The 115343-nt window shown below is 61.3% G+C and carries 104 protein-coding genes and 5 pseudogenes (2 of these 109 running past the window's edge); 47 read left to right on the plus strand and 62 right to left on the minus strand.

The features are described 5' to 3' along the window. A protein-coding gene (locus J7U39_RS20785; protein WP_210632190.1) for a GNAT family N-acetyltransferase crosses the window boundary here: on the minus strand, positions 1-230 show its 5' portion. It extends 760 nt beyond the left edge of the window; only the first 230 of its 990 coding nucleotides appear in the window; its start codon is at positions 228-230; its stop codon lies beyond the left edge, outside the window. Between the two features lie 194 nt (positions 231-424). Between J7U39_RS20785 and J7U39_RS20790 the strand changes: the two genes are divergently transcribed. The 3 genes from J7U39_RS20790 to J7U39_RS20800 are packed head-to-tail and all read left to right on the plus strand — an operon-like array spanning position 425 to position 6009. Then, a complete protein-coding gene (locus J7U39_RS20790; RefSeq protein ID WP_210632133.1) occupies positions 425-643 on the plus strand; it encodes an MbtH family NRPS accessory protein in 219 nt (72 codons plus the stop codon). Positions 644-661: 18 nt separating this feature from the next. After that, positions 662-4654, plus strand: a complete 3993-nt coding sequence (locus J7U39_RS20795) for a non-ribosomal peptide synthetase (RefSeq protein WP_210632134.1) — start codon at positions 662-664, stop codon at positions 4652-4654. After that, entirely contained in the window at positions 4651-6009 is a 1359-nt protein-coding gene (locus tag J7U39_RS20800; RefSeq protein ID WP_210632135.1) for a SidA/IucD/PvdA family monooxygenase, read from the plus strand. Before J7U39_RS20795 ends, J7U39_RS20800 begins: the two co-directional genes overlap by 4 nt. On the opposite strand, the gene J7U39_RS20805 is transcribed toward J7U39_RS20800, so the two are convergent. The 4 genes from J7U39_RS20805 to J7U39_RS20820 all read right to left on the minus strand — a co-directional run bounded on the left by J7U39_RS20805 (position 5982) and on the right by J7U39_RS20820 (position 9842). Then, entirely contained in the window at positions 5982-6701 is a 720-nt protein-coding gene (locus J7U39_RS20805) for a 4'-phosphopantetheinyl transferase superfamily protein (RefSeq protein ID WP_210632136.1), read from the minus strand. The genes J7U39_RS20800 and J7U39_RS20805 overlap by 28 nt on opposite strands. Before the next feature lie 70 nt (positions 6702-6771). Continuing rightward, entirely contained in the window at positions 6772-7569 is a 798-nt protein-coding gene (locus tag J7U39_RS20810; RefSeq protein ID WP_210632137.1) for an ABC transporter ATP-binding protein, read from the minus strand. A 10-nt stretch (positions 7570-7579) separates the two neighbouring features. Continuing rightward, a complete protein-coding gene (gene ntrB / locus J7U39_RS20815; protein ID WP_210632138.1) occupies positions 7580-8473 on the minus strand; it encodes a nitrate ABC transporter permease in 894 nt (297 codons plus the stop codon). Positions 8474-8528: 55 nt separating this feature from the next. Continuing rightward, on the minus strand, positions 8529-9842 hold the full coding sequence (locus J7U39_RS20820) for a CmpA/NrtA family ABC transporter substrate-binding protein (protein ID WP_210632139.1): 1314 nt from the start codon (positions 9840-9842) through the stop codon (positions 8529-8531). Positions 9843-10361: 519 nt separating this feature from the next. On the opposite strand from J7U39_RS20820, the gene J7U39_RS20825 reads away from it, so the two are divergent. After that, on the plus strand, positions 10362-12125 hold the full coding sequence (locus tag J7U39_RS20825) for an EAL domain-containing protein (protein WP_210632140.1): 1764 nt from the start codon (positions 10362-10364) through the stop codon (positions 12123-12125). Positions 12126-12241: 116 nt separating this feature from the next. Here the strand turns inward: J7U39_RS20825 and J7U39_RS20830 are convergent, their stop codons facing one another. From J7U39_RS20830 to J7U39_RS20870, 9 genes are all read right to left on the minus strand, one after another. After that, positions 12242-13897 (minus strand): thiamine pyrophosphate-dependent enzyme, encoded by a 1656-nt coding sequence (locus J7U39_RS20830; protein WP_210632141.1) that lies wholly within the window; start codon positions 13895-13897, stop codon positions 12242-12244. A gap of 38 nt (positions 13898-13935) precedes the next feature. Continuing rightward, positions 13936-14760: an MBL fold metallo-hydrolase gene (locus J7U39_RS20835; protein WP_210632191.1), complete on the minus strand. Its 825-nt coding sequence runs from the start codon at positions 14758-14760 to the stop codon at positions 13936-13938. 102 nt (positions 14761-14862) lie between these two features. Next, entirely contained in the window at positions 14863-15891 is a 1029-nt protein-coding gene (locus J7U39_RS20840) for a TIM barrel protein (RefSeq protein ID WP_210632142.1), read from the minus strand. Between the two features lie 127 nt (positions 15892-16018). Continuing rightward, positions 16019-16957 carry a myo-inosose-2 dehydratase gene (gene iolE / locus J7U39_RS20845; RefSeq protein WP_210632143.1) on the minus strand — a complete coding sequence of 313 codons (939 nt, stop codon included), beginning with the start codon at positions 16955-16957 and terminating at the stop codon, positions 16019-16021. 39 nt (positions 16958-16996) lie between these two features. Further along, positions 16997-17488: a hypothetical protein gene (locus J7U39_RS20850; RefSeq protein WP_210632144.1), complete on the minus strand. Its 492-nt coding sequence runs from the start codon at positions 17486-17488 to the stop codon at positions 16997-16999. Next, complete coding sequence (locus tag J7U39_RS20855) at positions 17485-18603, minus strand: ferritin-like protein (protein ID WP_210632145.1); 1119 nt, start codon at positions 18601-18603, stop codon at positions 17485-17487. Before J7U39_RS20855 ends, J7U39_RS20850 begins: the two co-directional genes overlap by 4 nt. 101 nt (positions 18604-18704) lie before the next feature. Further along, positions 18705-20576 (minus strand): GMC family oxidoreductase, encoded by a 1872-nt coding sequence (locus tag J7U39_RS20860; protein WP_210632146.1) that lies wholly within the window; start codon positions 20574-20576, stop codon positions 18705-18707. A gap of 94 nt (positions 20577-20670) precedes the next feature. Continuing rightward, the gene (locus J7U39_RS20865) at positions 20671-22104 is read right to left on the minus strand and encodes a glycoside hydrolase family 15 protein (protein WP_210632147.1); all 1434 of its coding nucleotides are present in this window, start codon (positions 22102-22104) and stop codon (positions 20671-20673) included. Between the two features lie 247 nt (positions 22105-22351). Beyond that, positions 22352-22696 (minus strand): helix-turn-helix domain-containing protein, encoded by a 345-nt coding sequence (locus J7U39_RS20870; protein ID WP_210632148.1) that lies wholly within the window; start codon positions 22694-22696, stop codon positions 22352-22354. Positions 22697-22877: 181 nt separating this feature from the next. Here J7U39_RS20870 and J7U39_RS20875 point away from each other — a divergent pair, with 181 nt between their 5' ends. Both J7U39_RS20875 and J7U39_RS20880 read left to right on the plus strand, forming a co-directional pair. After that, complete coding sequence (locus J7U39_RS20875) at positions 22878-23516, plus strand: acyl-homoserine-lactone synthase (RefSeq protein ID WP_210632149.1); 639 nt, start codon at positions 22878-22880, stop codon at positions 23514-23516. 155 nt (positions 23517-23671) lie between these two features. Then, complete coding sequence (locus J7U39_RS20880; RefSeq protein ID WP_210632150.1) at positions 23672-24397, plus strand: LuxR family transcriptional regulator; 726 nt, start codon at positions 23672-23674, stop codon at positions 24395-24397. 17 nt (positions 24398-24414) lie between these two features. Here the strand turns inward: J7U39_RS20880 and J7U39_RS20885 are convergent, their stop codons facing one another. Beyond that, complete coding sequence (locus J7U39_RS20885; RefSeq protein ID WP_210632151.1) at positions 24415-24879, minus strand: Lrp/AsnC family transcriptional regulator; 465 nt, start codon at positions 24877-24879, stop codon at positions 24415-24417. A gap of 125 nt (positions 24880-25004) precedes the next feature. Here J7U39_RS20885 and alr point away from each other — a divergent pair, with 125 nt between their 5' ends. From alr to J7U39_RS20900, 3 genes are all read left to right on the plus strand, one after another. Then, a complete protein-coding gene (alr, locus tag J7U39_RS20890; protein ID WP_210632152.1) occupies positions 25005-26138 on the plus strand; it encodes an alanine racemase in 1134 nt (377 codons plus the stop codon). A 30-nt stretch (positions 26139-26168) separates the two neighbouring features. Further along, positions 26169-27437 carry a D-amino acid dehydrogenase gene (locus tag J7U39_RS20895; protein WP_210632153.1) on the plus strand — a complete coding sequence of 423 codons (1269 nt, stop codon included), beginning with the start codon at positions 26169-26171 and terminating at the stop codon, positions 27435-27437. 80 nt (positions 27438-27517) lie between these two features. Then, positions 27518-28537, plus strand: coding sequence for an AraC family transcriptional regulator (locus J7U39_RS20900; RefSeq protein ID WP_210632154.1), 1020 nt, complete (start codon positions 27518-27520; stop codon positions 28535-28537). 31 nt (positions 28538-28568) lie between these two features. On the opposite strand, the pseudogene J7U39_RS20905 reads toward J7U39_RS20900, so the two are convergent. Next, a pseudogene (locus tag J7U39_RS20905) lies at positions 28569-28847 on the minus strand (amidohydrolase); the annotation flags it as partial. A 14-nt stretch (positions 28848-28861) separates the two neighbouring features. Here J7U39_RS20905 and J7U39_RS20910 point away from each other — a divergent pair. Beyond that, a pseudogene (locus J7U39_RS20910) lies at positions 28862-29343 on the plus strand (Lrp/AsnC family transcriptional regulator). A 48-nt stretch (positions 29344-29391) separates the two neighbouring features. On the opposite strand, the gene J7U39_RS20915 reads toward J7U39_RS20910, so the two are convergent. After that, positions 29392-30726, minus strand: a complete 1335-nt coding sequence (locus J7U39_RS20915) for an aspartate aminotransferase family protein (RefSeq protein WP_210632155.1) — start codon at positions 30724-30726, stop codon at positions 29392-29394. A gap of 140 nt (positions 30727-30866) precedes the next feature. Here J7U39_RS20915 and J7U39_RS20920 point away from each other — a divergent pair, with 140 nt between their 5' ends. Continuing rightward, positions 30867-31415, plus strand: coding sequence for a cupin domain-containing protein (locus J7U39_RS20920; RefSeq protein WP_210632156.1), 549 nt, complete (start codon positions 30867-30869; stop codon positions 31413-31415). Here the strand turns inward: J7U39_RS20920 and J7U39_RS20925 are convergent. Next, on the minus strand, positions 31412-32143 hold the full coding sequence (locus J7U39_RS20925) for a pyrroline-5-carboxylate reductase (protein WP_210632192.1): 732 nt from the start codon (positions 32141-32143) through the stop codon (positions 31412-31414). The two genes, J7U39_RS20920 and J7U39_RS20925, sit on opposite strands and share 4 nt — an antisense overlap. A 410-nt stretch (positions 32144-32553) precedes the next feature. Here J7U39_RS20925 and J7U39_RS20930 point away from each other — a divergent pair, with 410 nt between their 5' ends. Then, a complete protein-coding gene (locus tag J7U39_RS20930) occupies positions 32554-33393 on the plus strand; it encodes a hypothetical protein (RefSeq protein ID WP_210632157.1) in 840 nt (279 codons plus the stop codon). A gap of 84 nt (positions 33394-33477) precedes the next feature. On the opposite strand, the pseudogene J7U39_RS20935 reads toward J7U39_RS20930, so the two are convergent. The 9 genes and pseudogenes from J7U39_RS20935 to J7U39_RS20975 all read right to left on the minus strand — a co-directional run. Continuing rightward, positions 33478-33735, minus strand: a pseudogene (locus J7U39_RS20935) (hypothetical protein); the annotation flags it as partial. Positions 33736-33817: 82 nt separating this feature from the next. After that, on the minus strand, positions 33818-34402 hold the full coding sequence (locus tag J7U39_RS20940; RefSeq protein WP_210632158.1) for a TadE/TadG family type IV pilus assembly protein: 585 nt from the start codon (positions 34400-34402) through the stop codon (positions 33818-33820). Position 34403: 1 nt separating this feature from the next. Next, entirely contained in the window at positions 34404-34934 is a 531-nt protein-coding gene (locus tag J7U39_RS20945; RefSeq protein ID WP_210632159.1) for a TadE/TadG family type IV pilus assembly protein, read from the minus strand. Beyond that, complete coding sequence (locus tag J7U39_RS20950) at positions 34931-36295, minus strand: TadE/TadG family type IV pilus assembly protein (RefSeq protein WP_210632160.1); 1365 nt, start codon at positions 36293-36295, stop codon at positions 34931-34933. Before J7U39_RS20950 ends, J7U39_RS20945 begins: the two co-directional genes overlap by 4 nt. 387 nt (positions 36296-36682) lie before the next feature. After that, positions 36683-37393 (minus strand): RNA polymerase sigma factor, encoded by a 711-nt coding sequence (locus J7U39_RS20955; protein WP_210632161.1) that lies wholly within the window; start codon positions 37391-37393, stop codon positions 36683-36685. A 36-nt stretch (positions 37394-37429) separates the two neighbouring features. Continuing rightward, positions 37430-37750 (minus strand): cupredoxin family copper-binding protein, encoded by a 321-nt coding sequence (locus J7U39_RS20960; protein WP_210632162.1) that lies wholly within the window; start codon positions 37748-37750, stop codon positions 37430-37432. A 7-nt stretch (positions 37751-37757) separates the two neighbouring features. After that, positions 37758-38279, minus strand: coding sequence for a DUF4142 domain-containing protein (locus J7U39_RS20965; protein ID WP_210632163.1), 522 nt, complete (start codon positions 38277-38279; stop codon positions 37758-37760). Between the two features lie 79 nt (positions 38280-38358). Continuing rightward, a complete protein-coding gene (locus J7U39_RS20970) occupies positions 38359-38706 on the minus strand; it encodes a DUF488 domain-containing protein (protein WP_210632164.1) in 348 nt (115 codons plus the stop codon). A gap of 27 nt (positions 38707-38733) precedes the next feature. Beyond that, the gene (locus J7U39_RS20975) at positions 38734-39759 is read right to left on the minus strand and encodes an aldo/keto reductase (RefSeq protein ID WP_210632165.1); all 1026 of its coding nucleotides are present in this window, start codon (positions 39757-39759) and stop codon (positions 38734-38736) included. A 232-nt stretch (positions 39760-39991) separates the two neighbouring features. Here J7U39_RS20975 and J7U39_RS20980 point away from each other — a divergent pair, with 232 nt between their 5' ends. The 3 genes from J7U39_RS20980 to J7U39_RS20990 all read left to right on the plus strand — a co-directional run bounded on the left by J7U39_RS20980 (position 39992) and on the right by J7U39_RS20990 (position 44571). Further along, positions 39992-41920, plus strand: a complete 1929-nt coding sequence (locus J7U39_RS20980; protein WP_210632166.1) for a diguanylate cyclase — start codon at positions 39992-39994, stop codon at positions 41918-41920. Positions 41921-42013: 93 nt separating this feature from the next. Beyond that, the gene (locus J7U39_RS20985) at positions 42014-44308 is read left to right on the plus strand and encodes an FdhF/YdeP family oxidoreductase (RefSeq protein ID WP_210632167.1); all 2295 of its coding nucleotides are present in this window, start codon (positions 42014-42016) and stop codon (positions 44306-44308) included. Continuing rightward, positions 44305-44571 carry a hypothetical protein gene (locus J7U39_RS20990; protein ID WP_210632168.1) on the plus strand — a complete coding sequence of 89 codons (267 nt, stop codon included), beginning with the start codon at positions 44305-44307 and terminating at the stop codon, positions 44569-44571. Before J7U39_RS20985 ends, J7U39_RS20990 begins: the two co-directional genes overlap by 4 nt. Positions 44572-44622: 51 nt before the next feature. On the opposite strand, the gene J7U39_RS20995 is transcribed toward J7U39_RS20990, so the two are convergent. From J7U39_RS20995 to J7U39_RS21025, 7 genes are all read right to left on the minus strand, one after another. Beyond that, the gene (locus J7U39_RS20995) at positions 44623-45621 is read right to left on the minus strand and encodes an AraC family transcriptional regulator (RefSeq protein WP_210632169.1); all 999 of its coding nucleotides are present in this window, start codon (positions 45619-45621) and stop codon (positions 44623-44625) included. 120 nt (positions 45622-45741) lie between these two features. Further along, the gene (locus J7U39_RS21000; protein WP_210632170.1) at positions 45742-45951 is read right to left on the minus strand and encodes a hypothetical protein; all 210 of its coding nucleotides are present in this window, start codon (positions 45949-45951) and stop codon (positions 45742-45744) included. Between the two features lie 822 nt (positions 45952-46773). Continuing rightward, entirely contained in the window at positions 46774-47853 is a 1080-nt protein-coding gene (locus J7U39_RS21005; RefSeq protein WP_210632171.1) for a glycine betaine/L-proline ABC transporter ATP-binding protein, read from the minus strand. Further along, positions 47846-48733 carry a proline/glycine betaine ABC transporter permease gene (locus J7U39_RS21010; RefSeq protein WP_210632172.1) on the minus strand — a complete coding sequence of 296 codons (888 nt, stop codon included), beginning with the start codon at positions 48731-48733 and terminating at the stop codon, positions 47846-47848. The genes J7U39_RS21005 and J7U39_RS21010 overlap by 8 nt, the downstream gene beginning before the upstream one ends. A 92-nt stretch (positions 48734-48825) precedes the next feature. Further along, positions 48826-49827, minus strand: a complete 1002-nt coding sequence (locus J7U39_RS21015; protein WP_210631724.1) for an ABC transporter substrate-binding protein — start codon at positions 49825-49827, stop codon at positions 48826-48828. Positions 49828-49895: 68 nt separating this feature from the next. Then, the gene (locus tag J7U39_RS21020; RefSeq protein ID WP_210631725.1) at positions 49896-50690 is read right to left on the minus strand and encodes a pyrroline-5-carboxylate reductase dimerization domain-containing protein; all 795 of its coding nucleotides are present in this window, start codon (positions 50688-50690) and stop codon (positions 49896-49898) included. Between the two features lie 10 nt (positions 50691-50700). Then, positions 50701-51330 carry a TetR/AcrR family transcriptional regulator gene (locus J7U39_RS21025; RefSeq protein ID WP_210631726.1) on the minus strand — a complete coding sequence of 210 codons (630 nt, stop codon included), beginning with the start codon at positions 51328-51330 and terminating at the stop codon, positions 50701-50703. Between the two features lie 147 nt (positions 51331-51477). Here J7U39_RS21025 and J7U39_RS21030 point away from each other — a divergent pair, with 147 nt between their 5' ends. The 10 genes and pseudogenes from J7U39_RS21030 to J7U39_RS32265 form a co-directional block, all read left to right on the plus strand. Then, positions 51478-53514 (plus strand): NADH:flavin oxidoreductase, encoded by a 2037-nt coding sequence (locus J7U39_RS21030; RefSeq protein ID WP_210631727.1) that lies wholly within the window; start codon positions 51478-51480, stop codon positions 53512-53514. A gap of 42 nt (positions 53515-53556) precedes the next feature. Continuing rightward, positions 53557-54177 carry a dimethylsulfoniopropionate lyase gene (locus J7U39_RS21035; protein ID WP_210631728.1) on the plus strand — a complete coding sequence of 207 codons (621 nt, stop codon included), beginning with the start codon at positions 53557-53559 and terminating at the stop codon, positions 54175-54177. A gap of 116 nt (positions 54178-54293) precedes the next feature. Beyond that, positions 54294-55043 (plus strand): electron transfer flavoprotein subunit beta/FixA family protein, encoded by a 750-nt coding sequence (locus J7U39_RS21040; RefSeq protein WP_210631729.1) that lies wholly within the window; start codon positions 54294-54296, stop codon positions 55041-55043. 25 nt (positions 55044-55068) lie between these two features. Next, on the plus strand, positions 55069-55998 hold the full coding sequence (locus J7U39_RS21045; protein WP_210631730.1) for an electron transfer flavoprotein subunit alpha/FixB family protein: 930 nt from the start codon (positions 55069-55071) through the stop codon (positions 55996-55998). 15 nt (positions 55999-56013) lie between these two features. After that, entirely contained in the window at positions 56014-56706 is a 693-nt protein-coding gene (locus J7U39_RS21050) for a dimethylsulfonioproprionate lyase family protein (protein WP_210631731.1), read from the plus strand. 89 nt (positions 56707-56795) lie between these two features. Further along, a complete protein-coding gene (locus tag J7U39_RS21055) occupies positions 56796-57923 on the plus strand; it encodes an S-(hydroxymethyl)glutathione dehydrogenase/class III alcohol dehydrogenase (RefSeq protein WP_210631732.1) in 1128 nt (375 codons plus the stop codon). A gap of 2 nt (positions 57924-57925) precedes the next feature. Further along, positions 57926-58762 carry an S-formylglutathione hydrolase gene (gene fghA, locus J7U39_RS21060; protein ID WP_210631733.1) on the plus strand — a complete coding sequence of 279 codons (837 nt, stop codon included), beginning with the start codon at positions 57926-57928 and terminating at the stop codon, positions 58760-58762. Positions 58763-58817: 55 nt separating this feature from the next. After that, complete coding sequence (gene gfa, locus J7U39_RS21065; RefSeq protein WP_210631734.1) at positions 58818-59390, plus strand: S-(hydroxymethyl)glutathione synthase; 573 nt, start codon at positions 58818-58820, stop codon at positions 59388-59390. A gap of 444 nt (positions 59391-59834) precedes the next feature. After that, complete coding sequence (locus J7U39_RS21075) at positions 59835-60848, plus strand: GlxA family transcriptional regulator (RefSeq protein WP_210632193.1); 1014 nt, start codon at positions 59835-59837, stop codon at positions 60846-60848. A 131-nt stretch (positions 60849-60979) separates the two neighbouring features. Next, positions 60980-61080, plus strand: a pseudogene (locus tag J7U39_RS32265) (LysR family transcriptional regulator); the annotation flags it as partial. Between the two features lie 136 nt (positions 61081-61216). Here the strand turns inward: J7U39_RS32265 and J7U39_RS21085 are convergent. Beyond that, positions 61217-62863 carry an acyltransferase gene (locus tag J7U39_RS21085; RefSeq protein WP_210632194.1) on the minus strand — a complete coding sequence of 549 codons (1647 nt, stop codon included), beginning with the start codon at positions 62861-62863 and terminating at the stop codon, positions 61217-61219. 301 nt (positions 62864-63164) lie between these two features. Beyond that, positions 63165-63659: an Lrp/AsnC ligand binding domain-containing protein gene (locus J7U39_RS21090; protein WP_210631735.1), complete on the minus strand. Its 495-nt coding sequence runs from the start codon at positions 63657-63659 to the stop codon at positions 63165-63167. 172 nt (positions 63660-63831) lie between these two features. Between J7U39_RS21090 and J7U39_RS21095 the strand changes: the two genes are divergently transcribed. Together J7U39_RS21095 and putA are read left to right on the plus strand one after the other, a co-directional pair. Next, positions 63832-64038, plus strand: a complete 207-nt coding sequence (locus J7U39_RS21095; RefSeq protein ID WP_210631736.1) for a hypothetical protein — start codon at positions 63832-63834, stop codon at positions 64036-64038. Between the two features lie 27 nt (positions 64039-64065). After that, positions 64066-67773, plus strand: coding sequence for a trifunctional transcriptional regulator/proline dehydrogenase/L-glutamate gamma-semialdehyde dehydrogenase (gene putA, locus J7U39_RS21100; protein ID WP_210631737.1), 3708 nt, complete (start codon positions 64066-64068; stop codon positions 67771-67773). A 168-nt stretch (positions 67774-67941) separates the two neighbouring features. On the opposite strand, the gene J7U39_RS21105 is transcribed toward putA, so the two are convergent. Beyond that, positions 67942-68793, minus strand: coding sequence for a sugar phosphate isomerase/epimerase (locus J7U39_RS21105; RefSeq protein WP_210631738.1), 852 nt, complete (start codon positions 68791-68793; stop codon positions 67942-67944). On the opposite strand from J7U39_RS21105, the gene J7U39_RS21110 reads away from it, so the two are divergent. The 5 genes from J7U39_RS21110 to J7U39_RS21130 all read left to right on the plus strand — a co-directional run bounded on the left by J7U39_RS21110 (position 68780) and on the right by J7U39_RS21130 (position 72940). After that, a complete protein-coding gene (locus J7U39_RS21110) occupies positions 68780-68977 on the plus strand; it encodes a hypothetical protein (RefSeq protein WP_127248936.1) in 198 nt (65 codons plus the stop codon). The two genes, J7U39_RS21105 and J7U39_RS21110, sit on opposite strands and share 14 nt — an antisense overlap. A 157-nt stretch (positions 68978-69134) precedes the next feature. Continuing rightward, positions 69135-70022, plus strand: a complete 888-nt coding sequence (locus J7U39_RS21115) for a sugar phosphate isomerase/epimerase (RefSeq protein WP_210631739.1) — start codon at positions 69135-69137, stop codon at positions 70020-70022. Between the two features lie 57 nt (positions 70023-70079). After that, positions 70080-71249 (plus strand): mandelate racemase/muconate lactonizing enzyme family protein, encoded by a 1170-nt coding sequence (locus J7U39_RS21120; protein ID WP_210631740.1) that lies wholly within the window; start codon positions 70080-70082, stop codon positions 71247-71249. A 2-nt stretch (positions 71250-71251) separates the two neighbouring features. Beyond that, positions 71252-71944, plus strand: coding sequence for a FadR/GntR family transcriptional regulator (locus J7U39_RS21125; protein ID WP_210631741.1), 693 nt, complete (start codon positions 71252-71254; stop codon positions 71942-71944). 21 nt (positions 71945-71965) lie between these two features. Next, a complete protein-coding gene (locus tag J7U39_RS21130; protein ID WP_210631742.1) occupies positions 71966-72940 on the plus strand; it encodes an NAD(P)-dependent oxidoreductase in 975 nt (324 codons plus the stop codon). 66 nt (positions 72941-73006) lie between these two features. Here J7U39_RS21130 and J7U39_RS21135 read toward each other — a convergent pair whose 3' ends face one another. From J7U39_RS21135 to J7U39_RS21165, 7 genes are all read right to left on the minus strand, one after another. Next, positions 73007-74083, minus strand: coding sequence for an ABC transporter ATP-binding protein (locus tag J7U39_RS21135; protein WP_210631743.1), 1077 nt, complete (start codon positions 74081-74083; stop codon positions 73007-73009). Beyond that, positions 74083-75192, minus strand: coding sequence for an ABC transporter ATP-binding protein (locus tag J7U39_RS21140; RefSeq protein ID WP_210631744.1), 1110 nt, complete (start codon positions 75190-75192; stop codon positions 74083-74085). Before J7U39_RS21140 ends, J7U39_RS21135 begins: the two co-directional genes overlap by 1 nt. Beyond that, on the minus strand, positions 75189-75392 hold the full coding sequence (locus tag J7U39_RS21145; RefSeq protein WP_210631745.1) for a hypothetical protein: 204 nt from the start codon (positions 75390-75392) through the stop codon (positions 75189-75191). Before J7U39_RS21145 ends, J7U39_RS21140 begins: the two co-directional genes overlap by 4 nt. Next, entirely contained in the window at positions 75389-76348 is a 960-nt protein-coding gene (locus tag J7U39_RS21150) for a carbohydrate ABC transporter permease (protein ID WP_003572879.1), read from the minus strand. The genes J7U39_RS21145 and J7U39_RS21150 overlap by 4 nt, the downstream gene beginning before the upstream one ends. Before the next feature lies 1 nt (position 76349). Next, positions 76350-77255: a sugar ABC transporter permease gene (locus J7U39_RS21155; protein ID WP_210631746.1), complete on the minus strand. Its 906-nt coding sequence runs from the start codon at positions 77253-77255 to the stop codon at positions 76350-76352. Between the two features lie 156 nt (positions 77256-77411). Further along, positions 77412-78722 (minus strand): extracellular solute-binding protein, encoded by a 1311-nt coding sequence (locus J7U39_RS21160; RefSeq protein ID WP_210631747.1) that lies wholly within the window; start codon positions 78720-78722, stop codon positions 77412-77414. A 351-nt stretch (positions 78723-79073) separates the two neighbouring features. After that, positions 79074-79712 (minus strand): TetR/AcrR family transcriptional regulator, encoded by a 639-nt coding sequence (locus J7U39_RS21165; protein ID WP_210631748.1) that lies wholly within the window; start codon positions 79710-79712, stop codon positions 79074-79076. 98 nt (positions 79713-79810) lie between these two features. Here J7U39_RS21165 and J7U39_RS21170 point away from each other — a divergent pair, with 98 nt between their 5' ends. Genes J7U39_RS21170 through J7U39_RS21185 form a run of 4 tightly spaced genes read left to right on the plus strand, consistent with a single transcriptional unit; the run spans position 79811 to position 83523 of the window. Beyond that, positions 79811-81007 (plus strand): Tm-1-like ATP-binding domain-containing protein, encoded by a 1197-nt coding sequence (locus tag J7U39_RS21170; RefSeq protein ID WP_210631749.1) that lies wholly within the window; start codon positions 79811-79813, stop codon positions 81005-81007. Between the two features lie 12 nt (positions 81008-81019). Beyond that, complete coding sequence (locus J7U39_RS21175) at positions 81020-81862, plus strand: phosphoenolpyruvate hydrolase family protein (protein WP_210631750.1); 843 nt, start codon at positions 81020-81022, stop codon at positions 81860-81862. 25 nt (positions 81863-81887) lie between these two features. Next, on the plus strand, positions 81888-82301 hold the full coding sequence (locus J7U39_RS21180; protein ID WP_210631751.1) for a cupin domain-containing protein: 414 nt from the start codon (positions 81888-81890) through the stop codon (positions 82299-82301). A gap of 31 nt (positions 82302-82332) precedes the next feature. Beyond that, positions 82333-83523 (plus strand): Xaa-Pro peptidase family protein, encoded by a 1191-nt coding sequence (locus J7U39_RS21185; RefSeq protein WP_210631752.1) that lies wholly within the window; start codon positions 82333-82335, stop codon positions 83521-83523. A 68-nt stretch (positions 83524-83591) separates the two neighbouring features. On the opposite strand, the gene J7U39_RS21190 is transcribed toward J7U39_RS21185, so the two are convergent. Together J7U39_RS21190 and J7U39_RS21195 are read right to left on the minus strand one after the other, a co-directional pair. Next, on the minus strand, positions 83592-84185 hold the full coding sequence (locus J7U39_RS21190; RefSeq protein WP_210631753.1) for a DJ-1/PfpI family protein: 594 nt from the start codon (positions 84183-84185) through the stop codon (positions 83592-83594). Positions 84186-84233: 48 nt separating this feature from the next. After that, on the minus strand, positions 84234-84932 hold the full coding sequence (locus J7U39_RS21195; protein WP_210631754.1) for a GntR family transcriptional regulator: 699 nt from the start codon (positions 84930-84932) through the stop codon (positions 84234-84236). Between the two features lie 94 nt (positions 84933-85026). On the opposite strand from J7U39_RS21195, the gene J7U39_RS21200 reads away from it, so the two are divergent. The 6 genes and pseudogenes from J7U39_RS21200 (at position 85027) to J7U39_RS21225 (ending at position 92475) form a co-directional block, all read left to right on the plus strand. Continuing rightward, a complete protein-coding gene (locus J7U39_RS21200; protein WP_210631755.1) occupies positions 85027-86061 on the plus strand; it encodes an Ldh family oxidoreductase in 1035 nt (344 codons plus the stop codon). Next, complete coding sequence (locus J7U39_RS21205) at positions 86058-87287, plus strand: iron-containing alcohol dehydrogenase (RefSeq protein WP_210631756.1); 1230 nt, start codon at positions 86058-86060, stop codon at positions 87285-87287. Before J7U39_RS21200 ends, J7U39_RS21205 begins: the two co-directional genes overlap by 4 nt. Positions 87288-87301: 14 nt before the next feature. After that, positions 87302-88789 (plus strand): NAD-dependent succinate-semialdehyde dehydrogenase, encoded by a 1488-nt coding sequence (locus tag J7U39_RS21210; protein ID WP_210631757.1) that lies wholly within the window; start codon positions 87302-87304, stop codon positions 88787-88789. Positions 88790-88799: 10 nt separating this feature from the next. Further along, positions 88800-89713: pseudogene (locus tag J7U39_RS21215) on the plus strand (alpha/beta hydrolase). After that, positions 89694-89948 carry a hypothetical protein gene (locus J7U39_RS21220; RefSeq protein WP_210631759.1) on the plus strand — a complete coding sequence of 85 codons (255 nt, stop codon included), beginning with the start codon at positions 89694-89696 and terminating at the stop codon, positions 89946-89948. The pseudogene J7U39_RS21215 and the gene J7U39_RS21220 overlap by 20 nt, the downstream one beginning before the upstream one ends. Then, on the plus strand, positions 89935-92475 hold the full coding sequence (locus tag J7U39_RS21225; RefSeq protein ID WP_210631760.1) for a methyl-accepting chemotaxis protein: 2541 nt from the start codon (positions 89935-89937) through the stop codon (positions 92473-92475). Before J7U39_RS21220 ends, J7U39_RS21225 begins: the two co-directional genes overlap by 14 nt. 29 nt (positions 92476-92504) lie before the next feature. Here J7U39_RS21225 and J7U39_RS21230 read toward each other — a convergent pair whose 3' ends face one another. Continuing rightward, positions 92505-93830 (minus strand): FAD-binding oxidoreductase, encoded by a 1326-nt coding sequence (locus J7U39_RS21230; RefSeq protein ID WP_210631761.1) that lies wholly within the window; start codon positions 93828-93830, stop codon positions 92505-92507. Positions 93831-94066: 236 nt separating this feature from the next. Here J7U39_RS21230 and J7U39_RS21235 point away from each other — a divergent pair, with 236 nt between their 5' ends. Beyond that, positions 94067-94543, plus strand: a complete 477-nt coding sequence (locus J7U39_RS21235) for an Lrp/AsnC family transcriptional regulator (RefSeq protein ID WP_210632195.1) — start codon at positions 94067-94069, stop codon at positions 94541-94543. Positions 94544-94879: 336 nt separating this feature from the next. Here J7U39_RS21235 and J7U39_RS21240 read toward each other — a convergent pair whose 3' ends face one another. The 10 genes from J7U39_RS21240 to ltnD form a co-directional block, all read right to left on the minus strand. Further along, the gene (locus J7U39_RS21240; RefSeq protein WP_210631762.1) at positions 94880-96535 is read right to left on the minus strand and encodes an ABC transporter ATP-binding protein; all 1656 of its coding nucleotides are present in this window, start codon (positions 96533-96535) and stop codon (positions 94880-94882) included. Next, positions 96532-97398: an ABC transporter permease gene (locus J7U39_RS21245; protein WP_210631763.1), complete on the minus strand. Its 867-nt coding sequence runs from the start codon at positions 97396-97398 to the stop codon at positions 96532-96534. The genes J7U39_RS21240 and J7U39_RS21245 overlap by 4 nt, the downstream gene beginning before the upstream one ends. Further along, on the minus strand, positions 97395-98345 hold the full coding sequence (locus J7U39_RS21250; protein ID WP_210631764.1) for an ABC transporter permease: 951 nt from the start codon (positions 98343-98345) through the stop codon (positions 97395-97397). Before J7U39_RS21250 ends, J7U39_RS21245 begins: the two co-directional genes overlap by 4 nt. A gap of 73 nt (positions 98346-98418) precedes the next feature. Then, a complete protein-coding gene (locus J7U39_RS21255; RefSeq protein WP_210631765.1) occupies positions 98419-100029 on the minus strand; it encodes an ABC transporter substrate-binding protein in 1611 nt (536 codons plus the stop codon). 62 nt (positions 100030-100091) lie between these two features. Then, positions 100092-100805, minus strand: a complete 714-nt coding sequence (locus tag J7U39_RS21260; protein WP_210631766.1) for an HAD-IA family hydrolase — start codon at positions 100803-100805, stop codon at positions 100092-100094. Positions 100806-101026: 221 nt separating this feature from the next. After that, the gene (locus J7U39_RS21265) at positions 101027-102403 is read right to left on the minus strand and encodes an aspartate aminotransferase family protein (protein ID WP_210631767.1); all 1377 of its coding nucleotides are present in this window, start codon (positions 102401-102403) and stop codon (positions 101027-101029) included. 12 nt (positions 102404-102415) lie between these two features. After that, complete coding sequence (locus tag J7U39_RS21270) at positions 102416-103252, minus strand: GNAT family N-acetyltransferase (protein WP_210631768.1); 837 nt, start codon at positions 103250-103252, stop codon at positions 102416-102418. Positions 103253-103419: 167 nt separating this feature from the next. Beyond that, positions 103420-104697, minus strand: coding sequence for a 3-oxo-tetronate kinase (gene otnK / locus J7U39_RS21275; protein ID WP_210631769.1), 1278 nt, complete (start codon positions 104695-104697; stop codon positions 103420-103422). Positions 104698-104700: 3 nt separating this feature from the next. Beyond that, positions 104701-105477, minus strand: coding sequence for a 2-oxo-tetronate isomerase (gene otnI / locus J7U39_RS21280; protein ID WP_210631770.1), 777 nt, complete (start codon positions 105475-105477; stop codon positions 104701-104703). A gap of 15 nt (positions 105478-105492) precedes the next feature. Beyond that, positions 105493-106437 (minus strand): L-threonate dehydrogenase, encoded by a 945-nt coding sequence (ltnD, locus tag J7U39_RS21285; protein ID WP_210631771.1) that lies wholly within the window; start codon positions 106435-106437, stop codon positions 105493-105495. A 227-nt stretch (positions 106438-106664) separates the two neighbouring features. On the opposite strand from ltnD, the gene J7U39_RS21290 reads away from it, so the two are divergent. The 4 genes from J7U39_RS21290 (at position 106665) to J7U39_RS21305 (ending at position 110463) form a co-directional block, all read left to right on the plus strand. After that, positions 106665-107663 (plus strand): LacI family DNA-binding transcriptional regulator, encoded by a 999-nt coding sequence (locus J7U39_RS21290; RefSeq protein WP_210632196.1) that lies wholly within the window; start codon positions 106665-106667, stop codon positions 107661-107663. A gap of 16 nt (positions 107664-107679) precedes the next feature. Further along, entirely contained in the window at positions 107680-108348 is a 669-nt protein-coding gene (locus J7U39_RS21295) for an aldolase (protein ID WP_210631772.1), read from the plus strand. Positions 108349-108506: 158 nt separating this feature from the next. Further along, positions 108507-109175 carry a haloacid dehalogenase type II gene (locus J7U39_RS21300; protein WP_210631773.1) on the plus strand — a complete coding sequence of 223 codons (669 nt, stop codon included), beginning with the start codon at positions 108507-108509 and terminating at the stop codon, positions 109173-109175. Between the two features lie 13 nt (positions 109176-109188). Beyond that, positions 109189-110463, plus strand: coding sequence for an FAD-binding oxidoreductase (locus J7U39_RS21305; RefSeq protein ID WP_210631774.1), 1275 nt, complete (start codon positions 109189-109191; stop codon positions 110461-110463). 129 nt (positions 110464-110592) lie between these two features. On the opposite strand, the gene J7U39_RS21310 is transcribed toward J7U39_RS21305, so the two are convergent. The 5 genes from J7U39_RS21310 to J7U39_RS21330 all read right to left on the minus strand — a co-directional run. Then, positions 110593-112050 carry an NAD-dependent succinate-semialdehyde dehydrogenase gene (locus tag J7U39_RS21310; protein ID WP_210632197.1) on the minus strand — a complete coding sequence of 486 codons (1458 nt, stop codon included), beginning with the start codon at positions 112048-112050 and terminating at the stop codon, positions 110593-110595. A 74-nt stretch (positions 112051-112124) separates the two neighbouring features. Continuing rightward, the gene (locus J7U39_RS21315; protein WP_210631775.1) at positions 112125-113168 is read right to left on the minus strand and encodes a tartrate dehydrogenase; all 1044 of its coding nucleotides are present in this window, start codon (positions 113166-113168) and stop codon (positions 112125-112127) included. Positions 113169-113177: 9 nt separating this feature from the next. Beyond that, positions 113178-114641 carry an aldehyde dehydrogenase family protein gene (locus J7U39_RS21320; protein WP_210631776.1) on the minus strand — a complete coding sequence of 488 codons (1464 nt, stop codon included), beginning with the start codon at positions 114639-114641 and terminating at the stop codon, positions 113178-113180. Between the two features lie 179 nt (positions 114642-114820). Next, positions 114821-115174 carry a cupin domain-containing protein gene (locus J7U39_RS21325; RefSeq protein ID WP_210631777.1) on the minus strand — a complete coding sequence of 118 codons (354 nt, stop codon included), beginning with the start codon at positions 115172-115174 and terminating at the stop codon, positions 114821-114823. 41 nt (positions 115175-115215) lie between these two features. Then, on the minus strand, positions 115216-115343 hold the 3' end of the coding sequence (locus tag J7U39_RS21330) for a glyoxylate/hydroxypyruvate reductase A (RefSeq protein WP_210631778.1). It continues 796 nt past the right edge of the window; only the last 128 of its 924 coding nucleotides appear in the window; its start codon lies beyond the right edge, outside the window; its stop codon occupies positions 115216-115218.

A 115343-nucleotide genomic window follows, 5' to 3' on the forward strand; every position in this document is an offset into this window, starting at 1 on the left:
GATTTGATCGAGCGGTCTTGCGCCGTCACCGCCTCGGCGGCCGCCATGAGAAGCTCCGCCGATTGCACGGGATTTCCCTCGTAGAAGGTCAGCAAGGCGATGCCGGCTTCGGCTTCGACTGTGAGTTCGTGATTGCCGTGTGCTGTGTGGAGATGGACGATATTGGGGGCAAGCCTGACATAGCTGCGCGCCTGCAGAACCCGCCTTTGCTTGGCGGCATCGAAATCCATGATGTTCTCCTTGATCGGCAGGGCTTTTGATGCTGCGAGCATGAAGCCCGCTCCTGCGCCGATTTGATAGAATGACGATCCATCCCCAGGCAGATTTAGGGGTAAACGAAGAAAAAAATTCTCAGCAATTTTCTAAACTCCGGCAGGGGGGATCCGTCATTTGCGCATGACGTCAATCTTTGCAGGAGCTTCGAATGGACAATCTTGAGCCCCGCGACGATCTCTGGATCGTCGTCATCGACACCGAGCGACATTACTCGGTCTGGCCGCAGGACAAGCGGATTCCGGTGAGCTGGCAGGCCGCGGGTTTTGCCGGTTCGCGCCAGGAGTGCCTCGCCCATATCCGCGAAATCTGGACCGATCCTCGCCCGCTCTCGCTGCGTTCGGCGATGGCCGCCGATGCGCGTCTCTGAAAAGGTCTGGATGGCAAGATGAACAAGCAGATTACCAATTTCGCCGATGCCCGCCCGACCGACGCTGTGGATACCGTCTTCGAGAGCTTTCCGCTGACGATCGCGCAGAAGCGCATCTGGTCGCTGGAGCAGATCGGCAATTACACGGTCTTTCCCGACCAGATCATCGGCTTGCGGCTGGGTGCCGCAATCGACGTCGAGACGATTGCCGGAGCCTGCCGTGCGCTCGTGGCTGAGAACCCGTCGCTTGCCACCCGCTTCCGTCGGCTGGCGGGCGGCCGCATCGAGCAGTATCGCGGCGCATCGAACGCCGTGCCGATGGAAATTCTCGGCAAGGAAGGAGCCGCTCTTTCCGAGGCTGAAGCCTTGGCCGCGCGAAAAGCCTTTCGCGACAGACGCTTCGATCTGCTGGACGGGCCGGGGGCGCGCATTCAGATCATCCTGCTTGCCGATGGGCAATCAATGCTGACGATCGTGCTGCATCCGATCGTCTCAGACGACCGCGAAAAATCCGTGCTTGCCGCTTCGCTGGCGCGCATCCTCGACGGCGCGCCGGCCGGCGACGTGCAGCCGGCGGAAGTTTCGACCGGAACGCGGGAGGAAGAATGGCTGGAGACGGATGAGGCGCGGGAAGCGTTTGCCTATTGGTGCGAGACGATCGGTCTCGACTATGCGGCCTCGGCCTTTCCCACCCGTTTCAACAGCGGCGGGCTTGCGGGCGTGGCGCGCGCTGAGCATCGGTTTGCGATTGAGCCCAACCTCTGGGCCAAGCTCGAACGGCATGCACAGGGCAAGGGATACCAGATCGAGCGCGTGCTTCACGCCGCCTTCTGCGCGCTGCTGGCGCGCTACAGCGGCAACTATGCCTTGCTGACCGGGCTGCTGATCGCGCGGCCCCGCACGGAACATTTCGCCAGCCGCGGCCGCGCCGAACAGGTCCTTCCCCTCGTCCTGCCGCTCGCCTCCCGGCATTCCCTCGACCACGTTGTTGCGACCATCTCCAAGGTGACGGAGGAAGGGCTTCTCCGGCTCGTGCCGTTGGAGCGCATCACGCAGGAATTGGTGGTCGACGAAGCGGCCGCCCAGGAAGCCGTGGTCAAGGCGCTGTTCGAATTCCGCGAGCCCTATCCCGTGCCGAGAGATGCGAAAAATTTGGAACCGTCAGGCGCGCGCGCCGACAGCGAGCTTTCCCTGGTGGTCGAGGCGCGTCTGGAAGGCGGCGCATTCGGGCTGATCGACTATGCCCAGGATCTTTACGACGGTGCCGTGATCGCCCGTGTCGCCAAGCATTTCCGCCTGGTGCTCGAACAGATCGTCGCGCAGCCGGATCTCCGGATCAAGGATATCGAACTCGTCGGCAGCGAAGAGCTCGACTGGTTGTCCGCCCCCTACGAGGATGATGTCGTCAACGACGATCGGCCGGTGCACGAACTGATCTCAACCCATTCGCGCCGGACGCCTGAAAAGACCGCGATCGTCTATGGTGACGAGGAGTGGAGCCATGGCTGGCTGGAGGCGAGCACCAATCGCCTCGGGCATCGGCTGCGGCAGTTCGGCGTTCGCGCCGAGGTGACGGTCGCGATCTTCATCAAGCGTTCGCCGGAGGCGATCGTCGGCATTCTCGCCACGCTGAAGGCAGGCGGCGCTTATATCCCGGTCGAGCCCGACCATCCGCCGGTCCGCAACCATCACATCCTGCGAGACGGCGGCGTCAAGATCGTCCTGACCCACAGCTGGCTGCGCCATCGCCTGCCGGACGAACTCGATGCGATTATCCTCGAACTCGACAAGCTTGATCTCGAAGGCGAGCCGGAGACGCCGCTCTACGTTCCCACGCATAAGGATCAGCTCGCCTATGTCATGTACACCTCGGGATCGACCGGATTGCCGAAGGGTGTGGCCGTCGAGCACGGCCCACTGACGCATCATTTGCAGAATACCTCGCGTGTCTACGGCATGAGCTCGGAGTCCCGCGAACTGCCATTCCTGCCCTTCAGCTCGGACGGCGGCCATGAGCGCTGGATGAACCCGCTGATGGAAGGCGGCAGCATCATTCTTCCCGACCAGCCGCTCTGGACACCGGAAGAGACGCTGACGGCGATGCGCAAGCATGGCGCCAACAATGCGAGCATCCCGACAACCTATTTGCAGCAGCTGGTGGAATGGGCCGACATTACCGACGGCGCGCCGCCGATGCGGCTTTACTCCTTCGGCGGCGAAGGGCTGGCGCAATCGACCTTCGATCTCCTGTCGCGGGCGTTGAAATCGGAATGGCTGATCAACGGCTACGGTCCGACGGAAACCATCATGACGCCGATGGTCTGGAAGGTGAGGGCCGGCACCAAGTTCCAGGGCGTCTACGCCCCGCTCGGCCGCGCCGTTGGGCTCCGGCGCGTCTATGTGCTCGACCCCGACCTCAATCCGTGCCCGATCGGCGTGACCGGCGAGCTTTATATCGGTGGTGAGGGCATTGCGCGCGGCTATCTCGGCAAGCCGGATACGACGGCGGACCGCTTCATCCCCGATCCGTTTTCGATAGAGGGCGGCCGGCTTTACCGCTCCGGCGACCTGACGCGCTGGCGCGAGGACGGAACCGTCGAATTCGTCGGCCGCGTCGACCATCAGGTGAAGTTGCGTGGATACCGCATCGAGCTCGGCGAGATCGAAGCGGCGCTGCTGCAGCAGCCCGGCGTCGGCGAAGCCCTGGTCGTGCTGCGTGATCACGATGCCGGCGGCGAAAAGGCCCTCGTTGCTTATGTCGTTCCCAAAAAGGACGAGAGGCTTGATGTCGAGACGGTCCGCGCCGGCCTCGAACGCAGTCTGCCATCCTACATGGTGCCGGCGGCCGTGGTCGAACTGGAAAAGATGCCGACCAATCCGAACAGCAAGCTCGACCGCTTCGCGCTGCCCGCACCCCAGCCGGTCAAGCGTGCCATCGTCGAGCCGGCGACCGCGCTCGAAGAAGAGGTGCTGGATGTCTGGCGCCAGGTTCTCAAGCTGGAAGCGATCAGCGTCGAGGATAATTTCTTCGCGATCGGCGGCAATTCGCTGGGCGCGATCCGCATCCTGTCGCAGCTGCGGCAGCGCCGGCCGAAGATCCCGCTCACCGTCGCCGATATCTTCAACAACCCGACCATTCGCGCCTTTGCCGGCGTGATGGAGCAGGGGGAAGAGCGGGATCTTTCCGAGGTGATCGTGCTGCGGGCATCGGGCGCCAAGCCACGGCTCTATTGCTTCCCCGGACTTCTCGTCAGCACCCGCGAATATGTGAAGCTCGTCGATTATCTCGGCGCCGACCAGCCGGCGACCGGTTTCATTTGCCATTCGCTTTCCGAAAAGAAGGAAGTCGGCGCGCCTGTTGAGGAGATCGTCGAGAGCTATGTCGACTATATCAGGAAGCACAGCGGCGGCGCGCCCTGCACTTTCCTCGGCTGGTCCTGGGGCGGGCTTCTGGCTTATGAGGCTGCCCGCACGCTTGCCAACGAGGTCGATGTGCGGATGATGGCGATGGTCGATGTTTGCGACCTCGGATCGGAATTTGCGATCGGCGCCAAGCCGCGTTTCCGGCCGGGCGAACGCGACGCGCTTCACCGGGACGTGCAGGCATGGCTGCAAAAGACGGCGATGCGGCCGGAATGGGACCGGCTGCTGTCGACGATGGATGCCGACACCTACGAGCAGTTCCTGCGCTTCGTCGGCGACGAGAAGGACCCGCTTCCCACAGACGGGCCCGATATCAGCAGCCGCGAGCATACGTTCTGGGTGCTGATCGACAATGCCCTGATCTTCCGCAAGCACCGGCTCGTTCCCCATGACGTGCCGATCTATCCCTGGGCAGCCGACGACAGCCTCAACCGCGGCCTCAACCTGATCGATTGGCGCCGCCTGTCGCCGCGCGCGCACCCGGCCGAGATCATCACCGGCACCAACCACCTGCACATGATCGGGTCGCCCGCCTTCCACTCAAGGCTTGCCCTGCGTCTCAAGGAAACAGAGAAGGATAACGCATGACGGTCGCTTTTACCCGCAGGGATGCCCTCAACGAGCCGCTCGATCTTGCCGGTATCGGCATCGGTCCCTCCAATCTGAGCCTTGCCTGCCTGCTGGAATCCGTGCCCGAGGTCCGCAGCCGCTTCTTCGAGCGGCGCGGCGCCTTCGACTGGCATCCCGGCATGATGATGCCCGGTGTCGAGTTGCAGTCCTCCTTCCTGAAGGACCTCGTCACCCCGGTCCTTCCGACCAGCCGCTGGTCCTTTATCTCCTATCTGGTCGCCCATAAGAGGCTCTACGCCTTCCTGAACGCCAATTACAACGCCGTTCCCCGGCAGGAATTCGCACGTTATCTCGCCTGGGTCGCTAAGGGCGTGGAAGGCTTGCGCTTTTCGAGCGAGATCCGCGACGTCGAGCACCGCGACGACCGCTTCGTCCTGCGCTTCGATGACGGCCAGGAGGAAGCGCGCAACCTGGTGATCGGCACGGGCTCTTCGCCCTTCGTGCCCGATTGGGCAAAACCCTTCCTGGGTGCGGATTGCTTCCATAACAGCGAGGCGAAATCGCGTCTCGGCAATCTCGGCGCTTCCCGCATCGTCGTGGTCGGCGGCGGCCAGAGCGGCGGCGAGGTGGTCGATGCGCTGCTTGGCGATCCCGGTTCGATCATGGAACTGACCTGGATCAGCCGGCGCCATAATTTCGAGCCGATCAACGATACGCCGTTCTCAAACCAGGTCTTCTCGCCGGAATATGTGCAGGCCTATCTGAAGCTCGGCGCCGAGCAGAAGCAGGCAGCTCTGACGAACTCGATCCTGACCAGCGACGGCCTGTCGATTTCGACGATCCACTCGATTTACCGCCGCCTCTACGCGCTGCGTTACCTCGAGCCGAGCGCGCTCAATGCATCCCTGTCGCCGAACCGCGATGTGATCCAGATGGAGCGAAACGGCAATGCCTATCGGCTCATCGTCCGAAACCATTTCGACGGCGGCATAGAAGTGCTGCATGCCGATGCCGTCGTACTGGCGACCGGCTACAGGTTCCGATTGCCGGACGCGCTCGGCTCGCTCAGCGAAAGGATAAGCCTCGACAGAAATGGTTATCCCACGCTGAACGACGATTACACCATGCAGTGGACGGGCCCGAGGACCAACCGGCTGTTCGCGCAGAATGCCGGCCGGTACTCGCACGGCATCGCCGACTCGCAGCTCAGCCTGATGGCCTGGCGCAGCGCCGCCATCGTCAACGCGCTTCTCGGCCGGCAGCATTTCGATGCCGAACCAGACAATGCACAGTTGATCTGGGCGACGCAGCCCGCTTCCGCCATGCCACATCAGCTGCGGGCCGGCTATTCGGACGGTATGCTGTCGTCCTGAAACTTATGGACGCGGACATCGGGGAAACCGGATTGAGAGCGGACAGCCAGCGCGATGACGTGCTGACTGCCGCCCACAATCAGGCGATGATGCCATCGCCGGTCGACAGTGCCGGCCTCTGCCGCGACAGGAGTGCCATCCTCCCAGGAAAAGGTGATGTTGCGAGGATCTTCACCGAGCCCCACTCCCAGCGCCTTGAGGTGGCTCTCCTTGAGCGCCCAAAGCGCAACGGCCGCGCGCGGACGTTCACACGTGGGCAGATCATCCAGCCAGCGTCGCTCGTCGGCGCTGCAGTAGGTTTCCAGCGCTGCCTCCTCGATCTCGGTGTCGGCGGGCTCACAATCTATTCCGACGCACTTGCTACCTGACGCGACGGCGACCGCGACTAGCCCGTCAGTATTGGCGAGGCTGAATTGTGGTGCATCACGCCGGTCGAGTGTCAGCCTACCGTGCTTGTCGGCCAGCAGCACAACCTCGCCCGGCGGAATACCGGCATGCGCGCTCAACATTCGCCGCAAGAGATACCGGCCGGCGATGAACGAGGTCCGATCCCGGCCGAACCGATAGGCTGCGGCGCGATCCAGCTCATTCGATGAAAGCGACTGTTTCCAGCGCTTCCCGTCGCCTTCGTTCTGCGGATATTGCCAAAGCACGACATCGATGGCGGCCGGGTGATTGTCAAATTGCTGCATGAGGCCAGTATGCGTACCGCTGCCCGATTGGCAATCGGGCAGCGGTTTAGGTCGGCAATCGCCGCAGTGTCTATTCCGCGGCCTCGATGAAGCGATGGCGCTCGTAGAGGAACTTCAGCACGGCCTCACGGCATTTGAGGTACGTCCGATCGCTGGCAAGTTCGATGCGATTGCGGGGACGAGCTATTGTTACATCAAGCACTTCGCCGATGCGGGCCGCCGGACCATTGGTCATCATCACGATGCAGTCGGACAGCAGCACCGCTTCATCGACATCATGAGTGATCATCACCATCGTATTGCCGAGCCGGCTATGGATCTCCATCACCGCATCTTGAAGATGGGCGCGGGTCAAGGCGTCGAGGGCGCCGAACGGCTCATCGAGCAGCAGGATTTTCGGCTCCATCGAAAGGGCGCGGGCAATGCCAACGCGCTGTTTCATGCCTCCAGATATTTCCGAAGGCCGCTTGTCGCTCGCATGCGCCATCTGCACGAGATCGAGATTGGCCATCACCCAGTCATGCCGCTCGGCCTTGGTCTTTGTTCTGCCGAAGACCTTGGAGACGGCGAGATTAACGTTCTCGTAGACCGTCAGCCAGGGCAGCAGCGAGTGGTTCTGGAAGACGACGGCGCGTTCCGGGCCCGGTTCGTTGACCTCGCGGTTTTCAAGGAGCACCGCGCCTGTGGAAACCGGGGTCAGGCCGGCAATGAGATTGAGCAGGGTGGACTTGCCGCAGCCCGAATGGCCGATGATCGAGACGAACTCGCCCTCTGATATCGTCAGGTTGATGTCCTTCAAGACCTCGGCGCGCACGCCGCCACGGTCGAAATGCTTGTCGATACGATCGAGCTTCAAATAGGCGTCCATAACGTGCTCCTCAATTGGCCATAGCGCCACGGGTGATGAGTTTGCCGAGCGCGGCCACCAGCTTGTCGAGGGCAAAGCCGACGATGCCGATATAGGCGAGGGCGACGATGATGTCTGGAAGGCGCGAGGAGTTCCATGCGTCCCAGATGAAGAAGCCGATGCCGACGCCGCCGGTCAGCATTTCCGCCGCGACGATGGCAAGCCAGGAAAGGCCGACGCCGATCCTGAGGCCGGTGAAGATGTAAGGGGCTGCCGAAGGCAACATGATCTTCCAGAAAAACTCGAGCTGGTTGAGGCGCAGCACTTCGGCGACGTTGCGGTAATCCTGTGGAATGTTGCGGACGCCTACGGCGGTGTTGATGATGACAGGCCAGATCGAGGTGATGAAGATGACGAAGATCGCCGAAGGATTGGAATCCTGGAAGGCTGCGAGGGACAGCGGCAGCCAGGCGAGCGGCGGGACCGTGCGCAGCACCTGGAAGATCGGATCGAGGCCGCGCATCGCCCAGATCGACTGGCCGATGATCGCACCGACAATGACGCCGGCGACCGCGGCAAGCCCGAATCCATAAGCGACGCGCTGCAGCGAGACAAGCACGCGCCAGCCGAGCCCGATATCCTGGGAGCCGTAGTTGAAGAAGGGATAGGCGATCAGGTCATAGCTCTCCTGCCAGACCTGATGCGGCGAGGGTAAAGACGCGTCGGTCGAGGAGCACAGTACCTGCCAGACGAGCAGGATGAGCGCCAGCACGACGGTTGGCGGAACGACGTTCCGCAGTGCGATCAGCCCCGCATGACGAAAGTCGATCCGCGGTGCATGTTTGCCGGAAAACGGCAGGACCCTTGCCGCCGGTTTGATGGGGGCGGTGGTCGAAGGATTGTGTTGATTCGCCAGGGCGGGCATCGCGCGTTCCTCACGAGAAAAGGGGCCGGCGCGCTTGTGGCGCGCCGGAGCGGGGTCAGGAGACGACCTTGATCGACAGGCTGTCGAGATAAGCGGCGGGATTTTCGGGATCGAAGACCTTGCCGTCGAAGAAGGTCTCCTTGCCGCGGGAAGACGAGGCGGGGATGTCGGCGGCAGCGACGCCGAGATCCTTGGCGGCCTCGCGCCAGATGTCCTCGCGGTTCACCTGGTTGACCAGCGCCTTGATGTCGGTGCTTGCCGGCAGGTTCCCCCAGCGGATGTTTTCGGTCATGAACCAGGTGTCGTGGCTCTTGAACGGATAGGAGGCGCCGTCTTTCCAGAACTTCATGTAGAGGTCGGTGGCCTTGACCTCGCGGCCGTTGCCATAATTGATGTCGCCCTTGAGCCGGCCGAGCACGTCCTTCGTCGGAACATTGAACCACTGACGCTTGCCGAGAATGTCGGCCATCTCTGCCTTGTTGTCCATGCTGTCGCACCATTGCTGGGCTTCCATGACGGCCATCAGCAGGGCCTTTGCCGCATTGGGGTTCTTTTCGATCCACTCGGCGCGCAGACCCAGCGCCTTTTCAGGGTGGCCCTTCCAGAGCTCACCGGTGGTGGCCGCGGTGAAGCCGATGCCCTGGTTGACGAGCTGTTCGTTCCACGGCTCGCCCACGCAGAAGACGTCCATGTTGCCGACCTTCATATTGGCCACCATCTGCGGCGGTGGAACGACGATGGTCGAGACGTCCTTGTTCGGATCGATGCCGCCGGCGGCGAGCCAGTAGCGGATCCAGAGGTCGTGGGTTCCGCCCGGGAAGGTCATAGCGGCCTTGATCTCCTTGCCTTCGGCCTTCTTCTTCTCGAAGGCGGCTTTCAGCTTCGAGGCATCGAGCTGCACGCCGGTTTCGGCATATTCCTTGGCGACCGAAATGCCCTGGCTGTCGAGATTGAGCCGGGCAAGGACCGCCATCGGCACCGGCTTGTTGTTCTGTGTCACCTTGCCGGTATGCATGAGATAGGGGAGCGGCGAGAGGATATGAGCGCCATCGATGCCGTTGGCTGCGCCACCCAGCACCAGATTGTCTCTGGTCGCACCCCATGACGCCTGTTTGGCGACGTCAGTTTCCGGGAGCCCATATTTTTCGAACAGGCCTTTTTCCTTGGCGATGATCAGCGGCGCGGAATCGGTCAGCGCGATGAATCCGAGCTTCACACCTTTTACTTCGGGGCCGGTCCCGGCCGCAAAGGCGCCGGAGGGAAAGGCAGTCTTGACTGCGCCGATGAGGGCGGCCGCTGCAGTCGTCTTGAGCATGCTCCGGCGGGTGATGCCGGTTGTCGAAATCCCAGTCGTCGAAATCTTCTTCATCTGCAGGTTCCCCTCTGCTTGGTGAATTCGGACGCAAAAAAACGCCGCCGGAGTTTGCGTTCGGGGGATGGGAAATCCCCGACAGCAAAGACCTTGCGACGCCGTTGTCTGATGCGGGCGCTTATGCTGCGCCCATCCGCTCGGTCGCCGTTGACCGGGCGAGGAAGAACCTGCAACCGGCGTGCCAGTTCGAGGTAAAGTCGGTAATGGGTTGAATAAAAAGAAAGAATCCGTGATTTGAAATATGGTTATTTATTGTGCAATATTGAAATATGATTATGATTTGTGCGCTACGATGGCGGCCGCATTCGCGAGAGCGCTATATTTGTGCAGCGCACACGGCCGCAGCACCCTGACAGGTATAAAAATGGGCGCGGGTGAAGCGTGGCAGCGAACAGCGCGATTGGAGCCGTCGTCTCGTTCTCAGAGGTGGGCGGATTATGACACAGCCGTGCCACGGCCAACTGGGACTTTCGCCTCCGTTGTCTGCCCCTCGATTAGCACTCTTTAAAATATTCAATGCGACATTCGGGCGGAGGAAACAGCGAGATCGCCTTGAGCAATAAACAATCCAGAACAAACGTCGAGCTTGAGAACCTGCTTCGCCAGCTTGGTCTGGCCCTTGAGGCGTCCGGGATCGGAATCTGGCAGCACAACATCGCAAAAAATCAGACGCGTTGGGACGAGCAGCTCAAGCTGATTTATGGCGTTCCGAAGGCACCTTTCGACGTTATCTGGCTCGACAGCGTCCACCCCGACGATCTGGCGCCGACCAATGAAGTATTTCTGCGCGCCATCGAAACCAAATCGGATTATGCATCCGAATTTCGCATCATACGGCCGGATGGAGCGATCCGCCATCTGCGCTCGCGCGCTCGCTACTTCGTCGATGCGGCCGGTGACCCCTGCTTTGTCGGCGCCGAATGGGATGTGACCGACGACGTTCTCCTCAACAAGGAGCTGGAGAGGAGCCGGGCGGAAGCTCGGTTTGCCGCCGATCACGATCACCTCACCGGTCTCTTGAACCGGCGCAGCTTCGATTTCGCCCTGGCCGAGCTTGCCAGGCAGGCGAGCGTCAAGGTCGCGCTTCTCCATATAGACGTCGACCATTTCAAGGAGATCAATGACCGTTTCGGGCATGCGGTCGGCGACCTCGTTCTCTGTCACGTCAGCAAGATTCTGTTGGAGGCCATCTCCGGGGGTGACGTCGCGGCACGGCTCGGCGGCGATGAGTTCGCCGTCGTCATCATCGAGGGCGAGTCCGACAAGACCAAGGCCGTGCTCGATCATATTCAGCGACGTCTGGAGAGCCCGCTTCCTGGTGGCGACCAGATGCTGAGCGTGCAGTGCTCCATTGGCGTGGCCAGCGCCATGAGCGCAGACTTCGCCAAGCTGCTGTCCCAGTCCGACCTGGCCTTGTACCACGCCAAGCGGAACGGCCGGAATCGCGCCGAGATATTTTCCGAGGAGATGGCTTCGACGCTCGCGAATGAAAGGCAGCTTGCCCAGGATCTGCGATCCGGACTGGCGCTTGGCCAGATCCGTCCATTTTACCAGGTGCAGGTCGACGCCAAGTCATTGCGGGTAAACGGTGTCGAAGCGCTGGCGAGGTGGCACCACCCGACGAGAGGAATTCTCGCCCCGGCGCATTTCCTGTCTCTGGCCTCGTCGCACGGATTGGTCGCAGAGATTGACGATGTCGTCCTGAGGGCTGTCCTGTCGGATATGAAATCCTCGGCCTCCCTGCTGGAGGGTATACGGCTATCCGTCAACCTTTCCGCCGATCGTCTCGATGATCCCGAATTGGCAACGAAGCTCGGCGGCTATGAGATCCCGCCCGGCCGGTTGAGCTTCGAGCTGATAGAGACGATATTCCTGGACAGCCTGAGCGATCGCGTGCGCCAGAACATCCAGGCCATCAAGTCCTTCGGTATCGACATCGAGATCGACGATCTCGGATCGGGACATGCCTCCTTGCTGGGCCTGCTCGAGCTGAGACCAGACCGTGTCAAGATTGACCGCCGGCTTGTGATGCCGATTCTACAATCCGTGCCCAGCCGTCGGCTGGTAAGTTCACTGGTCGACATTGCACGGGCGCTTGACATGGAAGTGATTGCGGAAGGGGTGGAAACGCTCGACCATGCCAAAGTACTCGCCGATCTCGGCGTCCACACTCTCCAGGGTTATGCTTTTGGACGGCCGCAGTCGTTTGCCGATCTGGCGGCGCGACTGGAGCAGGAGGCACTGGAGTTCGGGCAACCGGATGTCGTGCGTGCGCGTTGATGAAGAGAACTCGGCGGCCTCACCATTTTCTCCCCGTCAACCTACTGTTTTCCGTCGGAATTGCGTAGAATACAGCAGGCTAGAGCGGTTATGCGGGTCGTTAAAGCTGAATCGCTCTACCTTGCTTTCCAGTTCGCATTGTCGGGGATCGACCGCTGAGGCACGACGACCTGGATGATGGACGGGCTGTTCAGGTTTTCTTTGGCGCCGTTTATGGCGCTCTGCAGTTCGCCATAAGTATCCACTTTCCAGCCTTGGCAGCCAAAGACCTCCGCCAACTTGCTGTAATTCCATCGGTGCAGAATGCATGAATTGTAGAACGGCTTATTGCCGTGGAAAACCGATGCATCGGCAAGCCACTGCTCCACGCCATAGATGCCGTTATCCATCACGAAGACGATCGGGTTTAGATTGAAACGGGTTTGAGTCGAGAGGCATTGAGCGGTCATCTGAAACCCGCCATCCCCCGCAAAGACCAGCAGTCTCTGTTTATCTTGCTTCGCCAGCGAAACCCCGGTCGCGGCCGGGCCGATATAACCGATCGCCGAATAGGATGATTGGACGATGAAACCGCGGCGAGCACCCACTTCAAGAAGCAGGCTCCCGAAATAATTCAAACTGGCGTCGGCACCAACGATCGTATTATCGTCGATCTGCTGCTGAATGAAATCGTAGAAGCCCTGATAGGTGATTTCGGCTGCCGGATTCACGACCGGCGCTTGCCGGGCCGTTTTCGCCGGAAGAGTTTGGGCTTTGCACGTCAGCCTTTTGTCGATCAAGCCGTTGACGAGATCCGCCAGCGAAACCTGTGCGTTGAAGATCGTGCCGTATTTTACCGTATCCCAAGAGGCGAATGCGGTTTTATCAAGATCGATAGGCCAGTCCAAATCGTTGATATCAGTCAACCAGACGCCCAGCGCCAATACGAAGTCGGCGTCTTTGACCAAGGACTGGACATAGGGTGACGACGATTTGCCATCGAACACCCCGGCAAACTGGACATCGTCTTCCGACAGGATGGCCTTGCTCAGGAGCTCGGTCACGTAGGGAATTTTGAGGTCGCGAAGGAGCCGCTCCGCCTGGTCGTGAAGGCCGAACCGGTCGATCTCGACACCGATCCAGATCAAGGGTTTGGTGGCATTCTCCAATCTTTCGCTGATTTGGGCGATCGACTGATTGAGACTGTCCTCGTCGGATATGACGGGCGCCGCCTTCAATGCATTCGACGGGCGCGCGCATTCCAGGTCGACCATATCCTCCAGCAACTCGATGTAGACCGGACGTCTTTCCGTGATGCACTGTGTCAGCGCATAATCTATGAGCATTGGCGCAAGATGAGGGCTGTCGATGCGGACGGTAGCGGCGGTTATGTATTCGAACACCTGAAGATCCGTTTCCCGTCCGCTGATGAAGTGATGCGAACTGTAGCCGGTTTGTTCGAATGTCAGCGTTTTCTGGATGCTTGGCGCACCGTTGATCAGAACGACCGGCACTTTCTCGACGTAAGATCCGGCGATCGCATTTGTCGCGCAAAGCGAGCCTGCGGAATAGGTAACACACAGCGCGCCAATTCCTTTCAGTCTCGCATAGCCGTCGGCGGCATAACCGGCATTCAGTTCGTTCACCTCTTCGATGACCTGAATACCGCTTTTTTCGACATAGCTGTTTACCCATTCGATCGAATAATCGCCCGCTACGGAAAACAGGTGTCCCAGGCCCAGTTCGCCAAGTCTGTCGACCAGATATTGTCCAACCGTGTATGTATCGCCCATGGTCCAACGGCTCCCCTGTTGACGGAAATTGATCAATATTAGAACTCGCTCGCGTTATCGAATAAGCGCGGTATGTATATGTCGAATATTCCGGGGCATTTTCGCTCGGGAAATCTTTCCAGCAGGAAGCGCTTGAAAGCATCATTGGTGAGCCCGTTGCCGGCAGCCTCCATGGCGGCTGACAAATACTCTATATTTCTGGCAACTTCGTTCTTGTCGGCCGGAAAGCCGTGACCGGGAAGGAACAGGTCATAGTCGGACAGCAGCATGCCCTGCAAAATCCCGATCCAATGCTCCATGTATTTCGTCAGATAAAGGTGCGTTCCGCTGTAGATCAGGTCTTGCGCAATAAAAACGCCCAGGTCTGGAAGACCTATGGTGAGGAGAAAATCGATCTCCGTATCGACGACTTTATCAAATACGTATCTGACTCCGTCGATGATCTCGTGGCCGGCGCGGACGGTGTTTTCAGGAATTACCAAGCTCTTCGGAACGAGGTTGCCCAGCTTCCAATGGTCGTTCAGGGACTCCTGCCCATGCTGCCTCAGGAATTCCTTCGTTTCCGGTAATGTATGAATTGGAATGTCGCTGAATGCGGCTCCCAGGCCGAACCAATGGTCAGGGTGCCTGTGCGACAGGTAAATCCGGTCGATTTGCTTGCCGATACTGTCGGCATACGCCCTGAATTGCAGCGCATAGGGGACGAGGAATTGCCCATCGACGAGAACAAGCTTGTTTCTGCTTTCGATGATGTGCGTTGCATTGGCGATGTTGTCATCAGTGAAAGCTGAAATGAAAGTATGAATGCGGACATCGCCTGCTCGCCTGACGATTTTGATGGGATCCGGCAATTGCGCCACCATAGGTATCTCCCTGATTGAAAGGTCGGTTGCTGCGGTTTGACGTTCGCCCGGCATGGCGGAGACGTTCCCAGGTTTGTTTCCAAAATGTGCGCCAGAGCGCCGTCACGGATGAGTTCGACGACCGTGGGACGCGATCTTTTCCTGCAATGTCATCAGGGCTGCGCGCGCAACGTCGTAGGCGCTGTCGACGCCCGCCTCTGGCGCGTCCTCGCCGGGCCGCCAGAATCGTCTGCGCGTCATTCGCATCGAGCTCTCGAAGGGGGGAATTGCGTTAAAGACTTCGACGAGATAAGGGCCGGAATAGACCGGCTCGATTTCATCCAGCATGATCTCCCAGGGAATCCAGCTATCTCTGACCGTGCCCCGGTCCGGCGCCGAGATATGAACGTAATTCAGCCGGCTTTGCTGTGCTGCTCGGGCGACATTTTTCCTGAAGATTGCCGGCCCCTGGCTTTCCATCACGACCTGAGCTGTATCGATCGTGACGCCACAGGCCGGAATATCGGCGCTTTCGAGAAAATCCAGCGCTTCCGAGACCATGGTCGGCCCGGGCGTTTCCCAATTCTTGACGGGTTCGATGGCGAGCTTCACCCTCTTCTCGGCAGAATATTGCGCCAATTCCCGGAAGATGGAGGCGGCCGCCGCATATCGTGGCGTCATCCAATCCTGAAGCGCGTCGCTCCAGATCCCTTCACCGTCATCCGTCAGAGGAAAGATGCCATAGGGGTACAGGAACGGCCCCGACATGATCGTATTCTCCCCGCCCAGCACCGAAGTAATGTCGACGCGGGATTTGAGATAGGACAAAGCCTGCTTGCGCTGTTCCTCGTAGGACGAGGTCGGATCGAAGGTTCGCGTGGTCCCCACATTGGTAGTGAATTTCACATCCCGGAAGCCTGCCCGATCGAACGCTCGTCTGAGGCTGATATAGCTTTCAACCTCAGCATGATGACTGACATGGGCCGGTCCAGGGGCGATATGCACATCGAAGCCGGTGTAGCCGATCTCGGTAAGAGCTTTCAGATGTCTGACGAGAACCTGGGTATAGCCCGCGTCATTCGGCCTCAGATCGGCTGTAAACATAAAGAAGCTGAAATATATATCTCGTCTGCGTGCCTCTTCCATCTTCATCACTCCAGCTGTGGCTATCCAGTAATGCGTGGTTCAGGATGACGTCTCGCCCTGCATTGTGATGAGGCGAGATCCGTCCCGCCTCCCTCACATTGCCATCGGGCTGAAACAAGCGGTCCGCGCCGGGCTACCATCCAAGCAGCTTGCGCAGATATTCGCGGCCCATTTTCGCGTATTGCAGCGGATTGGCCTTGGCCGGGTCCTGCTCTGCTTCGACGCAGATCCACCCGGCGAAATCCGCCTCGGCCAACGCATCGAGAATTTCCGGAAAGGTCTCTATGGAGCCGTCGCCCGGCACGGTGAAGATCCCCGCCTCGATCCCTTGCTGGAAGGACAATCCGCTGTTGTGAATCCTCGTAACCACCTCGGCGCGAATGTCTTTCAGGTGAACATGCTTGATGCGGTGGCCGTATTTTCTGGCCAGCGCCAGCGGATCGACACCGGCAGCCGCCTGGTGCGCGGTGTCGAGAAGCATATTGACCAGGCGAGGATCCGTCTCATCCATGAGCCGGTGGATCGCTTCCGTCTTCATCACCCCCGTTCCGAGATGCGGGTGATAGCAGAGCCGGCGGTTACGGGCCCTGGCTTTCTCTCCCGCTGCGTGCAGGCCTTCGATCAGCTGTTTCCACTGGTCCTCGGAGAATTCGGGGCAATTCGGAAACAGTGCGACCGGAAGCGGATTGACCGCTCCGCCAAATTCGGCGACGACGAGATCGGCCCTGCGCGGATCGTCGCTGCCGCCTTCCATCGCTTCGAGGAAGTCGAGCTGAGCATCGACGCTTTCAAGCGTGTGACGGTTCATCGCCTTGATGGTGAAGTAGGTGCTCACCCAAGGCTCGGAAATCCGCAATCCCCTGAGTTCGAGGGCAGGCCGCAAGATTTTCGGATCCGTCGGATATTTATGGCCGACGCCGCATCCGACATAGCCGGCGAGCGCCATTTCACTCAGTGCCTGCTCGTAGGGGATGCCGATGTCGATGTTGATAAAATCGTCATTCCACCAGAGCGTGGGGATGACACCGAGCCAGACCTTGGCGGGCGTCAGTCGATGCAGATATGTCGTCATGGCAATGATCCAGTTCTTTGAAGACAAGCGGACGTGACGTCAGGTCAGGTTTTGGAAATCGAGAGCCGGAGAAAAAGCCGGAATCTTCGGCGGAAAGGCCCAGGAGCCGAAACCTTGCCCCTTGGCGCCTGCAGGGTGGGCTCCGATCGCCTTCCAGAGCAGACCCTCGACATAGGCATCGGGAGAAACGACGAAGGTGATATTCGCAGGCCTGGGGCCAAAGCGCTCCGTCCAGGCGGAGGACAGCTCGAACCAGGTGCCGGAATACCAGAGCTTGATCAGCGCGCGGGCCACGTCTCCGAGCAATTCATGACCCAGAATGGTCGTGCGCACTGCCTGGATACGGGCCTCACTTTCCGGCGGTGGCAGGGCGGTGAAAGCGGCCAGCAGCGCGTCGGTGATCTCGCCGCCGACTACCTTGTCGAGCGTGGCGAGATAGCTTTCCGCCAGGCCGGTTCCCAGAAGATCGAAGTGGGAAAAGGCCGTCAATTCCGCGGAAAGACCCAGAAATGGCTCGAAACGGCTGGTCATGCGTTCACCTCCGCCTGCCGGGTGACGGCTGGCTGTTTGATACCGCCGGGGATCTCATAGGTGGGGCTGCCGTTCTTGCCGGGATGCTTCGGCAGCGGATTGCGGATGAGTTCGAGGATCATGTTGCGGAATTCGAACATCATCGGAACGGCCTCCAGCAGCAGGCTGGGTTGGCCGTTATAGGCTCGCGTCAAAAGCTGGAGAAATTCGCCATAGCGGGTGTTGAAGGCGATCGCCGCCTCACGCAGTTCCGAACCCTCGAATATGTCCGCCACTTTCAGGTTCTCTTTTATGGGATAGGCGCCCTCCCAATCGACCTGCAAGTGCGGACCCGTGGGGTGGCCGGGCTGGTCGCCCTTCTGGTAATAGCGGCCTTTGACCAGTTCCTCGAAACGATAGTAATGAGCCAGTTCGTGGTCGTCATCGTCATAGATACCGCCACCGTCGCCCTCGCCCTGTTCGATGATGAGCTCGATGGCTTCCAAGGCGCTTTTCAGATCGGTCACGGGAAACAGCTCGCCGCCGCCGGAGTAATAATATTCCGAGGTGATTTGGCGCGACCTGTCGCCGGTAAAGATGGTTGTGCCCGCCCCATGCGCTTCGGCTTCCAGGTATTTGATGCCTTCCTCGATAGTGGAGTAGAACTCGCCGATACTGTAGAAATGGAAGTCCTCATGTCTCGGATGGCTGCCAAGCGCGGTGATACCGGGCGGAGTTTTGCGGTATATCAGGCCCTTGCCGATAAGATGTTCAGGACGCCGGGCCGGCCGCTCGATTTTCAGGAAGGCCGCCAGCGCCTCACGGCCGAAAGCCTGGATGCCGACCTTGAAATCGGTCTCACCGTCCGGCAGGGCGGCGGGATAGCTGGCTACGAAGTCCGGCCTGACAAGATCCAGCTTGCCGCCGATGGCATTCAGAATATTGGCCGCGATCGTCAGATGCAGCATTTCTTCCACGACGATCACACGCAGAACCTGGGTTGCATCCTGGTTGACGCCAGGCTTGATCGAGTAAAGCGCCGTCAGATACGGCGGAATCGTCGCATGCTCGAGCTGCATCGCCCGGAAGAGAAACTCTTTCAGCTCGTCGAGCGTCTTGATACTGTAGGAATCCATGCTCATGCTCCATGAAAGATAAGTTGGGTGCACTGGCCGGCTTCGTGTCGCTCGCATCGAACCCATCGGTTCGGTCCCGCAATGGATATGCCGGCCTTCATTCAATGCAGAGACTTCAGAATGTTGCGACCGCTTCGGAAGCACATGGCAGCCAGCGTCAAGGTGACATTGGCGGTGCCGATCGTCGGCATGCTGCCGCCCCCCACGAGATAGAGATTCTCGTGGTCCCAGCTGCGCTGGTTCTTGTCCACGACGGAATTGGTCCTCGTCGTTCCCATGATATGGGTGCCGGCCAGATGATTGCCGCCGCGAATCGCATAGCCTTGTCCCTCATAGGCCACATAGCCGAAATCGCTGGGATCGTAGCGGGTGTGATCCTGCGCGCCCAGGCGGGTAAAGATGGTGCGCGCAAACTGGCGGCCATAGGCCGCACCCTTCATGGTGTATTCCGGAACCGTGAAGGACAGGATGGGCCGCATGTTGCCCAGAGCATCGGTATATTGCGGATCCACCGTGATGCGGTTGCTTTCGACGGGCATGACCTCGATCATGAATGCGAGCAGCAACTGCCGCGAGACCCGGTCGATCATGCCGCGCCGAAGATCGGCCCCATAGAGGTTGCGGTCATCGACCAGTTCGAGAAGGTCGGAGGTCGGCGCACCCGTGGCCCAACCCCAGCCGTCATTATGGATATCGATGGCGAAGGCGGCTTGCCTTTCGCGGAAAGGGCCGTCCCGCAGGTCGACGATACCGCCCGTCGAACTTGTTCCGCGCATCGTGCCGCAGATTTCCGGCATCAGCGCCCAGTTCAGCAGATAGGCGTGGTCCATCAGATTGCGTCCGACAAGACCGCTGGTGCTGCGCAGGCCGGAGGCCAGCATAAGACGCGCCGTTTCGATGGCGCCTGCCGCAAGCACGAAAACCTTGCCCTTCACTGTGATGGTCTCGTGGGCCGGTGAGGCCGGGTCCTTGTAAATCTTGACCTCGAGAGAGCGGACTTTCCCGTTATCCGGATCGATGTTGACTTTGGATGCGACCGCCTGCGGCAACAGTTCGACAAGCCCCTCGCCCCTTTCCCCGCTTACCGCGAACGCCTTGGCTAGCGTCTTGCCGGAGTGGTAGCGCGCTTGCACGGGACAGAGCGGTACGCAGTTGGTGTTGCCCTGGCAGCGACCGCCCTCTTCGACCTGATGCGTATCGACCGCGCCGATTGGACGGTAGCCCTTCCCACCGTCATAGGCCGGGTTTGGTATGCCATTGCGCCCCTGGGGGTAGGGCCTGACCTTCAGGGGATAGGTCTTGTCGTAAAGTTCGACGCTGGTGCCCTCGATGCCCTTGTTGACCTGCTGATCCAGATAGGAAAGCGGCAGGCCGCGCATGGGAAAGACATAGTCGTCCGGGAAGGTCTGCCCGAGATATTGCTGATCTTCGACATTCGCGGATACGCCGATTTCCCGCTCGGCCAGGCGGTAATCCTCCTCGACTTCCTCAAAGCTCAGCGGCCAGTCCAGCCCCTGGCCGAAAAGCGTGCGCGTTTTAAAATCCGAGCGAAGCAGACGGGGCGTTTTCGCCTCCCAGTGCATAGTCGTTCCGCCGAAAATACGGGTATATGTCGTATCGCTGACATAAGGGCCGGATTGAACGATATAGTTCGAGCTATCGGTTTCCCCCGCCTGCAGCTTGCGAAGCTGCGGGCTGCGGGGGATGGCCGCGTTCGCATTCAGCGGAAAGGGCGACTGGTTGTCCTTGGAGGCTGCCGAATAAAAGGTCGTCAGCAGATTGTCATAGCCTGCCAGAGTGGTATTGGCACCGGTTCCGGCTTCCAGGACAAGGACACGCTTGCCCGCTTCCGCAGCCTGCTTGGCAATGATTGCTCCGGAAACGCCGCTGCCGACGATCACGATATCGTAGTCATCAGACTCTGCGACGGTTTTGGCATCGGCTCTTATCGCTGATTCGAGGGGAAAAAGCACTTTGGTTCTCCATTAGTCCCGGAAGCCGCATCAGGCTTTGCGGATCATGCGTTCTGAACTCAATCGAGATTTCAGGCCGGACGGCCTGAAATCGTCATGATCTCGGGCCGCGGGAGTTTCGGGGTTTGGACTTGGCGGCGGGGGCGGCGGCAGAGCGGGCTCTGACTGCGGAGAGAAAGGAGGCATAGCTCCAGGTCAGATTCCGGACGCTTTTCTCGTAGCCGACGGTACCATCGAACTGTTCGCTCAGCTCATAATGATCGCTGTGATAGACGATGGCGCGCAGCATGGCGTCAGACGAAGCCCGCAGGGCAGCCGACGCGTCGGCGGCGCTGCTGGATGCGCCAAGTTCCAGCTCCGCGAAGAAGGGTTCGGAGAACTGATCGAGGGGGATGGCGCCGCTGGCATCGATGGCATTGGCAAGCCGATATTGAAACTCGGCGAAGTTGGCGGTGCACAGAGCCCAGGGATGCCCGCCGACCACTGGAGCCGCCACATCGCCATCGTAATGGTCGCCTGGATAACGCCCGAAGAGTGGTCCGAGCCCTTTGGCCGCGTCGGCGCCATTGACCGGGTAATAGTTCGAAGACGAAGGATCGGCCCACTGACGCCGCAGGATGGCCGCCGTTGCCAGAAGCTTGGTATCGGTCGGCTCGATCCCGCCGTAGCAGATCGAAGAGACGATATCGATGTTCGCGTCATAACCGGCTTGCTCCGCGGCAGCATCCAGAATGCTCACATAGAGCTGCCCGTTCCAGTGGGTGGCCAGCTGGCTTTCCAGCCATGAGATGGCATCGGCCACCCCGGCAGGCACCGCAATGCCGATCGTGTTTGTGGAAATCTCCCGGAAGAAGCGCAGCTGTACGGCTCGTGCAAAAAACGAATAGCCTTCATATTCCTCCCAGAGATTTGTGGTCTTGTTCTGGTAAACGTCGAGAAGATAAGCGAGATTGGCTTCGACCAATTGTTTGGCGGTCGCCTGGGTGGCGCCATCCAGCTGATCGAACAAGGTCAGGATCGCGATCGACTGAATGGCCGGCCCGTCATTCTGCTCCGACCACGGGCGAACCTCGCCGGTGATGGTGAAGCAGGCGTGGCCAAGTGTGACGGTCGCGGAATTCTTCGCATTTGCCTGGCAGAGCGCCGCGAAGTTCACATAGTCGACCAAGCTCGGCAAAACTCCGCCCGGAACGGGCAGCAATCCGGCTAGCGCGATCTCGATGGCCGTAATGGCCCCGTCGCGGACCCAGTTGAACACGTAGTCCTGGTCGACACCTGGCGTGTTCGCAGGGTAGGAGGGGGCGGCGATGACGCAGCCGGGGGCCGAAAAGACGCCCGGCGATGTGGGATCCTCGATGACATAGCCATCGCTTGTGATGTTGCGCATCATCAGAAGAGAAAAATAGCGCGACAATGCGATCAGATCTGTCTGCGCGAAGGCAGGCCGCGGTTTGACCATAGGCGCATTGGCGCCGATATGGGCCGGGTTCGCACCCGTCATGGACTGACTCCAAAGCGCAACTGTCATTTGACGGACTCCAAAATCGGTTGAGACTTGCCGGAATCGAGGAAATATTCCGGACCCGGATGAGAGAAATATTGCGGTCGAATGGGCGTTGAGAGTGAACACAAGGTCTCTGCGGAGGGCAGGGTGGTTGGCCGTCTGCCCTCGCTACAATTGCACCTTTAACTGGAAAGATCGTTGACATTTTGTTTTTTGGCAACCTTAACGTGTTAACTTCAGGTCAAAAAATCCCAGAGAATTGCGCTTGGCTTTACGGGTGCTCCGGCGGGATGGATTCGACCAGCCCAACGAGATTGGACCGTGTTGCCGCTGACCGGTTGCGCAACGCCAGAATCATTTGCAATTCCGTGGGGGAGATCGCGCTGTTCCTATGCCAGTCCATCGTGCCGCGCCCGAGCAGCAGCCAGTCGAGGGAGACGTCCAGCAGGTCGGCGAGCGCGCAGGCGCTTTCCAGCGAGGTATGACCGCCATTCTGCCAGCGCGAGACGGCGGCGACGGATACGTCGAGTTCGGCCGCCAGGGCGTGAACTTTCCGGAACTTGCCCCGGGATATCGCCTCTCGAATACGTCTGCCGCGTGCAATGTCGTGGGTCATCAAGAATCCTCCCGCTGGTTGCGTTAAAATTGGCAATAACCAAGAGCTTTCGATTACGAATATCAGAAACTTCTTATGGAAGGGGAAGGCAAAACCAAGCACCGGTCAATCTGGTGAAATATCCAGATTGCTCCCGCTCGGCCTCCTGTTGTGAAACGTCAGCACATCAGGAGGGACGGATATGTTGCGGATACTCACCAAAGACATGCTCGATACCGATCGACGTGCTTTCGATGAAATGTTTCGGGCTCGCGCCGCCGTTTTTCGCGATCGACTGGGATGGCAGGTCGATGTCCGGGATCAATGGGAGAGGGACCGATACGACGAGGCCGAGGATCCCGTCTATCTCGTCACGCACCAACCTTCCGGCACGCTGACAGGTTCGCTGCGACTGCTGCCGACCACTGGAGCGACGATGCTCAAAAGCGAGTTCCGGCATTTCTTCGATCAGCCCATCGACGTCGATAGCCCGACGACCTGGGAATGTACCCGCTTTTGCCTCCATCCGCATGCCGGGCAATTGGAGCAATCGCGCGCAGTTGCCACGGAGTTGCTCTCAGGGCTTTGCGATCTTGCGCTCGACACCGGTATCGAGAGCATTGTCGGCGTCTATGACGTTGCGATGATTGCTGTGTACCGCAGGATCGGTTGGAGGCCGACGGCGCTTGCCCGATCCCGGCCGGAGATCGGTACGCTGTATGTTGGCCTATGGGATGTGACGGCGGAGAATTGTCGGACACTTCGTGCCAACCTGTCCCAACTTCTGGAGCAAGCCTCTCCCAATCCTGCCGGAGCCCTTGTCGATGCCGGCATGCGGTAAGCCCAGTCGCTATCCCGCCGCTCTGTAATGGAATCGTCAGTCTTTAACCTGTTCTTCATGTCGCGCCGCGGCTGTTAGAAAATATGCTGTTCTCGGCATCCGCGAAATGTTACCAATGCGAGCAGTTGGAAAATTAGACAACCACGAGTCCACTCATGCTGAGCAGTTCTCGTTTTTTCTACTGTCTGGAGCGGATCTCCGCATCGCCGACATTGCAGGATCTGGAAACAGCGCTGGACGAAGTCCGCCATATCTATGCGATCTCGCACATGGTTCTGCATGTGACCCGTTTCGCAGGGGCGGCGCCGGCCAATCCATTGCTGATGCTGACCTATCCGCCCGAATGGGTGAAACAATATCTTGCCCGGGATTATTTCAGCATCGATCCCGTCGTGCGCCTCGGCCGGCGCGGCTTCCTGCCCGTGGAATGGTCGGCGTCTAAATGGGATACAGGCCGGGCGCACGGCTTCTTCAAGGAGGCGATGGCCTTCGGCGTCGGCCGGCAGGGCGTGACCCTCCCGGTGCGGGGCCCGCAAGGTGAGCGATCGCTGTTTACAGTCACCTCCAATCACCCCGATGCTTACTGGCGGCAGTTCCGCATCGACAGCATGCGCGACCTCCAGTATCTCGCCCATCACCTTCACGACCGGGCAATGGTCTTGTCGGGCATGCGCGCGGTTGCGGATTTTCCACAACTGTCGCGCCGCGAGATGCAATGCCTTGAGATGACGGCCAATGGCCTTCTGGCAAAGCAGATCGGCGCCCGATTGTCCATTTCGCTCAGCGCGGTGCAGCTCTATCTCGCCTCGGCGCGCCGGAAGCTGACTGTCGCGACAACGAGCGAAGCGGTCGCCAAGGCGATTGCGCTCGAACTGATATAAGCCTGTCCGGTCCCTGCTCAGCGTTTGCCTTTGCCGCGCGTCGCCAGAACGTTTCGGATCGAGAAGCTGGAGTGAATCCTGAGGACGCCTGGCAAGGCCGACAATATTTCCTTGTGGATCCGTTCGAACTCGCCGGCATTGGCGACTTCCACGCGCAGCAGATAGTCGGATCCACCCGTCATCAGGAAACATTCGCGGATTTCCGGATGACGGCGGACGGCCGCCTCGAAACGGTCGAGATAATCCTCCGTCTGCCGTTCGAGGGTGATGTTGATGATAACGGCAATCATCGCATCCGCATTGCTCGTATCGAGAAGCGCCGTATAGCCGCGGATCACGCCCGTCTTTTCCATGATCTTGATGCGTCTGAGGCAAGCAGACGGCGACAGGCCGACCTCGACGGCAAGCTTGGCATTGCTCATCCGGGCGTCGAGGCGCAGGAGCCTGAGGATGTTGCGATCTGTGGTGTCAAGGGCGGGCATGATCGATTATTCCAAATTTTCACCGATCATGCGCATAAGATGCAATGGATGCAATGATCAATGACAAATTTGACCTGCAATATCGCTTATTCTTTCATACACTGCAGGGAAACAAGAGGGTGAACATGGACAGCGATATTTTGGTTTCGCATGCACATACTGCCGCGACCATGCAGGGGGCTACAGGCTACCTGACGGTCGATCTTGCTGCGCTCGGCCGCAATTATCGCAAGCTGGTGTCGATGCTGGCGCCGGTTCGTGCGGGCGCCGTCGTCAAGGCCGATGCCTATGGACTCGGCGCGGAACGGGTGGCGAAAACGCTCTACGGCAAAGATTGCCGGCATTTCTTCGTTGCTCAATTCGTCGAGGCGGCGATGCTCCGGCCGGTGCTTGCGCAGGACGCCCAGATTTTCGTGCTGAACGGCCTGCAGCCGGGTAATGAAATTGCCTGCGCCGAAATGAATATTGTCCCTGTTCTGAATTCGCTAGCCCAGTGGCAGCAATGGTCGGCGGCGGCGCGCGCGCTGAAGCGCTGCCTGCCGGCCGTCCTGCAATTCGACACCGGCATGTCGCGGCTGGGCTTTCCCCCGGAGGAAAGGGCGGATCTGGCGATAGCCCTTCGCAATGGCACCAATATCGAAGTCCTGTTCATCATGAGCCATCTGGCTTCGGCCGATGAGACCGATGGCGAGCAGAATGGCGACCAGCTGGCAGAAATGTCCTGCATCGCCGACGAATTTCCAGGCTTCGACATCTCCTTCGCCAATTCCGGCGGCGTCTTCCTCGGCGAAGCCTATCATGGCGTGCTCGCCCGGCCGGGCATCGCGCTTTATGGCGGCGCTGCGAGCGCCGGCGCGCCGAACCTGATGGAGCCGGTCGTCAGCCTCGATGTCGCCGTCGTGCAGACGCGGACCGTATCACCGGGCACGAAGGTTGGTTACGGCGGCGCGCATGTCGCGCAACGGGAAATGTGTCTTGCCACCATTGCCGCCGGCTATGCCGACGGCCTGCCGCGCTGCCTCAGCGACCGCGGCGCCGTCTATTACAAGGGCACGCGCCTGCCGATCGTCGGCCGCGTTTCGATGGACAGCATCACGGTGGATATATCGGCGCTGCCCGAAGGCGCGCTGACGCTCGGCAGTCTTGTCGAGGTGCTCGGGCAGCATCAGACGCTTGAGGATATTGCGCGCGATGCCGACACCATATCTTATGAAATCCTGACCGGTCTCGGCGATCGGTATCACAGGCAATATCGCTGAGAGCCGGCTGGCTTCATTCTTGGGGACATCATGAAAGTCATCGTTCTGGGTGCCGGCATCGTCGGCGTCACATCCGCCTATCAGCTGGCCAAGGCAGGCCATGAGGTTACCGTCGTCGACCGGCAATCGGGGCCGGCGCTGGAGACGAGCTTTGCCAATGCCGGCGAAGTCTCCTTCGGCTATTGCTCGCCATGGGCGGCACCCGGCATTCCGATGAAGGCAATGAAATGGCTGTTCATGAAACATGCGCCGCTCATCCTGCGCCCGAAATTGGACATGGCCATGCTCTCATGGATGGCGAGGATGCTGTCGAACTGCAGCTCCGAGCGCTACGCGATCAACAAAAGCCGCATGCTGCGCCTTGCCGATTACAGCCGCATTGCGCTCGCCGAGCTTCGCGCAGAAACCGGCATCACCTATGACGAACGCATGCAGGGAACCCTGCAGCTGTTCCGCACGCAGCAGCAGCTCGATGCTTCGGCCAAGGACGTCAAGGCGCTGGCCGCCGACGGCATTCCCTATGAACTGCTGGACCGCGACGGCTGCATTCGCGTCGAACCGGCGCTCAGGCACGTACGCGACAAGATCGTCGGCGGGTTGCTGACGCCCAAGGACGAAACCGGCGACTGCTTCAAGTTCACCAATGCGCTCGCCGCCAAAGCCGAGGCGCTCGGTGTGCGTTTCGCCTATGGGACGACGATCAAGGCGCTGGATGTCGAGGGAGGCCGCGTGCGCGGGATTGTCACCGCTCCCGATCCCGTTCGGGACCGCGAGCGGATCAGTGCCGAGGCTGTGGTGGTCGCGCTGGGCAGTTACTCGCCGCTGCTGCTGAAGCCCTTTGGTATCCGCCTGCCGGTCTATCCGGTCAAAGGCTACTCGCTCACCATCCCGATTAACGATGCGTCACGCGCGCCGGAATCGACCGTCATGGACGAAACCTACAAGATCGCGATCACTCGGCTCGGCGACCGCATCCGCGTCGGCGGCATGGCCGAAATATCAGGCTATACCAATGATCTCGGTCTCGCTCGCCGCAGCACGCTCGAACATTCCGTCACCGACCTTTTCCCCGGCGGTGATGTTTCCAGGGCTTCCTTCTGGTCCGGCCTCCGCCCGATGACGCCGGACGGCACGCCGGTCATCGGCCCGACCAAGGTCGCCGGCCTGTTCCTCAATACCGGTCACGGCACGCTCGGCTGGACCATGAGCACCGGTTCGGCCCGGCTGATCGGCGATCTCGTCAGCAACCGTTCGCCCGAAATCGACGCCAAGGACCTGGCAATCAGCCGATACGGCTGACGCGAAATGGACGACAGGAGGAATGAACGATATGGTACAAATTGCCTGTCACTCGCGGGCATCACCGTAGGAGGTCACGAATGTCCGTTAGCCCCGATCGGCATGCACCAGGCAGCGTGGTCCAATCGTCGGCCGTATCGAATGTGTCGTTTCGGGCAACGGTGCAGAACGGAACCGACGCGGATGAGCTCGCGGAAGCACTGTCGACGCCGACATCCACAATAAGGGTCTCGACCGAAGGCACGATGCCCATCGCGTATCGCTGCAATTTCATCTCGATGGAAGATGTAAGCGTGGCCGATTGCTCTTATGAAGGCTCGATTTCCAGCAGGCGAGACGGGGTCGCTGATAGATTGGCTGTGTTCCTGCCGACGCAGGGGATGATGTTGTTCGGCGGCAAGCGGGAGCCGATATATTCGCTACCCGGTCGCGGGGTGATCCTGGAACAGGGCGCCGTCAAGGGAACAAGGATCATCGGCCCCCGCCGTCATTTCTGCCTTTTCATCGATCGCGCCAAGATCGCCGCGCAGCTCACCCATATGTGCGAGCGGACGATCAGCGGCGATATCGGCTTCCATACCGACATCGATCTGACGGCCGGTCCGGGATTCCTCCTGCAGCAACTTGTCTCGAACCTCCACAGCGGTCTCACTGGCAACGGCTTGCTGCAGCGCTCACCACTGGCCGTAAAATCGCTCTGCGATGCGGCGGTTTACCTGCTTCTGGAGACATGTCCCCATCACTATTCGGAGGAGTTGGCGCGTGCCGCTCCGCTCCCGGCCCCGCGCCATGTGAAATGGGCCATGGATTTCATGCAGGAACACATCGCCGAACCGATCTCCCTCAGCGAAATCGCCGTGGCGGCCAAGGTAAGCGTTCGGACTTTGCAGCAGGGCTTCCGTCAGTTCAGGAACACCACTCCAATCGCCTATCTGCATGAAATCAGAATGATTGCCGCCCATCGCGAGCTGCTGGAATCAGACGGAACCCAGGCCATCGCCGAAATCGCGCTGAGATGGGGGTTCACCCATCTCGGGCGATTTGCAGCCGACTACAGGAAGCGCTTCGGCCAGTTGCCGTCGCAGACCGCAAAGCGCTAGGGCGCCGACGCGCTAACCACGGCCGGGATTCATCCCGCGCGACGGCAAGCGCTTCCTCGGTCAAGCCAGGGTCATTCGCCAGAGGGACGAATTCCCTGGTGTAGAGGACCTCTGTGCCCTCGGCGATTATCCGCATCTGCCTTTCGATCGTCTCGCTGATCTCGGAGCGGAAGCTGCGGGCATCGCCGAGAATGCGGGCGACGCCGGGAAGCGCATTGCGCGTTCCGTCGGTGATCAGTTCGGTAACCGAGACGACGCCGATATCGGCCGGGTCGAGTCGCCTGGAGACGATGGTCTGCAGGTTGGTCACCACCAGCCGGCCATTTGAACAAGCGCGTTCAGCCATCGCCTCTCGATGCCTTCGATCGCAAGATTCTCGCCGTTCTCCAGCGGGACAATATGACCCCGCAGCGCACGACCGGCGATGCGGTGAACCTGTCCGCGCCCGCCGTTCAGTGCCGGATCAAGCGGATGCGGGAGGAAGGGGTGATCCGGGCGGACGTCTCGGTCGTCGCGCCGGAGGCAGTCGGGCAGTCCATCACGATCTTCGTCGAGGTGGAGGTGATCAGGGAAACCGCGATCAGATCGAGCGGGCGAAGACGGAGTTCGCAGCCGCGCCGGAAATCCAGCAATGCTATTACGTCACCGGCGAAGCCGATTTCATTCTTGTCATCGTCGTGCTGTCGATGGCCGATTACGAGGCGCTCACCCGGCGGCTCTTCTTCGGCAACAACAACGTCAAGCGCTTCCGCACCTTTGTTGCGATGGACCGGGTCAAAGTCGGGCTTGGCGTGCCCCTGGAGTAAGCCGATGCGGTGGCCGGTTCGCCACCGCATCGGCAGGAAGCGGTGGGATTATGCCGCGCGCTTCAGTGCATCGCCGATCGTCGAGACGATCGTGTCGATCTGGTCTTTCTCGACGATCAGCGGTGGAGAAAGCGCGATGATATCGCCGGTCACACGGATCAGCAGGCCCTTCTTGAAGCAATCGACGAAGACGTCGTAGGCGCGGGTTCCCGGTGCCCCGTCACGCGGAGCGAGTTCCACTGCGCCGACCAGTCCGAGATTGCGGATGTCGACGACACTGGGCAGGCCCTTCAGCGAATGGAGAGCGTCCTGCCAATATTCGGCCAAGTCGGATGCACGCGTCAGCAGCCCTTCTTCCTCGTAGATTTCGAGGGTTGCGAGTCCCGCGGCGCAAGCGACCGGATGGCCGGAATAGGTATAGCCGTGGAAGAGTTCGATCGCATTGTCAGGTCCGATCATCAGCCCGTCATGGACTTTACGGCTGGCAAAGACCGCGCCCATCGGGATCGCGCCGTTGGTCAGGCCCTTTGCCGTGGTGACCAGGTCAGGCACGACGCCGAAGTAATCCACCGCGAAAGGCGTGCCGAGACGGCCGAAGCCGGTGATGACCTCGTCGAAGATCAGCAGGATGCCGTGCTTGTCGGCGGTCGCGCGCAGCTTCTCCAGATAACCCTTCGGCGGCAGGATAACGCCTGCCGATCCCGCCATCGGCTCGACGATGACAGCGGCGATGGTTTCGGCACCGTGCAACTGCACCAGGCGTTCGAGATCGTCGGCCAGTTCCACGCCATGGGCGGGAAGCCCCTTCGAAAACGCGTTGCGCTCGACGTCGAGCGTGTGGCGCATGTGGTCGGCCGGTATCTGCGGGAAGACCCGCCGATTATTGACGAGACCGCCAACGGAAATGCCGCCGAAGCCGACGCCGTGATAGCCCTTCTCGCGACCGATGATGCGCGTGCGTGTGCCCTGGCCGATCGCGCGCTGATAGGCGATGGCGATCTTCAGAGCCGTATCGACCGATTCCGAGCCCGAGCCGGTGAAAAAGACCCGGTCGAGATTGGCGTCAGCCCCGCCCGGCGCGGTTGCCGCGAGCTTCGCGGCGAAATCGAAGGCGATCGGATGCCCCATCTGGAAGGTCGGGGCATAGTCGAGGGTGGCAAGCTGCCGCTCGACCGCCTGGGCGATCTTCTTGCGGCCGTGGCCGGCGTTGCAGCACCAGAGCCCGGCCGTGCCGTCCAGCACCCGGTTTCCATCGACGTCGGTGTAATACATTCCTTCCGCAGTGGCCAAAAGCCGTGGCGTGGCCTTGAACTGCCGGTTCGCCGTGAATGGCATCCAGAAATTTTCGAGTACGGGCGCGTTCGTCTTGTTCAGCTGATCCATTCTGGCCTCCTTGGGATGGACCGAGAATGATGATTTCTCCTTTACGAACAAGTCCTTTTCTGTGTCCGCGCAAGCTGTTGAAATATATTGGTTCATCTGACATATTTTCGCTATTCTGGACAACGCAAACGGACCGCATCATGTCAGTCGACATCGGCAGCCGCCTTCGCCATCTCCGCATCGCCCACAAGCTTTCCCAGCGTGAGCTCGCCAAACGCACCGGTGTGCCGAACTCGACGATCTCGCTGATCGAATCGAACGCCTCCAATCCCTCGGTTGGAGCCCTGAAGCGAATTCTCGACGGCATCCCGATCGGGCTGGCGGAATTCTTCGCCTTCGAACCCGAACGTCCAAAAAAGGCTTTCTACGCGGCCGAGGAACTGGTGGAGATCGGCAAGGGTGCCATTTCCTACAAGCAGGTTGGCGAAACCTTGTTCGGGCGCAGCCTGCAGATGCTCAAGGAGTGCTACCAGCCGGGCGCCGACACCGGAAAAATTCCTCTTGTCCACGAGGGAGAGGAGGGCGGGATCGTGCTCTCGGGAAGGCTCGAGGTCACGGTCGACGACGAACGGCGCGTGCTGGGGCCTGGTGACGCCTACTATTTCGAAAGCCGGCGCCCACACCGGTTCCGCTGCGTCGGGCCGGTGGCCTGCGAAGTCATCAGCGCCTGCACGCCGCCTACTTTTTAGTTTCTGCCCTCGATGCGAGCGAGCACGCCGTCGAGCGCTTCGGTCAGCGCCGCGATGCCGCCCTTTTTCTCGAAGTCGGACAGAACCTGCTCGTTCAGCCCGCCCATGGTTGCGAATTCGCGGCTCAGTGTGCTGAAGGGCTCAGCGCCCGGGCCGCTCGCCTTTTGCGCCAGGCTTGCGAAGAGCGGGGCAATGTAGGCGTGGCCTTTCGCCCTTTCGAGGCCGCTCCTTTCCAGCCAGCCGGCAACCGTTTCCATGATCCCAAAATAGGTCGACATCATCGAACTTGCGGCTGCGAGTAGATCGTATTGCTTCCTCGACTGGCATTGGACGGCGGCACCGAGCGTGTCGAACAGCGCTGCGACCGTATTATCAGGCGGGTAGATGGCGGTCACGCCTTGGCGAGCTGCGACGAAGGGCAGGGGGATCGCCTGCACGAGATGCACGTCGGCGCCGATCCAGTCGATGAGAGCCTGGCGCTCCGTCGCCGCGACGACGCTGACGACTGTCTGCCCGGCCCTGAACGACAGTTCCCGCACGACCTCCTCGGCGATCTGCGGTCGTATCGCGAGGAACACCGTGTCGCTGCGATCGACGACGTCCTGGTTGTCCTTGGCGATCCTCACGGCGGCGAATTCGCCTGCCAGCGTTTCCGCAATGTGGGCGCTTCGCGGAGAGACGTGAATCTGCGAGGCATAGGCCGGCTCAGCGAGGAGCCCGCGAACCATCGCCTCGGTGATGACGCCGGTTCCGACGAATCCGATGCTGTTGACCTGGTAATGTCCTTCGAGCCCGTTCCGCGAATTCGCTTCATTTTCGGTTCTTTGAGACACTTAAGTCCCTTTCTCTCGACCTGGTATCCATTGCGCCAGAAAAACAGCTTGCAGGCAAATTTAATTTTTTCACGTGATCTTGTCGACGCTGCCCCCGACCGGCGCATGGAACCAGCGCATCGCCCAAGAAAGGACGGCCCGATTAAAGGTGGCAGACGATGACGATCCCTACCCTGAAGGCTCTGCTCAAGAGGATATCTGGGATTGAATAGCACGACGTATAGTCGCGAGATCCGCTTTCGTTTCGGGTGTCATTTGTTTACAAGCGGAAGCTGTAAAGATTCGGCCGAACGGAGGCATCGCTCTTGCATATCCTGCGTCGCGCGCTGTTGGGGTCCCTATGGGCCATGGTTGGCTGGAAACCTTCTTTCGCTATCGACACCAGTCCGGAGACAATCGCCCAGGAGGAGGCGTCGTCGGTGACACCCCGGCATGTCCTCTGTTTTCTCGGGAGAGATCGCGACCTCAGCCGCTTGTCCGAAGCGGCGGCCAAAGCGATCCGTGATTTCGCCACCGGCTTCAGCGTCGATGAGGATTATTCGCAGGCGGAGCCGGATGACCGAATGAGCCGGTCATTCGATGTCTGCTGGGATCGGGTCGAACCCGATGCCTGGAACGAGACGGACGAGAAAGCCGTCGCCGATCATCAATCCGTCCTCTATGTCCTCGGGCCGAGCATGACGCAGGCAGACACCATCAAGGTGTCGATGACGGCTCTGCGTCTCGTCGAGCAGCTGATTGACGCGGGAGCGGTTGCCGTCAAGGGCGAAAGCGCCGGTATCGCACATGGGCTCGATCGATGGAGAGTACTGATCGGCCAAGGCGCCGAAGCGCAGAAAGCCGGCGATCCGCTCGCCCAGCAGCGCGTCGGCCGCCTGGCCTTTGCCAAGAGGCCGCTCTCGGCGCGCGGTTATCTGGAAAGCGTCGGCTTCCATCTCGTGGGGCTGCCGGAGGTCTATGTGCCGGAGACGGCCGGTAGCGAAAGGCAGGTCGTTGCCATCATGGATGCAGTTGCCGGGGAGATCGGCAAGCAGGGTCTCGATGCGACGCTCAAGGCACGGGGCGCAAGCCTCTCCTTCGATTCCACCTATGACGTGGATGAGTTCAAGTTCAATCCCTACGGCATCGTCAAGCTCGCCGGGTGAGCCGGCTCGATCTCGCGGTTATCGGCCTGCGACAGGGCGAAGCGCTGGATCGCCGTTGCAGTGACGCGCTCATATGAAAGTCATTCAATCGTTCTGCTGTTCCAATGTCTTGACAAGCTCTCCATAATGGCGCGCTGGTCCCGCATTCTTCTCGGCCCCAAATTTGGCGCTGACCAGCCGCGCCGCCTCGGCCGCGATACGAAAGGCGTCTATCCTATCCTGCGGATCGGGATCGGCTTGCCCGCCGATGTCGCCATGAAAACGGCCGGCCCTGTATCCATCGGCGAGATCGATGCCCCCGACCTCGGGAATCCCGTCCTTCATCTTGCCTAAGAAGGCAGGTCAAGCCGGCGAGCAATGCATCATTGTCGACGTGACGGCAAGCGACCGGGATCTCATAATCCACCGATCACGAACATACAGTCTAGTTGTAACTGATCGTGTCGCTGACTCTCGGGCGATTGAAGAAATGGTGGTCGAAGCTGTAGCCGTTCTGCCCGGTGAAGTTCGAGAAAAATGCCGATACCGGTGTCGTCAAGGTGTATTGCACCCGCGTCAGCACCACCTGGACGCCTGTCTCCTGGATCTTCGCCGGTATGTCGATCGCGCTTGCCATCCCGGAAGCAAGCGACGCGGTGTTGAACGCGGCGGACCAGTTGACCGTCGCTTTGCCGCTGTTGTCGACGTCATTGACCGTGACCGTGATTGTCAGCCCGGTGGTCTCATAGGGCTGCAGGATGAAGCTCGCGCCGGAAAGAAGCTTGGTGACGTCGGTCTTCGTCCAGGTGCTCTGCTGCGCGATCATGTCGCCTGTGCTGGAGGCGATCTCGTCTATTTTGCGGCTGACGGTGAGGGCATGGCCGAGATCGACGGTGCCGAACAGCAGCACGATCAGGATCGGCAGCACCAATGCGAATTCCACGCCCGAAGCGGCCGTGCGGTCGCATGCGAGGCGGCCGGTGCAGGATCGGGCGAGACCGAGAAGGATGAGGTTCCGTTTCGTGATCATGTCAGAAAGGTTCATTGCGAAACAGAGCGGAGGATCCGAGGAGATAGCGGCCGTCCGAAAGCTTGGCGCTCGACAGGCTGAAGAAGTTGACGGTGGCCTCCCAGGGCAGGAATGCCTGCACGAGGATGTAGTCGCTGCCCTTGCCGATATCATAGGTCTGGGTGACGGCGAGATTTCCGCTGTCGTCGATCGGATCGGCGCGGGTGGCGGAGGACAGGTCGGAAAGCACGCTGACCTTGACGACGAGGCCGCTCGAGCAACTGAAGGACAGAAGCATGTCGTCGCAAATCTTGCTCTTGAAAGTGGCCAGTGTGATCTTCGATGACGCCACCTCGCCGGTGCGGATCATCCGGGAGATTTTATGAACGGAAGCGTCCAGCGAGGAGTTGACGAAGAACATCAGCGACACTTCGATAATGCCGAAGATCATGATGAAGAGCGGCAGGGCCAGGATCGCAAATTCGATCGCAGCCACCCCCTTGCGATCGCCGAGCAGGCGGCGAAGCAATGCAAAGCGGTTTCTTGCGGTCATTGGGTCAGCCGGACGGAAGAGAGATATTGAGTGAAGAGCGTCGACAGGCCCGCCGTGATTTCCGTCGACGATGATGCCGATATGAACAGGCTCTTCGACGATGCGCAGTCGGCAAGCGCGTAGGGAATATAATCGCGTCTCGTAATGCTGGTCGACACGCCGCTGTCCATGGTGCCGCCCCAGGTGTTCTTCCAGTTGGCGCTCGCCATGGTCGAGCCGACGGTTGCGTTATAGCCCCAGTCCGAAGTGAGCGGCAGGTATTCGGTATAGAGCACGGCCATCGTATTGGATTGGTTCTTCAGATAGCCGCACCAGTCGGGATTAAGAGGCGCCACCTTGTTCCAGTAGGATCCGGAGATCGCCTTCCCGCTCTTCCAGACCACTCCGTTGGTCACCCATTCGCGTTTGGACTGGACACCGTCCGTCAGCAGCAGAACCAGTTTGAGCGGAGAGCTCGAGGAGGTTCCGTCCCCTCCGGCGCCGACTTTCTGTTTGAGCGTCGATAGCGAAACGTCGAAATAAGTGGCGGCCTTCGAGGTCGCGCTGGTGAGGCCGTAGCTGGCGTCCGCGAGGCGGGTCCGCGCCGTATCCGTGCTCAGCGTCGGTGCCAGAACCTCTGAAAGCGTATCCCCGAGGCTGTAAAGCCCGACCTTGATACGTTCATGATTCTCGTCGGATTCGTCGATCATGTCGAGCACTTCGCGTACGGCGTCGCCGGCGACATCGGCGCGCAGCTTTATTCCCTTTTCCTTGCTGTAGTCATAGTTGGTGGCGTATGTCTTTTTGCCGATAGTGTGCGCATCACCCGTGTGGCAGGCAAACTGGCATCCGATACCGGAATACATGGTCGACTGGCCGGACGTCGTGGCCGCCAGCAGCATCGACGGCGATGTGTCGATGACGATATAGACATTGAGATAGGACGTGGCGGGGCCCTTGACGGCGCTTGCCACGCTGACGGGAACGGTCTCGATGTTGGCGATCTTCATGAATGTCGTCGGAACGGTGCCGCTCGCCGTCGCCGTGATGTTGTGGTTCACGGTATCGATGTCGATATCAGCAAGCGTGTAGCTGTTGTCCACCTGCGCATGGAACCAGTCGGCAACCTTCTCCTTGAGAGCGTCGGTATCCTCGGTGTTGTTGATCTGCTTGACCGCGGCGATCAGGGCCGCGTCGAGATCGCTCTGCATCCTCTGCCGGACATTGTAGCTGCGAATATAGTCGAAGCTCGCGCCGACGGCGATGAGCATCGGCACGAGGCTGAGCGCGACGACGATGGCGACGTTACCGCCTCTGTCCCTTTCGAGACTGCGGAGGGCGCTCGTAATTCGAGCAAGCGCATATGAAAGAGCCGACTTCAAAACACACCATGACGCAAGACAAAAAATAGCAAAAGCAAGATGTATCTGGAAAACTTGAGCGTTTGTTAATTTCTCCGTTCGCGATAGAAGATGCGTTGCCGGCTCGCTGTTTGCTGCGCTTATCGGATATGTTTGCGAATTGTGGATATCGCCGCGCTGTCGGCGCGCGGGGTGAGCCTTCTCGGCGCCGCTTCAGCAGGTCGCAGGCGTCTTTTGAGCTTCTGCGATGACATATTCCTGTTACAGCAGAGCCGTGCCCAAGGCGGAAATCATCGTGCTTCGGCGGCACCCTTCAGTTGGCGACTCCAGCCCCAACGAGAGGTGGCGTCGCGGGTAATCGCGCCCGTCACCTGCTGCGTCGAAGCAAACGCGTGCTGTTGTCGGAACTCACGATGTCTGACGAAGAACTGCGATGACGCGGTCGCCCATTGAGGCGCAACGGGCGCCGTCGAAGGGGAACAGGGCCGCAAATGCGCCCGAGAGCTGTTTCTCGATCGACTGGCGCATCGCCTTCCGCGCCCGATGCAGCCTGGTCTTGGCGGTTTCGGGTTTGATGCCAAGATAGGATGCGGCCTCCTCCGTGCTCATGCCCTCGACATCCCGCAGCACGAAGATGGCGCGAAATTCGTCGGGAAGGTCGTCGACGGCCTGTTCGAGAAGATGCCGCGCCTGGCTTCGCGAAAGCTCGCTTTCCGGGTCGGTCGCGGAGAGCGAGGAGGGGAACTGGAGGACTTCGCCGCCCCCCGATGTCGTCTGCATGTCGATTTCCTCAAGCCCGGCGGTGTTCTTTCGGCTGCGCACGCGGCCCAGCGCCTCGTTGAGCGCAATCCGCGTCAGCCATGTCGAAAGCTCGGACTCGCCGCGGAATGTCGCGAGATTGGTGAAGGCCTTGACATAGGCGGCCTGCACGACCTCTTCGGCTTCCCAATCGCTGCGGATAATGGCGCGCGCCGTGCGGAACAGGCGCTGATTGTACCGCTGGACGATGACGCGGATGGCGGGTTCGTCGCCCTGCCTCGCAAGGGGCACGAGTTCGACATCGGGGAGCGCTGATATATTCTGCCGGCGTCGCGCGACCGGAACCGCAATGGCTGTCATGCAAATCTCCGCATTGCTTTGGATCGGAGCCCGGCCTTACGGCCGGACGTCCAGTTCGCCCGTCATGGCGGGATGAAAGCGGCAATAGAAATCGACCGCTCCCGCCCGGTTGACCGTCATCCGCGCCTCCGATTTCGGCGGCAGGTCGACATCGAAGCTCTTGTCGCGAGCCGTCGCTGTATGCCGGAATATATCATCGTTTCGCCAGACGATCACATCGCCGACATGCAGCTCGTTAGGCGGCACCCCGAATTTCATGCCCGCGATCGTGACCTGATATTCCGCCGCTGAGGCGACCCCGCTGCTTGCCCAGAGCTGCGCCAACAACAGCGGCAGCAGTTTCATCAGCGATCCCATCGCGACCCTACTTGATCATCGAAGCGAGATGCTCGGCATGCGTCTGGTGTTGCTTGAACAGGGTCAGGCCCGTTTCCAGCAGCGATTTCAGCTCCTTGTTCTGAGCTGAGGGGATCAGCACCTTGGCAAGGGCATCGTTGACTAACTTGTGATAAGCGACTTCGTTTTCGACATAGGCCTTGTCGAAGGCTGCACCGTCGAGGGCGTCAAGCGTCTTCAGTTCCTTGCTCGCCTGGGTCGAGAGCGATTGGCTGATCTTGTTGTCCTCAGGCATCACTTTCAGCTTTTTGACGAGGGCGAGCGCCTGGTCGTTGACGGCCTTGTGGTCCCGCTCCATGGTTTTGGCGAATTCGATAACCTCGGCATTCTTGCTCTTCTTCAACGCCTGCGCGGCGGCGGTGACATCGATCTGCCCCGCCGTATAGGCGATGTGGGCGATCTGAGGATCGGTCGGCTTGGCGTCGGCGGCGATCGAGGCGGTGCCGAGCGATGCCGCGATGAAGGTTGCGCCGAGAATTCGTTTGAACATGATCTGTCTCCTTTGTCGGATGGAAGCGAGCATTGGATGCAGATCGATCGAAAAGGTTCCCGGAAATTTTCGAAGCGCTTCAGGCTTCGCCGATAAAACTTTGAAGCACGATCGCATGATTGTGAGCCTGGTCTTTCGCCGAATAGAGAAGCGTGGCGTCCGACCGCCCGATCAGGCGTTCGAGCTCCTTGACGGCTGATGAGTTCTTTTTGAGCTCGTCGCGGTAACGACGCTGAAATTCGCTCCATTTGGCCGGATCATGGCCGAACCATCGGCGCAGCCCCGGACTCGGCGCTATGTCCTTCAGCCAGACATCGACCGCCGCCACCTGCTTCTTCAAGCCGCGCGGCCACAGCCTGTCGACCAGAATACGCGTGCCATCCCTGTCTTCTTTCGGCTCGTAGATTCGTTTGATGTGCAGGGCCAATTTTTCATCCGCAATGAAGTAGGTAAGTCAGCGCGAGAGGGGCGCATCACCGCGCATCAAGCCCAGCGATTTCAGGTCCTCCCACAGTTCGCGAGGGATATGTCTGTTCCGCGCCCGGTCGTTGGACGCCACCTGATCGATCGACTGGCCGCCTGGGATGACGGAAACGACAGCCGGATGGAAGAGCGGAAAGTTGAGAGCCGCGTCCGAGAGAGCGACGTTGTATTTCAGGCAGACTTGTTCGATGCGCCGGACTTTATCGAGGATGTGTGACGGGGCGTCAGAGTAATTGTATTGCGCGCCGGCAATCGGGCCTGTCACCAGTATGCCGGAGTTATAGGGACCGCCGAGCACGATGCCGATATTGCGGGCGACGCACAGGGGAAGAAAGGATTCCAACGCCTCCTGCTCGAGCAGAGTATAGCGTCCGGCAAGCAGAAACAGGTCGAAGTCGCCACGCTCGGCAAGCGTCTGGCACATCTCCCACTCGTTTATTCCGCCACCGATGGCTTTCACCACTCCCTGATCGCGCAGCGAGGTCATGGCCTGATACCCACCGTTCATGAATTGCTCGAGATAATGGTCGCAGGCGGCCTGGTTGCCGTGATTGAAGACATCCAGATCGTGCACGAAGAGAATATCGAAGCAGTCGAGCCCGGTGCGCTCGAAAGAGGCTTCGAACGATCGCATGATGCCATCGTAGCTGTAGTCAAAAACCTCTCGGCGATTGGGCGTGTCGAAGAATTTACCGATGCCGGTCCGCTGTTCGGGTCGACAGACCTTGAGGAGCCTGCCGACTTTTGTCGAGACGACGAAGTCTTTACGCTGTTTCGTAGCGAGAAAGCGGCCAAGCCGCCTCTCGGCGAGGCCAAGCCCGTAGAGCGGCGCAGTGTCGAAGTAACGGATGCCGTGTTGCCAGGCCGCATCCAAGACTGCTGCCGCCTCTTCATCGGTTATCGCCCGATAAAGATTGCCGAGAGGCGCGGTGCCGAACCCGAGTTCGGTAAAGGTCAGCCCGCCGTCGCCCCTGCGGTCCCAATGTCGCGTCCTCATGTCAAGGCTCCGCATTCCATATTCGTTTGCTGCTCGTGGTCGACACTGCATTCTAACCAATAACGCTTCTGCGTGGAATCGAGACTGAAGTGAGAAACCTCGGTCTGCGGTGGTCCGGGCAATGGCGTCCCATCCGGCCGGATCCCGCAGAAGAGCGCGATATCCGGTGCATTAGCCGGTGAATGGCGCAACCGGCTGTCCGACTTAACGAAGCCCAAACCAGTGTTGTCGTATGACATGTTTATTACATGGTTTGGAAGGTGGACCCAACGCGGTGAATGGCATCTGGACGCAATTTGGTGGCAACCTTTCCTTCGTGTCTCTGGCGATGTCGCTGTGGGCGCTCTTTTCTATCCAGTTTCAGCGCCGTTCCTTCGCGCAAGAGAAGATCGCCTTCGGGATAATAGCGGGCGGCGCCTCCATCGGGTCCATACTGCTCGCGATCGAGTTTCATCCCGGCATCTATATCGACCTGCGTTTTTCGCCGCTGGCATTGGCCGGCATGTTCGGGGGGCCGATGGCGGCGGCTTTTGCCGCGTCGCTGGCGATCGCCTTCCGCTTTGCCGTCGGCGGCACGGCGATGGTCGATGGCATTATCACCATTGCATGCGCAGCCGGCATCGGCGTCGCCGGCCATGTCTGGACCCGCAAGAGATCTCCCGGTTTCACCGACGTCGTTCTGCTCGGCCTTGCCCTTGGCGGCACACTGGTTGCAGCGATGGCCTTGCTTCCCACTCTCGTGGCTGCCCATGTGCTGGCCGGCGTGGGTTTCCCCGTGACGGCCTCGAATTGTCTGGCGACTTTGCTCGGTGGCTTTGTTCTCCTGAAGACGCAACGATGGGAACTCGAACGCAGCATTCTGGTGACGGCATTTTCGCAATCGCCGGATTACCTTTATGTGAAGGACCGAAACAGCCGCTTCATCACCGTCAATGAAAACATGACGCGCCTCTTCCGTTTCAGGACGACGGCGGAGATGACCGGATTGTCGGATTTCAATCTGATGTCGCAGCCGCTCGCAGAAGAATTGTATCATCTCGAGCAGCAGGTGATGGAGACAGGGACGCCGCTGATCGACTCCACCGAGCGGATCGAAGGCCGTTTCCTGCTCGCTTCCAAAGTGCCGCTCAGGGACAAGCAGGGACGGATCATCGGCCTTGCAGGCGTGACCCGTGATGTGACCGAGCGTACAGCGCTGGAGCGGGAGCTTCGCGACAGCAAGAACCTGCTGTCACATGCGATGGCGAACATGTCCGACGGCATCGCCATGTACGACAGCAAAGGGTTTCTTCTCTTCTGCAACGATCAATACCGCAACGCCTTTCCGCTCTCCGGGGCTGCCCGCGTGGTCGGCGCGCATATCAGCGACATCCTGCGCCGCGTCGTCGAAACCGGCGAGCGGCCCGCTATCGCAGAGGGTAATGCGGAAGAGTGGATCAAGACCGCCACCGCGACACTGCACAGCAACAAGGACGAGGAGGTTCAGCTTCACAACGGTGATTGGCGCAGCATCCGCACAAGGATTTCCGGGGACGGCACGGCAATGGCCGTCGTCTCCGACATCACGGCGACGAAACAGGCGGAAATCGCGCTCAGGCTGTCGGCGGAGCAATTGAAGAATCTTGCCGAGACCGACGGGCTTACCGGCATCGTCAATCGCCGCGCTTTCGACGAGGCCTTCGCGCGTGAGACGGCGGGCAGCGCCAGGAAAAACACGCCTTTCAGCCTGTTGATGGTCGATATCGACCGCTTCAAAGCCTATAACGATACCTATGGTCATCCCGCCGGCGACCAATGCCTGCGCGTCGTCAGCAAGTGTCTGCGCCAGGCCGTCAGTCGGCCCGCGGACATCGTCGCGCGCTACGGCGGAGAGGAATTCGCCGTGTTCCTCCCCGATACCAGCGCCAAGGGGGCGATGATCGTCGCCGAGCAATTCGCGCGTCGCCTGGCCCAGGAGAATATCATTCATTCCGGCAGCGAATTCGGGCGGGTCACCGCCAGCATCGGCCTATCCTGCGCTACAGGCGCGACCCTGCGGACCAGCCCGAACCGGCTTTTGGCAGAGGCCGACGCCGCGCTCTATGAGGCCAAGACGCAAGGCCGCAACCGCATCCTGGCGCATTCCCGCGAGAACGGGCATGCCCTGAAGGAAACCGGTTAAACTCCGCGCTTCAGAATCTCTCGATAGGTTTCTTCTATCGAGTCATCGCTCGTACGCCCTTGATGTTTAGCGCCCTTCAGCAATACAGGGCGCATGGACACAAAATTCATCGGGAAGAAATCGGCGGCGGCTGGCGGCTGGGGCGCTCTGAAAAGCTGCGGCAAACAATTGCTGCAAAGCGGCACGCCGGTCTCGGGTGCGCGGACGATGCTGAAGGCGAACCAGCCGGACGGCTTCGATTGTCCGGGCTGCGCCTGGGGCGATCCGGAACACGGATCGTCGTTCGAATTTTGTGAGAACGGCGTGAAGGCCGTCGCATGGGAGGCCACGGAAAAGCGGGCGACCCCCGCTTTCTTTGCGGCGAATGCGGTCGCTGAGCTTCGCCGGTTGTCGGATTACGAACTGGAACTCAATGGCCGCCTCACCCATCCGATGCGTTACGATGCTGCGAGCGACCGTTACCTGCCGGTGGGGTGGGAGGATGCTTTTGCCGAGATCGGCAGCATTCTGAAGGGCCTCGATAATCCCAATCGGGCGGAGTTCTATACGTCCGGCCGCGCCAGCAACGAGGCTGCCTTCCTCTATCAGCTGTTCGTGCGCATCTACGGCACCAACAATTTTCCCGATTGTTCCAACATGTGCCACGAGGCAAGTGGAATCGCCCTGAATCAGGCGATCGGCGTCGGCAAGGGCACCGTGCTTCTGGAGGACTTCGAGGAGGCCGATGCGATTTTCGTGATCGGCCAGAACCCCGGCACCAATCATCCCCGAATGCTCGGCGATCTGCGCCGGGCGGCGATGCGCGGCGCGCGGGTCGTCGTCTTCAATCCGATCCGCGAGCGCGGGCTGGAGCGCTTCTCCGATCCGCAGGACAAGATCGAGATGCTGCGCGGCGGCTCGACCGACATTGCCAGCCTTTATCTGCAACCGCAGCTCGGTGGCGACATGGCCGCTGTGCGCGGAATGGCAAAGGCGGTGCTGGCTGCCGAAGACGCTGCGGTTGCCGCCGGTCTGCCACCGGTCCTCGATCATGCGTTCCTGGCCGACCATTGCGTCGGATTTGCGCAATACCTGCAAGCGGTCGAGGCGACGGCCTGGGCTGATATCGAAGAGCAATCGGGACTGAGCCGACAGGACATCGAACAGGCGGCCGACGTCTATATCAAGGCCGACCGGGTCATCTGCACCTGGGCGATGGGCGTGACCCAGCACCTGCATTCGGTGGCGACGATCCGCGAGATCGCCAGTTTCATGTTCTTGCGCGGCAATATTGGCAAGCCCGGCGCTGGTCTTTGCCCGGTGCGTGGTCATTCCAACGTGCAAGGCGATCGCACCGTCGGCATCAATGAAAAACCGTCGGATGATTTCCTCGATGCGCTGGAGAAACATTTCCGCTTCACCGTCCCGCGGGAGCATGGTCACAATGTCCTTGCCGCGATCGGAGCGATGCTCGACGGTTCGGCCAAGGCTTTCATCGGGCTTGGCGGCAATTTTGCCCGTGCGACGCCCGACAGCGCACTGGTCGAAAAAGCGCTTCGGCGGCTGAAGCTGACGGTGCACATCGCCACCAAACCCAATCATTCGCATCTGCTGCCCGGTGAGGCGTCCTTCATTCTGCCCTGCCTCGGGCGTACCGAGATGGATCTGAACGCTGCCGGCAATGCCCAACTCGTCAGTGTCGAAGATTCGATGAGCATGGTGCATGGTTCCGCCGGCATCAATCGCCCGGCCTCGCCGCATCTCCGCTCGGAAGTCGCCATCATTGCCGGCATTGCGCAGGCGACGGTCGGCTCCTCCGTGGTCGACTGGGCGGAGCTTGCCCACGACTACGACCGCATCCGTGATCATATCGAGGCAACCATTCCCGGCTTCGAGAATTACAATATGCGCCTGCGCAAGCCGCGCGGTTTCCATCTGCGCAACGCGGCGGCCCACCGGGAATGGCAGACGCCGGCAGGCAGAGCATCATTTTCTTGCCAGCCGCTTCCTGAGGAGACGGTGCACCAGCGTGCGCGAAGAGGAGAGGGGCGGTTCGCTCTGCAGACGTTCCGATCGCACGACCAATACAATACGACGGTCTATGGTCTCGATGACCGATATCGCGGCGTCTACGGAGAGCGGCAGGTCATCTTCATTCATCCGGCGGATCTGAAGGCGATGAATGCCGGGGCCGGTGACCGTGCCGACGTAATCGGCGAGCACGATGACGGTGTCGAGCGTATCGCGCCGGATTTCCGCTTCGTGCCCTATGATATTCCGCGGGGCAGCATTGCCGGTTATTACCCGGAATTGAACGTGCTCGTGCCGCTTGGCAGCGCCGGCGAGGAAAGCGATACGCCGACCTCGAAGTCGATCATGGTTTCCTTGCGCAAGCGAGACGGCGCGTGAGCGAAGCGGTCGATAGGTTTCTTGCCCTTGTCGCTGCGACCCAAGACGGGGACGCCGCACTGACCTCCCTACAGGCCGGTCTGCTCGTTGCTGCCGAGCTCGGGATCGCATCCGACAGCCGCTCCTTTGCGCGTATGCTCGGGATCGCACATGCCCTTGTGTTGCGGGACCTCAGCGCCCTGACGGAGCGTGATGATAAGCTTCGGATCGTCAAGCGGGATCCGAGGACGATGCGAGTGCACTACAGCTTGGCCGCGCTCTAAACATAGCGCAAAGATCGAACTTGAAAGGTCGCGGTGCGCGTCAGATGCAAGTTACCGGCGGCCCACGCGCTTCCTCGTATCGGAAGGGTATTCGCCATATGTTGCCTTGTAGACCGCGGAAAAGCGGCCGAAATGAAAGAAGCCCCATTTCAGGCAGATGGCCTTCATCGTCTCCTTGCACTCGGGATCGATCAGATCCTGCCGCGCCGCGCGCAGGCGAAGCGTCAGCAGATAAGCGGCGGGGGACGTTCCCTTGAATGCGCGGAAGCCGGTTTCGAGCGCTCTGCTGGAGACGCCGGCCGCTTGCGCCACCTTTGGCATGGTGATCGGCTGATCGATATTGGCCTGCATGAACTCGATCGCCCTGCGCACATGCCTCGGAGCAATAAGGGCGGGTGCCTTTTCAAGGAAATGCGACAGTCGATGCGGCACGATGCGCACGACGAGATCGGCGAGCGCCTGCGTCATGTGCGCCATGGCGATCGGCGACTGCAGCAGGGGACCGTCGTCGCGCATTCCTGATATGATCGTCTCCGTGAGGTTGCCGATCGTCCGACCGGCCGGCGTTGACAGATCCAGTTCCGGCAGCAAGTCGAGCGAGCCGCTGAACGGCATTTCGAATGTCTGGCCAATCGCCTGGAGGATGACGGGCCAGTTGATCAGCAACTCGTCGATGACGTTGCCTTGCCCATGCATGAGAACGCTGTCGGGCTCGAAATTGTTGTAGAGAAGCAGTTTGCCTTGCCCGGCCTCGGCCTTGCGCGACCCATAGGTAACTCCCATGCCGCCGCGGCGCGGCACGACGAGCGACAGGTACTCTGCCGTGGTGACGGTCGGCTCGATGTTGAATTGGAACTCCGCCTCATGATAGCCCGTCAGCAGGACGGCTCTCTCGGCCACCGAAATATCCAATCCCCAATGAAAGTCCTTGGCGCGGCTGACAGGCTCGGCATCAAACGCGCCGAAAGCGCCGCCAAGGGTTTCCACCATATTGTCGAAAGACGAACCGTGGAATCGGAAGGAGAATGGCTGGGCGCTGTTTTCCGTCATGCTGTCCCCATTATTTCATCTGGCGTCGCACGGCGTGACGCCCCGGCCGCATCGCCATAGATGAAGTACGTCCCTCATTCTGGTTGCACGTCACCGAGCTCATCTTTCTTCTCGCGCCTGTCAGGACCTTGTGGAGGGCATGATGAACGAAGCTTCGCCGTATAATAGCCAATAACAGGCCAGAGCGCAGTAAGCGGCAGCCAGGCGGGCAAGTTTCAGCGTGATCCGGGTGTCGGTTTTGCTGGCCTGGGCAAGGCGGTCCAGCCCGAGCCCGAGCGTGGCGGGCGCCGGAAAACGCGAAGCTTTTAGATACTTTACCGATAATTCCATCCGTCGAATTTTCCCGGCCAGTCGTCAGGAACCCACAGAACCGGTTGCACTTGGCAAGCCTTGGAACTGCAGCTTTGATGGTGGTCCGGTGATGAAACGATTAGCCAACGTGCCCATGAAGCACATTCAAGGCGCCATCCAAGAGTCGCCTGCCGAAGGTTCTGAAGTGGACCGCTCGAGATCGCCTTCGGCAGGCTGACAGGCAGTTGGCATACGCACGGGATGGAGTGCGTATGGACGTAAACCCTTCCATCGCTTGGGGTCATCGATGGAGGGGGGCTTGCAAACCGTAGACCATCATGGCCCCGGTCGGACTGAGATTAGTGTTCTACGGCAATGGAGCAATTGGCGCGTTCCGATATTGTCGGTCAATCGGCTTTTCGCGACGCAGTATGGACCGGTCCTGCGCAAAATGTATAGGCTAGCCCTCCCTCCCCACTCTTTGGTTGCCCCTGAATTAAAGATCCAGTCCGACTCACCTCCTGTCGGAGAAGGCATAGAGATCTGGTATAAAGACAATTCATTTGTCGATGCCTGGACCTCGACAGGTGGCATCAGCCCTCTGAAAGCAGGTTTCGGAGAATCAAACCCGTTGGCAGGGCGACAGCATCGGTACCGATCGCCTCGACATCCGACGTGTCGATATAAGAGTCAAGTCTAACGACTGCCCGCGAGCTTTGTCAGGCGCCGCTCGCGCCGGCCGAGGATCTCCCCGAGCCCGCATTCGTGATCCCTCAGCAGCCGGCTTGCCGATTGCGGTGCGTGGTGACGCGCCGAACGTCGGTGCCGCCGGCCAGACCGGGAGAGCCCGCGCCCGTAGGTTCAGAGCGCGATCGAAAGGGCGCTTTCGCGTGGGGGAGCCACCTCCAGCGAGTTCACCATTGCACCGGCGAGCTGGCGGAAGGTGACAAGGCCCAAGGTTTCTCCCGACGGCGAAACCACCCTGGCATCGTCGTTCGGTGTCGAAGCCAGTATTCGGACGGCTTCTTCCACGGTCGTACCCGATGCGATCGTCAAGCCGCCAGGCGCTGCGGCGGAGTGCAAAGGTGTCATGACGGCTTCGACATGGACGACCCGGCCTCGGTTCACTTCCTTGACGAAGTTGGCGATGTAATCGTCGGCCGGGCGCAGCACGATGTCCTGGCTGGTGCCCTGCTGAATCACTTCGCCGTCGCGCAGGATGGCGATCTGGTCGCCCAGGCGCAAAGCCTCGTCGAGATCGTGGGTGATGAAGACGATGGTCTTCTTGATCTCTTTCTGAATGTCGAGAAGGACAGTCTGCATATCCGTGCGGATCAAGGGATCGAGCGCCGAATAGGCTTCGTCCATCAGAAGCACCGGCGCATCGTTGGAAAGGGCCCGCGCCAGGCCGACGCGCTGCTGCATGCCGCCGGAAAGCTGGTTCGGGTATTTTTGCTCGAAGCCTTTCAGCCCGACGCGCTCGATCCAGCGCATGGCGATTTCAACGGCTTTCGCACGCTCCATCCCCTGCACTTCGAGACCGAAGATGGTGTTGTCGAGGACATTGCGGTGCGGCAGAAGTGCGAATTTCTGAAACACCATCGCCGTCTGTTGCCGCCGAAACGTCCGCAATTCGGCTTCGTTCATCTTCACAACATCGACGCCGTCGACCAGCACTTCGCCGGATGTCGGATCGATCAGGCGATTGATGTGGCGAATGAGCGTCGATTTGCCCGAACCGGAAAGGCCCATGATGACCTGAATGCAGCCGGAGGGGATCTCGACATTGATATCCCTGAGGCCCAGGACGTGACCGTGCTTTTCGTTGAGTTCGGTCTTCGTCAGCCCCTTCTGCACCGCTTCGACATAAGAGGCGGGATTGGGGCCGAAGATCTTGTAGAGGTGGCGGATCTTGATGCCGCCGAAACGATGCTCAGCCATGGACGGTCTCCTGATGCTTCTGGAGCCTTTTGCCATATGCCTGGCTGACCCGGTCGAAGATGATGGCGATGCCGACGATGGCAAGGCCGTTGAAAATGCCCAGCGTGAAGTACTGGTTGGCGATCGCCTTGAGCACCGGCTGGCCGAGACCCTGGACGCCGATCATGGAAGCGATGACCACCATGGCGAGCGCCATCATGATCGTCTGGTTGATGCCGGCCATGATGGTAGGAAGCGCCAGCGGCAGCTGCACCTTGAAAAGCTTCTGAGACCGCGACGTCCCGAAGGCGTCGGCCGCTTCCAGCACGTCCTTGTCCACCAGGCGGATGCCGAGATCGGTCAAGCGGATCATCGGCGGGATCGCGTAGATGACGACGGCGATCAGACCAGGCACCTTGCCGATGCCGAGCAGCATGACGACGGGGATGAGATAGACGAAGCTCGGCATCGTCTGCATAACGTCGAGGATCGGATTGACGACGCGCTGCAGCCGGTCGGAGCGAGCCATCAGGATCCCGATCGGGATGCCGATGGCGATGGAGAGCACGGTACAGACGAAGATCATCGAGACCGTCCGCATCGTGTCGTCCCACATGTCGAAGTAGCCGATCAGCATCAGCGTCACCAGGCAGCCGACGACGATCTTCAAGCTGCGGCTCGCAAACCATGCAATGACGAGGACGATCAAGGTGATGATCGGCCATGGCGTCTGCGTCATGAAGCGTTCGGCGGCGATGAGGAAGTGCTGCAGCGGAACGAAGAGGCTTTCGATGCCGTCGCCATAGCTGCGGGTAAAGCCGCGAAAGCCGTCATCGATCGCCTTCTTCAGATTCCGAAGCGCGTCATCGTTCATGTGCGGGAATTTGTAAAACCATTCCATCTCGGTTCCCCTTTTGTCAAAGAGCCGTAGCAGTCTTTTTGATTTTGTCGGCGCGTGAGGGCGGTGCGCTTTTCGCGCACCGCAATTTTGGCCTAGAGAGCAGCTTCGATCTTCTTGGCTGCTTCAGGCGAGACCCACTTGGTCCAAATGTCCTTGTTTTCTTCCAGGAAGTGCTTGGCGCCGTCTTCGCCGGTCGCCTGATTATCCGTCATCCAGGCCATCAGCTTGTTGACGGTGTCGTTGCTCCAGGAGCGCTTCTTCAGGTAGTCCATGACCTCAGGCCCGACCTTTTCGGAGAAAGGCTTGGCAACCAGGGTGACGACGTGATCGACCGGCCATGCCGCCGGCTTCGGATCGGGGCAGTCGGCAACGGTGATGCAGCGTTTCCACTCGGCGGCATCCTCCGGCACGCCGGCTTCCAGCTTGACCATCTGATACTTGCCGAGCAGAGCGGTCGGCGCCCAGTAATAGCCGACCCAGCCTTCCTTGCGCTCGTAAGCCTTGGCGATCGAACCGTCGAGACCGGCGGCAGAGCCGGTGTCGACGAGGGTGAAGCCCGCCTTTTCGGCATCAAACGCCTTGTAGAGCTGCGAGGTGACGACCGTGCCGCCCCAGCCCTGCGGGCCATTGACGACGGCGCCCTTCTTCGGATCTTCAGAATCGGGGAAGAGTTCCGGATGCTTCAGCGCATCGCCGATCGTTTTGATATCGGGATGGGCGTCGGCGAGATATTTCGGAATCCACCAGCCCTGTACGCCGCCATCCGGCAGTGGCGAGCCGACCTGAACGATGCGGCCTTCTTCGGTGCCCTTCTTGACGACGTCAGGCAGGAGGTCGATCCAGGCTTCGGGCGCGATATCCGGCTGGCCTTTTTCGGCCATGGAGGTGATCGTCGGGACAGTGTCGCCAACGGTGATGTCGGCGCTGCAGCCGTAACCTTCGTTCAGGATGAACTTGTCCAGATTGGAGAGAACTTCGGCGCTTTGCCAGTTCATGCTGGCGATGGTGACGCTGCCGCATTCGGCGGCGCCGGCGAAGGACGCGCCGCCGATCAGGCCGAACGTCAAGCATGTCGATGCAAGTAGTTTCTTCATTCTCGTTCCCTCTATTTAGCGGCTGATCTGGCCAGGCGGGGTGCCGCAGTACCCACCCTCAACGGTCGTCAGGAAACAGCTCCCATACTCACCGATTTCTTGAATGTTGCCGATAGTCCTTCCCCCACCGCAGCGTCGAACCCGGCGGCGCGCATGCCTTCGATGGCTGCCGCGGTGGTGCCGCGATAGTCGAGAAAGGTTTGAACGACGTTGTCGGGACATTCGTTGCGGCGCTCCAGCAGCCGGCCGGCGCCTGATATCACTGTATTGACGGCGCGGCGCGCAACCTCGGCGGGCAGGCCGCGGGCGACGGCGTCGCGCATCATGGCGGCGGCGAGCAGCGCCGGGAATACCGGCCCTGAGCCGGCAAGGCCTGTGAGGTAATCGATGTCGCTTTCCCTTGCGACTTCGTCCTCAGATCCGCAGGTCTCGAAGATCGCGCGGACCATGGCCCGGTCATCTCCAGTGATGCCGCTCGCCCCGATCCATGGCGTATAGGATTTTGCCACTTCGGCAGCGGCATTTGGCAGGGCGCGAACGACGCGGCCGGTCTTGTGGCGCTCCGAAAGGGCGCTCAGGCGAATGCCGGCCATGACTGAGATGACGAGCTTGCCGGAGGCGTCGACGGCGAGCGGATGCCAGTCATCGGGGCGGACGGAGAGAAGGACCACATCAGAGCGGTCGGTAAGCTCCTGATTGTCCCTGGTCCAGAAGGAATCCGGGAAACAGTCGGGCTGTCGGCTGCGATAGGAGAGGCAGAGATTTCGAGCATCAACCAGGCCGGAATCGAGGATCGAGCCCGCGATGGCTCCACCAAGCCAGCCGCCACCGCCAATAATACCAATCCTCAAGGAAACGCTCATCTCGGTTTCCTCAGCCGGACCTATAGCCGTGCCGCGCGAAGAAGCGGTCGAGCTCCCTCTGCTGCGGCACTTCGCCCGTGTAGATCGCGATATATTCCGGAATCCGTTTCATGCGGACGGCGAGTTCCTCCTTCGACTGCATGGAAATGTACCCGATCTGAACGAGATAAGTTGTCCGCGCTCTGACATCCGATGTCGTTTCTGGTACTCCGAACCGCATAAACATGCGTTTGAGTGCCTCCAACCGGATCTGATCGGCCTTGTGGACCTCGGCCAGAAGCTCGTCCGACTGCAGCGCCCAGCTGCGCACGGCAAACTCGAACTTGGCGTCGAAGAGATCGGTGTTCAGCCAGCAATCGAAGACATTGAGCATCGCTTCGGCCAGTGACTCTGCATAGGCTTCGGACTGTTTGACGATATTGCCGGTGTTTTTCTCACGCCATCGCGCCACCAGCGCGCTCAAGAGTTCCTCCCGATCCTTGAAGAACCAGTAGAAGCTCGTCCGCGAGAGATTGAGCTTTTTTGCGAGCGGCAGAATCTTCACCGAATCCACGCCAGATTCCAGCAGCGCCTGGTAGGCTGCTTCCAGCCATCCCTCGTGCGATCCGCGCCAACCGGTGTCGTTCAAAGCCTGGTCCATGCATTCTCTCCTAGCAAATTCCGCGGCCTCGCACAAGAAAAATGTACATAAGTGTCGAATATGGTGACTGTATTGTTTTCAAGATTGACACTTGTGTACATTGCACTTAGCGTCTGCTTCGATGTTTTTAATCCGGAACCACGGCCCATGTCGAACGATCCTCTTCTTCAGCCCTACCAACTCAAGCATCTGACGTTGCGTAACCGCATCATCGTAACCGCGCATGAGCCGGCCTATCCCGAGGACGGCATGCCGAAGGAGACGTATCGGGCCTATACCGTGGAGCGGGCAAAGGGCGGGGTGGCCTTGACGATGACGGCAGGCTCCGCCGCGGTTTCCCGGGACAGTCCGCCCGTCTTCAACAACTTGCTCGCCTATAAGGACGAGATCGTCCCCTGGATCAGGGAAATGACCGACGCCGTGCATGAAGAGGGTGCGGCGATCATGATCCAGCTTACCCATCTCGGCCGGCGCACGCGCTGGGACAAGGGTGACTGGCTGCCGGTCGTCGCCCCGTCGCATCTTCGCGAGGCTTCGCATCGCGCCTTCCCGAAGAAGGTGGAAGATTGGGACATCGAGCGCATCATCAAGGATTTTGCCGACGCGGCCGAACGGATGAAGGCGGGCGGCATGGATGGAATCGAGCTGGAGGCCTACGGCCACCTGATCGACCAGTTCGCGTCTCCGCTCACCAACGAACTCGACGGCCCCTATGGGGGTGCGCTCGAGAACCGCATGCGCTTCTGTTTCGACGTGTTCAGGGCGATCCGCGAGAGAGTGGGGGACGAATTCATCCTCGGCGTACGCTATACGGCGGACGAGTGCCTGCCCGGCGGAAACGGGCAAGCTGAAGGCATAGAGATTTCGAAGCGGCTGCGCGACAGCGGGCTTATCGACTATCTGAACGTCATTCGCGGCCATATCGACACCGACGCCGGTCTGACCGACGTCATCCCGATCCAGGGCATGGCGAACTCACCGCACCTGGATTTTGCCGGTGAAATCCGCGCCGCGACCAACTTCCCGACCTTTCATGCGGCGAAGATTCCCGACGTCGCCACGGCGCGACATGCGATTGCAGCAGGAAAAGTCGACATGGTCGGCATGACCCGCGCCCACATGACCGACCCGCACATCGTCCGCAAGATCATCGAGAAGCGGGAAGAGGATATCCGCCCCTGTGTCGGCGCCAACTACTGTCTCGACCGCATCTATCAAGGTGGGGCCGCCTACTGCATCCACAATGCCGCCACCGGCCGCGAATTGACGATGCCGCATATCCTGGCAAAGGCCGACGTCAGAAAGAAGGTCGTCATTGTCGGCGCCGGCCCGGCCGGGCTGGAGGCTGCGCGCGTCGCTGGCGAGCGCGGCCACCAGGTGGTGGTTTTCGAAGCGGCGAACAATCCAGGCGGTCAGATCCGCCTCACCGCCCAAAGCGAACGCCGCAGGGAAATGATCAGCATCATCGACTGGCGCATGACCCAGTGTGAGAAATACGATGTCACCTTCCACTTCAACACCTGGGCGGAACCCGACACGATCGAGGCGGAGAACCCCGATGTCGTCATCATCGCCACTGGCGGCCTGCCGCATACCGAGGTGCTCACCAGCGGCAACGAGCTGGTGGTCTCCTCTTGGGACATCATCTCCGGCGATGTGAAACCCGGAACCAACGTGCTTGTTTTCGACGACGCCGGCGATCATGCAGCGCTTCAGGCGGCGGAGTTCATTGCCAAGGCGGGCTCCAAAGTCGAGATCATGACGCCGGACCGGTCCTTCGCGCCGGAGGTCATGGCGATGAACCTGGTTCCCTATATGCGCTCGCTCCAAAAGTACGACGTGACCTTCACCGTTACCTATCGGCTGGAGGCCGTCGAGAAGAGAGGTAACCAGCTCGTCGCCCTCATCGGCAGCGATTACGGCGGAATTGCCCGTCAGCACAGCTACGACCAGATCGTCGTCAATCACGGGACCATCCCGCTCGACGAACTCTATTTCGAGCTGAAGCCCAAGTCGAATAATCTCGGCGAGGTCTCGCACGACCAGCTTCTCCAGGGGCAACCGCAATCCGTCATCCGCAATCCAGAGGGCAAGTTCCAATTGTTCCGGATCGGCGACGCCGTCGCTGCCCGCAATACGCATGCCGCTGTCTATGACGGTCTGCGCATCGCAAAGGATATATGATTGTCAGAGCGGCCGCCTGTCGGCCGATCGGGAGGGGATGATATGAGTCTGCGCAACGAAAGCCTCCAGCATTTCCTGGAAGCCGCTTCGGTCGCTTTCGGCCAGTTCGCCAGGGCTCCGGAAGCCCGCCGCTCGATCGGGCAGTTCTTCGCGGCGCTGGAGCGTCAGGGGACTGCGCGCGCCGGAGAGGGAAGCCGGTTACCGGTCTGCGCTCACCTCGATATGGCGCTCGCCGTCGATACGTCCTATGCTTCGCTGGCGCGATTGATCGAGGGGTTCAAAGGCATCGAGCCAATGCTTGAATGGCGTCGCCGCACAAAGTATGACCACACCACGGCCAGCGACAATTTCGTTGATGGGCATGCCAATGCCATGATCGTCGGGCCGGGTGGATTGGAGGAGCGAAGTGACCTGTGGTTCGGCGTGACATTGATGGCGCCTCACGTGCGCTATCCCGATTATGACCATGCGCCGGAGGAAGTCTATCTCATGCTGTCCAAGGGAGAGTTCCAGCAGGGGGAGGGGAACTGGTTCTCGCCTGGTATCGGCGGGTCGTTCTATAATATTCCCAGGATCAAACATGCCATGCGGTCGGCGGAGACGCCGCTCTTCGCCTTCTGGGCGTTGCTTGCCGAGCGGTCGCATTGGCGGCCGGCTGTCTAAAGCATGTCGCGCAAAGCTGTGCGGCGGTTGCGGCAACGGCTTACGTAAAAACGAGTTAAAGCGCAGAGCAAGCGAATCTGAAAGATCGCGGCGCGCTTTGGATAAAGGGGCTTGCCATGAAGATTCTCGTGCCCGTCAAACGGGTTGTCGACTACAACGTGAAGATCCGGGTGAAGCCGGATGGCACGGGTGTCGAGCTTGCCAATGTGAAGATGTCGATGAACCCGTTCGACGAGATCTCGGTGGAAGAAGCGCTGCGGCTGAAGGAGGCCGGCAAGGCGGAAGAAGTGGTGGTCGTGTCGATCGGCCCCGCCAAAGCCGAGGAGACGCTGCGGACGGCGCTCGCCATGGGCGCCGACCGGGCGATCCTGGTCGAGACCGACGATCAGGTCGAGCCGCTCGCCGTCGCCAAGATCCTGAAAGCGGTGGCTGATGCCGAGCAGCCGGGGCTTGTCATCGTCGGCAAGCAGGCGATCGACGACGATTCGAACCAGACCGGCCAGATGCTGGCGGCGCTGCTGGGCTCAGCCCAGGCAACCTTCGCCTCGAAGATCGAGATTGGGGACGGCAAGGCGCAGGTCACCCGCGAGGTCGATGGCGGCCTGCAGACGATCGAGATCAAGCTGCCGGCGGTCATCACCACCGATCTCAGACTGAACGAGCCGCGTTATGCCTCGCTGCCGAACATCATGAAGGCGAAGAAGAAGCCGCTCGATAGACAAGCTCCTGCCGATTTCGGCGTCGACACGACGCCGCGGCTGAAGGTGCTGAAGACCGAGGAGCCGTCCGGCCGCAAGGCCGGCGTCAAGGTCAAGTCGGTCACTGAGCTTGTCGACAAGCTGAAGAACGAAGCCGGCGTGCTGTAATCGGGCTGGAACAGGAGCAACTATCATGACCATTCTTCTTCTGGCCGACCATGACGGCAATCACCTTTCCGACCAGACCGCCAAGGCGCTGACGGCGGCAAGCCAGATCGGCTCCGACGTGCATGTGCTGGTTGCCGGCAAGGCTGCCAGGGCTGCGGCCGATCAGGCGGCAAAACTCTCCGGCGTCTCCAAGGTGCTGCTCGCCGAAAGCGACGCGCTTGCCAACAATCTCGCCGAACCGCTGGCCGATCTGATCGTCTCGCTTGCCGGCTCCTACGACACGATCGTCTCGGCCGCCACTTCGGTCGGCAAGACGGTGCTGCCGCGCGTTGCCGCCCTGCTCGACGTCGCCCAGGTCTCGGAGATCATCGAGGTCGTCTCCGCCGACACCTTCAAGCGGCCGATCTATGCCGGCAACGCCATCCAGACGGTGCAATCAAGCGATGCCAAGAAGGTGATCACCGTGCGCACCGCTTCCTTTGCCTCCGCGGCTGAAGGCGGTTCGGCAACGGTCGAGGCGATCCCGGCCGTCTCCGATCCGGGCCTGTCGCGTTTCGTCTCCGATGCACTGTCGGCGTCGGAACGTCCGGAACTGACCTCGGCCAAGGTCATCATCTCGGGCGGCCGCGCACTCGGCTCGGCCGAGAAGTTCAAGGAAGTCATCCTGCCGGTTGCCGACAAGCTCGGCGCCGCCGTCGGCGCATCCCGTGCCGCCGTCGATGCCGGTTATGCCCCGAACGACTGGCAGGTCGGTCAGACCGGCAAGGTGGTGGCGCCCGATCTCTATATCGCCTGCGGCATCTCCGGCGCCATCCAGCATCTCGCCGGCATGAAGGATAGTAAGGTGATCGTCGCCATCAACAAGGACGAGGAGGCGCCGATCTTCCAGGTCGCCGACTATGGCCTCGTCGCCGATCTCTTCGAAGCACTGCCGGAATTGCAAAAGGCGCTCTGAGCGAGGAGACTGAACGTGGCGCGTGCGGTGGGACGTCCAATCAGACCTGGTGCCGACCTTCTCCTGAACGATGAGGAAAAGCCGGCCTATATCAGGCTGCACGACATCGGCAGGGAAAGGCGTCCTCGACCGCTGCAGGAATTCCTCAACGATATCGGCGGGCTGATGCTGTCGGCGGAGGCTCCCGCCGTGGCCAGTTTCGTCGCCGGCAAGGTCCTGCAGAGGCTGCTCAAGACAGGCAAGGTGCGGCCGGAGGCCGGCCCTCTTCCCGGCGTGCCCGAAGGTCTGGATGACGCCATCGGTCATCTGGCAAAATCCGGACGGAAATATGAGGCGATCGCCGGCCAGTTCAAGAGTCTCGCCGACAAGCTGTTGTGGAGACGCGGCCGGACCGGCCCCTTTGCAAGCCTGAACTTCGGCAACATGCACTCGCATGCGGTTCTGGTCGGTCCGGGCGGCATGGAGGAACGAGCAGATCTCCGGGTGGGGGTGATCTATATGGATCGCTACACCCGCTTCCCCGATCATGTTCAGACGCAGCCGCGCGCCTTCATTCTGCTGTCGCCGGGCGAAGTCCGTCTCGGCGATTCCCAATGGTTTTCCGCCGCGACCGGAACCGTCTTCGCGAACGATGCAGGGCAATCGTTCGCGATCCGATGTACGGCCCAGCCGCTTCTCGCCGTCTGGTGTCAGGTCGAGCCGGGATGACAAAGGTGCCGCCGAAGATCGTTTCGATCTCTCGGTCGTATCTCAGCATATCTGACTATCGAGATTGATTTAATAGGAAGGATTATCAAATGGACGTTCGCGCCGCCGTTGCCGTTCAGGCTGGAAAACCGCTCGAAGTGATGACCGTGCAACTCGACGGCCCGAAGGCCGGCGAAGTGCTGGTGGAAGTCAAGGCGACCGGCATCTGCCACACCGATGATTTCACCCTGTCGGGCGCCGATCCGGAAGGCCTGTTTCCGGCCATCCTCGGCCATGAGGGCGCCGGCATCGTCGTCGATGTCGGCCCGGGTGTGACCTCGGTGAAGAAGGGCGATCACGTCATCCCGCTTTATACACCGGAATGCCGCGAGTGTTATTCCTGCACCTCCCGCAAGACCAATCTCTGCACCTCGATTCGATCAACCCAGGGTCAGGGCGTGATGCCGGACGGCACGAGCCGCTTCTCGATCGGCAAGGACAAGATCCACCACTATATGGGCTGCTCGACCTTCGCCAACTACACGGTGCTGCCGGAGATCGCGCTCGCCAAGATCAATCCCGACGCGCCCTTCGACAAGGTCTGCTACATCGGCTGCGGCGTCACCACAGGCATCGGCGCCGTCATCAACACCGCCAAGGTCGAGATCGGATCGACGGCGATCGTCTTCGGTCTCGGCGGCATCGGCCTCAACGTGCTGCAGGGGCTGCGGCTTGCCGGCGCCGACATGATCATCGGCGTCGATATCAACCCGGATCGCAAGGCCTGGGGCGAGAAGTTCGGCATGACGCATTTCGTCAATCCGAAGGAGGTCGGCGACGACATCGTTCCCCATCTGGTCAACATGACCAAGCGCAACGGCGACCTGATCGGCGGCGCCGACTACACCTTCGACTGCACCGGCAATACCAAGGTGATGCGCCAGGCGCTGGAAGCTTCGCATCGCGGCTGGGGCAAATCGGTCATCATCGGCGTTGCCGGCGCCGGCCAGGAAATCTCGACGCGGCCATTCCAGCTGGTGACCGGCCGCAACTGGATGGGCACCGCCTTCGGCGGCGCGCGCGGCCGCACCGACGTGCCGAAGATCGTCGACTGGTACATGCAGGGCAAGATCCAGATCGATCCGATGATCACCCACACGATGCCGCTCGAAGACATCAACAAGGGCTTCGACTTGATGCACAAGGGCGAAAGCATCCGCGGCGTGGTGGTGTACTGAGAATGAAGACGATATCGGCTGATAAGTCTCACGGCGGCACACAGGGCGTCTATGTCGAACGTTCCGAGGCCTGCGATTGCGACATGACCTTCGCGGTGTTCCTGCCGCCGCAGGCGGCCGAGGGCAAGCTGCCGGTCCTATGGTATCTGTCCGGCCTGACATGCACGCATGCCAACGTCATGGACAAGGGCGAGTATCGGCGGCTTGCCGCCGAACTCGGTCTCGTCATTGTCTGCCCGGATACCAGCCCCCGCGGTGACCACGTTCCCGATGAGGCCGACAACTGGCAGTTCGGCAAGGGTGCGGGCTTTTATGTCGACGCCACCCAGCCGCCCTATTCGGCGAATTATCGCATGTACAGCTATATCGTCGACGAGCTGCCGCGGCTCCTTGCTGCGGAATTTCCGGTCGACATGGAGCGCCAGGGGATCTTCGGTCACTCTATGGGCGGACATGGCGCGATCACGATCGCGCTCAAGAACCCCGACCGTTTCCGCAGCTGCTCGGCCTTCGCGCCGATCAGCCATCCTTCGGTTTCCGGCTGGTCGAGACCGGCCTTCCGAAAATATCTCGGCGCCGATGAAAAGACCTGGCGGGCCTATGACGCCTGCTCGCTGATCGAGGACGGGCATCGGATCCCCGAACTGCTCGTCGACCAGGGAACGGCGGATAGCTTCCTGGAGGACGGTTTGCGCCCCGACGAACTCAGGCAAGCCTGCGAGGCGGCTGATATCGACCTCAGGCTTCGCATGCAGGAAGGCTACGGCCATTCCTACTTCTTCATTTCCACATTCATGGAGGACCATCTGCGCTGGCACGCGCAGAGGCTGGCAAAGTAGTTGCAGAGCTCGGCCGGGCATAATGCAAACGGCCAGGGAGGGAAGGAGAAAAGCGATGACCAGCATAGCCATACATCCCGCAGTGGATTCAGGCTTTCGAGCGACTGACGCTGCTTTCGCAGGCGGAACGCTCGTGTGCAACTGCGCGAGCAACCCGGTCAAGGTGAGGATCAAGGGTGACATCGCCCACAACCACGTCTGCGGCTGCACCAAGTGCTGGAAGCCGAAAGGCGCCGTCTTCTCGGTTGTGGCTGTAGCGCCGACCGAAAGCGTCGAGGTGCTGGAAAACGGCGACAAGCTCGCAGTCGTCGATTCCGCAGCCTTGATCCAGCGGCATGCCTGCAAGGAATGTGGCGTGCATATGTACGGGCCGGTCGAGCGCGAACATCCTTTCCAGGGACTGTCCTTCGTCCACCCGGAGCGCTTCCAGGAGGGCGGCTGGGCAAGGCCGACTTTTGCGGCGTTCGTATCGTCGATCATCGAAAGCGGCTTCGATCCTTCGAAGATGGACGCCGTCAGGGCGCAGCTGAAAGCGTTGGGCCTCGAGCCCTATGATTGTCTCTCGCCCGGCCTGATGGACTATATCGCAACTTGGACCGCCAAGAGGAGCGGCGTCCTGGCTGCCTGAACCTTCCGGGGAGCGCTGGCGTGCCGGCGCTCCCCGATCGAGTTCGGCATCTATTGATCGAGGGCGGCTCTCAATTCGCGGCTTACGGCTCCGGCAATTCGCCTCGACGTCGGCTACAAGCAGTGACCCCGCGATAGTATCAATCGCCGCGGCGGGACCATTGATGTCCCTCGGCCCAGTTCGAGGCATTCGGAATGACATCGGCAAAATGTCTGAATATCTGGGGAGAAATGATCTACGGCGCGATCAGGATGATCGATATCGCGGCTTCGATCAATGCGTCGATCGCTTCGTGGTATTGATTATCGTGATGAACTCTTGGTTCACTTGCGGAGGCTGGGCGCGCGTCATCGGCCACAACACCATTTGTGTTGACGATCGGCACCCGCTGGCGCACGGTTTTCAGATTAGATGAGCGCATTCAGAAACGGTGATGAGATGAATATCCGACCTGGGCAGCATCGGCAGGCAGACGGCGCTGCGAAACCCGCCGCCCGTCTCAAGGTTGGGTTTGTCTTGTCGCGGTCGTTCACGTTGTCCGCCTTTGCGCTGTTCGTGGATACGCTGCGGCTTGCCAGCGACGAGCAGGACCGTTCCGGACGGGTGCTTGCCGACTGGCAGGTGATCGGCAGCACGCGGCACCTGATCACTTCGAGCTGCGGCGTCCAGGTCGCTCCGACGTCGGACTTCGTCGATCCCGCACGCTTCGACTATATCGCCGTCGTCGGCGGCCTTCTGAGCGTGGAGAACCCCGTCGATCAGCAGACCATCACCTTCCTCAAGCAGGCGGATGCCAAGAAGGTGCCGCTGATCGGCGTGTGCACCGGTACCTTCATCCTTGCCGCGGCGGGCCTGATGAAGCGGCATGAATCCTGCGTCAGCTGGCTGCATTATAAGGAGTTCCGCGAGCGGTTCCCCGACCTCAGCGTTCGCTCCGACCGGCTCTTCAATCTCGATCGCCAGCGTGGGTCCTGCGCGGGCGGCAGCAGCAGTGCCGATATGGCAGCGCTGCTGGTCAGGAAATACATCAGCCGCGATGCTGAACGGAATGCGCTTGAAGTGCTGCAGATCGAGAAGGCCCGCGCTCCGGCCGACATTCAGCCCAGGCGTCCGCTCTACGACGATTATGACGACGCCCGCGTCAAGGCGGCGATGATTACCATGGAGCAGTTCGTCGATGGCAGCATGCCGATCGAGAAGCTTGCCGCCATGGTCGGGCTATCCAGGCGGCAGCTGGAGAGGATCTTCATCGAGAAGACCGGAATGTCTCCCGCCAAGGCCTATAATCGAGTCCGCATGGAACGGGCAAAATCGATCCTTGCCCAGTCGAAGGCGCCGCTGATCGAGATCGCGCTCGATGTCGGCTTCGAAAACGCATCGCAATTCACGAGGACGTTCAAGCGCACATTCGGGCAGACACCCTCGCAGCATCGCGCGGCGGCTTTGAGAGCGCACTGAACACGAGACCGTTTCAGATATCCTCCCAGGGAAGCTGTCCAGCCGCTCCGCGCCCTTCGTCGTGACCCTGGGTTTCCAGATTGATGCTCCCGGAGCCGGCTCGTCGATCAGGCTTTCGACATTGAGCATGCGTCACCCAGGCAAGCGTCAGCCGGCAGGTCGCTGCCCTCGAGGAGGAGCTCGGCCAGCCGCTGGTCCTGCGTATCACCGGGCGATCGAGCCGACGGCTGCCTGATCGGCACTTTCCCGAGGACGGAGCCCTGGTGCGCTTCGAGACAAACGAGCTTGCCGCCGAAGATCGCTACAAAGTGATCGTGCGGTCGAGGCCAGGTGCAGCAATGCCCGCAAACTCGCCGCCGCCTGGTTGATTACAGGCCGAGCCCGGGCGTTGCCGTCCGGTGTACGCCCTTGGGAATGAAGGCGAAACGATCCGCAAGGCCGAGGAAATCAGCCGACAGGTGGATGACCGAAAGCCACATCTCCGTTCCCTGCAGGCTCGGCTCGGTACCATCGGCGAACGGGAATCCCTCGCCGTCCCGCCATCTGTCCAGCGCCCTTGCAATGAGATCACGGGCAATCGCCTCACCATCTGCCCGCCGATAATCGGTCTGTCGGGCAATCAGCAGCAGGGGATGGATCGTGTCGAGCAGGTTGCAGGCATTATGCTTCGCGCCGACGAAGCCCTTGTGGTTGCGGTAGTTGAGGTGAACCGTTTCGAGGGCGGCGTGGGGGTGCGGAAGCGGAACGCCGAACTGGGCGTAAGTGCCGCGTGTCAGGCGATAAAAACCGTTCACCGGTTGGAGCCATCCCTCCAGCGCCGTCGGCTCGCCCCATAGGCCGGAGACGCTGTTGGCATTGCGGTTCAGCCACTCGAACAGCGGTTGGCGCGATTGCCGGAGGCCGAAATACCGGGCGTTGAAATACATGGCCGTGCCGATCGCGTCGACCGCGCTGCCGGCGTGCCATGCCCTGCTTTGCCAGGGCAGCGCGCTCAGCCATTCGCCCAGCTCTCCGGCATCGAGATCGACCGCCCCGACAGGATGCCGCGGATTCGAGCCGAGCAGTTCAAGCGCGTAGCCGACCGAAAGAACATTGTAGAGCGCTTTCGGATCATCCCTCAGCGACGTTCCGTGCACGCCCGTACGGTCTTCAGGAAAAAGGCCTGTCTCGCGATCCTGGAGGCCTTGTAGCCGCTCGATTGTCTCGGACGGATCGAGGCCGGGCGGCAGCTGGCCAAAACCGGCTGCGATCTCGATCGCATCACAGAGATGCCGGATCGCCGGCCTTTTGACGCCATCCGCCTCGAGCGATTCATAGGAAACCTCGGTTTTCCAGCGCGCAAGAATCTCCGGCCATTGCTCCTTCGCCTTCTGTCCGAGCCTGACCAACTGGTCTTCAATGTTTCTCGCTGTGGATTTCGGGGGCGCGCTGCCCCGACGCCGCAGCACCCGCGCAGGGACGCCGCCGGCGATCGCCATGGGGGGAATATCCCCCGTAACGACTGCCCCGGCGGCAATGACGGCGCCTTTGCCGATTGTGACGCCGTCGAGGATTACGCAATTGGCGCCGATCCAGACGTCGTCACCGATGGCAATGCCGAGGCTGATGACGCCCTGGCGGTGTATGGGGCGATCAGGATCGTCGAAGCCATGATTGAAGCCGACGATCGATGCATGCGAGGCAATGCGGACCCCATTGCCGCACGTCACCTTTCCGGAAACGCAGGCATAGGGATTGACGGAACAATCGTCGCCGAGGATGACATCGCCGCGCACGAGAGCGTGCCCCGCAATCCACGACCGCTCGCCCATCGTCAGGCTTTCGGTGAAGATCGCGGCGTTCTCCGCGACATAGGAGGTCTCTGCCAGTTCCGCGCCGCAGGACCGCCTGAGCGCGGCTTTGCGGGCGAGGTGAGTGGGATGGTCGAGGTCCGACGCGATGCGTTCCCAGGGGAGATATCGCAGCCGGCGTGGTTCGTTCTCTTCGCTCGCCGATACTTGCGGGCTGTGATCCATCGTGCTCCTCATTCTCAGATTCCGCCGTCGGCTGTTCGTCTGCCTTGGCGGTCTTGCCTGACTACATCAGATGGCGTGCTTTGTGTGAAAGCAAGACCGTCGAAGGCGCGTTCTGGGGAGGTCAGCGCGTCGCCCAGGCATAAGGGGAGGGTGTATCACGGGCGTCGTTCTGCAGCACGAATGAGGTGGTCAGCAGCGCCAGGCCGATCGTTGCCGATGAAACCAAGCGCACGCGGCAGGAAACCGAGACACGGCTGCGCGGCCCGCGAGGCAACTGCCCCAACGGCTTAGACGTTCATGATCACGAAAGACTCGAACCGAATTTGTCCCAGCCTTCCTTGATCGTTTCCATCGCGACATTTGTCGAAGTGTTGGCAACATGCGGCAGGGTCGAGATGCGTTCGCCCAGGACGCGGCGGTAGCGGCCGATATCGCGGGTGCGGATCTTCAGGAGATAGTCGAACCGGCCGGCGATCATGTGGCACTCTTCGACCTCCCTGATCTTCTTGATGGCCTCGTTGAAGCTTTTGAGCGCAGCCTCGCGGGTGTCGGAAAGTTTCACCTCGACGAAGGCAATATGGTCGAGCTGCATTTTCGCGGGGTTGAGGACGGCTTTGAAGCCTTCGATATAGCCGTCGTTGATCAGCCGCTTGAAGCGGATCTGGCAAGGCGTCTTCGAAAGCCCGACGCGCGCCGCGAGATCGGTGATCGACAACCTGCCATCCTCGGCCAGCGCCGCGAGGATCTTTCTGTCGAACTGGTCCAAATCACTATATGTGTCGGTTTCTGTGGCCATATGAACTCTTGGCGATCGGTTTATAAGTTCATACAGCTTGAAAATGGCTAAAATCAAGTGAGATCGCGATTTGCGGCTGTGATAGATTATGCGTCGGCAAATGGGAGGACGGCGTGAGCGTCTGGCGCATTGCCGGGATCGGCAGCGGCGCCGCACCACAGGGGGATCATGGATGCACGGGAAACAAATCGATGACGATCAGAAGCCGGACTTGCTCGTCCACTACAGGCCGGTGGCGATAAGAGCGGTTGCGGCCGCATTCACCCTCAAGCGCGACAAGCCGGAGGCGCGCCCGCTTCGCGAGACGGTATATTCCGGTCCGGCTTTTCTGGATGATGCACTCTGGGATGACGAGCCAGGTGTTCCATTTATCCGCTAAACAGATTTTGATTGAACAGGGACTCCCATGTTGAACGCAGCGATCGACCCCGCCTCCTCCATTGATCCCGCTGAGGGCGCGCCATTCGCCGCCTTCGCGCCGCCGATCCGGCCGCAATCCGAGCTTCGCCAGGCAATCACGGCCGCCTATCGCCGCCCGGAAACCGAATGCCTGCCGCCGCTCGTTGCCGCCGCACGCGTTTCCGAGGCGAAGCGTTATGATATCCGCAACACGGCCCGCACTCTGATCGAGGCGCTGCGTGCCAAGCACAAGGGCACCGGCGTCGAAGGGCTGGTTCAGGAATATTCGCTTTCCAGCCAGGAAGGCGTGGCGCTCATGTGCCTTGCCGAAGCACTGCTGCGCATTCCCGATACGGACACCCGCGATGCGCTGATCCGCGACAAGATCGCCGAGGGCAACTGGACCTCGCATATCGGCGGCGGCAAATCCATGTTCGTCAACGCCGCCACCTGGGGTCTCGTCGTCACCGGCAAGCTCACCTCGACGGTCAACGACCGCAGTCTGTCGGCGGCGCTGACGCGGCTGATCGCGCGCGCCGGCGAGCCGGTGATCCGTCGTGGCGTCGATATGGCGATGCGCATGATGGGCGAGCAGTTCGTCACCGGCGAAACCATTGAGGAGGCGCTGAAGCGCGCCCGGCCGCTGGAGGCCCGGGGTTTCCGCTATTCCTACGACATGCTGGGCGAGGCGGCGACGACCGCCGCCGACGCCGAGCGTTATTTCAAGGATTACGAGAAGGCGATTCATGCCATTGGCAAGGCAGCGGATGGGCGCGGCATTTATGACGGCCCCGGGATTTCGATCAAGCTTTCGGCCCTGCATCCTCGCTATGTGAGAGCGCAAGCCGGCCGGGTGATGGGCGAGTTGCTGCCGAAGGTCAAGGCGCTCGCCGCTCTCGCCAAGTCCTATGATATCGGCCTCAATATCGATGCCGAGGAAGCCGACCGGCTGGAGCTTTCGCTCGATCTTGTCGAAGAACTCTGCTTTGCTCCGCAGCTTGCCGGATGGAACGGGCTCGGCTTCGTCGTGCAGGCCTATGGCAAGCGCTGCCCCTTCGTGCTCGATTACATCATCGATCTCGCCCGCCGCTCCGGGCGCCGGATGATGGTCCGGCTCGTCAAGGGCGCCTATTGGGATGCGGAGATCAAGCGCGCTCAGCTGGATGGTCTCGACGATTTTCCGGTCTATACCCGCAAGATCTATACGGACGTCGCCTACATCGCCTGCGCGCGCAAGCTGCTTGCCGCCGCCGATGCCGTCTTCCCGCAATTCGCCACCCACAATGCGCAGACGCTCGCCACGATCTATCATCTGGCAGGGCCCGACTTCGCAGTCGGCAAATACGAGTTCCAGTGCCTGCACGGCATGGGCGAACCGCTCTATGACGAGGTGGTCGGCAAGGATAAGCTCGACCGGCCCTGCCGCATCTATGCCCCCGTCGGGACGCATGAGACGCTGCTAGCCTATCTCGTCCGCCGCCTGCTCGAAAACGGCGCCAACTCCTCTTTCGTGCATCGCATTTCCGATCCCAATGTTTCGGTCGAGGCGCTGATCGCCGATCCGGCCGAGACCGTCGCGGCCATGCCCGTCGTCGGCGCCCCGCATGTGCAGATTGCCGCGCCCCAGGCGCTTTACGGCAGCGCCCGGACCAATTCGAGCGGCCTCGATCTCTCGAGCGAAGCCACGCTTTCGGATCTGGCGGAGACGCTGGCTTCCACGGCTGCGATGCCCTGGCATGCGGTTCCGATTCTCGCCGATGGCTCCACGGATGGCGTGACGCGCGATGTCCCCAATCCTGCCGATCACAGCGATGTCGTCGGCACAGTGACCGAGCTGAAGGTCGAGGAAGCCGCCCGCGTTGTTGCGATGGCAGCCGAGTATGCGCCGCAATGGTCGGCCGTGCCGCCGGCAGAGCGTGCCGCATGTCTTGATCGGGCCGCCGACATTATGCAGGCCCGTATCAAGGTGCTGATGGGCATCGTCATGCGCGAAGCCGGCAAATCCGCCGCCAACGCCGTCGGCGAAGTGCGCGAGGCGGTCGATTTCCTGCGCTATTATGCTGATCAGGCGCGTAAGACCCTCGGGCCGTCGCATCTGCCGCTCGGCCCGATCGTCTGCATCAGCCCGTGGAACTTCCCGCTGGCGATTTTCACCGGCCAGGTTGCCGCAGCCCTCGTCGCCGGCAATCCCGTGTTGGCGAAACCTGCCGGTGTGACGCCGATCATCGCTTCGGAGAGCGTCAAGATTCTCCACGAGGCCGGTGTGCCCGTCGGCGCCCTGCAATTCGTGCCCGGCAGCGGCCGCCTTGGCGCCGGCATGGTCGGGGCTCGGGAAACGGCAGGTGTCATGTTTACCGGCTCGACCGAAGTTGCCCGCATGATCCAGGCGCAGCTCGCCGAGCGCCTGTCAGCGACCGGCAAGCCGATCCCGCTGATTGCCGAAACCGGCGGCCAGAACGGCATGATCGTCGATTCGTCCGCCCTGGCCGAACAGGTCGTGGCCGACGTCGTGACATCGGCTTTCGACAGCGCCGGCCAGCGCTGCTCGGCGTTGCGCGTCCTCTGCCTGCAGGACGACGTCGCCGACCGGACGCTCGCTATGCTGAAGGGGGCTTTTCGTGAATTGACCATCGGCCGCACCGATCGCCTGAGTATCGATGTCGGGCCTGTCATCAACGACGGCGCGAAGGCGGAGATCGACCAGCATATCGAAGCGATGCGGGCCGCCGGCCGCAAGGTGGAGCAGCTGCCGCTGCCGCAAAGCGCAGCAAAAGGCACCTTCGTTCCACCGACGATCATCGAGATCAAGTCGCTGTCTGACCTGACGAGGGAGATCTTCGGTCCGGTCCTGCATGTCGTCCGCTTCAAGCGAAACGGCCTCGATCGGCTGATCGACGACATCAACGCCTCGGGTTACGGCCTGACATTCGGCCTTCACACCCGGCTTGACGAAACGATCGCCCATGTGACGAGCCGCATCAAGGCCGGCAACCTCTACGTCAACCGCAACATCATCGGCGCTGTCGTCGGCGTGCAGCCTTTCGGCGGCCGTGGCCTGTCGGGAACCGGTCCGAAGGCCGGTGGCCCGCTCTATATCGGCCGGCTGGTGCAGCGCGCCCCGGTGCCGCCGCAGCAGGATTCCGTTCATACCGACCTCGCCCTTCGCGATTACATCGTCTGGCTCGACAAGAAGGGCCTGACGGTCGAAGGGGAAGCGGCGCGCGGCTATGCGAGCCGATCGGCGCTCGGGCTCGAACGTGAGCTCACCGGCCCTGTCGGCGAGCGCAATCTCTATGCGCTCCATCCGCGCGGCCGTATCCTGCTCGTGCCGCAGACCGAAACCGGACTGCACCGCCAGATAGCCGCGGCCCTTTCCACCGGTAACCACGTCGTCATCGACGCGGGTTCGATATCGAAGCCTGTCCTGGCGGACCTTCCGGCAGCTGTGGCCGGGCGTCTTTCCTGGACATCGGATTGGGCAAAGGACGGGCCTTTCTCCGGTGCGCTCGTCGAAGGGGACCGCGACAGGGTTCTTGCCGTCAACCGGAAGATCGCCGCGCTGCCCGGCCCGCTTCTGCTGGTCCAGGCCGCGACAAGCGAGGAACTGGCGAGCGATCCCGAAGCCTACTGCCTCAACTGGCTGCTGGAAGAAGTGTCGACTTCGATCAACACAGCGGCGGCCGGCGGCAATGCGAGCCTGATGGCCATCGGCTGAGGCACGAGACGGACGCGCTGAAAACGCACCTCTTGCCGGCAAGCGTGAGAAACCGGCGGTCTGCGTGAGCAGCGCGCCCCCCCGCATTCCTTCTGGCAGCTCGGCCGTGTCCGCCGTCTGCCGTGCTGTGCAGCCCTGCCGACACCGAAACCTTTGGTCGGTTGGCGGTTATGCCGCCGCCTCCCATCCGTCGCGGATATGACGGTACCCTTCACGATAAACCGATTCCGGTGTCTCGAAAAAGTCGCGCCAGACCTTCGTTGCGGCGGCGAGCTCCTTGAGCGCCCGACCAAAGGCTTCGATTGTCAGCCATCCGTCGTAGCCACTCGCGCGCAGTGCCCTGAACGTCTCCGCCCAGGGAATGTTGCCACGCCCTGGAACGCCGCGGTCGTTCTCCGAAATGTGGACATGCACGATGCGGTCACTGTTGCGCGTAAAAGCGCCGACAGGATCGGTTTCTTCGATATTGCTGTGAAACGTGTCGTACATGGCACGGATATTCGGATGTCCGACCGCGTCGATATGGGCCGCAAGGTCGTCCATCGTGTTGAACAGGTAACATTCGAAACGGTTCAGCGCCTCAAGTCCTATCGTAACGCCGTGCTTTGCTGCATGATCGCCAATCGCCAATTGCGAGGAAACCGAGCGCTTGAGTTCCGCCGCGCTTGGCCCGCTTCCGGAAAATTTGCCGAGCGTCGAATGCAGCGGCCCGCTCAGCATAGTCGCGCCAAGCGCATTGCTGCAGTCGATTGCCCATTTCACGTAGTCAATGCCGCGTCTGCGGGTTGCCGCGTCGGAAGCGATCAGGTTCATCCGGAGGTCGCCCATGGCGGAAACGGCGGTCCGTTCCAGGCCGATCCGGTCGAGCAACGCCGCCAGCCGTCGGTAGTCGTCGGGTTTACCCGAAAAGATCGGGATCTCGACGCCATCAAAACCCGTCTCCTTGATATCGCGTAACAGTGCCTCGTGTTTTGGGCCGACAGCTGTCGTCCAGAGGAACATGCACATGCCGATCTTCATCTCTCCCCCTTGGCACTTCGCCACTGCGTTGCGGCGTCCGCGCTTATCACTTCCCAAATCTGGTCATACCAAAATGGCGGCTCTGGTCAAGCCGCTGCGCTCACCACTGGGAGCGGGGATTCCGCGCATGAGCGGGAAATACAGCGACAAACAACCGAATACGCCGACTTTCTCGACATTTTGAGGCCGTCTTGCGGACGCTCGGGAATTGGGTTAGAGCTTTCAGATAACAAAAATTGGCCAAACCAGATGGCCGCCGGTAATGAGATTGGCCATCAAAAGGTGACGTTTCGATGCCAAGCTGCTGTCGAGCTTGGCCGCAACAGTCTAGGAGGAACCTCATGCATCTTTCTACGCACAACTGGATGCGGGCTGAACCGCTCGCCGTCACGCTGAAACGCATCAAAAAATATGGCTACGAGAGTATCGAGATATCCGGCGAGCCGGCACAGTACGACGTGAAGGAGACGCGTGCGCTGCTGAAAGAGCATGGCATCCGCTGCTGGGGCGCTGTTACCCTGACGCTCGGCGAGCGAAATCTTGCCGCCAGGGATGAGGGCCAGCGCGCCCGGTCCGTGGACTATGTCAAGAGCGTCATCACCATGGTCAGCGAACTCGAGGGCGAGATCCTCACGCTCGTACCGGCAACAGTCGGCAAGGTGGTACCGGATGGGACCGAGGAGGAAGAGTGGACATGGGTGGTGGACGCCACCAGGGAGTGTTTTGCTCACGCTCAAAAGAGGGGGGTGCGGATTGCCGTCGAGCCGCTCAACCGTTTCGAGACCTATTTCTTCAACCGTGCCGCCCAAGCGCTGGCGCTCGCCGATGCCGTCAGCCCTGAATGCGGAGTCTGCCTGGATGCCTTCCACCTGAACATCGAAGAGGAAGACATCTATGAGGCGATCCGGCTCGCCGGGAAACGCCTGTTCGACTTCCACGTCGCCGATAATAATCGTTTCGCCGCCGGCCTCGGCCACCTCGACTGGCCGAAGATCATCGGCACGCTGAAGGAGATCGGTTACGACGGCGCCGTCACCAACGAATTCGTCGCTCCGGTTGATCGAACGCCGGCCACCAAATATCCGGACATGGTCGAGCGCAACCCCGTCGACATCCCCCCGGAACAGCTGAAATTTATCCAGGACCACGGCTCGAGCCTGCTCACCGAGAAATTCTACGACGATCAGATGCGGATCACCGCCGAGACGATCCTGCCGCTGATCAAGTAACGAATGGAAGATATCTCCCGCGGCCCACCGCGGGCCTTGAGGAGCGGGGGCAGAGACATGCGTATCAAAAGCGTCGAGGCCTGGTGGGTCAAGATTCCCATCGAGGCGAGCCGTCAGCACCGCAGCGACTTCGGCCGCCTGATGACCTTCGACAGTGCGATCCTGCGTATCGAGACGAACGACGGCATTGTGGGCTGGGGGGAAGGTAAGAATGCCGCGGGCAGTGCCGGCAGCTATGGCACGCTGGTGCACATGATCAATCACGAGGTAGGGCCCAAGCTCATCGGCCGCGATCCTGGCGACATCTTCACCATATGGGAAATGCTCTACAACGGTGTACGCCACGAGACGGCGGCGAGTTCGGGTCACGCCATGCCCGAGATCGCGCGGCGCGGCCTTTCGGTCGCTGCGATCAGTGCGGTCGACATAGCGCTCTGGGACATCCTCGGCAAGTCGCTCGGCGTCCCAGTCTGGAAGCTGCTGGGTGGCCGCAAGGCGGACCGCTTGCCTGCCTATGCCTCGGGCGGTTGGGAGAGCACGGACCGGATCGGCGAGCAGCTCCGGTCCTATATCGCGGCAGGCGGTTTCAAGTCAGTCAAGATGCGCGTCGGCGCGATGGACGGTGCGCCGCATGTCTCGGCAGCGCGCGTGCGTGCCGCTCGCAAAGCTGTCGGCCCCGACGTCGATCTAATGGTCGATGCGCATGGCACATATACTGTTGGCGAAGCGAAGCGCTTTATCCAGATGGTTGCGGACTGCGACCTCGCCTGGTTCGAGGAGCCTGTCATAGCCGATGACAAGCCGGGCATGGCGGAGGTGCGCGCGGCCGGGAACGTGCCGATCGCTGCCGGCGAGAGCGAGGCGACGCGTTTCGCCTTCCGAGATCTTGCGATGCTCCGGGCCGCAGACATATTCCAGCCCGATCCGGCTTTCTGCGGTGGCATTACGGAAGCGATGCGCATCAGTTCGCTCGCCAGCGCCTTCAACCTCCGTTTCGCACCGCATCTTTGGGCTGGGGCGCCCTGCTTCTTTTCCGGTCTGCACGTGTGCGCGGCCTCTCCGGCAAGCTTCGTCATCGAATATTCCCTCGGCGCAAATCCGATGATCCACGATCTTGTCGAGGACGCTGTGTCTGTAAAGGACGGTATGATAGAGATCCCGGACCGACCTGGCCTGGGCTTCACGATCAATCAGAGGGTCCTGGAGACTCACGCGCAAAGACAGTGACGATGAAAGAAAACTCCCTCCTCTCCGATCTCGCAGCTTATCTTTTCTCAAACTCGAGCGACACCGGCCGCACGCCATCGGAGCGCGAGCTTGCAGAACATTTCACCGTCAGCCGGGGCCAAATTCGCGAGGCATTGGCGATCCTGGAGGCAATGCGCATCGTAGAGCGTCGAGCCAAGTCGGGCATCTATTTGACGACCACGGAGGCGAGCGTGGAGGCAATGGCGCTTTTTGCCCGCGCCGGCGTTCCCCTTGACCCCATTCTGATCTACGAGACCGTGGAGCTTCGCAAGATCCATGAGATCAAGGCCGCGGAACTCGCCTGCGGCCGGGCGACGGAGGAGAATTACAAGCGCTTGCGCGATATACTCGCTGCGTCCGAGGCGAAGCTTGCCGCGGGCGAGGGGCTGGCGCGCGAAGACCGGGATTTCCATCTGGAGATCGTTCGAGCCACCAAGAACAGCGTCTTCTATCGGGTGTGCAGCGTCTACTACGTCATGGGCGAACACCGGCTGCCTATCTATTTTGCCGATGCCGCCCGAAGCCGGCGCTCGCATGAGGAGCATATCCGCATTTACGAAGCGCTGCTTGCCCGAGACGGCAATCTCGCCCAGGCGCTGATGAGCGCGCATCTTCAAGGTGCGGAAAGCTATTGGAAGGGTCTTATCGGCGGTCCAGCGACGGCGGCCGGATAGGCGTAACCGGCGGGGAGGCCGATGAGCTTCATCTTTTCCACACATCCCCTGCACCCCGCGGCCAAGGCCGTGCTTGAGGGGGCGGGTGATCTGCGCGTAGCTTCCGCGCCCGATCCGGAAACCTTGCTGCGAGAAGGACGCGGCGCGGGTATTGTCGTCGTGCGCGCGCCGATCCCGCCGGCCTTCTTCGAGGATGCGCCAGCGCTTCGCGCGGCGATCCGCCATGGTGCGGGCCTCGACATGGTTCCAATGGAGGCGGCGACCCGCGCCGGCGTGCTTGTCGCAAACGTCCCCGCTGTCAATGCGTCGACTGTCGCCGAGCACGTCTTCCTGGTGACACTGGCTCTGCTCAGGCGTTTCCGCCAGATGGACCGGGACCTGCGTCAGGACGGCTGGGCGGCGGGCCGCGCTCAGTCGGATGCGGCCAGCGACCTCGGCGGCCGCACTATGGGCATCGTGGGTATGGGCAATGTCGGCAAGGCGATCTTCAAGATCGCCAAGTTCGGCTTTGGCCTGGAGGTGGTCGCAACGAGCCGGTCGCCCGAAAGCGTCCCGCATGGCGCGCGCTTCCTGGCGATCGATGAGCTTGTTGAGCGGGCCGACATCGTCGTGCTCTGCTGCCCGTTGACGCCGGAGACGACTGGCTTGCTCAATGCCGGGCGCATCGGTCGGCTGAAGCCAGGAGCAATCCTGATCAACGTGTCACGCGGTCCCGTCATCGATGATGCGGCGCTGATCCAGGCGCTAGGCGATGGCCGAATTCGCGGAGCAGCGCTTGATGTCTTTGCAACGCAGCCATTGCCGCTCGACCATTCCTATTTCGGCTTCGCCAACGTCATCGTCACTCCGCATCTGGCTGGTCTGACGGAAGAGAGCATGATGCGCATGGGGACAGGTGCGGCCAGCGAAGCGCTGCGCGTCATCAGAGGCGACTTGCCCGTCAATTTGCGCAATCCCGAAGTGGTAGAACACTACCGCCGGCGCTTTCCGGCATAGGCCGTCCGACCGGGAACGTTGGTTGCCTGCCGCGCCACCGAGACCATTTGTATTGGGTGGATCAGGTCAGCCTGCGTGCCGCAGGCTGACCCCGCTTCCGGCGTCAAACAGGACGACCTTCTCCGGATTCCACGAAAAGCGAACCGTATCCTCGATCCGCAGCGCCGTTTGCGTCGGCACGGTCGCGTGGATAAACTTCTCGCCGGTGCGCAGTGTCACGATCTTTTCGACGCCATGGTTTTCCACGTCGTGCACCCGTGCTTCCCCCGGCGCGCCACTGTCGAGGAAGATGTCCTCCGGGCGAATGCCGAAGGTGAGCGGGCGGCCGTCCGTCGCAATTGCGTGGTCGCTGCCCAACGGCAGCCGATAGCCCTCGCTGGCCACGGCCTCGCTGCCGGCGAGCGTGCCGTTGATCAGGTTCATCGGCGGTGAACCAACGGCGCGCGCGACGAAGGTGTTGACCGGATTCCGGTAGATCTCCTGCGGTGTCCCGGTCTGCACCAGTTGACCGTTGTTCAGGACGCCGATCTTGTCGCCCATCGACATGGCCTCGATCTGGTCATGAGTGACGAAGAGGAAGGTCGCGCCGAGGTTCATCTGCAGGTTCTTCAACTCCGTGCGGAGTGCTTCGCGAAGCTTCGCGTCGAGCGCCGAAAGCGGCTCGTCCATCAGGAACACGCGCGGCTTGCGCACGATGGCACGGCCGATAGATACGCGCTGCATCTCGCCTCCCGACAGCCGGTCCGTCTTGCGGTCGAGCAGATGCTCGATGCGCAGGGTCTTCGCAACCCGAGCGACGCGTTCCTTGATTTCCTCTGGCTCAATGCGGCGGATGCGGGATTTTAATGGAAATTCCAGGTTCTCTCGGACCGTGTAGCGCGGGTAAAGCGAGTACTGCTGGAGCACCAGGGCCACGTCCCGCTCGGCGGCGCCCCAGTCGGCGACGTCGTGCCCGTCGATGTAGATCTGGCCTGCGGTGGGCTTTTCGAGCCCGGCGATCAGGCGAAGCGTCGTTGTCTTGCCGGCGCCGGTCTGCCCGAGCAGCACGAAGAACTCGCCGTCAGCGATGTCGATGTTCAGGTTTTTCAGTGCCGTGTGGCTGCCGAAAGTCTTGGTAATGCCCTTAAGTTCGATATGCGCCATCAGAGTCTGATCCCGAGCGATGAACCGGTTGCCGTATTGAAGAAATGAGCCTGGGCGGGGTCGATGCGTGCCCAGACGGCTTCGCCTGGACCGGGTACGAAACCGCTTTTGGTTCGCGCCCTGATCATTTGCTGGCCGACCTTCAGGTCAACGATATCGTGTGAGCCGAGCGGCTCGATAATATGCGCCTCGACCGGCACGAAGCCCTCACGTGCTTCCCGTGAAACGATCACGCCCTCGGGCCGAACCCCGAGTGTTAGCTGGCCGTTCGCGGCCTTCGCGTCAGAGAGACGGTTGGCCAGTGCGGCGGGGAACTCAAAGCCCGTTACGCCGTCGCCAACCTGCACGCGCGTATGGTCGCCCGTTTCGCTGACGGTTGCCGGCGCCATGTTCATCACCGGGCTTCCGACAAACTGCGCGACAAACATGTTGGCGGGTTGACCGTAAACCTCTTCCGGCGTGCCGATCTGCTGGAGGATGCCCTCGTGCATGATGACGATGCGGTCGGCGAGCGACATGGCCTCCACCTGGTCATGCGTCACGTAGATCGTGGTTGAACCTTGCTTGATGTGCAGACGCTTGATTTCCGCCCGCATCTCCTCTCTCAGCTTCGCGTCCAGCGCACCGATCGGCTCGTCCATCAGCATGGCCTTCGGCCGTCGCACCAGAGCGCGGCCGATTGCGACACGTTGCATGTCTCCTCCTGACAGTGCCGAAGGCTTGCGGGCCAGCAACTCGGTGATGCGCAGAACCGCGGCGATTTCCCGGACCGCCTTATCGACATCGGCGCGGCTCATCCGGGTGGCGCGGAGCGGGAAGGCGATGTTTTCGTAGACCGTCATGTGCGGATAGAGCGAAAAGGATTGAAACACCATCGCGATGTCCCGGCCGGATGCCTTGATATGTTGCACCGGCTTGCCGTCGATTAGGATGTCGCCTTCGTCGATCGTCTCCAGGCCGGCGACGGCGCGCAATGTCGTCGTCTTCCCGCAGCCCGATTGTCCGAGCAGCACGATGAACTCGTTATCGGCAATGGCGAGATTAAGGTCTTTGATGACCTGGACGGCACCGAAATATTTCTGAATGGCGCGAAGCTCGATCTGCGTCATGACTGACTGCCTTCGTCTGATTGCGCGTCCCGGGGGATTTTGGTCGCCACCATGAAGGCGATCAGTCCGACCAGCGTCATCGTCATGCCGTAGCGGTGCAGGAACAGGTTCCAAGGCTGGCAGAGCGCGATAATGCCCAAGATCATCAGATACTGCGAACCGGGTTCGAGATATTTCTGGTTGAAGGCGCGCAAGGTCATTTGCGGATCGCTCCGAAGCTCATGCCGCGCAGGAGATGGTTCCTGAGCAGGAACGTGAAGATCGCGACCGGTAGCAGGAACAGGAACGTACCGGCCGCAATGACCGTCCAATCCGGCAGGCCGGAGCCGACCTGGCTCGGAATGAAGGGTGGAGCGGTTTGCGCGCGCCGGTTCGTCATGATCAGCGCAAACGCATATTCGTTCCAGGCCGTTATGAAGCAGAAGACGGCGGTCGCAGCGATGCCGGTGGCCGCTTCGGGGATGACGATCTTGAAAAACGCCTCCATCCGCGTGTAGCCATCGACGAGCGCGGCCTCCTCGTATTCCTTTGGGATCTCGTCGATGAAACCCTTCATCAGCCAGACGGAGAAGGAAAGATTGAAGGCGGTGTAGAGGATGATCAGCCCCCAATGCGTGTCGTTGAGGCCGACGGCGCGGTACATCAGGAACATCGGGATCGCCACGACGACGGGCGGCAGCATGCGCGTCGACAGGATGAAGAAGAGAAGGTCGGCCTCCCCTTTCACTCTGAAGCGCGAGAAGCCATAGGCGGTGAAGGTTCCCATGCCGACTGCCAGCACCGTGGACGTGATCGCGACGATCAGCGAGTTCATGAAGCGGTTCGGATAGCCGGATGGCTGCACCTCGCCGCGGCCGGAACGGACGATTTTCTCACCACCGTCGAACACCATCCGCTCCCACCAGGGGGCGGCGGCATATTCTTCGGGGGTCGGCACGCCACGCAGCTGCGAGCGCTTGGTGAAGAGCTTCACGAAAGGCGAGAGCTCCGGCTCGAAGAGCACTGTCGGTGGTATGGTGGTGGCGAGGTTGCGGGGCTTGAAGGCCGTCGAGGTGATCCAGTAGATCGGCGCCAGGAAGATCAGCGTAATGACAAGTACGGCGGCGATTGCCACCCGGTTCAGCGCGCGTTCGGAGCGGGTTTGAACGGCGGCCATCTCAGCGTTCCTTCACTTTGTTGAGGTACTTGACGTAGATATTGGTGATGGCGAGGATCATGATGAGAACGATGTAGGCGAGTGCGCAGGAGCGCCCGGTCTGCCACTCCTGGAAGGCCATTTTATAGAGCCGGATGGAGATCACCTCAGTCGTCGGCTGGCTGGTCAGGATGTAGGCGAGGTCGAAGGTCTTGAAGGCTTCCATCGTACGGAAGATGATTGCGATCATCAGGATCGGCGCCACAAGCGGCAGCGTGATGCGGAAGAAGGTATAGAACGGTCCTGCCCGGTCGATCGCCGCTGCCTCGTAGAGATGCTTTGGCACGGCCGAAAGGCCGGCGAGCGACAGCAGCATCACGAAGGGCGACCACATCCAGATGTCAGTGATGGCAACCGCATAAAGCGCCACATCCGGATTCGACAGCCACTCGAAGGAGCCGAGACCGAGCGTGTAGTTTATGATGCCAAACGAGGGATCGTAGAGCAGCTTCCAGAACAGACCGACCACTGCCATCGATAGCATCATCGGCAGTAGCAGCAGTGTCGTCAGGAGACCCTTCAGCGGAATATCGCGGTTGAGCAACATGGCCGTGCCGAAGCCGACGATCACCTGTCCCGTAACAGAGACGATCACATATTTTGCGGTGATGGCGAAATTCGACCAGATGAACGGGTCGTTCAGCAGTTCGCGGTAGTTCTGCAGGCCGACGAAGTTGGCTGGTGCGTTCGACGAGGCGCGAAAGTCGGTGAAGGAATAGCCGAGCGAATAGATCAGCGGAAAGATGTTGAAGACGATCAGAAACAGGATCGTCGGGATGATGAACAGATTGCGAATGTGAATGTCGCTCATGCCGCGGGATGCGGCACGCGATTTCGTGTCCAGCGATATCATGACTGCGGTGGCCAATCCTCTCCTCCTCCGAGAGTTCGGCGCCTGATGCCGGAAGGCATCACGATGCGCGAAGTGAATGCCGGGCGCCGCGCCCTCTCGAACCGCGCCCCTGGGCGCGAGATGCAGAATGAAACTGGAGGGGCGGCCAGGCCCCTCCGCTGATCGCGTCTGCTATTTGTTGCGTCCGTATTTCTTGAACGTCGCATTCCAGTCCGCTGCCAGAGCGTCGAGCGCTTCCTTCGCCGTGCCTTGGCCGGCCGTGACGAAGGGGTAAATGCGTTGGTTCGCCTGGATCAGCAGCTCGGCGTATTCAGGCGTTGCCCAGAAGTCCTTGACCTTGAACATGGTCTCGTAGAAGGCCTTGTTATAGGGCGTCGCGTTCTGAAATTCCGGGGATTCGAGCACCTTGGCGCTTGCCGTGTAGCCACCGAGTTCAGCCCAGCGCTTCTGGGTCTCGTCCTTGATGAACCATTCGAGGAATTTCATCGCCTCTTCCTGGTTCTTTGAGTAGGAGATGACCGATATGCCTTGTCCGCCGAGTGCTGCGAACTGCTCGCCATTCGGGCCTGCCGGATTGGCAAAGAATCCGGTAACCTTGGCATTCGGGTTCGAGGCCTCATTCACTAGAGCCGGGAAGAAGGCGAAATAATTCATGCTCATCGCGGCCAAGTTTTCGGTGATCGCCTGGTTGTTCTCGACGAAGAAGGACTTGGCCCAGCCTGGAGGCGTAAAGCCGTAGAGCTCGCGATAAAGTTCGAGCGCTTTGACGTTCTTCTCCGAGTTGATGATGCCGTCGACCTTGTAGTTCTGGTAATCGCCGAGTTCGCCTCCAAACGAGAAGATCGCGTTTTCGACCCCCATGACGAGCCCGTCGTAAGAATTGTCGGTGTAGATGGCGATGCCGTAGCGCTTCTGGTCTGGACGGTGGAAGAACTCGGCGATGTCGCGCATCTGGGCCCAGGTCTTTGGCGGGGCGAGATCGTAGCCGTATTTCGCCTTGAATGCCTCCATCTCCTTGGGGTCTTCGAACCAGTCCTTGCGGTAGGACCAGCCGACGGCGTCACCCTCTGCAGGAATTGACCAGTACTTCTTCGAGTTTGCCGGATACTCGGAGTAGTATTTCACCGTTGCCGGAGCCATCACCTGAGTCAGATTGTGCTTGGTGAAAAAATCGGTCAGATCGACGTAATGTCCTGCTTCCGACGCCGCCCCGATCCACTGGCTGTCGCCGACGACCAGGTCATAGGCTGAGCCCTTTGCATTGAATTCGGTGAAGGCCTTGGTCTGAAAGTCGGCCCATGGGGTGGTCTCGACAGTGACCTTGACGCCCGTTTCAGCCTCGTATTCGTTTGCAAGTTCCTGAAGGTAATTTGCCGGGTCCCACTCGGCCCAGAAAATCGTCAGTTCCTGGGCCTGTGCGGACGTTCCGCAGGCCCACATCAATCCGACACCGGCAACGAGACCGGTCATAGTTTTGCGCATAACGTTTCCTCCCATTTATGCACCTTCCCGCGTCGTCGCGGGCCTCCCGATCCGGCTTCTTGATCCTTCTGGGTTGATTTCGTGCTTGAGTCCTCCCCGACCCCAGCGCGTTTCAGATCTCAAGCCTGAATATTATTCCCTGATCTGGTAGTACCAAACTCCATTACCGTCAAGAGCGACCCACGGAGAGCTTTCATCTTCGGTTCTTCTTCCAGACTTCTGGATATATTCCCGTAGCCGCGGCTTACCTAAGCAGTTTTGTCGGGCGGCCTCAAATTCCTTGTCGCAAATCCCGGCCATGATGTAGGACATGTTACTTCATCTGGTCGAACCAGTTGGCGGGCTGCGATGTCATGCACTACCCTCCGCCTGCCGTAGTGCGCTGTCGACGAGCGCCTTGGCGGCCCACTCGGCAACAGATTGCGCGCCTTCGGAGGTCAGGCCCCAGATATCCTTCAATACGATCAGCACCTCGACGCCGAAGACAAGCGAAAGCGCCTGCGCAAGGCGCTCCCGGGACTCCGCTGGCACGCTGCCCTGCAGGGGCGCCGTCACGCACTTCAGCAGGTCGACACGGTGGCCGCGCTTGAATAGCGGTTCGTTGCCGAGCGTGCCCGCCTGGCGCTGCGCCCACTGGTCCAGCGAAAGTTTCAGCGCCGCCTTGAAGGTGGCCTCGAACTCGTCGATCCGCGGCATCGCGGTCGCCAAAAGGTCGGCAACGCGGGTGCGTGCATCCGGACTGTCGGACGACCAGCCGAGTATTGGTCCCAGAGCCTCATCCACCACGGCATGCACGAGCGCGGCCTGGCTCGGAAAGTAACGGTAGGCGGTCGCCCGCGAGACTTCAGCAGCCTCGGCCACTTCGCTGACCGAGGGCGTAATGCCGGACTGCATGAGCCGCGTTGCTGTTTCGAGCATCAGTTTTCGCGTGCGGGCACGCGGGCCTCGCTCGGTCCTGGCTGTTTCGTTCTGTTGACGTGAGACATCCATATCTTTATGATACGCGCGTCTCACAAATTTGCAAGGGCCATCGCTTGCTCCGAACGTGGGATATGCTGGGAGGAAACCCGCCCGGTTGCGGAGGGGAAATGAAGCAGATCTACGTGGTTGGCACGGCTGACACGAAGGGCGAGGAGCTTGATTATCTCGCCGCTTGCATCGAGGCGTCGGGCGGGGCGGTTACCCGCGTCGACGTCGGCATCCGTGAGCCTCGGACCACCGTCGACGTGGCGGCTGACACGGTTGCCGCTTGCCATCCCGAGGGTGCTGGAGCCGTCCTTTCCTGCGAAGACCGCGGAAGGGCGGTCGAAGCGATGGGCATTGCCTTCGCGCGCTTCCTGGTGGCGCGCCAGGACATCGCCGGCATCATCGGTATCGGCGGAGGCGGGGGCACCTCGATTATTACTGCGGGCATGCGCCAATTGCGGCTCGGCCTGCCAAAGATCATGGTATCGACGCTCGTCTCCGGCAATGTTGCTCCCTATGTCGATGTTTCCGACATCGTGATGATGCCTTCGGTCACGGACATGGCTGGCCTGAACCGGCTTAGCCGGGTCATCCTTCACAACGCTGCCCAGGCGATTACGGCGATGTCCAGCCGGCCGGCTGAGGTGACGGCATCGAAGCCGGCGCTCGGGCTCACCATGTTCGGCGTGACCACACCTGCCGTATCCGCCATGGTCGAGCGCCTCCGGCCGGACTATGACTGCCTGGTATTCCACGCGACCGGAACGGGCGGGCGCGCGATGGAGAAGCTTGCCGACAGCGGCCTGATCTCAGGCGTGCTCGACATCACGACCACCGAGGTCTGCGACCTGCTTTTCGGGGGTGTTTTGCCGGCCGCCTCCGACCGTTTCGACGCGATTGCCCACACGGGTCTGCCCTATGTCGGCTCGGTCGGCGCGCTTGATATGGTGAACTTCTGGGCGCCGGATACCGTCCCCGAACGCTATGCCGGCCGGCTGTTTTACCGCCACAATCCAAACGTCACCTTGATGCGCACGACCTCGGCAGAATGCGCTGAGATCGGCCGCTGGATCGGCGACAAGCTCAATCTTTGCCACGGCCCCGTGCGCTTCCTCATTCCCGAGAAGGGTGTCTCGGCCCTCGACATTGAAGGCGGTGCGTTCTTCGACCCAGAAGCCGACGCTGCGCTTTTTGCCGCGCTCGAGGCGACGGTGAAGCCGACGGCGTCGCGACGTATTGTTCGATTGCCGCTCCATATCAACGATCCGGATTTCGCAGAAGCCGCTGTCGCCGCCTTTCGTGACATTGCCAAACCGTGAGAGACAAAATCGATGCCAGCCATACCCCGCAAGACCATCCTCGAAAAATTTCACGGCATGATCGCAGCCGGCGTGCCGATCGTCGGCGGTGGTGCCGGCACCGGCATCTCCGCCAAGGCCGAGGAGGCAGGCGGCATCGACCTCATCATTATCTACAATTCCGGGCGCTACCGCATGGCGGGGCGCGGCTCGGCGGCAGGACTGCTGGCCTACGGCAACGCCAACGAGATCGTGAAGGAGATGGCGCTCGAAGTGTTGCCGGTCGTGAAAAAGACGCCGGTGCTCGCCGGCGTCAATGGCACGGACCCCTTCGTGCTGATGCCGCGCTTCCTTGCCGAGCTGAAGGCGATGGGCTTTTCAGGTGTGCAGAACTTCCCCACGATTGGCCTCTTCGACGGCAGGATGCGGCAGAGTTTCGAGGAGACGGGTATGAGCTACAATCTGGAGGTCGAGATGATAGCCACCGCCCATGGGCTCGATCTGCTGACCACGCCCTATGTTTTCAACGAGAGCGAGGCTATCGCCATGACCGGCGCCGGCGCCGATATTGTCGTGGCGCATATGGGGGTGACGACCGGCGGCACGATCGGCGCCACATCCGGCAAGTCGCTCGATGACTGCATCGACGAGATCACCGCGATCGCCAAGGCGGCGCGGTCGGTGCGCGACGACGTCATCGTGCTCTGTCACGGTGGTCCCATCTCCATGCCGGAGGATGCGCGTTACGTTCTCGAGCGTTGTGCTGGCTGCCATGGTTTTTACGGCGCAAGCTCGATGGAGCGACTGCCGGCCGAGGCGGCAATCCGCAAGCAGACGGAAGATTTCAAGGCGCTCGCTGTCGGCGCGGTCGTCTGAGGAAGGTCATGGAGGAGGCCGTTTCATGGTAAAGGACAACTACTTTGTCTATCCGCAGGATGTAAGCGCCTTCGGTTTCGACTGGGGCAAGCTGTCGCTGACCGTGGCGCCCGAAGTCAATGGCGCCAGTCGTTTTTCCGGCGGGGTAGTCGAACTGCCAAGCGGCGAGGGCCACTCACGTCACAATCATCCGGGTGCAGAGGAAATCATCTTCGTAATATCCGGCGAGGGCGAGCAGATGGTCGAGGACGAGAACGCAAATCCGGTGACGCGCAAGGTCGCCAGCGGCTGCACGATCTATATTCCCGAAAGTCGCTTTCATTCGACGAAGAACACCGGTGGCGGGCCGATGCTCCTGTTCGTCGTCTACTCACCGGCGGGGCCGGAGCTTGCGCTTCGCGATTTGCCGGACTTCCGCCTGCTGCCGCAGGACATCTGAGGCGGGCATCCATTTTGTGGGAGGAAAGACAATGAACGACAATGCAGGGCAGACAAGGCAGGCCGCCGTGGCGCCGTTCGATACGGCCAAGCTCGACCGCCTCATGGAGGAGGCCGGTATCGACGTCCTGATCGCCACTTCCAAACACAACACGCAATATCTGCTGGGCGGATACAAGTTCATCTTCTTCGCCGCCATGGATGCGATCGGGCATAGCCGGTACCTGCCGATGGTGATCTATGAGAAAGGTGCGCCCGATCACTCCGCCTATGTGGGGAACCGCATGGAGGGCGCAGAGCATCAGAACAATCCATTCTGGACGTCCGCAGTGCATACGGCGAGCTGGGGGACGCAGGATGCGGCCGGGCTCGCTGTCGAGCACCTGAAGAAAATCGGCAAGGCCGGCGGACGCATCGGTGTCGAGCCTGCCTTTCTGCCTTCCGACGCCCGTGATCTTCTTGCCTCTCGGCTGGATAGTGCGCGGTTTGTCGATGCCACACATGTGTTGGAGCGGCTGAGGGCGGTTAAGACGCCAGATGAACTGGCAAAGCTCAAACGCGCCTCCGAACTGATTACCGACTCGATGCTGGCGACAATCGCCGCCGCCCGCGCCGGCTCGACGAAACTGGAGATCATCGAGCAGCTGCGCAGGGAGGAAACCAACCGGGGACTGCACTTCGAATATTGCCTGCTCACGCTCGGCGCCAGCCACAATCGCGCGGGCTCGCCGCAGGCCTGGGCTGAGGGCGAGGTCCTGTCGATTGATTCCGGCGGCAACTATCACGGATACATCGGCGACCTCTGCCGCATGGGTGTGCTCGGCGAGCCGGATGCGGAGCTGGAGGATCTTCTGGCTGAAGTCGAAAGCATACAGCAGGCGGCCTTCGCCAAGGTCAGGGCAGGGGTTGTGGGCAGTGAAATGATCGCGGCGGCGGAAGCCGAGCTCAAGGCCTCGCCATCGGCGGGCTTCACCGACTTCTTCTGCCATGGCATGGGCCTCATCACGCACGAAGCGCCGTTCCTCATGACGAACCACCCCGTCGCCTATGAGGGCATCGATGCCGACAAGCCGCTGGAAGCCGGCAGTGTGATCTCGGTCGAGACGACGATGCTTCACCCGAAGCGCGGTTTCATCAAGCTGGAGGATACGCTCGCGATCACCGACGGGGGCTATGAAATGTTCGGCGAACGTGGCCGTGGCTGGAACCGCGGCGGAGTGTGACTGGAGGCCGGCACAATCAGATGCCCGGCAGACTTCACTACCGGGCATTTTGTCCGGGCGCCGTGGTCTCAGGTGTGGCGGATCTCCGTTCCCAGCACCTTCAGGCATTCGCGCATGAAGGCGGCGAGCGCCGTCCAACCCTTGGCCGAGACCATCGTCCCATCGACATAGGCTTCAGTGGGCGAGAGGTCGATGTAGGTTCCGCCCGCCAGCGTGACCTCAGGTTCGCAGGCCCCGAGCGCACCCACCTTCTTGCCGCGAACGACACCGTCGACTGCGATCAGGATCTGGACCCCGTGGCAGATGGTGAAAATCGGCTTCCGCTGCTCGTGGAAGTGACGCACCATTGCCTGCACCCGTTTGTCGGTGCGGATATATTCGGGCCCGCGCCCGCCGGCGCAGTAAACGGCATGATACTGATCGAGCTGGTCTTCCGCTTCGGAAAACGTCTTGTTGATGGTGATATTGTGCCCGAGTTTCTCGGTGTAGGTCTGATCTCCCTCGAAATCGTGCAGCGACGTCCTGAGAATATCGCCCGCCCTCTTGTCCGGACACACCACGTGCACCGTGTGCCCGACCGCCTCCATCGCCTGCTGGAAGACGAAGATTTCGTACTCCTCGGTGAAATCGCCAGTGAGCATCAGGATTTTCTTGCCTGCCATGGGTTCTCCTCCTCGTTGTCACAGGCACGCTCTTGCCTGCGGGTTGAATCAGATGTCGTCGAACGCCGGCAACAGCCGGTCTCGCGAACGTTCAATGTGGATGCGCATTGCGTTCTCAGCAGCGCGGGAGTCGCGCGCCGCGAAGGCGTCGAGTAGCGTCTGATGCTCGCCGAGTGCCTCCTCCGTGACGCGGCGATGAAACATCAGGCGGAAAATGTGGAAATGCGTGTGCTGGAATGCCAGCATTTCTCGGATCAACTCGTTACCGGCAAACTCCATGATGCGGTCGTGGAAAATAGCGTCCTTGCGGGCGAAGGCCGAATAGTTCGCCCGCTCGTCCCTATCGTCGCGACGTGTCATCACGCCTGCGGCGTCCGTGAGGATGGCCAGTTTTTCGTCGTTCATCGCCTGAGCCGCCTTCGCAGCGCCGGCAGGTTCCAGCAGCAGACGAAGTTCATAGAGTTCATCGAAGCGGTGGCGCGTAATCTGGGGCGCAGCGCGGTAGCCGACGAGATGCTGCTTGACGACGAGGCCTTCGCCCTCAAGCCGACCGAGAGCTTCGCGGATCGGAGTGTGGGAGACGTTGAACTCCCTGACCAGGTTGTCGACCGTAATGCGCTCTCCGGGGGCGATCTTCAGCGACATGAGCTGGTTGAAGATTGCCTCGTAGACGTCGACAGCTAAGCCGTTGGCGCGCTGGATCTGGGCCGTTCCCGTTGAGGGTTCTCTAAGTCTCGTCGAAATCATCTGATGCCTTGCCTCTTGACAGGTTCAATCGCTAGCACGATGCTGCATGTAAGACAATCCTATATCCTATACGATTTAATATAGGGGACAAATCATGCGCGTTTCCGAAGCGGCAGCCCTTGCGCTTGCCACCCGCCTGCTCGAAGAGCATGGCGCACCGCGTGACCATGCGGCGCTGCAGGCTCGCGTCCTGGTGACGGCCGAGATGAAGGGGCACCCCTCGCATGGCCTGTGCCGGCTCTCGCGCCTCGTCGAAAGGATCAAGCGCGGTGTCATCGACCCACAGACGAAGGGAACGCAGCGCTGGCGGGCGGATGCGGTGCTGGAGGTCGAGGGATCGGCGGGACTTGGCCCCATCGTCGCCATGGCCGCGATCGAGCGGTTGGCGCCTCATATTCCTGATCTTGGCATCGGCCTGGTCGCCGTGCGCAATGCGAACCATCTCGGCATGCTCGCGCATTATGTTGAGGCCGTTGCTGCGATGGGTTTGGTCTGCATCGCGCTATCGTCCAGTGAGGCGCTGGTCCATCCATTCGGCGGTACACGGGCAATGCTTGGCACCAACCCCATCGCCATTGGCGTTCCGACCGCCGAAGACCCACTTGTGCTTGACCTTGCCACCAGCATCGTGCCGATGGGCAGGATCCATCATCACGCGGCGACCGGCAGACCCATTCCCGAGGGATGGGCGCGCGATGCGGCCGGCAGGCCGACGACAGATCCGAAGCGTGCCAAGGCCGGCGCGATTGCACCCTTCGGCGATGCAAAAGGCTATGGCCTCGGCATTGCCCTCGAGCTGCTGGTGGCGGCTCTTGCAGGCTCCGCGCTCGCACCCGAGGTGCACGGCACGCTCGACAGCCAGTCGCCATGCAACAAGGGCGACGTCTTCATTCTGATCGAGCCCAGTCTGGCGCCGGGTCTTCCGACGCGGCTGTCAGCCTATCTCGCTGCGGTGCGCGCCTCACCATCCGAGATGGCCGGCGAACCGGTTCGCGTCCCCGGGGATCGTGCGCGTCAGCGGCGTGCGGCCGCCAGCCGCAATGGTTTTGAGATCGACCAGCGCCTTTGGGACGACCTAAACGCGCTTTCCCCCTCCCGCATCCTGGCCTTCGAGGGACAAAGATCATGAGCCTGTTTGCCGCCTTGAGGCTGCCGCGGGAAATCCTGTTTGGTGTCGGCCAGCGTCATGCACTACCGAGCGTCGCCAGCAAGACCGGACGGCGCGCTCTCGTCTGCACGGACGCGCGTTTTGCCGCAACGCCCGTCTTCGCGGAAATGATCGCTGCCGTCAAAGCGGCCGGCATTGGCGTCGTAGTGCATGACCAGACGCTGCCGGACGTGCCGCGCGATACCGTAGCTATCTGCGTTGAAGCCGCGCGCGGCTTCGAACCAGATATGGTGATCGGGATTGGCGGTGGCAGTTGCCTCGATATGGCGAAATGCGCCTCGCTCCTGCTCGCTCATGGCGGCGCGCTCACCGATTATTATGGCGAGTTCAAGGTGCCTGCACCGGTCCTGCCGGTCATTGCTGTGCCGACCACGGCCGGCACCGGCTCCGAGGTAACGCCGGTTGCGGTTGTTTCCGATTCCGACCGTATCCTGAAGGTTGGAATTTCCAGCCCATATCTCATCGCCGCAGCGGCGATCTGTGATCCCGAACTCACCTTGTCCTGCCCGCCTGGGCTGACGGCGATTGCCGGTGCCGATGCGCTGACGCATGCCATCGAGGCGTTCACGGCGATGCGCCGCCCCGGCGATGCGGAGCTTGCGCAGCAGCATGTCTTCGTCGGCAAAAGCGATCTCACCGACCAGTTCGCTCTGCATGCCATCCGGCTCCTCAGCCGGAGCCTGGAAAAGGCCTTTGCCGACGGTTCGGACGTCGATGCGCGCGCCGATGTGATGATGGGCGCGCTTGCAGCCGGCTGCGCCTTCGGAACCGCGGGCACTGCCGCAGCCCACGCGGTGCAATATCCGGTCGGCGCCCTGACGCATACGCCGCATGGACTCGGGGTAGCGACCATGCTTCCCTATGTGATGGCATTTAATCGCCGCGTCGCCGTCGCGGAAATTGCCGCGGTCGGTAAAGCGCTCGGCCTCGATCCCAATGGAATAGAGAAGGACGAGACAGTTGCCGATGCCGCAATCGCCGAGGTGAGCCGCCTCTTTGCGGCGATCGGCATTGCGCCGACGCTCGCCGGACTCGGCCTTCCCGAAGACCGGATCGACTGGGCGGCCGGGGAGGCCCTCGGAATCGGCCGGCTGATCAAGAATAACCCACGCCCCCTCGATTCGGCCGCCATGCGCGGCCTGGTTCGGGCCGCCTATGACGGCGACCTGGCCGCTTCCGCCCTCTGACCTCGGAAATCATCATGAACGTCAACCAGCTTTCTCTCCACCCCGACGATGATACCTTCGGGCTCAGCTCGTTTTCCCGTGGTCTCTATATAGGCGGCGCCTGGCGGCCTGCGGCAGGCGAAGGTCGGATCCAGGTGATCGATCCGTCGACCGAGGTGGTCATTGCCGCCGTGCCGGATGCGACGCTTGCGGATGCGGCAGCGGCCGTGGAGGCTGCGGCGAGCGCCGCGGAAAGCTGGCGCGAGACTCCGCCGAGAAAGCGTTCCGAGATCCTGCGCCGCTGCTTCGAACTTATGGTGGAGCGCTCCGAAACGCTCGCGAGACTCATTTCGCTCGAGAACGGAAAGGCTTTGCGCGATGCGCGCGGCGAGGTGGCCTATGCGGCGGAATTCTTCCGATGGAACGCTGAGGAGGCGGTGCGGATCTCAGGTGAATTCGGCATCGCCCCGGCCGGCGGAAACCGGATCGTCGTCGATTACCAGGCTATCGGCATCTGCGTACTCATTACACCCTGGAATTTCCCGGCCGCGATGGCGACCCGCAAGATTGCGCCGGCCCTTGCCGCAGGCTGCACCGTCATCCTCAAGCCGGCGAGCGAGACGCCGTTGACGGCCTATGCGCTTGCTGCTCTCTACGAGGAGGCTGGCGTGCCGCCGGGCGTGGTGAACGTGATGACAACATCGACGCCGAGCCCCGTCATCGCCGCTATGCTGGCTGACCCCCGTGTGCGAAAGCTTTCCTTTACAGGCTCGACGGGTGTCGGGCGCACGCTGCTGGCGGAAGCAGCAAAAAATGTCATCTCCTGCTCCATGGAGCTCGGCGGCAACGCGCCATTCATCGTTTTCGACGACGCCGACGTTGATGCTGCGATCGAGGGTCTGATGGTTGCGAAAATGCGCAATGCCGGTGAGGCGTGCACCGCTGCGAACCGGATCTATGTCCAGTCCGCTATCCACGATGCCTTCGCGGAAAAATTTACCCGGCGCATGGCCGCCCTCGAGATCGGCCCAGGTGTAGATCCGGATACCGAATGCGGTCCGATGATCACACGCAAGGCAGTGGAGAAGATCGACCGTCTGGTTACGGACGCCATTTCAAAGGGGGCGCGCGCGCTCTGCGGCGGACGAACATTGGCAGGGCCGGGCTTCTTCTATCCGCCGACGGTGCTCGTCGACGTCTCGCCGGCCTCAGACATGGGGTGTGAAGAGATTTTCGGTCCCGTCGCGCCGCTCTATCGTTTCGACAGCGAGGCAGAGGTCATAGCTGCGGCCAATGATACCGAGTACGGCCTCGCCGCCTACATCTATACCCGCGACATCAGCCGTGGCATGCGCGTCGCTTCGAAGGTCGAGGCGGGCATGATCGCTCTCAATCGTGGACTGGTCTCCGATCCCGCTGCCCCCTTTGGCGGTGTGAAGCAGAGCGGCCTCGGACGTGAAGGAGGGCAGCATCACGGTATCGCAGAGTTCATGGAAGCCAAGTACATTGCCACCAGTTTCTGAGGAGGAGCGCGTGACCGCCGATCCGTTCCGCATTCGTGATCATGTCTCAGATTTCGACGAGATCGTCGCCGATCTCCGTGCCCGCAGCCTTGCAACGCGGCGCACCGTGACCATGGAGGCCAACATCGCTTACGGGGCTGGGCCAGGCGAGACGCTCGATATCTTCGTGCCGAATGATGCCGACCCTGACATGCCGATACACATGTTCATCCATGGTGGCTATTGGCGAATGTTTTCCAAGGAGGATTATTCCTGCGTCGCTGAGACGATCACAGGCGCCGGCGCGGTCGCAGCCATCGTCGATTATTCGTTGATGCCCGGCGCGAGAATGGACGTTCTGGTTGGTCAGGTCCTGAAAGCCAAGGCTTTCCTGCTGGCCCATGCCGATCGTTTTGGCGCCACACCGCACCGATTCTCCGTCAGCGGTCACTCCGCCGGTGCACATCTGGCAACCTTTCTCTTCCACCGGTCTCCTTCGCCTTCGCGCGTCGTTGCCGCTTTCCTGCTCGGCGGGCTCTACGACCTCGAGCCCCTGCAGACCTCCTTCCTGCGTGACGAGATCGCCTTGAGCGACGAGGAGGTGAGACGGTTTACGCCCATGCGTCACGAGCACGATCCTGCAACGCGCGTCGCTATCATGGCCGGCGAACAGGAAACTGATCCGTTTAAAATTCAGGCAAATGCGTTCAGAAAGATTCTTGCCGCCCAAGGGCTTGATGTGTGGGCATCGCTCGCCGCAGACGGGAACCACATGAGCACGGTACGCGACCTCGCCGTCGCTGGCACACCTGTGGCGGCAGCGTTGCGCGCCGCAATTGCCAATATGCCGGTGAGGAACTGAAGCGACCAACGTTCCCCTATCGCCGTTTGTCGCGATGGTGGCAGTCGAAGAGTGTGCATTGTCATGATCGGACCAATTTGTAGCGACCGGCGCGTTGAAGACAAAATGCCGTGCCCGCTGCGCCGGCGGCAAACAGGGGCTTGTCAGGACTTGAAGATCGTAGGGGTTTTCTTCACCATCTCCTACGCGCCGGATAACTCGACACCATTGACCATTTTTTTAAGAGTTATGCCTATCGTGATGGCCTCGGACGCGGCCGCCGCCGGAGAAAGAGCCGAATTTCCTGGGCAGGGGCGAACATTTCATGTCGTTGATTGATCGACTGTTGCAGCGCATGCGGATCGTGACGAAGGTTCTCTTCTTCGTCGTCCCTCTGATCGTCCTCATAGCGGGCATCGGGCTTTTCGGCTATTTCACCGCCGGCACGCTCAAGGGCCAGATGACCCTGACGCGGCAGACGATCGACGCGCTTTCCAGTTTCCAGCAGCTGCGATCCTCGCTGACGGCCTTTACCGATCTTCCGACGGCGGCCACGCGCGACCGGCTGATCGCCAGCATCTCCGATCAGGAGAAGGGTGCGGCGACGCTCGATGCGATGTTGATCGATCCGTCCCAGAAGCAGCAGATCTCGGCGGTGCGCGACCTCGGTGGCAGGATGCAGGGTAGTGCGGACGCGCTTTGGGCCGTGGCTCAGGAGCGCACGAATACCGAACAGGCGATCGATGCGGCCGTGGCGCAGCTTTTCAAGGAGAGCCAGACCGCCCGCAAGCAGCTCGACGTCCTTCAGGATCAGGCGAACGGAAAGGAAGCCTTCGTCCGGGCGCTTCTCCTCGATGCCTCCGCCTACAAGAACATCGCCCAGCGCATTGCGAAATTGCGCAAGGCGACCGCGCAGGCGACTGCGCCCGCGGATATTGCCGGCGCTCTCGGCAGCCTTCTGCCGCCGCTCGTCAAGGAGGTCGGCGGGAGCGCCGCAGTCGCTTCCGACAAGGCTCAAAGCCAGATTGCCGCGCTGAAGCCGGTATTGGACAAACTCGCCGCGATGGCCAAGGACAGCGCCAACCTGACGCTTGTGGGCTATGCTCCCGTCGACCAGGATCTGCAGGGCTTTGAAGAGAAGTTCGTAAAGCTCGCCTCAGGAAATGCGGATACCGCTATCGAGCGTTTTGTCGGCATGGATGCGAATATCGGCACGCTGCGCTCCATGGTGGCGATCGTCAGTGCCGCGTTCAAATCGATCGACGATCTGCGCCTGCACCTGAGTGAATTGAACAGACGGGTCGATGCCGAAGCGCGGGACGCCGTTCTCGCCGATCTCAAGGGGCTGCGCGAAAGCGCTGGACAGCTCGTGCCCTTGAGCGGCAAAAACGCCGCCTTGCAGGAACTTGCGAAGAAGATAGAGCCATCCCTCGCCACGATCGAGAAGGACACGTCGCTGCTGATATCGGTCGCAGATCGGTGGCGGGCAGAGAGGGGGACGGCGACCGAACTCGTGGCATCGGCAAGCCATACTCTGGAGCAATTCGTCAGCACGGCGCAGGAAAGCGGCAAGGACATCAGCCAGCGCTCGGCCACCATGTCGCTCTCGGCAATGATCGCGGGCACGGTGCTTGCGATCATCGGCGGCCTGATGCTGATCGAAACGCTGCGCGGACCGCTGAAGCGGATCACCCAGACGATGACGAGACTTGCCGCCGGCGATCTCGACGTTCCGATCGGCGACGGCAAGCGCGGCGACGAAATCGGTGATATGATCCGGTCCGTGACCGTCTTCCGCGACCAGGCGCTTGAAAAGACCAGACTCGAAGAGGTGGCTGAGGCTAACAGGGCGCGGGACGAACACGAGCAGGCCCGCCGCGCAGCCGAGCAGGCGCGCATCGAGGCCGAGCAGAGCGAGGCTCTGGACGCCTTGTCCGACATGCTCGGCAAACTCGCCGACGGCAATCTCGCAGCCGTGATGAGCGAGGAACTGGCCGCCGATTATGTTGCGATGGCCAGGACCTACAACCAGGCGATCGATGCGCTTCGCCGCACGCTCGCCGAGGTCCGCAACACCACCTACGAAATCGCCGAGGGCAGCACCAATCTTTCGGGTGCGGCCGACGATTTGGCGCGGCGCACGGAACAACAGGCGGCCGCTCTCGAAGACAGTTCACGCGTGCTTGGCGAACTCACAGCCAGCGTTCGCACGACAGCGGAAAACGCGCACCAGACATCGGTTTCCGTCGCGGAGGCGCATCGGCAGGCGGAGCATTCCGCGGCTGTCGTCGCCAAGGCCGTTGACGCGATGGACGCGATCAATCGTTCATCGGACAAGGTCTCCAGCATTATCGGCGTGATCGACGAGATTGCCTTCCAGACCAATCTTCTCGCACTCAATGCCGGCGTCGAGGCGGCGCGGGCAGGAGAGGCGGGCAGGGGTTTTGCCGTCGTCGCACAGGAGGTGCGCGAGCTTGCACAGCGTTGCGCCAAGGCCGCCCGCGAAATCAAGGATCTCATTTCCAACAGCGCGTCGCAGGTTGGCGCGGGCGTCAGGCTCGTGGAGGAGACTGGGGAGGCGCTTTCCGTGATCATAGAGCATTTCACCTCGATCAACGGGCTGGTGCAGGTCATCTCGACCGCCACCAGCACGCAGTACAAAGGGATCGACGAGGTCAACAGCGCGGTTCGCGACATCGAGCATATCACTCAGCACAATGCCGCCATGGTGGAGGAAAACACCGCCGAAATTCACAGGCTTCGGCAGCAGGTGGAACTGCTGAACGAAAGGATTTCCCGATTTCAGACCGCCGACGGCCGCAAGCCTTCCACCGCCGTGAGCCCGCGAATGGCGGCCGCCTCCTGAGTGTCCTTCGCGGCTTCGTGCGACATTGTCTAGAAGTCAGCGACCTTGCCCCAGGCGGATTCCGCGAAGCGGTTGGGATGATAGGGCCTGGGATCGACGATCGGCTCATTGCCGGTGACGATATCGGCAATCAGATGACCGGCGCCGGGTCCGATGCCGAAGCCGTGGCCGCTGAAGCCCGCAGCGAGGATGAAGCCCGGAAGGGTAGCGATCTCGCCGATCCCCGGCACGCCATCTGGCGTGCTGTCGATATAGCCCGCCCAGGCCGCGTTGATTTCGGCGTTCTTCAAGGCGGGCAGCAGCTGGAGCGCCCGTGAATGCGTGAGAGCGATGGTGGTCTTGTCGATGGCCGGGTCGAGGATGCGCATCCGCTCCATCGGCGTCGGCCTGTCGAGCCGCCATCGCGCCAGAGATTCGTGCCCTGAGCGAATTCCTTCCAGTCCGCCGGGTGCGAGGCTGCGCCAGCGCCGGGCGAACATCGGCAGGAACTGCGGCGCGAAACGGAGCTGCTGCGCGGTTGGGTCGACGCGGCCGCGGCCGCTGATCGCCAGCGTGTAGCCGCCGTCGCCGCGGCGTGTCACTGATACCGCTGATGTATGCAGCGCATCCGGCAGGCCGAGTGCACCCGGCGAAACCGACAGGATCGACGAGCGGATCGAAGCTTGCGGAAATCGAATGCCGAGCTGGCGGCAGAAGGACGAGGCCCAGGCGCCGCCGGCCAGGATCGCGATCTTTGTCCCTATGGTGCCGTGCTCGGTGACGACGCCTGAAACCCTGCCGCCTTCAATGTCGACGCCGCGGGCCGCACAGGATTGATGCACCGTGCCGCCGAGGTTCAGGATCGCACGCGCGACGGCAGGCGCGGCTCTTCCAGGATCGGCGGTGCCGTCGGTCGGCGAAAAGACCCCGCCTTTCCATACGGCGCCGGTGGCCCGCCCGCGTTCGGTTGCCTCCGCGCCACTCAACATATGGGTTGTGACACCGACCGATCGGGCGAAATCGCGCCAGCGGGCCCAGCCTGAAAGTTCCTCCTCACTATTGCTGAGATAGAAGAGGCCGCAGCGGCGGAAGCCGGTGTCCTCGCCTGTTTCGATGGCGAAGCGCTCCCACAGATCGAGGCTCTTGGTCGAGATCGGCAATTCACGAGCATCGCGGTTCTGCTGCCGGCACCAGCCCCAGTTGCGGCTCGATTGTTCTGCCCCGACAAGGCCTTTCTCGACGAGGGCGACCTTCAATCCACGTTTGGCCAGATAATAGGCGGCGAAGACGCCGACGATGCCGCCGCCGATCACGACCGCATCGGCGGCAGCGGGTAGCTGCGGTGTAGTGTCGACGCGCGTCAATGGTGCGGGCATGGCATGGTCTCCGTTTCAGGCCAGTCTAACGGATTCACCGCCACGCCTTTGCCGGAGTTCATCCCACGGCAGCAGAAGATTCCGTCTTGCGGGCCGGCCGGCAGCCATTTGTGCTTCGGCATGTCCCGCAATCCGGTCGACACCCCTTTGTGATGTGTTAAGCTCGACGTTGGAGAGGCTGCAGCATAATCTGCTGCGCCGTTGGCGATCTCGAGCAAGCGAAGGCGCGTGTGATGATGAAACTCGACCGGATCGACATAAAAATTCTCTACGAACTGCAGAAGAATGGCCGCGTCACCAATGTGGAGCTCGCCGAGCTGGTCAATCTGTCGCCGAGCCCCTGCCTGATGCGGGTGAAGAAGCTGCAGTCCGAAGGTTACATCGAAGGTTATTCGGCTCAGATCAACGTCAGCAAACTCGGGCGGACACTGACCGTGTTCACCGAAATCACCCTGAAAAACCATCGGCAGATCGACTTCGCCCGGTTCCTCGCAGCGATCGAGAAGGTCGACCAGGTGATCGAATGCCATCTGGTTTCGGGCGGCTACGACTATCTGCTGAAATTCGTCACCGCCGGAATAGACGAATACCAGACGATCATGGAGCGGCTCACTGACATGGACGTCGGCATCGACAAATATTTCAGCTTCGTCGTCCTGAAATCACCGATCGTCAAGGCGCACATGCCACTGACGACCTTGTTCCCGCATTAGGGCTATTCAAGCAAAACGGCACAGCGGTTTTGCGTCTCTCATCCTGCGTGCATATCGGTTCCCTGTGTCGCAGGTCGTTCCCCCCATAAATAGAAGCCTTTCAATGGTTGGAAGGACTTGCGACAAAATCTCATCCCTGCCTTCCAAAGCCATGTTGGCTGCCACTTGCTGGGATTCTGCAGTCGAGTCGAGGCTTTCCAGCACGACCCGACCCGGCGTGCGCTCGATTTGGCTAGCGCCTTGCTTTGATTTAAAAGGGTGGATCAGTCGCGCATAGAACGACGGAATAATTCCTGGGGCAAAAACTGAGCCGGGAAATGCGCGTGGGACCGGCCCTCAGTGCCGGCAATAGGCCCGTACTAGTTCCGGATCCTGCTGGAGCTCGTCGAGCCAGGCCGGATCAAGCGTCGGCACCGACGAGAAGAGCAGTTGCGAATAGGGATGCTGCGGCGCCTTCACCTTCGCGGGGCTGATTTCTTCGATCTTTCGGCCGCCATACATGACGACGATCTCGTCGCAGATCGCTTCCACCACCGACAGATCGTGGCTGATGAAGATGTAGGAGAGGCCGAGTTCCCGCTGCAGTTCCTTGAGGAGATCGATCACGGCGGCAGCGACCACGGTGTCGAGCGCCGAGGTGATCTCGTCGCAGAGGATCAGCTTCGGATCGGCGGCGAGCGCCCGGGCGAAGTTGACGCGCTGCTTTTGCCCGCCCGAGAGTTCCCCCGGCCTGCGGTGGCGCAGGTTGCGGGGAAGGCGCACCATGTCGAGGAGTTCGTCGATCCGGGCATTTCGCGCCTGTCGATCCATGCGATGGTAAAAAACCAGCGGCCTGGCGAGGATGTCCTCGACGGATTTTGCCGGATTGAGCGCCGTATCGGCATATTGGAAGACGATCTGCATCTCGCGCAACTGATCACGTGAGCGCTCGCGAGCGCTGCGGCGCAGTTCCGTGCCGTCGAAGATGATCTTGCCGACGGCTGCCGGCAGGATGCCGGCAATGGTGCGGGCGAGCGTCGATTTACCGCAACCGGATTCTCCGATGATGCCGAGGTTGCGCCCTTTTTCCACCGTCAGGCTCACATGCTCGACTGCGCGAACCAGGGGAAGGCCGTCGGCTTGGCGCTGTCCGTACCCAGCGACGAGATTTTCGATCGTCAGAAGCGGCGCCGTCGCGGCCTCTATTGCGCCCGCCGTGCCGCGCGATTTCGGCTCGAAGGCTGCAAGCAGTTCTCTGGTATAGGGATGCTTTGGATCGTTCAGAATCTCTTCGGTGGTGCCGGTTTCCTGGGTTTCTCCGCCTTTGAGAACGACGATGCGGTCGGCGATCTGGGCGACGACGGCAAGGTCGTGCGAGACATAGACGCCCGATATGCCGCCTTTTTTCATCACCGATTTGAAAGCGCGCAGAACTTCGATCTGGGTCGTCACGTCGAGCGCCGTTGTCGGCTCGTCGAAGATGACCAGAGTGGGATCGCCGATCAGCGCCATGGCGGCTGCAAGGCGCTGCAACTGGCCGCCGGAAACCTGGTGCGGGTACCGGCTGCCGATCGTCTCCGGTTCCGGTAGGGAAAGCGCCCGAAAGAGCTCGATAGCCCGGGCACGCGCATCTTCCGGCGACATCAGCTGATGAATGCGGGTAACCTCGATCACCTGGTCCATGATCGATGTGGCCGGGTTGAAGGCAGCGGCGGCCGATTGCGGCACATAGGCGACTTGCGTGCCGCGCACCTTGGCGCGCTGCTTCTCGCTGAGGGTGACCATGTCCTTGCCACCGACCGAAACGCTGCCGCCGGAGATGCGGCAGCCCGCGCGGGTATGGCCCATGAGCGTCAGGGCGATGGTCGTCTTCCCCGAGCCGCTCTCACCGATCAGCGCGACGATCTCGCCCTCGGCAATATCAAGACTGACACCCTTGATGATCTCGACGCGTCGGCCGGAATCGGTGGTGGCCTCGACCTTCAGGTCACGAATTTCGATGAAATTGCTCATGACGGGCTCCGGTCGCGAATCTTCTGCGGCAGGTTGTCGATCAGCAGATTGACGCTGATCGTGAGGCTGGCGATGGCAAGTGAGGGGAACATCACCGCCGGCGCGCCGAATGGCAGGCCACCGATATTCTCGCGCACGAGCGCACCCCAGTCGGCATAGGGCGGCTGGACGCCGAGGCCCAGGAAGGACAGTCCCGACAGCAGCAGAACAATGAAGACGAAACGAATGCCGAGATCGGCAAGCACCGGCCCGACGATGTTGGGCAGGATTTCCGAGCGAATGAGATAGAGGGTGCTTTCACCGCGGATGCGCGCGACGGTGATGAAATCCATCGTATTGATGTTGACGGCGAGCGCCCGGGCGAAGCGGTAGGAGCCAGGGATGTAGATCACCGACAGCGTCAGGATCAGAACCGGGATCGAAGAGCCGACCGCGGCGACCACCACCAGACCGAAAAGCTTGCTCGGAATGGAATTCATGGCATCGAGGAAGCGGCTGAGGATCGTGTCGAGCCAACCGCCGGCGACCGCCGCGATCATGCCGAGCACCACACCGCTGAAGCAGGCGATCGTTACCGCCGCGAGCGAGATGCCGACCGTATAACGCGCGCCCATCAGAATCCGCGACAGCATATCGCGGCCGAGATAATCAGAGCCCAGCCAGAGCTCCCGGCTCATCGGGCCGAAATAATCGAGATCGACAATTTCGCCGATGGGATAAGGGATAATCAATGGCGCGAAGATCGCGACGAGCGCCCAAGCGAGGATGACGATCAGGCCGATCGCTCCGACGAGGTTGAAGCGATAACCAAGCCGGGTTCCGGGCAGCCGGGCGGAAGTGGTCTCGGAGCTGGTCATGGTCATCGGAGCCTCGGATTGGAAAGAATGGCGATGATATCGGCGATGGTGATCAGCAGCAGATAGCCAAGACAGAAGATCATCGCGCAGCTCTGGATCAGCGGCAGGTCGCGGGTGGCTACGGCGTCCAGCATCAGCTTGGCGATACCGGGGTAGTTGAAGATGGTCTCGACGATGATGACACCCCCGAGCAGATAGGAGAGCGACAGCGCGACAGCATTGACGATCGGGCCGAGAGCATTCGGCAGCGCATGGCGAAAGACTATACGCGGCCGGGAGGCGCCCTTGAGCAACGCCATCTCGACATAGGGCGTGTTGAGCGTCTCGATCACCGCTGCACGCGTCATACGGATCATCTGGGCCGAGACGACGAAGGTGAGCGTGATCACCGGCATGGCATAGACGCGCAACAGGTCGCTCAGACTGTGGACCTCGTTGGCCAAGGAGAGCGCCGGCAGCCATTTCAGGTAGACGGCGAAGATGAGCGCGGCGGAGGTCGCGACCATGAATTCCGGCACCGAGATGACACCGATGGTGATTACGGTGACGATCCGGTCGTAAAGAGTGCCGCGCAGCATTGCCGCGGTGATCCCGAGTGTCAGCGCAATCGGCACGGAGAACAGCGCGGTGACGCCGGCAAGTTTCAGCGTATTAATGAAGCGGCCGGCAATCAGGGCAGCGACCGGCATTTCGTTGGCATAGGACGTGCCGAGGTCGCCCTGCAAAAGACCGATGATCCAGCGCAGGAAACGAAAGAGGGCCGGCTCGTCAAGATGCATGGCCTTGCGCAGCCCTTCGACGGCTTCCGGCGTGGCGGCCTGACCGAGCAGGATCGTCGCCGTATCCCCCGGCAGGAGCGTTGTTGCGAAGAAGACCGCGAAAGAGACGATCAGCAGTGTGATCACGGCGACGAACAATCTGCTCAGCACAAGGGATAAGACCTGGTTGTTCACGGGTGGCTCCCCTTTCGTCTCGGTCGGTTTCGAAAGAACCGGGGCTGGGCCGCAGCCCCGGTTCTTTAATCTATCAGGCTTCAAGCCAGACGTATTCGGCAAAGGCATATCCCATCTGGCCGCCGAGCGGGTTGGGCTCCAGACCCTTGAGTTTGGCAGTGGTGGCGTCGACATTCGAGAGATAAGCCGGAATGATCGTGCCGGCTTCATTGGCAATCATCGCCTGCATCTCGTCATAGATTGCCTTGCGCTTTTCCTGGTCGAGCGACCCGCGTGCTTCGATCAGCATCTTGTCGAACTTTTCCGACTTGTACTGGCTCTCATTCCAGGGAGCCTGCGAGGAATAAAGCAGCGAGAACAGGATGTCGGGGGTAGGACGTGGATTGATATTGCCGAAATGGATCGGCGCCTTGAGCCAATAATTGTCCCAGTAACCGTCGGAGGGAACCCGCTGGACATCGAGCTTGAGGCCGATCTCGGCGCCTGACGCCTGAATGATCATCGCCATGTCGATCGACGAGTTTGCCGCCTCGGAGGCGATCACGGGAATGGATTGACCGAGCACGCCAGCCTTGTCGAAGTGGAATTTCGCCTTGTCCGGATCGAAGGCGCGCGGCTTCAGATCGGCGTTGCGGTAATAGTTGACGGGGGAAACCGGCTGGTCGTTGCCGATCTCACCGAGGCCACGAAGCGCCGATTTGACGATCTGTTCGCGGTTGACGAGATACTTCATGCCCTCGATGAAGTCCCGCTTGTTGCCGGGATTCATGTCCAGCCGCATGTTGAGGTTGGTGTAGTTGCCGGACGTCGTCTTCGACAAGGTGAAGCCGTCACCCTGGGCTTCGACAAGGCGCATCGAGCGTGGATTGATCGAGGCTGCGAGGTGGATATCGCCTGATAGCAGGGCGTTGACGCGGGCATTGTCGTCGCTGATGGCGAAATATTCGAAGGAATCGACGTTGGGGCCGGATTTCCAGTAGTTCTTGTTCTTGATCCCGACGGAACGAACGCCCGGCTCGAAGACTTCCCTGACGAAAGCGCCGGTGCCGTTGGCCTTGGTGAAATCGGTCGTCCCGTCGGCAACGATCATGAAGTGGTGCATCGACAGGATGGTCGGCAGGTCGGCATTCGGATCGGCAAGCGTGATCTCGACGGTCTGCTTGTCGATAGCCTTGAAGCCGGTCATCTGGGCGGCGATCTTGGCAACCTTCGAACCGACGGACGGGTCGAGATGGCGCTTCAGCGAGAAGACGACGTCTTCAGCCGTCAGCGGTTTGCCGTCATGGAAAGTGACGCCCTTCTTCAGCTTGACGGTCCAGGTCTTGGCATCCTTGGATTCGATCGCCTCGGCAAGCTCCATCTGCGGCGTACCGCTCTTGTCGAGGAAGGTGAGGCGGTTATAGAAGGAGCAGCAGCGGACATAGTCGGTAGAGAGCGACGCCTTTGCTGGGTCGAGTGTATCAGCCGTCGACGACGACCAGCCGGCCGCCTTGAGTGCTCCACCGGCAACGGGCGTCGCAGCGAGCGCCTTGCCGGCGCGGCCGAGCACAAGTCCGCCGGCCGACATGGCAACGCCGCCCGCAAGCATCATATGCAGCAATTCGCGACGGGTTGCGCCACGACGGATGGCGGTTTCGATCATGGCGTCGTCGGATCTGGTCCAATTGGTGATCTTGTTGTTCATCTCATTCCCCTTTTCCTCTGTGACGGGCCGCCTTAGTGGCGGGCCCGATCCGGCTTTAAAAGTTAGGCGCGCGCGGCGGCCACGGCCTCTGCAAGGTCGGCCATCGACGTGAAATGATAGTCGGGTGCGGTGAACTCGGCCGGCTCGATCGTGCCGCCGTAGCCCTTCTGGGCATGCCGCCGCTCGATCCAGCAATTGACCAGGCCGAGTTTCCTGGACACCCCGATATCGTGGTACTGGCTCTGGGCGACATGCAGGATTTCATCTTTCGAATGCCCTTCCGAAGCGATGTAGGCGAAGACTTGCTCGAAGAAGGCCGGGTCGGGTTTCTCGGTCCCCGTATCGTCGGCGGTGAAGGCCGCGTGGAAGGGATTGCCGAGCTCCTTCTGGAAGAATTCGAATGCCCAGCGGCGGGCGTTGGTCATCGCTACGAGGCGGTAATCTTTTGCGAGCTCTGCCAGTGCTGTGGCGCTGTCGGTGAAACCCTTCCAGCTCTTTGCCGAGTCCCGCAGTCGTTCGCCGTATTGGCGATCGGCCGGCAGGTCGAGCTTCGGCGCGATCGCGAGATAGACGCGCACGAGATCGTCGGGAAAGAGGTCGGCGTCGTCGGAGTAGCGGACCTCGCGGTAGAGGCTGAGCGCCCGCTCGCCATCGATTTCATTTCCCGTTTCGGCCGCGATCTCGGCAAGACAAGTCTTGAGACCGCCCTCGAAATCGATGAGCGTGCCGACGACGTCGAAGGTCAGGTATTTGAATTCCGAAAGGCTCTTGCTCACGTGAATTCCCCAGTGTTCGGCCCCAATCGGAGCGCGGCTTCTCGAAGAAGAATTTTCTGTTCCGCCGGCGGTCTCGTTGTCCCGCTCTTGTCTGGAACGCTCGCATCCGCCGGTTCCAGGTCTTTTCTTGATTTCAGTTTGTCACCTGCGCTGCGCCGGATTCTCCGAAAAGGCGCCATGAGGCGGCACAAAATACCGAATCTCGCTGTTTCGCGATATTCTCAGGCCCGCAGCGCCCGACGCACATCCGGGTCCTCCAACGTCTCGTCGAGCGTCATACGGGTGCGCTCGACGATTGCGTCGATCTCCGTTTCAGTGCAGCACAGCGGCGGGGCATAACCAAGCACACCATTGCCGAACGCGCGGATGACGAGGCCGTTTTCCCAGGCGCGATCGAAGATGCGGCGCGCCGGTTCGGCCGATGCCGGCAGCGGTGTCTTGTTCACCTTGTCTACCACAAGCTCGATGGCAGCAAGCATGCCGCGCCCGCGGACATCGCCGACGAGCGGGTGATCCCTCAGCGAGTCCAGGCCCTGCATCAGCCGCCTCCCGGCCTTGACTCCATTGTCGAGAAGGCCGTTTTCGTAGAGTTTCAACACTTCGAGGCCGACGGCGGCGCTGACAGGGTGGGCCGAATAGGTGTAGCCATGGCCAATCGCGCTGGCACCCGCCCCGTCGGCAATCGTCTCATAGACGTGATCGGCCATGAAAACGGCGCCCATCGGCACGTAGCCTGAGGTGAGGCCCTTGGCGGCTGTCATGAGGTCAGGCACGACCCCTTCCTCACTGCAGGCAAAAAGCGGCCCGGTCCGGCCAAAGCCGGTGATCACCTCATCGGCGACAAAAAGGATGTCGTGCTCGCGGCAGAATTCCCGCATCGCCTTGAGCCAGCCTTTCGGCGGCACAAGCACGCCCCCCGAACCCTGGATCGGTTCGACGTAGAAGGCGGCGACGCGTTCGGGCCCGATCGCCTCGACCTTGCTTTTCAGTGCCACGAGCGAGGCCTCAATGATCGCCTGCGGGCTGTCGCCGACTGGATTGCGGTAGGCGTAATGCGACGGAATTTTATGCTGCCAGTCGAAAGGAAGGCCGAAGCCGGCATGGAAGGCTGGCAAGGCGGTGAGGCCCGCGCCCACCGTCGAGGAGCCGTGATAGCCCTGTTCGACCGAAATGAACTGATCGCGTTCGGGCCGCCCTCGAGCATTCCAGTAGTAGCGGATGAAGCGGATCGTGCTATCCACCGCATCTGAGCCGCCGAGCGTGAAATAAACATGGTTCAGATCGCCCGGCGCCCGGTCGGCAAGCTCTCCGGCGAGTCGGATCGCAGGCTCGGAGCCGAGGCCGAAATAGGCGGTCGCATAGGGAAGCTCCCGCATCTGCCGGGCCGCCGCCTCGACAATGCTCTCGTGGCCGTAACCGGCATTGACGCACCAGAGGCCGGCGAAACCGTCGATCAGTTGTTTGCCCGAGGCGTCGGTGACCGTTGCTCCCTTGGCCGAGGCCAGCACCCGTACGCCATGCTTTTCATGGCTGCGGTAGGATGCCACCGGATGAATGAGATGGGCGCGATCGAGTTCGATGAGCGAATTGCTGTACATGGGATCTCCGGATCAGCCGAGGGCCTGACTGGCAAGGGCAAAGTTGGTAGCGGTCCGGGCGGCGACGTCGCCGGCCGATGGCTTTCTCATAACGATGCCACCGCCGACATGGGCGAGCCCCAGCGTGACCAGCCATGGAGAGAGTCCGGTTTCGGCAGTCGTATCCACCCGCAGGAACCGTCCTGCCCGTGCGGCGATGTGATGTTCGATGAGCTTGCGCGCGTCTTCGATATCCGCGGCGACCACGGGTCCGATCACCTCACCGCGACCGAAGGGACGCAGGCAGGCGAAACCAGAGACACCGCCGTCGCGGCGAATGACGGCGAATTCGCCGATCCTTGCGAGATAGGAGATGAGCTTTTCTCGGTCGGCGCCGAAGGCAAGGCGGTCCACCCCAATGATGGCCGGGAGATCGTCGGCGGTGGCAGCGCTCGTGCCGGCCGGCGCGCCGATTTCTCCGACAAGGCCTTGGTGCTGCAGCACGGTCCCGGTTTCATGAAAGCCAAGCTTCTCGTAGAGCGGTAGGCCCACCGTTGTCGCGACCAGCCGCAGCGGCCGGTCGCCTGCGATCCGCAAGGCGGCTTCCATCAGCCTGCGGCCGAGGCCACGGCCGCGCATGGTTTCGTCGACGATGACCATGTTGATGGTCGCGCAATCTTGCCTGTAGGGTGTGACGAGGATGGTGCCGACGACCCTGTGGTCCTCGATCGCGACCACGCCCTCGCTCAACGCGAGCGCCATCTGCCAGTCTTCCCGCCGATGCGGCCAGCCCGCCTGTCTGGAGAGCGCAACAGCGCCTTCCAGATGGTCTGGACTGAATGCAGCGATTTCGATCTGACGAGTTTGCATCGGGCCGTCCTTCATGTCGTGCCCGCAAGTCTGCCGGAACCCCGGCGGGCAGATCGTCTGAAGGCCGCGGTTCAGGCGGTATCTTATGGCTTTACCTCGGCGGACCGCCGCATCTTATGCTGGAGCCGATCGATATATTCCATCGGGATGCTCCATGGCTGGTGGGATTACCTCATCATCGCCAGCGCTGCCTCAAAGAAGTCGTCGCCACCGAAGTTTCCTGATTTCAATGCCAGAAGCATGTCGCCCTGCCGATTGCCGACCGTCCGCAGCACCGGCACGCCGGGGGCAATTTCGGGGCCGATCAGAAATGCCGGAATGGCAAGCCTGTCGACGGCGGCCCCCGAGGTTTCGCCGCCGGCGACCACCAGGCGGCGCACGCCTCTTTCAACCAGTTCGGCGGCGATGATGGACGTCGCGGTCTCGATCGCGTGGCCGGAAGCCTCCCGCCCATATTGCAATTGCAGCCGGGATACGGTTTCCGGCGCCGCGCTCGCGGCGACGATCACGGGACCGGCGGAGATGCGGTCTCCGGCCCAGGAAATCGCCGCGGCGATCTCATCCGGGCCTGATATCAGCCGCTCCGGATCAAGCCGCAACACAGGCATCGACCGTTCGGCGACCTCGAGCTGGCGTAGCGTTGCTTTCGAACAGCTGCCGGCAATAATCGCCGAAAACCCGCCGACAGGGCGAATGATGTCTTCAGCTGCTGCGCCGCCTGATATGCGGCCGGAACGGACGAGCGCCCGGGCAAGGCCGAGGCCAAGGCCGGACGCACCGGTGGAGACCGGCGTTTCGAGTGCGACCTCGCCGAGCGTTTCCAGATCCCTTTCGAAAATTGCATCGGCGACAGCCATGGTCACCCCTGTCGCGCGCAACGTATCGAGCCTCGCCCTGGCGGCGGCAGGGCCGGCCGCGACGGCTGCCAGGTCGATCAAGCCGACGGCGCCGCGCGATTGGCGGGTGAGAACCCGCACGAGGTTGGCGTCGTGCATTGGGTTGAGGGGGTGATCCTTGAGCGGACTTTCGTTCAAGGGTTGGCCGCCGACGAAGAGATGGCCGAGATAGACGGTGCGGCCGGTTTCCGGAAAGGCTGGTGTAACCAGCACGCTGCCGCCGCCCGCAGCATTGCGCAAGGCCTCGGTGACGGGACCGATATTGCCGGCATCGGTGGAATCGAAGGTCGAGCAGATTTTGTAAAGCACATGGCCCGCGCCCCGATGGCGCAGCCATCGCTCGGCTTCGGTGGCAGCCGTCACGGCCTCTGGGGCCCTGACCGAGCGGATTTTCAGGGAGACGACAACGGCATCCACGTCGGGCAGTGCCAGCGATGGATCCGGGATGCCGACCGTCTGCACCGTGCGCAGGCCATTCTTTGTCAGCGTGTTGGCAAGATCCGACGCGCCCGTATAGTCGTCAGCGATCGATCCGAGTGAAATAGCCATCGTCTAGCTCCGTGCAAAGGGTTTGAACCAGCCTAGACCGTCCAGTGTGTGGCTGCGCGGGATGTATTCGCAGCCGATGAAGCCGTCATAGCCCAGGCGGTCGATTTCGCCGAACAGATAGGGATAGTTCAGTTCCTCCCCATCCGGCTCGTTGCGTGACGGCACGCTGGCAATCTGGATATGGCCGGTGATCGGCAGTAGGCGCCGCAACGCCATGACGACGTCGCCATGGATGATCTGACGGTGATAGATATCGAACTGGAGCTTCAGGTTCGGCAAGCCGCATTCGGCAATCAGCAGTTCGGCTGCGTTGAAGTCGTTGAGGAAATATCCCGGCATGTTTCGCCCGTTGATCGGCTCGAGCAGGAGATCGATGCCCTTTTCCGCAAGCCGCTCGGCCGTATAGGTGACGGAGCGCCGATAACGGGAGGAGGCGTCGCCGTCGTGACGGTCGGCGATGCCCGCCATCAGGTGCAACCGTCCGACTCCCGTCGCTGCCGCAAAGTCCAGTGCCTTGTCGACATCGGCTTTCAGCGCATCGAACCGTTCGGGAAGGGCGGCAATGCCACGTTCGCCTGCTGCCCAGTCGCCCGGCGGCAGGTTGAACAAGGCCTGCTGCAGATTGTTGCGGGCAAGCCGCTCGGCAATTGCCTCCGGCGTGGCTTCATATGGAAAGAGGTATTCGACGGCGGCAAAGCCGGCATCGGCTGCGGCGTCGAAACGATCGAGGAATGCCCATTCGTTGAACATCATCGTCAGGTTGGCGGCGAAAACCGGCATGTCTAGCGTTCCTTTTTACAGCCTCTGCGGCTTCTCGTTGGAACCGGGCAACTCAGCGCCGGAAAGTCTGGCATAGAGCCGCGCGAGCGAGGAGTCGTCGTCCCGGCCCATGCCGGCGCCTGCGGCGGCCAGATACATCTGCAGGGCCGCGGCCGCGAGCGGTGACGGATATCGTTCGGAGCGCGCCATATCCTGGACGATACCGAGATCCTTGACGAAAATCTCGATGCTGCTGAGCGGCGTATAGTCTCCGGCCAGCACATGCGGCACGCGGTTTTCGAACATCCACGAATTGCCGGCCGAGGCGGTGATAACCTCATAGACCTTGTCGAGGTCGAGGCCCTGCTTGGCGGCAAAGGTGATGGCCTCGCAGGCGGCGGCGATGTGCACACCGGCAAGAAGCTGGTTGATCATCTTGAAGGCAGCGCCCGTTCCGGCCGCGTCGCCGAGTTCGTAGACCTTGCCGGCCATGGCGTTGAGACCTGGGCGCGCCCTGTCAAAGGCCTGGCTGGAGCCGGATGCCATGATCGTCAATTCGCCAAGCGCCGCCTTGGCTGCGCCGCCGGAAATCGGCGCATCGAGATAATGCAGACCGAGAGCCTCTACTCTTTGCGCCAGATTGCGTGCGACGGCGGGATCCATGGTTGCCGACGAGATGAACACGGCGCCTGGCTTCATTGTGCTCGCAACGCCTTCCGGGCCGAACAGCACGGCCTCGGTCTGCGCGCCGTTGACGACGACGGAGACGACGATGTCGGCATCCTTTGCCGCGCCGGCCGGGGTCTGTGCACCCCGTCCGCCGTCGGCGATGAAGCGGTCCACCGCCGCCGACGTGATGTCATATCCAACGACATCGAGCCCTGCGCGCTTCATCGACCGGGCCATTCCGAGCCCCATTGAACCAAGGCCGATGACGGCCGCGATGAAAGTGGAGCCTGAGTTTTCGGCAAGCGGTGTCATGGGAGTTTCTCCAGTCCTGAAAGAGCCGTGCCTTGGCATCTGCAGCCAAGTTTTGGCAGCGCTGCCATTTCCTACTCCCTTTTGGCAGCGCTGCCAACTGCAGATTGGCAGCGCTGCCAAAAATATCTTGCTTCTGGCCGGAAGTGATGAAAGATGGATGTCGCAGCGAGGCGTCCCAAGGATCGCTTCGCACTTAAAGATTCCAGATGCCGGGTTCAAAAGCGACCATGGAATTCAAACATCAGGCGACCGTGACCCTTGCAGAGGTCGCGGAAGCGGCCGGAGTCGGCGAGAGTACGGTGTCGCGCGTGCTGCGCAACCACGGTTCGTTTTCCGGCAGAACGCGGGAGCGGGTGATGGCCGCCGTCGAGCGGCTGGGCTATGTCCCGAACCGGATCGCCGGAACGCTTGCCTCCACCGGTTCGCGTCTTGTCGCCTTCGTCATTCCCTCGCTGTCCAACATCGTATTTTCCGACGTGCTGCGTGGAGCGAGCGCCGTTCTGGAAGAAAACCGCTATCAGGCGGTCTTTTCGGTGACGGACTATGATCCGGGCAAGGAGGAGGCGCTCGCTACTGCGATGCTTGCCTGGCGGCCGGCAGCGGTGATGCTGGCGGGGTACGAGCACACCGACGGCACGGTGAAGATGTTGCGCGCCAGCGGGTGCCGGGTCGTGGAACTGCTCGATCTGGATGGCGATGCCCTCGATATCGCCGTCGGCTTCTCGAATCGTGCGGCCGGGCGGGAGAGCGCTGCCTTCCTGCTCAGACGGGGCTACCGAAGGATCGGCTATGTCGGTCACGACCTGGACCGCGACACCCGCGCCGGCAAGCGTTTTTCGAGCTTTTGCGAAACTCTCGACGCCAACGGAACTCCGCTCATTGCTCGCGAAATCCTGGCGGGCGCCTCGTCAGTGGAAAACGGCAAGCAGGGGCTGGAGCGACTGTTGGCACGAGCGACCGATCTCGATGCCGTCTATTTTTCCAACGACGACATGGCGCTCGGCGGTTATTTTCACTGTCTCTCTCAAGGGATCGTTATCCCCTCGCAGCTCGCCATATTCGGCTATAACGGCCTAGATATCGGCCGGGCAATACCGCAACCCCTGTCGACGATCCGGACGCCGCGCGTGGCGACGGGACAGACAGCCGCTGAGTTGGTCGTCGCCAACGCGCCGCCGCAAGCCATCGATCTCGGTTTTGAACTGATCGAAGGCGCAACTGCGTAAGATCGGAGGAACTGCCATGTCCGACGCCCGCCTGCGTGAGGAAATCTGCCGATACGGTCGCTCGCTGTTCGAGCGCGGGCTGACGCCGGGTTCGTCCGGCAATATATCGTTGCGGCTGGAGGACGGCGGCTGGCTGGTGACGCCGACCAACGCCTCGCTCGGCTTCCTCGACCCGGCCCGGATCTCCAGGCTCGATGCGGAAGGCCGGTTGCTGTCGGGCGACAAGCCGACCAAGGAAATCCCGCTTCACACCGCCCTCTACGACACACGCGGCAGTGCCCGCGCTATCGTCCACCTTCACTCGACACATGCGGTGGCGCTGACCATGCTGCCGGAGATCGATCCGCGTGCCGCCCTGCCGCCGATGACGCCATATTATCTCATGCGCGCCGGCGAGACCGCGTTGGTGCCGTATTATCGCCCAGGGGATCCGGCAGTGGCCGACGCGATCCGGGGACTGGCCGGCAGATATTCGTCGGTGCTTCTGGCCAATCATGGACCTGTTGTCGCCGGTGACAGCCTGGAGGCGGCGGTGTTTGCGACTGAGGAACTGGAGGAAACGGCAAAGCTCTATCTGCTGCTGCGCAACCTCAACCCCCGTTTCCTCAGCCCGGCTCAGGTGGCCGATCTCGTCGATACATTCGGCCTCGACCTTCCGTCGCAGCATGGCCACGATCACGATTGAACAGATCCCCGGCGCCCCGGGGAGGCGCAACCTTCTGCCAAACGCCGCTTTCGATACGATAGATTCTGCTTCCGATGCGGCCAATTCAGGCAGCCATGGGCGAAGCGGAGCCTATGATTGTGAACAGGTCCCAGTTCCGATCGCTAAAGGATACGCAGATGACGACGTTCCGTCCGAAATACATCACCTTCGATTGCTACGGCACGCTGACCAATTTTCAGATGGCGGAAGCGGCGCGCGACCTCTACGGCAATCAGCTTGACGAGCCGCGCATGGTGGAGTTCATCAAGAATTTCGCCGCTTATCGCCTTGATGAGATCATGGGCGCCTGGAAGCCCTATGCCGAGGTGGTGCACAATTCGCTCGAACGGACTTGCAAGCGCAATGGCGTGGAATTTCGCCACGAAGCAGCGCAAATGGTTTACGAGCGTGTTCCCACCTGGGGGCCGCATCGCGACGTACCCGAAGGTCTTGCCAGGGTTGCCCGCGAAATTCCGCTGGTGATCCTGTCCAATGCCATGGATGCGCAGATCATGTCGAATGTCGAAAAGCTCGGCGCGCCCTTCCATGCGGTCTATACCGCGCAACAGGCAAATGCCTATAAGCCGCGTTTCCAAGCCTTCGAATATATGTTCGACATGCTCGGCTGCGGACCGCAGGACGTGCTCCATTGCTCGTCCTCCTTCCGCTATGACCTGATGTCTGCCCACGATCTCGGCATCAAGAACAAGGTCTGGGTCAACCGGGGCCACGAGCCGGCCAATCCCTATTACGGCTATGTCGAAATCCCTGATATCTCAGGTCTGCCCGGTGTCGTTGGCCTCTGACGGAGACAAACGGATGCAGTTTCAATCCTACTGGCATGACACAGCCCGCGCTTTTGCCGATGCGGCTCACGGTCCTGTCGAAGGACATTATGATGTGGCCGTCATCGGCGCCGGTTTTACCGGGCTTGCGGCCGCGCGCCAGCTTGCGAAAGCCGGCGTCAAGGTCGTCGTGCTGGAGGCCGAACGCGTGGGCTGGGGGGCGTCGGGACGCAATGGCGGCCATCTCAACAACGGGCTAGCCCATAGCTTCCTGTCTGCCAAGTCAGCACTCGGCACCGAGCGTGCCGTCGCGCTTTATCGGGCGTTCGACGAGTCGATCGACACCATCGAGGCGATCGTCGGCGAGGAGGGCATCGACTGCAACTTCCGTCGCGCCGGGAAGCTGAAGCTTGCCTCCAAGCCGCAGCATTTCGATGCCATTGCCCGCAATTTCGAGGCTGTGCATAGAGAGGTCGATCCGGAGACGGCGCTTCTTTCGGCGGATGACTTGAAGAGTGAGGTCGGCTCGCCTTTCCATGGCGCCATGCTCTCGAGGAAGAGCGCGATGATGCATATGGGGCGCTATGTCGCCGGGCTCGCCGCCGCGGCCGCCCGCCACGGCGCCGTCATTTTCGAAAAGGCCGCCGTGACCGGCCATCGGCAAGGCAATGGACGCCACAGCCTCAAGACGGGGCGCGGCACCGTCACCGCCGACCACGTACTGGTCGCGACAGGCGCCTACACCCCGTCGCTCTTCGGCTATTTCCGCCGCCGGATCATTTCCGTCGGCAGCTTCCTGCTCGCCACGCGGCCGCTGAGCGACGCCGAAATCGCAGCGACGATGCCGGGAAACCGGACCTGTGTCACCTCGCTGAATATCGGAAACTATTTCCGGCTGTCGCCGGACAAGCGGCTGATCTTCGGCGGTCGAGCACGCTTTTCCGCCACGTCGGACCAGCGGTCGGATGCAAGGAGCGGTGATATTCTGCGCGCCGGTCTGGCTGAAATCTTCCCGCAACTTGCCGGCATCGAGATCGACTACTGCTGGGGCGGGCTCGTCGATATGACGAAAGACCGTTATCCCCGCGCGGGCTATGGCGACGGCGTTTGGTACGCCATGGGCTATTCTGGCCACGGCGCCCAGCTCTCCACCCATCTCGGCATCATCATCGCCGATGCCATCATGGGCAAGGCGGACCGCAATCCGGTCAAAGGCCTCGAATGGCCTGCCGTCCCCGGCCATTTCGGCAAGCCGTGGTTTCTGCCGGTCGTCGGGCTCTATTACAAGACACTCGATCGCTTCATGTAAGCGCGGCGTGACGAGAGCGGTTCAGCCTTTCTCAGGCATCTCCCGTAAACTTGCCGCCGTTTGGAAGACAGTCAGAAAAACCATATGGGAAGGCGCCGGCGGAGCTTCCGGCGCCCTTTTTTATGACGGTCAGGAGAGCCCGCCGATGTGGAAGCTCTTCATTTCAAGATATTCCTCAATGCCGCATCGTGCGCCCTCACGCCCGAGGCCGGATTGCTTGACGCCGCCGAACGGAGCGACCTCGGTCGAGATGGCGCCGGTGTTCAGGCCGATCATGCCGAATTCGAGCGCCTCGCCGACGCGCCAGGACCGTTTCAGGCTCTCGGTGTAGAAATAGGCTGCAAGGCCGAAGGGAGTGGAATTGGCGATGCGGATCGCCTCCTCCTCGGTGTCGAACCGGAACAGCGGTGCAACCGGTCCGAATGTCTCTTCGCTGGCGAGCTGCATGTCGGTGGTCGCGCCGCCAAGCACCATCGGAGCGGCATATTGATCGCCTGCAGGCATGGAATCCACAGTGGCGAGGATCTTGGCTCCCCTTTTTACGGCATCCTCCACGTGACGGTTGATCTTCTCGATCGCCGCCTTGTTGATCATCGGCCCGATATCCGTGCCGGCCTCGGTGCCTGCCCCGACCTTCATGGCTGCGACCCGCGCGCCAAGTTTGGCGGCAAAGGCGTCATAGACGCCGGACTGGACGAGAAGGCGGTTGGCGCAGACGCAGGTCTGTCCGCCATTGCGGAATTTCGACGCGATGGCGCCTTCCACGGCAAGGTCGAGATCGGCATCGTCGAAGACGATGAAGGGTGCGTTGCCGCCGAGTTCGAGGCTGAGCCGCTTGACGCTGTCGGCCGCCCCGCGCATCAGCAGCGAGCCGACGCGGGTCGAGCCGGTGAAAGAGATCTTGCGGACGGTCTGGTTCGTCATCAATTCGTCGCCGATCGCGGCCGGCATGCCGGTGACGATGTTGATCACGCCCTTGGGGATGCCGGCGCGTTCCGCCAGTACGGCGAGCGCCAGCGCCGAAAACGGGGTCAGGTCCGATGGCTTGATGACCACCGTGCAACCTGCCGCAAGTGCCGGCCCCACCTTGCGGGTGATCATCGCATTGGGAAAATTCCAAGGCGTGATGATCGCCGATACGCCGACGGGCTCCTTCAGAACGATGATCCGTCGCTCCGCGGTGGGCGAGGGGATGGTTGTTCCGCCGATACGACGTGCTTCCTCGGAAAACCATTTGATGAATGAGGCGCCGTAGCGGATTTCGCCTCGCGCCTCCGTCAGCGGCTTTCCCTGTTCCGTGGTCAGGATCAGCGCCAGATCCTCGATATTGTCGAGCATCAGATCGTGCCAGGCCTCGAGCAGGGCGGCGCGCTCGGCATGGGTCTTTGCCCGCCATGGACCAAAAGCCTTTTCTGCCGCCATGATCGCGGCCCGCGTGTCGGCTGCGTCCATGTCGGGCACGCTGCCCAGCACATGCTGCGTCGCCGGATCGATGACCTCGATCGTGCGCCCCGCTGCGCCCCCGCACCATTCTCCGTCGATGAGCCCCTGCTGGCGCAGCAGGCTGCCATCCCTCAATCCGTTCATCTTGTCCTCTTTCATCAAAGCGTCCTCTCCACAATTCCGGGCGCAAAACCGCGGCGCAACCTGTGCGACATGCTCTAGTCGAGTACCGAAAGCACCGATGTCGTGATCGTCTCCGTCTTGTCCTTGCCGGGAACAGCGCCGATGCCGCGCGCCGTCGTCGCCTCGATCGCGGCCATTATCCTTGCGGCAGCAGCCGCCTCTCCGAGGTGTTCCAGCATCATTGCGCCCGACCAGATGGCGGCTATCGGATTGGCAATTCCGAGATGAGCGATGTCAGGCGCGGAGCCGTGGACGGGTTCGAACATGGACGGCGCCGAGCGATCGGGATTGATGTTGGCCGATGCCGCAAAGCCGAGCCCGCCCTGGATGGCGGCCCCAAGGTCGGTCAGAATGTCGCCGAAGAGATTGGATGCGACCACGACATCGAGGCTCTCAGGCGCCATGACCATGCGGGCGGCCATGGCGTCGATGTGGTAGCTGGTCACCTCGACATCCGGATATCCCGCAGAGAGCCTGTGGGTGATCTCGTCCCAGAAGACCATCGAATATTTCTGCGCATTGGACTTGGTCACTGAAGCGAGTTTGCCACGCCGCGCGCGTGCCTGCTCGAAGCCGAAACGCAGGATGCGTTCTATCCCCTTGCGGGTGAAGATCGAGGTTTCCACAGCTACTTCGCTGTCCGTGCCCTGATGGACGCGGCCGCCGGCGCCGGAATACTCGCCCTCGGTATTTTCGCGGATGCAGAGGATGTCGAAGCCCTCGGACCGCAGCGGCCCCTGCACGCCCGGCAGCAGCCTGTGCGGGCGGATATTGGCATACTGAACGAAAGCCTTGCGGATGGGCAGCAGGAGCCCATGCAGCGACACGGAATCGGGCACCTTGCGTGGCCATCCGACGGCGCCGAGCAGGATGGCGTCGAAAGAGCTCAGCGTCTCGATCCCGTCGGCGGGCATCATGCTGCCGTTTTCGAGATAATAGTCGCAGGACCAGGGGTAGCGGGTCGCTTCAAGAGAAAATCCGCCCGATCCGGCGGTCTTTTCGAGCACGGCCCAGGCAGCGTCGGTCACGTCGCGGCCGATGCCGTCTCCTGGCAGAAGGGCAATCCTGTAGGTCTTCATCGCAGCTCCTTAAAGGCTGATGAGCACGCTCTTGCTCTTGCGGTTGGCATGATAGGCTTCGCGGCCGAGATCCTTGCCGATGCCGGACTGCTTGTAGCCGCCGGTCGGCAGGATATGGTCGCGCGAGCGGCCGTAACGGTTGACCCAGACGGTGCCGGCCTGCAGGCGGCCGGTGAGGCGGATGGCGCGCGCGAGATCGCGGGTGAAGAGGCCGGCGGCCAGCCCATAGGATGGGTGGTCGGCCAGCCTCAGCGCCTCCTCCTCATCCTCGAAGGTCTGGATGGTCAGGACCGGTCCGAAGATTTCCTCGAGAACCGCGGGCGATGTTGCCGACACGCCCGAAATCAGCGTCGGCGCGTAGAAATAGCCCTCACGGTCGAGCCGGCCGCCGCCCGTAAGGCACTCCGCGCCGCCGTCGATGGCGGCGCGGATGATGCCATCCATGCGGGCGATCTGGCGTTCGGAGATAACGGGCGAATAGTCGGTCGTTTCCTCCCAGGTCGGTCCCGGGCGGATTGCCGCCAGTCGGGACAGCAGTGCTGCCGCGAGCGCGTCCGCCACCTTCGCCTCGACGATGAGGCGGGATCCGCATATGCAGGCCTGGCCGGCATTGGACAAAATGCTGCCGGCGATGGCGCCCGCGGCGAGATCGAGATCGGCATCCGCGAAGACGAGTTGCGGGCTCTTCCCGCCGAGCTCCAGCGTCATCGGCTTCACGCCGGTACGGGCGATATTGGCCATGATCGCCGCACCGGCCGCAGTCGAGCCGGTGAAGCTGACCTTGGAAATCCCCGGATGCCCGGTGACGGCCGTTCCGGTGGTGGGGCCGTCGCCGAGCACGACATTCACGAGGCCGGCGGGCAGGCCGGCCCGCACTGAAAGTTCGGACATGTAGAGCGTTGAAAACGGCGTCATCTCCGATGGCTTCAACACCACCGCATTGCCCGCGGCCAGCGCCGGAGCGAGCTTCCACCCGGCCATCGACAGGGGGAAATTCCAGGGCGTGATGGCGCCAACGACGCCATAGGGTTCCGTCATGATCATGCCGAAATTCGCGTCGTCGGTCGGGACGAGATCGCCGCCTTCCTTGTCGGCGAATTCGGCAAAGAAGCGGATCTGTTCGGCGGTGACGGCGATGTCGCCGGCAACGAGCTGGCCGACGGGGCGGGTTGAGGAGAGCGCCTCAAGCCTGGCGAGGGTCTCTGCCTCGGCTTCGATCAGGTCCGCCCAGCGCTGCAGCGCCTTGGTGCGCTCGCGCGGGCGCACACCGCCCCAATTGCTTTCATTCAATGCACCCTTTGCCGTTTCCACGGCCTGATCGACAAGGGCCGCGTCGGCAAGCGGACAGCCGGCATAGGCCCTGCCGTCGGACGGCCGATGCATGTCGATGACGGCTTCGGCCGGAACCAGCCGGCCGCCGATGAAATGCCCTACGGGCAGTGAGATCGAGTTCGGATCGAAGCTGAGTGTCATTGCGTGTCCTCGGCATGAGCTTGCTTAAGCCTAGCTTGCGAAACCGAGCAGCATGCATCGACCGATATTGTTGCGGCGGATAAAAATTGCGTTTTCCCCGCCGCCACCAGTCAAATCTACGGCTGGTGTCCGCGCCCGGCGCCGCGCTGCCCGCGCAGAGAGGACAGCCGCCCGCCAGCTCACGTCACTGTCACGTAGATCTTGCGCACCGTCTCGATCGTCTTCCAGACGCCGATAAAGCCCGGCTTCATGACGAAGCTGTCGCCGGCCCTGTAGACCACCGGTTCTCCGCCTTCCGGCGTGAGTTCGACCAGACCGGACAGAATATGGCAGAACTCGAACGTCTCGCCCTTGATCGAACGCGTCTCACCGGGCGTCGCCTCCCATATGCCGGTATGAACCGTCTCTGCGCGAGCGACATCCTGTGCCCAGGTCTTGAAGGTGGGATTGCCCGCGATCAGGCGCTCGGGAAGGGGGCCGGACTCGCGCGGCGGATGGGATGGGTTGGCGTCGATGGTCTTGAGCAAAGACATTGTTTTCCTTTCCGGGGTGCAGATTTGTGTGGCGAGATAGATCAGTAGCCGCGGCTGCGATCGACCAGCCCGATCGGATCGAGGCCGGATTGATGCCGTTTGATGTTGCCGATCACGGCGGCCGCCGCGGTTTCGGCTTGAGTGACGCTGGCGATATGCGGCGTCAGCA

It is taken from the genome of Rhizobium sp. NLR16a, assembly GCF_017948245.1.
GTDB lineage: Bacteria > Pseudomonadota > Alphaproteobacteria > Rhizobiales > Rhizobiaceae > Rhizobium.

Coding starts and splice junctions, on each gene's coding strand:
- J7U39_RS20790 (WP_210632133.1), top strand. CDS start 425: ATGGACAATCTTGAGCCCCGCGACGATCTCTGGATCGTCGTCATCGAC.
- J7U39_RS20795 (WP_210632134.1), top strand. CDS start 662: ATGAACAAGCAGATTACCAATTTCGCCGATGCCCGCCCGACCGACGCT.
- J7U39_RS20800 (WP_210632135.1), top strand. CDS start 4,651: ATGACGGTCGCTTTTACCCGCAGGGATGCCCTCAACGAGCCGCTCGAT.
- J7U39_RS20805 (WP_210632136.1), bottom strand. CDS start 6,701: ATGCAGCAATTTGACAATCACCCGGCCGCCATCGATGTCGTGCTTTGG.
- J7U39_RS20810 (WP_210632137.1), bottom strand. CDS start 7,569: ATGGACGCCTATTTGAAGCTCGATCGTATCGACAAGCATTTCGACCGT.
- ntrB (WP_210632138.1), bottom strand. CDS start 8,473: ATGCCCGCCCTGGCGAATCAACACAATCCTTCGACCACCGCCCCCATC.
- J7U39_RS20820 (WP_210632139.1), bottom strand. CDS start 9,842: ATGAAGAAGATTTCGACGACTGGGATTTCGACAACCGGCATCACCCGC.
- J7U39_RS20825 (WP_210632140.1), top strand. CDS start 10,362: ATGCGACATTCGGGCGGAGGAAACAGCGAGATCGCCTTGAGCAATAAA.
- J7U39_RS20830 (WP_210632141.1), bottom strand. CDS start 13,897: ATGGGCGATACATACACGGTTGGACAATATCTGGTCGACAGACTTGGC.
- J7U39_RS20835 (WP_210632191.1), bottom strand. CDS start 14,760: ATGGTGGCGCAATTGCCGGATCCCATCAAAATCGTCAGGCGAGCAGGC.
- J7U39_RS20840 (WP_210632142.1), bottom strand. CDS start 15,891: ATGAAGATGGAAGAGGCACGCAGACGAGATATATATTTCAGCTTCTTT.
- iolE (WP_210632143.1), bottom strand. CDS start 16,957: ATGACGACATATCTGCATCGACTGACGCCCGCCAAGGTCTGGCTCGGT.
- J7U39_RS20850 (WP_210632144.1), bottom strand. CDS start 17,488: ATGACCAGCCGTTTCGAGCCATTTCTGGGTCTTTCCGCGGAATTGACG.
- J7U39_RS20855 (WP_210632145.1), bottom strand. CDS start 18,603: ATGGATTCCTACAGTATCAAGACGCTCGACGAGCTGAAAGAGTTTCTC.
- J7U39_RS20865 (WP_210632147.1), bottom strand. CDS start 22,104: ATGACAGTTGCGCTTTGGAGTCAGTCCATGACGGGTGCGAACCCGGCC.
- J7U39_RS20870 (WP_210632148.1), bottom strand. CDS start 22,696: ATGACCCACGACATTGCACGCGGCAGACGTATTCGAGAGGCGATATCC.
- J7U39_RS20875 (WP_210632149.1), top strand. CDS start 22,878: ATGTTGCGGATACTCACCAAAGACATGCTCGATACCGATCGACGTGCT.
- J7U39_RS20880 (WP_210632150.1), top strand. CDS start 23,672: ATGCTGAGCAGTTCTCGTTTTTTCTACTGTCTGGAGCGGATCTCCGCA.
- J7U39_RS20885 (WP_210632151.1), bottom strand. CDS start 24,879: ATGCCCGCCCTTGACACCACAGATCGCAACATCCTCAGGCTCCTGCGC.
- alr (WP_210632152.1), top strand. CDS start 25,005: ATGGACAGCGATATTTTGGTTTCGCATGCACATACTGCCGCGACCATG.
- J7U39_RS20895 (WP_210632153.1), top strand. CDS start 26,169: ATGAAAGTCATCGTTCTGGGTGCCGGCATCGTCGGCGTCACATCCGCC.
- J7U39_RS20900 (WP_210632154.1), top strand. CDS start 27,518: ATGTCCGTTAGCCCCGATCGGCATGCACCAGGCAGCGTGGTCCAATCG.
- J7U39_RS20915 (WP_210632155.1), bottom strand. CDS start 30,726: ATGGATCAGCTGAACAAGACGAACGCGCCCGTACTCGAAAATTTCTGG.
- J7U39_RS20920 (WP_210632156.1), top strand. CDS start 30,867: ATGTCAGTCGACATCGGCAGCCGCCTTCGCCATCTCCGCATCGCCCAC.
- J7U39_RS20925 (WP_210632192.1), bottom strand. CDS start 32,143: ATGGTTCGCGGGCTCCTCGCTGAGCCGGCCTATGCCTCGCAGATTCAC.
- J7U39_RS20940 (WP_210632158.1), bottom strand. CDS start 34,402: ATGATCACGAAACGGAACCTCATCCTTCTCGGTCTCGCCCGATCCTGC.
- J7U39_RS20945 (WP_210632159.1), bottom strand. CDS start 34,934: ATGACCGCAAGAAACCGCTTTGCATTGCTTCGCCGCCTGCTCGGCGAT.
- J7U39_RS20955 (WP_210632161.1), bottom strand. CDS start 37,393: ATGACAGCCATTGCGGTTCCGGTCGCGCGACGCCGGCAGAATATATCA.
- J7U39_RS20960 (WP_210632162.1), bottom strand. CDS start 37,750: ATGGGATCGCTGATGAAACTGCTGCCGCTGTTGTTGGCGCAGCTCTGG.
- J7U39_RS20965 (WP_210632163.1), bottom strand. CDS start 38,279: ATGTTCAAACGAATTCTCGGCGCAACCTTCATCGCGGCATCGCTCGGC.
- J7U39_RS20975 (WP_210632165.1), bottom strand. CDS start 39,759: ATGAGGACGCGACATTGGGACCGCAGGGGCGACGGCGGGCTGACCTTT.
- J7U39_RS20980 (WP_210632166.1), top strand. CDS start 39,992: ATGACATGTTTATTACATGGTTTGGAAGGTGGACCCAACGCGGTGAAT.
- J7U39_RS20985 (WP_210632167.1), top strand. CDS start 42,014: ATGGACACAAAATTCATCGGGAAGAAATCGGCGGCGGCTGGCGGCTGG.
- J7U39_RS20995 (WP_210632169.1), bottom strand. CDS start 45,621: ATGACGGAAAACAGCGCCCAGCCATTCTCCTTCCGATTCCACGGTTCG.
- J7U39_RS21000 (WP_210632170.1), bottom strand. CDS start 45,951: ATGGAATTATCGGTAAAGTATCTAAAAGCTTCGCGTTTTCCGGCGCCC.
- J7U39_RS21005 (WP_210632171.1), bottom strand. CDS start 47,853: ATGGCTGAGCATCGTTTCGGCGGCATCAAGATCCGCCACCTCTACAAG.
- J7U39_RS21010 (WP_210632172.1), bottom strand. CDS start 48,733: ATGGAATGGTTTTACAAATTCCCGCACATGAACGATGACGCGCTTCGG.
- J7U39_RS21015 (WP_210631724.1), bottom strand. CDS start 49,827: ATGAAGAAACTACTTGCATCGACATGCTTGACGTTCGGCCTGATCGGC.
- J7U39_RS21020 (WP_210631725.1), bottom strand. CDS start 50,690: ATGAGCGTTTCCTTGAGGATTGGTATTATTGGCGGTGGCGGCTGGCTT.
- J7U39_RS21025 (WP_210631726.1), bottom strand. CDS start 51,330: ATGGACCAGGCTTTGAACGACACCGGTTGGCGCGGATCGCACGAGGGA.
- J7U39_RS21030 (WP_210631727.1), top strand. CDS start 51,478: ATGTCGAACGATCCTCTTCTTCAGCCCTACCAACTCAAGCATCTGACG.
- J7U39_RS21035 (WP_210631728.1), top strand. CDS start 53,557: ATGAGTCTGCGCAACGAAAGCCTCCAGCATTTCCTGGAAGCCGCTTCG.
- J7U39_RS21040 (WP_210631729.1), top strand. CDS start 54,294: ATGAAGATTCTCGTGCCCGTCAAACGGGTTGTCGACTACAACGTGAAG.
- J7U39_RS21045 (WP_210631730.1), top strand. CDS start 55,069: ATGACCATTCTTCTTCTGGCCGACCATGACGGCAATCACCTTTCCGAC.
- J7U39_RS21055 (WP_210631732.1), top strand. CDS start 56,796: ATGGACGTTCGCGCCGCCGTTGCCGTTCAGGCTGGAAAACCGCTCGAA.
- fghA (WP_210631733.1), top strand. CDS start 57,926: ATGAAGACGATATCGGCTGATAAGTCTCACGGCGGCACACAGGGCGTC.
- gfa (WP_210631734.1), top strand. CDS start 58,818: ATGACCAGCATAGCCATACATCCCGCAGTGGATTCAGGCTTTCGAGCG.
- J7U39_RS21085 (WP_210632194.1), bottom strand. CDS start 62,863: ATGGATCACAGCCCGCAAGTATCGGCGAGCGAAGAGAACGAACCACGC.
- J7U39_RS21090 (WP_210631735.1), bottom strand. CDS start 63,659: ATGGCCACAGAAACCGACACATATAGTGATTTGGACCAGTTCGACAGA.
- J7U39_RS21095 (WP_210631736.1), top strand. CDS start 63,832: ATGCACGGGAAACAAATCGATGACGATCAGAAGCCGGACTTGCTCGTC.
- putA (WP_210631737.1), top strand. CDS start 64,066: ATGTTGAACGCAGCGATCGACCCCGCCTCCTCCATTGATCCCGCTGAG.
- J7U39_RS21110 (WP_127248936.1), top strand. CDS start 68,780: ATGCCGATCTTCATCTCTCCCCCTTGGCACTTCGCCACTGCGTTGCGG.
- J7U39_RS21105 (WP_210631738.1), bottom strand. CDS start 68,793: ATGAAGATCGGCATGTGCATGTTCCTCTGGACGACAGCTGTCGGCCCA.
- J7U39_RS21115 (WP_210631739.1), top strand. CDS start 69,135: ATGCATCTTTCTACGCACAACTGGATGCGGGCTGAACCGCTCGCCGTC.
- J7U39_RS21120 (WP_210631740.1), top strand. CDS start 70,080: ATGCGTATCAAAAGCGTCGAGGCCTGGTGGGTCAAGATTCCCATCGAG.
- J7U39_RS21125 (WP_210631741.1), top strand. CDS start 71,252: ATGAAAGAAAACTCCCTCCTCTCCGATCTCGCAGCTTATCTTTTCTCA.
- J7U39_RS21130 (WP_210631742.1), top strand. CDS start 71,966: ATGAGCTTCATCTTTTCCACACATCCCCTGCACCCCGCGGCCAAGGCC.
- J7U39_RS21135 (WP_210631743.1), bottom strand. CDS start 74,083: ATGGCGCATATCGAACTTAAGGGCATTACCAAGACTTTCGGCAGCCAC.
- J7U39_RS21140 (WP_210631744.1), bottom strand. CDS start 75,192: ATGACGCAGATCGAGCTTCGCGCCATTCAGAAATATTTCGGTGCCGTC.
- J7U39_RS21145 (WP_210631745.1), bottom strand. CDS start 75,392: ATGACCTTGCGCGCCTTCAACCAGAAATATCTCGAACCCGGTTCGCAG.
- J7U39_RS21150 (WP_003572879.1), bottom strand. CDS start 76,348: ATGGCCGCCGTTCAAACCCGCTCCGAACGCGCGCTGAACCGGGTGGCA.
- J7U39_RS21160 (WP_210631747.1), bottom strand. CDS start 78,722: ATGCGCAAAACTATGACCGGTCTCGTTGCCGGTGTCGGATTGATGTGG.
- J7U39_RS21165 (WP_210631748.1), bottom strand. CDS start 79,712: ATGGATGTCTCACGTCAACAGAACGAAACAGCCAGGACCGAGCGAGGC.
- J7U39_RS21170 (WP_210631749.1), top strand. CDS start 79,811: ATGAAGCAGATCTACGTGGTTGGCACGGCTGACACGAAGGGCGAGGAG.
- J7U39_RS21175 (WP_210631750.1), top strand. CDS start 81,020: ATGCCAGCCATACCCCGCAAGACCATCCTCGAAAAATTTCACGGCATG.
- J7U39_RS21180 (WP_210631751.1), top strand. CDS start 81,888: ATGGTAAAGGACAACTACTTTGTCTATCCGCAGGATGTAAGCGCCTTC.
- J7U39_RS21185 (WP_210631752.1), top strand. CDS start 82,333: ATGAACGACAATGCAGGGCAGACAAGGCAGGCCGCCGTGGCGCCGTTC.
- J7U39_RS21190 (WP_210631753.1), bottom strand. CDS start 84,185: ATGGCAGGCAAGAAAATCCTGATGCTCACTGGCGATTTCACCGAGGAG.
- J7U39_RS21195 (WP_210631754.1), bottom strand. CDS start 84,932: ATGATTTCGACGAGACTTAGAGAACCCTCAACGGGAACGGCCCAGATC.
- J7U39_RS21200 (WP_210631755.1), top strand. CDS start 85,027: ATGCGCGTTTCCGAAGCGGCAGCCCTTGCGCTTGCCACCCGCCTGCTC.
- J7U39_RS21205 (WP_210631756.1), top strand. CDS start 86,058: ATGAGCCTGTTTGCCGCCTTGAGGCTGCCGCGGGAAATCCTGTTTGGT.
- J7U39_RS21210 (WP_210631757.1), top strand. CDS start 87,302: ATGAACGTCAACCAGCTTTCTCTCCACCCCGACGATGATACCTTCGGG.
- J7U39_RS21220 (WP_210631759.1), top strand. CDS start 89,694: ATGATCGGACCAATTTGTAGCGACCGGCGCGTTGAAGACAAAATGCCG.
- J7U39_RS21225 (WP_210631760.1), top strand. CDS start 89,935: ATGTCGTTGATTGATCGACTGTTGCAGCGCATGCGGATCGTGACGAAG.
- J7U39_RS21230 (WP_210631761.1), bottom strand. CDS start 93,830: ATGCCCGCACCATTGACGCGCGTCGACACTACACCGCAGCTACCCGCT.
- J7U39_RS21235 (WP_210632195.1), top strand. CDS start 94,067: ATGAAACTCGACCGGATCGACATAAAAATTCTCTACGAACTGCAGAAG.
- J7U39_RS21240 (WP_210631762.1), bottom strand. CDS start 96,535: ATGAGCAATTTCATCGAAATTCGTGACCTGAAGGTCGAGGCCACCACC.
- J7U39_RS21245 (WP_210631763.1), bottom strand. CDS start 97,398: ATGACCATGACCAGCTCCGAGACCACTTCCGCCCGGCTGCCCGGAACC.
- J7U39_RS21255 (WP_210631765.1), bottom strand. CDS start 100,029: ATGAACAACAAGATCACCAATTGGACCAGATCCGACGACGCCATGATC.
- J7U39_RS21265 (WP_210631767.1), bottom strand. CDS start 102,403: ATGTACAGCAATTCGCTCATCGAACTCGATCGCGCCCATCTCATTCAT.
- J7U39_RS21270 (WP_210631768.1), bottom strand. CDS start 103,252: ATGCAAACTCGTCAGATCGAAATCGCTGCATTCAGTCCAGACCATCTG.
- otnK (WP_210631769.1), bottom strand. CDS start 104,697: ATGGCTATTTCACTCGGATCGATCGCTGACGACTATACGGGCGCGTCG.
- otnI (WP_210631770.1), bottom strand. CDS start 105,477: ATGCCGGTTTTCGCCGCCAACCTGACGATGATGTTCAACGAATGGGCA.
- ltnD (WP_210631771.1), bottom strand. CDS start 106,437: ATGACACCGCTTGCCGAAAACTCAGGCTCCACTTTCATCGCGGCCGTC.
- J7U39_RS21290 (WP_210632196.1), top strand. CDS start 106,665: ATGGAATTCAAACATCAGGCGACCGTGACCCTTGCAGAGGTCGCGGAA.
- J7U39_RS21295 (WP_210631772.1), top strand. CDS start 107,680: ATGTCCGACGCCCGCCTGCGTGAGGAAATCTGCCGATACGGTCGCTCG.
- J7U39_RS21300 (WP_210631773.1), top strand. CDS start 108,507: ATGACGACGTTCCGTCCGAAATACATCACCTTCGATTGCTACGGCACG.
- J7U39_RS21305 (WP_210631774.1), top strand. CDS start 109,189: ATGCAGTTTCAATCCTACTGGCATGACACAGCCCGCGCTTTTGCCGAT.
- J7U39_RS21310 (WP_210632197.1), bottom strand. CDS start 112,050: ATGAACGGATTGAGGGATGGCAGCCTGCTGCGCCAGCAGGGGCTCATC.
- J7U39_RS21315 (WP_210631775.1), bottom strand. CDS start 113,168: ATGAAGACCTACAGGATTGCCCTTCTGCCAGGAGACGGCATCGGCCGC.
- J7U39_RS21320 (WP_210631776.1), bottom strand. CDS start 114,641: ATGACACTCAGCTTCGATCCGAACTCGATCTCACTGCCCGTAGGGCAT.
- J7U39_RS21325 (WP_210631777.1), bottom strand. CDS start 115,174: ATGTCTTTGCTCAAGACCATCGACGCCAACCCATCCCATCCGCCGCGC.